Here is a 115,343-nt window from a genome sequence, read left to right on the forward strand (position 1 = left end):
GGGGTGATGTCAACGGCGACGGCCGGCCGGATTTGTACGTGTCGAATATGGCCGGCGACAACCGCTTGTACATCAACCACGACGATGGAAAATTCACAGATATTGCTGCCCAAGCCGGTGTGACCAAACCGCGAAACGGATTCCCGGCTTGGTTCTGGGATTTCGATAACGATGGCAACTTGGACCTCTATGCGTCCAGCTTTGAACAGGGAATCGCGCTCGTTGCCGCCGACTTTCTCGGTATCGATTCGCAACAAGCTGCGGAATCCCGACTGGGCATGGATGCGCATTACCGCGGAGACGGCAGAGGCGGATTTGCCAATGTATCGGCGGCACTCGGATTGACTGCCGTCACTCAACCGATGGGCTGCAACTTTGGTGATTTGGACAATGACGGGTTCCTCGACTTCTATCTATCCACCGGATACCCCGAAGCCGAAGCCATGGTGCCCAACTTGATGTATCGAAACGTCAAGGGAGAGCGGTTTGTCGATGTATCCGAAGCTGGCGGATTTGGGCACCTGCAAAAAGGCCACGGGATCTCATTCGCCGATTTGGATCATGACGGGGATCAGGACGTGCTTGCCGAACTGGGGGGATGGGTTGCTGGCGACGCGTTCCACAATGCACTGTTCCAAAACCCAGGATTCAATGCGAACTGGATCAAAATCGAACTGCGTGGTTCGCAATCGAATCGGTTCGGCTTCGGGGCCAAGATCCGCTTGGACATCACCGACGATGGTGTACGTCGATCGATCTACCGGACCGTCGGCTATGGCAGCAGCTTCGGTGGCAATCCGGCGCGGCAAGAAATCGGCATTGCCGCTGCGGACTCAATCGATGTTGTCGAAATCCATTGGCCTACGACTGGGGAAACGCAACATTTCGAGAACGTGCAGGCAAACCAGACGCTGCGAATCGTCGAAGGCGAGGGTGCTGTTCAAGTCGTCGATCTGACAAGAGCACGTCCATGAACTCCGCTGCGTGAAGCTAGCCACAACAACGATCCAACCTGCCCATCGTTAGACGCACCAGCCCCCCCCTCTGCTCCAACATTTTCCGCTGCCGCAATCCCATCCTCACCACGGGCAACAATAGGTACGCGGGCTTCATCTTGCAATTTTACCAGAGTTTGCCGCCTTGTACGAATGGCTCGCCGCTCCCGTTCCATCGATCGGAGTAGCATCCGAAGTGAGATGCCGGAATGGAAAAGGCGAACTGCACCTGCATCAAAATCGATCTGCAAATCGTCCACGTGCGAAGCCGATTCGATCACTTCCCTATTCGTGTCATTCGTGTGATTCGTGGTTAGAAATCACGTTCATCATTCACCGACATGGAACCTTGGGAAGTAACCCAAATCACCAGAGATGGAATCGTCACTGCGGGTCCACTGTCTAGCGGCTTCGACGACGAAAGAATCCCAGCAGGTTCGCGTTTCGCGGCTCCGAACCGAATCCACACAAACGTGAGCAAGGGGTAAACCACGAATCACACAAATGACACGAATAGCCAACGAACGGAAAAAGGTCACTGTGGTTCAAGAAGCAAAGAGCTGACCGTTACCCGCAAGCCGGAGCGCCGGCGTCTTGTTCATTCCGCTCCGTTCGTAGTACCGGCTTCAGCCGGATTCCCTAGCTCGGGCAGAAAAGGTACGCGGACTCGATCTCGCATCTGGAATTCTGTTTGCGACTTTTGATGTCTTCGATGTCCGACCGAGCGTGGCTGAGGGACGAGAAGACAGTGTCGATCCAACGAAAAATGACGTTGCGCCATGCCTACCCGGGCTTTTGATGAGTGTGCGATTAGCGTGGATGAGTGTTCCCCAAAAACAGGCTGCGCTGAACGCTAATCCCCGCTAATCGAACATTAATGAAACGATGCAGAATGACCAAGCGGCCTATACACCCGAACGGCTAACTTGGTGTGCCGCAAGGTTCCTGCTGGAATCTCTACGTCCCGAATTGACGATGGGGCAAGGTTGCTTTCACTTAACTTCGGACAGGCAATGGAGACGCCCCGTGTCCTTAGCTCCCGCGACCCTAACGATGCGTAGACGCTCCTCAGCGGATTTGACGGTTTTCCGACACAAGACGTGGCAACGAATGCCCTTTGGTTGTGACGAGCTCTTCTCTCCCTACGCCCCCGAGCATCTCGTTGCACCGGCGTCGCCCCGAGCCGCAACAAGGGTGCTAAACTATTTGAAAGCCTCCCCATCACTCCCGCCTGAGTCGCATCGCAATGGATCTCATTGACACCCTGGATCGCCTCGCATCTCGCTTGGACCAACATGCAAGCGTTCTTTCGACTGAAGAAGCAACAAAACAAACCCTCGTGCTGCCAGTGATCAATGCACTCGGCTACAACGTCTTCGATCCTCTAGAGGTCATTCCCGAATTCACCGCAGATGTCGGAACGAAAAAGGGTGAGAAGGTTGATTACGCGATCCACCTCGATGGCGTTCCAATGATTCTGATTGAATGCAAAATGTACGGCGCCGCGCTTTCGCTGAATCATGCATCGCAGCTCTACCGCTATTTTTCTGTGACGGACGCGAGATTTGGTGTTCTTACTAACGGAACCAAATACTGGTTTTATTCCGACATCGAGTCGCCCAACAAAATGGACAGCAAGCCATTCTTCGAATTCGACTTACTCGACTACGACACTCGCGATGTTGCCGAACTGAAGAAGTTCTCGAAGGCGACATTTGATCTCGACAACATCCTTAGCAATGCCAGTGAATTGAAGTATGCCCAACAGATCAAGAAGTCATTGGCAGATGAATTTGACGAACCGTCGGAGGATTTTGTTCGGATGTTTACCTCACGCGTCTACGCTGGACGATTCACCGGCGCGGTAAACGAGCAATTTAGGATCTTGGTGAAGAACGCATTTCGCTCCTTTGTCGCCGAACAGATAAACGATCGACTCAAAGCTGCATTGCGAGGCGGCGAAGCTCACCTGATCCCAGTCAATCCTATCGCTGAAGATCAAACCGCGGACGCTGGTGAAGCCGATGACGATGGGATCGAGACCACTCAAGACGAAATCGAAGGCTACCACGTCGTCCGAGCAATCCTCGCTCGGAGCGTAAATCCAGCAAGAATCGTGATGAGAGACACAAAAAGTTACTGCGGTATCTTGTTAGACGACAACAATCGAAAGCCCATTTGCCGACTGCACTTCAATCGCGCGAAGAAGTTCATTGGGCTATTTGATGCTGCCAAAAACGAAGAACGGATCGCGATCGAGTCACCATTGGATATTTACACCTTCGCCGATCGGTTGATCGAGAGCGTTATGAATTACGACACCAAGAGTCCGGTACAGGACGAAAACCCAAATACTACGCCCGGCACGTCCACCGGCGAGTAATGTCCGCATGGTTGGAAACGCTTCGTGTGGGGTCAGTCTCGAATTTGAAGAACTGCGGATTTCCTGGAACACTGAACGCCTAGGGAAGAGAGGGCTACCCGAGTATCCTTGTCTCACGCTGCCCCCGATGGCAGTGTTGCCACAAGGCAAGAAAAGGTACGCGGACTCAATTTGCATCTTGAATGTAGCCTGCGACCTTCGATGAATGGCCCGCCGCTCCGCTTCCGTCGATCGGAGCAGGATCCGAAGCAGGCCACCGGAATTTAGAAGGCGAACTGCATCTGCTTGAATATCGATCTACGCAACGTTCTCTTGGGAAGCCAGAAGATCACCCTGAATTTGAGTCCTGGAACCTTTTCTTCGTTGAACCGGAGCATCCGATGTCGACCACCGGTACGTTCTCGTGAATCACTAAAGAATTTCGACGTCCCGAAACAAATTCGATACAATGACCGAGTGCAAGGTTTTTTGATCGGGAAACTCGAAAGCGATGGAGGAGACGATGGGCATCCAAGCATTCGTGGGGATCGTTCTTTGCCTTGCTATGTGGCTGACCAGTTCAGCGGCCTACTCGGGCGGTTTCTCGAGTTCCACCGATGGTAAAACTGGATTGGAAATACGCGGTCGTTCGATTGATGATCCAACGGCAACGCCTGTTCCCTTTCCCAACGAACTCGAGCAACAGGAGCTAGAGGTTCGCTGGTTTCCGCTCAAAACCGATGCGCTCGGGAACGAACTGATCCTCTCGGGCAAATTGATGCATATCGACGAAGCCGATACGGTATTACCGCTCAGCCACCAGCCTTTCTCTATTTATCTTGCCAGACAATCCGAAAGACGTCTCGATTGGTCAAAGAAGGCCGTCTACGACGAGACCATGATGGTGGACGGTTTTAGCGACGAGGATGGCAACTTCGAGGGATCGGCCGATCTTTCTAAAACGGACCTATCACTTGACAACATGGGGAATGTGCTAGTAGCCATCGCAGCGGCGAGAACTGGCAGGAAAGGCCGCGAACGATGGGTCACCCGCCGAAACGATTGGCCTGCCATTTCATCAAGCGTTACGATGCTGGAGCTGCCTCCGGCACCAAAGATGGCTCCAGCGACTTTCGAGCTGAATCGTTTGCGACAATGGCCCGATGAAGATCTCGATGGCACTCAGTTGCTTCGGGCGGCACTGATCTTGCAAAGAGCGGGCAAGGACGCGGCACTGCTTGCAATCGATGCATTTATCGATGGCCGAATCGGCGATCGTGACCGGTCGGCCAGCGGACTTGAAAATGAATGCGTTGTCGGAATGATCACCCACTTGGTGTTCGAACCCAATGACGGAAGCCCTCGTCCGCCGCGCTACACTTGCCTCTTTGGTTTCGAATGGAGCGCAGATGGCAAAGCACTTAAGAAACAATGGCCCAATGGATCTGTTATGTTCTCAGGCCACATCCCATTCATCTCGGGACGGCATGGGGCCGGACACTCAGGAATGATCCCATCAATCGATCGATTCTCCGAGTGGATCAAGGAGCACGGGCGGATTCGCAATCAGTCATTTGAACCGACGGTCGATCCCTTGAACGCCGCAGAAAGTCTACTCAACGCCCCCTTTATCAAGGCCATCACTGACAAGAACGAAGACAAATACGCTGGCACGGTTCAAGTTAACTACATCCGTCGGCAAGCCCTGGCGATGGTCGGCTTACCAATCGACCCTGAATACCCTCACTACGCGGGGCCGGAAATCCCCGACGCTCTCTGGCTTCGCCTCATCGAAGAGGTGCGATCGAATCCCATTGCCTGGGACTCAAAACTGGAACGGTTCGATGCGAAACGAAGCAGCCCTCGCTACCAAGAGCTCATCGATGAAGCGATGAACTTGGTGAAGGATCCTTGCGACGAGTAAGAGCGATCGAATCACCAGGGCGACACGTCGTTTCTCTAAAAGCGACGAAGGTTCCAGGACTCAAAAACTGGCAATCGCTTCTGATTGTTCTGAGGCAGGACAGGTGAAGCCAATCGAACTGGACCGGAATTTGGGGCGACGCGCGTTTGCCCAACAGACCAGGGTGATCCGATGGCCGACGCCGGGTGGCCTCTATCAAGCCGCATCGAGGCAACGGGGTCATTGGGCAAGGAAAGGTACGCGACTCCATTTTCCATCTCGAAACGTGTTTGCAACCTTGGATGAATGGCCCGCCGCTCCGCTTCCATCGCTCGGAGCAGCATCCGAAGTCAGCCATCGAAAATTGGAAGGCAAACTGAGGCCGTTTCAAAATCGATCTGCAAATCGTTTACGTGCGAATCCGATTCAATCACTTTTCTATTCGTGTCATTCGTGTGATTCGTGGTTAGAAATCACGTTCATCATCCACCGACATGGAACCTTGGGAAGTAACCCAACTCACCAAAAACGGAATCGTCACTGCGGGTCCACTGTCTTGCGGCTTCGACGACGAAAGAATCCCAGCAGGGTCGCGTTTCGCGGCTCCGAACCGAATCCACACAAACGCGAGCAAGAGGTAAACCACGAATCACACAAATGACACGAATAGCCAACGATCGGAAAAAGGTCACTGTGGTTCAAGAAGCAACGAGTTGACCGTTACCCGCAAGCCGGAGCGCCGGCGTCTTGTTCATTCCGCTCCTTTCGTAGTACCGGCTTCAGCCGGATTCCCTAGCTCGGGCAGAAAAGGTACGCGGACTCGGGCAAGAAAAGGTACGCGGACTCGATTTGCATCTTGAATGTAGCCTGCGACCTTCGATGAATGGCCCGCCGCTCCGCTTCCGTCGATCGGAGCAGCATCCGAAGCAGGCCACCGGAATTTAGAAGGCGAACTGCATCTGCTTGAATATCGATCTACGCAACGTTCTCTTGGAAAGCCAGAAGATCACCCTGAATTTGAGTCCTGGAACCTTTTCTTCGTTAGGGCTTTTGATGAGTGTGCGATTAGCGTGGATGAGTGTTCCCCAAAAACAGGCTGCGCTGAACGCTAATCCCCGCTAATCGAACACTAATGAAACGATGCAGAATGACCAAGCGGCCTATACACCCGAACGGCTAACTTGGTGTGCCCGAGGCAGAAAAGGTTCCAGGACTCGATCTACGGTTCCCCTGGCCGCTAGGTCGTGAGGTGCGTCGCATGCGGGACCGTCCTCGCCTGCACCGGTGGCCTACACCGGCGTTAAAAATGAAGCGGTGTTTCCATGGGATCGGTACAGTTCGCTTTTTCCCTTGCGTGCTCATCCGCGTTCGGGAATACGGCACTAGGCAAGGATATCGTGGATGACGTTTCCGTGGACGTCGGTTAGGCGGAAGTCTCGGCCGGAGTAGCGGTAGGTCAGCTGTTTGTGGTCTAGCCCTAGGGCGTACAGCATCGTGGCGTGGAGGTCGTGGACGCTGGTTGGATTCTCTTCGGCTTTGAAGCCAAACTCGTCGGTCGATCCGTAGACGGTGCCGCCCTTGATGCCGCCGCCAGCCATCCAGACGCTGAATCCGTAGTGGTTGTGGTCGCGGCCTAACTTCGATGCACCAGCGCCGGTAAGTTCCACCGTGGGCGTACGCCCGAATTCGCCACCCCACACGACCAACGTGTCCTCCAACATGCCGCGTGATTTCAGATCCCCCAGCAATGCGGCGATGGGTTGATCAATTTCGCCCGCCAGTTTGCGGTGGTTGTCGGCGATGTTTTCGTGGTTGTCCCAGGGCTGACCCGCCCCGTGCCACAGTTGGATATATCGCACGCCTCGTTCCGCTAGCCGCCGGGCGATCAACGTTTGACGACCGTGAACGGTGTCGCCGTAAAGGTCGCGTGTGTGCTGCGTTTCATTGGCGATGTCGAACGCGTCACTGGCCTCGGTCTGCATCCGAAAGGCTAGTTCGTACGACTGAATCCTGGATTCGAGTCGCCGGTCGAGACGCTGGGATTGATGCTGGCGATTCCACTTTGCCAACAATTCCAGTTGACGCTTCTGATCGGAAGTGCTGATCTGTGGGTGTTCGATGTTCTCGATCAGCCGACTTAATTGCGTGTGCTGAGTATCGATATGCGTCCCTTGAAAGGAACCGGGAAGGAAGGCCGACTGCCAGTTTTCGGTATCTTTGATCGGCAGGCCGCCAGGACACATCGCGATGAAACCGGGCAGGTTCTTGTTTTCTGCTCCCAGACCGTACAACACCCACGCACCGGCGCTGGGGCGAGCCTGGACGGAGTCGCCGCAATTCATCAGCATCAGCGACGGTTCATGGTTGGGCACTTGAGCGTACATGGACCGGATCACGGCAATGTCGTCGATGTGCTGGGCCGTCTTCGAAAACAGTTCGCTGACCTCGATCCCCGATTCCCCATACCGATCGAACTTAAACGGCGAAGGAAAGGCGGCTCCCGTCTTCCGCTCTGTCGTGAACGTATCGCCGAGAGGCTGGCCTGCATACTTTTGCAGCGCCGGCTTGGGGTCGAATGTGTCGACGTGCGATGGTCCGCCGTTCAAAAAGAACTGGATCACTCGCTTGGCCTTGCCACCAAAATGCGGACCGACCGAGGCGCCGGCAGATCCGATGTCGTCCGCCAGGACAGCATTGATCCCCAGAGCGCCCAGCCCCATTCCGGAGCTTAGCAGCATTTCGCGCCGGCTCAGTAAGTTTGGAACCATTCTTGACGTTGCGGAACTTGTCGGGAGTTTCGCGTGGGGTGCGGATGTACGAAAGTCTTGACGACTTCCGCTACTTGGCGGGCGGGTGCTTGGGGGTTTGAATGTCATGGTGTCGTTCCTTCTTCAGTCCACAAATAGAAATTCGTTGGAGCAAAACAGAATCTGGGCCAACTGTTCTAGCGGCGTCAGGCGGTTCGCCGCATCACTTGGAAAATCAGCCTCTGAATCCCAAACGATTGAACCATCAGCTTCGGTCGCTGTGCCGGCGGTTGGCTCGTCCGCGATCGTCACTTTCCAGAGGAATTGATCGCTGTTCAACACGTTATCGATATCCACCACAAAATCGATCGTCTGCCCCTTGGTCACCGTGAGGGCTTCGGCATTCAAATCTGCCGATGACTGATGCACCTTTGCCGCAGCAAGTTGCCCCGTTTCCGAACTGACGATGAAGCCGCGTACGCCGTCGCCGGCGGCGACCTGATGGCGAAGTTCGGATTCGATGCGGACCGTCATATCGCGAGGCGCTGTCCAGCGACGAACACATGCCGTGTTTCGCGTGTTGCCGGGATGGCCACCGACCGCGGACAACTGCACCCAGCCGAGTTTGCCATCGGGCCACGAGGGACCGCCCTGCCACGATTGGCCGGTGAAATGGGGGAGCGGTTCGAAGTCCGCGACGCGTTGTGCGTCTTCGTCGTATTTGCCATAGCCATAGGTCCAATCGGCGGCGGTCTGGCGAATGGTCGTCGTTTCCGCTGCAGCTTGGGAAACAACCAGCAACGCGTCGGTCAGTTCCGCGTCCGTTGCCGGTCGCTGCAGCACTCTTTGAAACATCTTTCCAACAGCATCGCGGGGATCTGCGTCTTCGCTGCACACGGATGCCAGTTGTTGAGATCGCCGTAATACAAGCGGGTGATTCATGAAGAACAACGATTGCTGCGGAACCGTGGTTTGGCTTCGCCGAGGCACATGCAGGTCTGGGTTAGCGAAATCGAACACACGCAGGATCGCGGGCAGGAACTGACGATCGACCAATCCGTACAGAGTGCGTCGAACGTTCGAAGTGTTCTTGAACAGATCCGCAGGCTTGCCGCCGGTCTGCAAGTCGATTTCACCGGTCGCCGTTAGCATTGAATCACGGAACTGTTCGAAGGTCAGTCTTCGCGAATTCATCCGCCACAGTAATCGATTTTCAGGATCGACCTGCACGGCATGATCCAGATCGGCTCGGTTGGTCGGGCCTAGCGACGATCGTCGGAAGGCCGCCGACGTGACAATCAATCGATGCAGTTTCTTTAAACTCCACCCTTCCTGGACAAACCAATGCGTCAGCCAGTCCAGCAGTTCCGGGTGCGACGGTCGTTCGGCACGAACCCCAAAGTCGCTGGGGGTCAAAACCAGACCAGCACCGAAATGATGAGCCCACACGCGATTGACGATCACGCGAGCGGTCAGCGGGTTGGAATCGTCGATGATGTCCCGAGCCAGTTCAAGGCGACCGCTGCCGACTTGAAACGGCTTTCGATCGGAGGGCGACAAGACTTCCAGAAAACGCCGCGGTACGTCTTCGCCCTGAGTCTGGATGTTGCCTCGCCGGAAAATCCGCGGCTCGGACGCCCTGGCACGATCCTTCAAAATCAAGGCAAAACCGGGTGGCTGTGCCGGGTTGATCAACCAGCGGTCGATCTCTCCTTGCAGCTTCCACAGCGCCGTCGTGGTAGCGCTGTCAAAAAACCTTTCGGTATGGACGATGCCTTCGTCCGGAACCTCGCAGGGCGATCCGGCTGCAAACATCACCTGACGAAGCTGTTGGGCGGCAGGGTCCAATGGCGGTTCGGTTCCTGGCTGCTGCGCCCACTCAGCATCGACTTCACTCAACAACTGGCCGTAGCGATCGATGACATCAGTAAAGCTTGCCGGTGGTGTTTTAAAGAGGGCGGCGACACGCGGATGGATCCGTTCCTGCGACGACGCAGCGATCGCTTCACACACCTCCGACGCCTGGGCCGCAAACTGATCGGGCCCCAGCTCCGCAAACCGGTGCCAAGGCAGGAACACGGGATCATGTTCTCGTTTTGCGGTTCTCAGGTACGCCTGCCAACGCCGGACAAACGCAGGCAATAGATCCGACGCCTCGAAGATCTGATCGAAACCCTGAGGCGGATACTTGTCCAGTTCGGTTTGAGCGTACAAGTAATCGCGAACCCTGCCACGAGCTCGCTTGGACGATTCCTCGCGACTGGTTTGCAACTTCTGATGCAACGCCGCCTGTCGCTTCTTCAACTCCGTTTCGAACGCGTCATCGACGGTGTTCTCGCCGAGCCCGACCAGTTCTTCCTGGCAACTATCGAAGACGCCGTACAACGAGTAGTAGTCGGCGGTGGGGATGGGATCGTATTTGTGGTCGTGGCAGCGAGCACAACTGACCGTCAGGCCCAACGTCCCGCGAGTCACCACATCGATGCGGTCGTCAATGATGTCTCGGTTGACACCCAAGAATCGACGACCGATCGTCAGGAACCCCATCGCAGCCAGATCTTCGCTTCGTATGTTTTCGGTTTGATCGGCGGCCAATTGCAACAGCAGGAAACGATCGTAGGGCATGTCTTCGTTCAGGGCGTCGACGACCCAGTCGCGATAACGCCAGGCGTGCACCCAGAAACGTTCTTCGCGGCCATACACGTATCCCTTGGTGTCGGAATAGCGAGCCACGTCCAACCAATGACGCCCCCAGTGCTGGCCGTACTGTTTGGCAGCAAGGTACTTTTCGACCCATTCGCTATCGTCATCCGCGGATGTGGACGCGGCGAACCGATCAACATCATCCGGGCTTGGCGGCAGCCCCGTCAGCGAAAACGAAAGACGGCGAATCAAGGTCCGGCGATCGGACTCGGGTGCAGGTGTCAGCCCGGCCTCTGCGAGTGTGTGCAACACGAACGCATCGATCGGATTCGTGACGATCGAATCTCCGGCAATCGAATCTCCGACGACCGAATTCGCGGGGAGTTCTGGAACCGGTAGATTTCGGACAGGCATGAACGCCCAATGGCTTTCCGCGTTTTCCATGGCGGCCGAACGCAGTGGCACGGAATTGTCCGGCCAGGGCATTCCCATGGCGACCCATTCTGCGATGGCGGCAACCTGTGGTTCGGGAAGCGGATCGTCCGGAGGCATCGCCACGTTGTCGCTTCGCCGGACCGCTTCTAGCAGCAGGTTGTCGGCAGCAACCGCGACGGCGAAGGGACCAGAATCACCGCCCTTGATCAACGCTGACTTCGAATCCAACCGCAGTCCACCACTCTGCTCGGTCGCACCATGACAAGCAACACAGTGTTGAACCAGAATCGGCCGTATCTCGGACTCGAAAAAACGATCCTGTTCATCGTCCGCCAATGCATGTCCCGCGAAGCACAGCGCAAAGCATGCGACGATTGCGATCGTCGAGCTTGGCAGGCACTGGTTCCAGAGCAGTCGACAGAGACGCGGCGGGTAGGCTACTCCAACCATGGGATGTCGTTCGATGGATTCATGTGGCGGGAACTTTGTCGGTCTTGCACGTCGACGAAGTCAGAGGCGGGAATTTCATTGTATCCTGTGACGTGCTACGAATGGCTTGTGACCGAAAATCCCTCCAGATCCAAAGCTTCACTATGAATCGCCACCTCGGAATTGCCGTCTGCCTGCTGACTATCGTTGGCGTTCTGCGAAGTGACGGGTCGCTGCGTTCGTGCCATGGGCAAACGGTGACAAGCGATTCTGCAGCCGCCATCGCGACCGGTGGACAGAATGGTGCAGTCGAAGACCAAGGCCAACTGAATCCGATTCAGATCGAAAACCAGCACGCAGGGGCACGGGATTGGCAACTGACAAGAGTCCGACTCGATGACGGTGGATACCGGTCGCCATGGATCGAGGGCTACTGTTCGAAGCAGAGCGTTCGTGCGGGCGAGAGCATCGACATCTGCGTTTCGACCAACCCGGTGCGGCAGTTCAAGATCGAGTTCTTTCGCATGGGTTACTACGGTGGCCGGGGAGCTAGGCTGATGAAGACGGTCGATTCGGTGCCCGGCAAGATTCAACCGGATCCCGTTATCGGCGAGAAGAACTTGCACGAATGCCGATGGTCACCGTCGGTTCAACTGACCATCCCGGATGACTGGATCAGCGGCGTATACTTGGGACGGATGACGACCAAGCCCGAGGGAACGGAAGCCTACTGGCAAAGCTATGTGGTGTTTATCGTTACCGACGACCGGCCGGCCGACGTCCTGTTCCAGTGCTCGGACAATACCTGGCAAGCCTACAACCGATGGCCCAACCAGTATTCGATCTACACGCATCCCAAAGGCGTCCAAGGACCTTGGGCGGATGTCAGTTTCGATCGCCCTTACGGCCGCGAAGGCCAGTACACCGGCGTCGTGAACGATCCGTTGACGGTCGGATCGGGCGAGTTTCTGCCGTTTGAATTCCCGCTTTCCTATTGGTTAGAAAAGGGAGGCTACGATGTCGCCTATTGTTCCAACAGCGACATGCTGACGCCGGATCGCGGATTGAAGTGCAAGGCGTTTGTCAGCATCGGGCACGACGAGTACTGGGATCTGCGCCAGTTCAACAGCGCCGTCACGATGCGTGATGCGGGTGTCAACCTGTTGTTCTTTTCGGGCAACAGCGTGTGTTGGGTGACACCGTTTCGTTCATCGTCCAGCGGGCAAGACAACCGCATCATCTTCCGAGGTGGTCCCTACGGTGGCGACAATGAATACGCGGTAGATCGAGAACGCATCCACGGCCCGTTTCCACACCGCGGACCAGACGAAGGGCTGTTGATGGGCGCACGCAACGTGGAACCCGTCAACGGTGGCGGCGACTGGGTCGTCACGAAATCAGACCACTGGATGTTCGACGGCGCGGGTGTCAAAGACGGCGATTCCATCCCCGGACTGATCGGTTGGGAGTACCACGGACAGCCGGCGGATATCGATGGGCTGCGGGTGGTCGGCGCAGGCACAGCATGGCAGGGCGGAGTGAACCCACAGCAATGGACGGCCACGATCTACCCTGGCCCGAAAGGTAATTTCGTGTTCAACGCCGCCACGATCTTTTGGGCCCAGGCCGTCAGTTCGCCGCCGGGACACACACTGCCGTGGTCTCACTGGAGCCGTCCGCACGGCCCGGACGATCGGGTGCAACGGATCACCAAAAACTTATTCGACCGATCGGTAGGCGCGGCCCCCTAAGAGCCTGGTTGATCGAACAGGACAGCGAGCAATCGTGGTTGGAGAGCTTGACGCTGCTACAGCTAATCAGTTCGCTCCGTTCGTAGTACCGGCTTCGAAGAGCGTCCAGTTTACGACAGCCTCGGAGAGGCGAAAGCGTCATGCCGGTGGACTCTGGCCACCGGATTTGCCATCCACCCCTGCTCTTCTCGGCCGGGCCGCCCTCAGGCGGCCCCGCCGAGAAGAGCAGGATTGCCTCAATCATCGCGAACCGTGGGGCCAGCCCCACGGCAAAAAGCTGCTGCCGCTCCGCGGCTAAACTGGACGCTCTTTTTTAGCGGGATTGCCCTGCCTCCGTTGGGTCCGATGGTCTGGACCGATTCCACCACGGTACTGATTCAGCCTGCGCGTCCAGAGAGTGGCGACTCAGCGATGGACGTGGCGCCTAGGCACAAAAAAACGGGACTTCCGCTTTGTGAGCGAAAATCCCGTTTTTCGGAAAGTGCGGATGAGAGGACTTGAACCTCCACGACCTTGCGGCCACTAGAACCTGAATCTAGCGCGTCTGCCAATTCCGCCACATCCGCATGTGGTTTATGATGATCAAACGTCAATCGAGGGGCTGTTTCGACTGTGGCTTTCCCGTCTGATGCAAGGAGAATATCGACTGACGCTTTTCCTGACAAGCGGCATTGTTCTTGAGCCCGAGCTTCCCTTCAGTCAGACTAGCCCCGCGGGGGTTCGGTTCAGCCCCGCCATGATCCCCGTATTCGTCGATCCATCAACTCAGGTGCCTGCCACATGCGACTTCACTGTTTGGGTACCGTGGGCTACCACCCCAATGATGACCGGCATACTTCGTGCTATTTTTTGCCCGAATCCGGCATCCTTTTGGACGCGGGAACCGGTGCTTTCCGGCTTTCGCCGCTGATCCAAACCGACACGCTGAACATCTTGCTTAGCCACGCACACCTGGACCACACCTTTGGGCTGACGTTTCTGCTGGACGTGTTGTTCGAAGCCCAGAAGCGGCGTGGGAAACCGATCGAAAAGCTGAGAATTTTTGGCGAGCAAGAAAAAATTTCTGCGGTCGAAACCCATTTGTTCCACGATCTTATTTTCCCAGCCAAATTGGATGCGGAATGGATCGCGATCGACGACCAGCCCGAATTCACGGTCGAAGGCGTCCAAGTGTCGTGGCGCCCCCAGGATCACCCGGGCGGTTCCGTCGCCTACCGGATGGATTGGCCTGATCAGCGAAAACGATTGGTGTACGCAACCGATACCACCGGCGACACATCCGAAGAACACGCACGATGGTGCGAGGGTGCGGACCTGTTGATGCACGAGTGCTATTTTCGCGACGATGCGTCCGAGTGGGCACTGAAGACCGGGCACAGCTGGACCAGCCGAGTCGCCGAAGTGACTTCGCTGTCGAAACCCAAGCGTTTGCTGCTGACCCACATCAACCCGATCGAAGAGTCCGACGATCCCATCGATATCGAAGCGATTCGACGAAGCGTCGATGCCGAAGTGACGCTTGCGACCGATGGCCTGACGCTGGAGTTCTAGGTGAGAAACCCAATTCGATGGTGGTTCTTGGTGATGTTCGGCTGCGCATTGGCCAATGGTCAAACCGCCGCCGCCGAAACCGCCTCGGTCGCCGACCTGTCGCAATCTTTCTTCGCACGAAACTGCAACGATTGCCATTCAGGGGACGGTGCCGAGGCCGATTTGGACCTGACCGACCTTTCGATGGAAGTTTCGGATCTGGCGATCCATGCCCGATGGGTGCGAATCTTTGATCGAGTTCGATCGGGCGAGATGCCACCGCCGGATGCGGCCGCGGTCGACGCGATGGAGGTCGAATCATTCACCGATAGCGTCGAAGTGTTCCTACAGATCGCGGGTCGTCGATTTCAACAGACGGTGCTGCGGCGGTTGAACCGAAACGAATACGCCAACACATTGAACGATCTATTCGGCACTCATTTAGACCTGTCGATGATGTTGCCCGAGGACGGTCGCAGTCACGAATTCGACAACGTGGGCGATGCCTTGGGCGTGTCGATGGTGCATCTGCAAAAGTACTTGGATGCGATCGATTCGGTCATGGACGCGGCCATTGCAAAGACGACGTCACGGCCGGCCACGCAGGTGATCCAGGCCAACTATGCCGAATCGCGAGAGGGCGAAAAATTTGTCGGCGAAGTCTGGAGATTGGCCGATGACGGCGCGGTCGTGTTCTTCCAAGACCTGGGATACCCCACCGGAATGCTACGTGGTGCGGAAGTCAAACAGGCCGGTTGGTACACGCTGCGAGTGACCGGGTACGCCTACCATGCCGAGCAACCCATCACGTTTCGAGCAGGGCTGACCAGTTTCCAGCCCGGATCCGACAAGCCGACGCTAGGTTACTTTCAGTTTCCCCCCATCGAATCCACCGATGGTCAACCGACCACGGTCGAAAAACGCGTGTGGATGGAACCTCGATTCATGGTTTCGATCGATCCCTGGGGAATCGACACCGGCAATTACAACCTGCGAAAACAAGGCATCGATGGCTACACCGGTCCTGGACTTGCGATCAACCAAGTCGAACTGGTGGGGCCGATCCTCGAATCATTTCCCGGCCGCGGCCACGAATTGATCTATGCCGGGTTGGTCCGACACGAGGTCGAACCGACAAACCCGACGACCAAGACAAAGCCGTGGTACCAGCCGAACTTTGTCACCGAATCCACGCAGCCGGCGACGGACGCGGCCAAGGTGTTCCGGCGGGTGGCGACCGCTGCCTATCGTCGGCCGGTGGATGATTCGGACGTCCAGCCGATCATCGAACTGATGACTCAGCAGATCGATCGCGGTGCGACCTTTGACGAAGCGCTGCGGACCGGCGTTGCCGCGATCTTCTGCAGCCCCGATTTCCTGTACCTGCAGGAACCCGGCGGAAAGCTGGACGATCACGCGATTGCGTCGCGGCTGTCCTATTTCCTGGTCCGCACCACGCCGGACCAAGCCCTGCTAGACGCAGCCGCAGCGGGTGTCCTGTCGACCGATCCGTCGGCGTTGATCCAGCACACTCGACGTCTGATCGCGGACCCACGACACCAACGATTCATCGACGACTTTTGCGACGCATGGTTGAACCTTCGCGAGATCGAATTCACCAGTCCCGACCGGACGCTATTCCCCGAATACGATCCCTATCTTCAGCATTCAGCGATTGCCGAAACGCGACATTTTGTTTCGGAACTGATCGAAAAGAATCTGCCTGTTCGCAATGTTGTGCAAAGCGACTTTGCGTTTTTGAATGAACGTTTAGTCGATCACTATCGCGATGGATTGGGACAAACCGATCCGGTCCATGGCCCCGATCTGCAGAGAGTCCAACTGTCGGATGATTCGCTTCGCGGCGGACTGCTGAGCCAAGCCAGCGTGTTGAAAGTGTCGGCCAACGGCACCAACACTTCGCCGGTCGTCCGTGGCGTCTGGGTGATGGAACGAATTCTAGGGATCACGCCATCCCCTCCGCCGCCTGGCATCTCGGGGGTCGAACCGGACATCCGAGGCGCATCGACGCTGCGAGAATTGCTGGACAAGCATCGTGACCTGGACTCCTGCCGCAGTTGTCACGCGATGATCGACCCGCCCGGATTTGCGTTAGAAAGTTTCAATCCGATCGGCGGCTACCGAGACCGATTCCGCAGCCTCGGCGAAGGAGAAAAGGTCGATCTGCAAATCAAACAACGCCGCGTTCAATACCGGCTAGGCCAGGCCGTGGACGCCAGCGGCGAGATGCAGGACGGACGCAAATTCGACGGATTCGTTCAGTTTCGCCAGCGACTTGCTGCCGACGAAGACGCATTGGCACGCTCGCTTGCGACCAAATTTTTGACCTTCGCTACCGGCCGTGAAATGGGATTTTCGGATCGCCCGATGATCGATCGGATGGTGGCGGAGTCCAAGCAACGCGGGCATGGCGTTCGAGATATATTGGAACTGGTCGTGACCAGCGAAGCGTTCCTGAACAAGTAGAGTTCAACGCAGCGGTGGCGGCGTCAGAAGTCTTACGCCCCATCGTTGCTGCGTTCCGATTCACCGTATCCCACCAAGGCCAACCATGTTGATTCCAGCCAATCCGATCAGCCGCCGGAAGATGCTACGAGGCGCCACGGCGGCCGCGATCGCGCTTCCGATGTTGGAAGCGATGGGTCCGTCGGTTGGTCGCAGAGCACTCGGTCAAACCGCCGATGACGTGCCGCCAAAGCGATTTGTGGCTTGTTGTGCGGGGCTGGGATTTCACGGACCGCACCTATTTCCGGATGCCGAGGGCGATGCATTGGCATCGACGCCCTACCTGTCTCGATTGGCCGATCATCACGACCAGATCACTGTCTTTTCGGGCCTGTCCCACCCCGACCAACAAGGCAACAACGGGCATGCGTCGGCACTGACATGGTTGACGTCGGCCCGACGCCCGGGGCTGGCCGGATTTCGCAACACTCTGTCGATCGACCAACGGATCGCTCAGCAAGTTGGGCTGCAAACTCGATTCCCGTTCCTGGCGATGGCGGTTTCCAACGAATCACTTTCCTGGACGTCCAACGGCGTTCCGATCCCGGCGATGTCGTCCCCAGCGAAGATCTACAAGGCTTTGTTTGTTGATGGGGACGCCAAAGCCGTTGATAAAGAGATGCTGAATCTGAAACGCGGCCGCAGCATCCTGGACACCGTTGGTGGCAGAGCCCGCAGGTTGGAACAAAAACTGGGCGAACGTGACCGCGACAAGCTTGACGAATACTTAACGTCGGTACGCGAGCTAGAACAGCGTCTGCAGCAAAGCGAGGGATGGGTACGACTTCCCAAGCCCAAGGTGGACATTGAACAGCCCGATGATATTCGCGACAAGGCCGAAGCGATCGCACGCCAGCGGCTGATGTACGACATGATCGTGCTGGCAATCCAAACCGATTCGACTCGCACGATCACCCATCAATTGGGCGGACTCAATTCGGCTCCCAATATCCCCGGCGTCGACAGCGATTGGCACGGCCTGTCCCATCACGGCAAAGACCCGGACAAGATCAACGAACTGAAACTGATCGAAGAAGCCGAGTTCGAAACGTTCAACGAATTCTTGACGAAGCTGCGGGCGATCGACGAAGGTGGCCGGTCGCTGTTGGATCAAACAGCGATTCTGTTCGGTTCGAATTTGGGGAACGCCAGTGCCCATGATTGGCGAAATTTGCCGATCATCATCGCCGGTGGCGGTTACAACCACGGGCGATACGTCGCGCACGATTCGCAAAACAACACTCCCTTTGCAAACGTCTTGGTCAGCTTGGCCCAGCGAATGGACGTCGAAATCGACTCGTTCGGCAGCAGCACGGCCGCCGGTGTCCGCGGTCTGGACCAATCCTGAAACCACCGCCCTAGAATTACCGCGTAGGAATCTGAATTTGCATTATTCGTTTGGATGGATTGCCCGCAGCTTGGCGATCGCAGTTGGAATCTTGGCTGCGGCGGTTGCAGTGGCGGCTGACCGGCAACCCAACATCGTGGTGATCATTGCCGACGACCTCGGATACGGCGAACTGGGTTGCTATGGCGGAAACGAAATTCCGACACCGCAGATGGACGGACTTGCCTCGGGCGGCGCAAGGTTCACCGACGGGTACGTGACTGCACCGTTCTGTGCTGCATCGCGGGCCGCAATCATGGCAGGCCGATACCAAACGCGATTTGGATTCGAATTCAATCCAATCGGAGCCGAGAATGCGGCGCAGGGAATCGGGATCCCCCAGGACGAAACGCTGCTGCCGTCGTTGATCCAGTCCGCCGGTTATGCCACAGGACTGATCGGCAAGTGGCACCTGGGTGGGACCGCCCCGTTTCACCCGCAACGTCGGGGATTCGACGAGTTCTTTGGCTTTCTGCATGAAGGCCACTTTTTTGTTCCACCGCCTTACGATGGTGCGACGACATGGCTGCGCCGCAAAGCGATCCCCGGTGGCGGGAAGGGACGCTGGACGTCGGCCAATGGACGAACCATTTGGTCCACCGACATGGGACACAGCGAACCGCCGTATGACACGGACAACCCCGTGATGCGTTCTAGCCAACCGGTCAACGAGACCGAAAATCTGACAGACGCCTTCACTCGCGAGGCCTGCGATTTCATCGACCGTCACGCCGATCAACCGTTCTTTTTGTGCCTCGCCTACAATGCAGTGCACAGCCCACTGCAGGGCGAAGACGAGTACATGGAACGCTTCTCGCACATCGAAGACGTCCAACGGCGAATCTTTGCGGCGATGCTGGCCCACTTGGATGACAGCATCGGACGTGTCCTGGCATCGATCGAAGCGGCGGGTGCGACTGAAAACACGCTGGTCCTCTTCCTCAGCGACAACGGTGGCCCAACAAAGGAATTGACCAGCAGCAACGCACCGCTGCGTGGTGGCAAGGGCATGGTTTACGAAGGCGGAGTCCGCATCCCCATGATCGCATCCTGGCCTGGAAAGATCTCGCCGCAAGTTGTCTCTACACCGGTAACATCCATGGACCTCCACGCCACGGCCTGTCGTGCGGCGAACGTTGACATGGCACAACACAAGGGCATGGGCGATCGTGACGGTTCGAACCTGATCCCGCTGTTGACGCGATCCGACGCTAGCTCGTTTGCCCAACGTCCAATTTTTTGGCGTGTCGGCGACCGTCACGCGATTCGCTATCAGCAGTGGAAACTGGTCCGACGTCGTGGCGACTGGGAACTGTATGACCTGTCCAGCGACATCAGCGAATCGGTCGACCTAGCGGATACCAATCCCGACAAAGTCCGCGAGCTTGCCAAACGATGGCGAGACTGGAACGCCCAGCAGGTGGAACCGCTGTGGCGATGAAGCGTCCAACAGGAAGAGTAGGAACAGGAACGTAGCCTGGGACGGTGCAGGCTCCCAGGCAGGATGCCTCCATTCAAAGAGCATCCGAATTGTTCTGTCGAGCGGATAATGGGATTTCTAGCGAAATCAACTAAGAAATCGGACAGTGATTGATTTGGAATCCGGCGGCTAGGTGACACGGTCGCCAACAGCGGCTGGTACAATGCCGGTCCCGCTTGCGCGGTTCACCGTTTCCGTTTGCGATTGAAAACTACCGAGGCCTTTGAATGCGTTTGGTTCGTTGCACGAAGATTCGTTTTGGCTTGATCGCTTGGTCCGTCGCGATTTACAGTCTTGGATTGCTTGGAAACGACCGTCCTTTGTGGGCCGATTCCCCGAAAGCGGCATCGGCAGCCTCGCAGGCCCCAACCGAGCACACGTTGAACTACAAAACGGTATCAACGAGCGGCAAAGACGTCACGTTGAAGATCGACTGGACTCGCCCGGCCGATTGGAAAGCCAGCGACCGACGGCCGGCGGTGGTCTTCTTTCACGGTGGCGGTTGGGTCGGCGGTGCCCCCGGCCAGTTCGCAGCCCACAGCGAAGAACTGGCTAAGTTGGGCATGGTCTGCTTCCGCGCCCAATACCGCTTGCTGCCTAAGAAGAACCCCATCAAACCGGACCGATGCATCGAAGACGCTTCGGATGCCATTCGCTATATCCGAAGCCACGCCGCCGAATTTGGTATCGACCCGGACCGCGTCGCTGCGGGCGGCGGATCAGCAGGCGGTCATCTGGCTGCATTCCTAGGCATGATGGACGACGTCGCCGTGGACGGTGTATCGCGAAAGCCGAACGCACTTCTGTTGTTCAACCCGGTCTATGACAACGGGCCGGGCGGTTGGGGAACAGGCCGCGTTGGAGACGCCTATGCGGACTATTCGCCCGCCCACAACATCACGTCGGACGATCCCCCCGCGATCGTGTTCCTGGGCACGGCGGATTCGCTGATCCCGGTTGCGACGGGCAAGAAGTTCCAAGCCGAAAGCCGCGCCGCGGGCCTGAAAAGCGACCTCCATCTCTACGAAGGTCAGCCGCACGGTTTCTTCAACGCCACCCGCGACGGCGGCAAGCATTACCGAGACACAATGGCCAAGACGATCGACTTTCTAAAATCCAACGGATGGATCCAGTAGCAATGGGTGGATGCCATCCCAGGTGTCAAACCAACGCCGATTGTTTCGAAGCAACGAGCGATCACTAAGTGTCGTTTCTTCTTCCCCTCTCTCTCTAACTCTGTCCCCCCGCAAACCGCTGCGCGGCGGGGGCGAGATGCCTTTCATCGCGACACTTATTGGTCGCTCGTTGCTAAGCAGCTTTTCGCTGCTGCAGAACCGGGCCACCAACGGTTTCGATAGCCAGTTCCAGATCGTCCAACTGGAACACGAGGTTCTTGAAACGGGCAGCGTCACGAGCGGTGTCCGATAAATCCAGGTCGCCCAGGAATTCTTGCACTTCGGCCAACGACATTCGGCCGATCAAACGCTCGGGCGTGATTTGAATCTTGTGCATCATTGGAACCAGCCATCACCAGGGCATTTCGAAACGCGGCACCAAGACCGCTGTACCGAGTCCTTCGGCAACCAGCCGAGTGATAGCGGATCAAATCCGCCGGCAGTCGATTCGTAGCGGTTATCGGTGACAAACCCATTGTCCCCGTTTTGACAGCGACCGGAATCAAACGAGGGCAGCCACAGGCTGGCGTTTGCGAACGCACGATCGGTAAGTGTCGGGACTGCCGTCGTGGGATTCGCCAGAATTCCCACCCGCGCCATCCCGACGATCAGGAATTCTGGCGGATCCCCCGACGACAGATAGTTCCTGTGCGTCGCCTACTCGCGGAACCGATAGCCGATGCCACGAACGGTTTCGATCAGATCGGCAGCATCGCCCATTTTCTTACGCAGGGCACGGACGTGCACGTCGATCGTTCGCTCCAGCACCATCGTGTCTTCGCCCAAAGCGGCATCCACCAATTCCGTGCGGCCGAAAGCGCGACCGGGCTGGCGAATCAAAGTTTCCAACAACTGAAACTCGCTCTTGGTCAGTTTCAACACTTCGTCACCCAAGCTGGCGACAAAGCGTCGACGATCCACTCGCACACCGTGGTGTTCGACTTGGTCGCTGTCCTCGAAGGCTGGTTCGCGACGACGCAGCAACGCTTTCAGACGCTGCAGCAACACCTTGTAGCTTTCGACGGGCTTGACCACGTAGTCATCCGCACCAACGGCGAACCCGACTACCTGATCCGATTCTTCGCCCAAAGCACTTAGCATCAAAATCAGGGTGTCCTTGGTCGTCGCATCGGCTCGCAGTTGTTTGCAGACCTCGACGCCACTTAGGATCGGCAGGTCGACGTCCAGGAAAATGACGTCGGGCAGTTGCAGCTTCGCAGCCTTCAGCGCCTCGCGCCCGTCGGCTGCCCGCGAAACGTCATAACCGGCCCGCTGCAGTTGATATTCCAACGTTTCGGCAAGCGGACGATAGTCCTCGACGACTAGAACTTTGGTTTTCGACATTTCAGTTTCGTTAGGAATGACTCGTCGGGGAAGCGGCGGCAGAAGCGTGGTTGACATGGTACCCCGGTAATCCGTTGGCGGTTGCGTGAGTTGATTTTTTGACGCAGCCATATGTTGAACGAACACGGCGGTTTGTGCACCCGTCGGGAGCCCCGAATCCGATGAAGCTTTGGTGAAGTTTGGTCGGCATCGACAGCACGCTTTTACCTAATCGTGCGAATGCGGCGATGAAAATCTCAGTCTGTCGGTGATATTTCGCGGCCGATCAGGCGAGTTCGGCCTTGGGCAACAGCACTTCGAATTTGGAACCGCGGCCCGGTTTGCTTTCTACCCGAACCTCGCCGCCGAGCGAAATCGCCAGGTTTTTGACGATCGACAATCCAATCCCGGTCCCTTCGGAAAGGGGGTCGGATTCGTCACCACGTGCGACTCTTGATTTCTGGACGCGATAGAAACGCTCGAAAATTCGTTCCTGTTCCTCGGCGTTGATCCCCACACCGTTGTCCTGGACGACCAGCGCCAAGAACTTGCCCGCATCGCGGAAACCAACCTCGACTCGCCCGCCAAGGGAGGTATAGCGGATGGCATTGCCGATCAGGTTGTTGGCGATCGTCAGCGTGGCCTCGCGATCACTGTGGATCCATTGCGACTGCCCGGCCTGGTACACGACAGCGATTTCCTTCACCTCGGCGATCGGGCAATTGGACCTTAGCGACTCGCTAACCACTTCGCTGAAATCCACTCGCCCGATCGAAAGGTGGCTGTTACCGGCTTGGGCCCTGGCCAACTGCATCATGTCGGCGATCAGCCGCTCCAGACGCAGGCACTGGGCGTTGATCTGGCTCATAAAGTGTTTCGCTGCATCCGGATCGTCTTCGATCGCCAGTTCGACGGTTTCGGCGTATCCTTTGATCGCGGCCAGCGGCGTCTTCAGTTCATGGGAGATGTTGGCAACAAATTCCCGACGCATCTCGTCCACTCGATTCGCTTCGGTTTCATCCCGCAGCGTCACCAGTAGTTTGGTTTCCAAGCGGGATTCGATCGGGTCGACGCGAACCTTGATGGACCGGATCCGGTCTGAACAGACGACTTCGACATGAACTTTCTGTGGCCCGTCACCCGACGCGGCGGCGGTGATCACGCGAGAAAGCTCGGGGATCCGAACGATTTCGCCCAACCGTCGCCCCCCCATGTCCGAACGATCGGCGATGCCCAACAGAAATTTTGCGGATGGGTTCACCAACAAAACATTGCCCTCGCGAGACAACATGATCACACCGTCACGCATTTTCTGCAGTGCGGACTGGGTCTGTTCGGCGTCCTGCTGCAGTCGCAACCACTGCTGCTGCCATTGGTCGGCCTCTTGCCGGTATCCGTCGACAACCACTTGCACCCGCAAACGTCGATCGGTCGACCGGCGACGAAGGATGGCGATGATGATTCCGGACGCGGCCACGACCGCGATTGCGGCTAACCACCCGGCGTGGGCGACGGTGATCACGATCAACGCCGTGACCGCGACCGCACAGACTGCGCCGATGCTTTCGACAGCGGCGGAATCGACCAGTTCGTCGGGACGCGTTTTTTTCGAGTTCGCAGCGAGCAAGCGGTCAACCAACGGGTAATCGAGGCAACGTCTCACGATCGCTTGAAATCCCCCATCGACTGCCCCGGACGGTCGGTCCACCCAGATCACACCGGCGGAGCGACAATCCCAGCGAAATCAGCACAAGCGATCTCGATGGAACAATCCGCCCCCTGCTTTGGACTGTGGAAAATCAGTCGCCGCGGTGGGGCGGGCGCTTTCAAGTTTTGACCGTACAATCATGGTCGCTCGAGCCGTTGGAGGACACGGGCGAGCCGGCTTCTTCATCGAATATTCTCATAGAAGCCACCCCAAGTCCCCTCGACTCCCCCATCACCACTTCCCCATCGTTCGCTCCTATGCCAAGTCCACTGCGTGCCCCCGAAGGCAGCCCGAACTTCCCCGCGCTCGAGCAAGACGTCCTGAAATTCTGGGACGACAACGACATTTATGGCCAATCGCTGGCCGCACGCGCCGACGGACCTTCGTTCGTTTTCTATGAAGGCCCCCCCACGGCCAACGGCATGCCGCACCCCGGGCACTGCCTGACCCGCAGCATCAAGGACGTCTTTCCTCGCTATAAAACGATGAAAGGGTTCCGCTGTGAACGCAAAGCTGGTTGGGACACTCACGGTCTGCCCGTCGAAGTCGAAGTCGGCAAGGAAATGGGCATCCACAGCAAAGAAGACATCGAAGCCTACGGTGAAGAACCGTTCATCCAGAAATGCCAACAGAGCGTGTTTCGGTACATGCAGCAGTGGCAAACGCTGACCCGGCGGCTGGGGTTCTGGGTCGACCTGGAAAAGGCCTACGTCACCTATCACCAAAGTTACGTCGAAAGCGTCTGGTGGAGCCTGAAAAACCTGTTCGACCGCGGCCTGCTGTACCAAGGCCACAAAATCGTTTGGTGGTGGGCCCAGGGTGGGACCGCATTGTCGGCAGGCGAAGTCGGCCAAGGATACCGGGAAGTCGCCGACCCTAGCGTCTACGTGCTGTTCCCGCTGTTGGACGACGCCGGCAAGCCGACGAACCGGTCGTTGGTGGTCTGGACCACCACCCCATGGACCCTGCCTAGCAACATGTACGCGGCCGTCCATCCCACAGACGTCGAATACAGCGTCGTTCGCGATCCAGAATCGGGGACCGAGCTGGTGATGGCAGCCAAGTTGGTGGACACGATCGCAGGCAAGCTGAAACGTGAACTGGAACCTGTCGAAACGGTAACAGCCGAATCGTTGATCGGTGCCCGCTATCAGCCTCCGTTCAACAACTATAGCGATTCCGTCGCGGACCAAACCGGCACCCTGGTCGGCGGCGGAACCGAAGCCAAGTATTGGCGCGTCGTTGCCGCTGATTTCGTCACCACCGAATCCGGGTCGGGCATCGTCCACCAAGCACCTGCGTTCGGCGAAGTTGACCATGATGTGTTGGTGGACGAACGAAAACGCTTCGTTCCAACCGATGCACCGGAGTTGTTGTGTGCGGTCGGCCCGGACGGCAAGTTCACCGATGAATTCGCCGAGATGAAAGGCACCTGGGTCAAAGATGCAGATAAACCGATCATCCGACTGCTGAAAGAAGCCGACAAACTGCTGATGCAGGAACAATACCTGCACGAGTACCCGTTCTGTTGGCGGGCCAACGAAGACCCGTTGATCCAGTACCCACGTCGAAGCTGGTTCGTGCGGACGACGAAGTTCCGCGACCTGATGCTGAAGAACAATTCGCAAATCGGTTGGCAGCCGGAACACATCCGCGACGGGCGTTTCGGCAACTTCCTGGAATCCAACGTCGATTGGGCTCTGTCACGCGAACGCTACTGGGGCACACCGTTGCCTATCTGGGTCTGCCAAGAAACCGGACAGGCCGAAGCGGTCGACAGCTACGACATGCTGCTGGCCAAACCGGGCATCACCGGCACGGAAGTTTGGGATCAAGCCAAAGCCGCGAACCCCGAATTGGTGGACGACCTACGCGTCCACAAACCGTACATCGATGCCGTCACCTACGATTCGCCGTTCGCGGCCGGTGCACGGATGAAGCGTGTCACCGAAGTCATCGACTGCTGGTACGACAGCGGTGCGATGCCGTTTGCCCAATGGGGATGGCCTCACCAAAACGACGAAAAGTTCCAAGATCAGTTCCCCGCAGACTTCATCAGCGAAGCCTTGGACCAAACGCGAGGATGGTTCTATAGCCAATTGGCGATCAGCACGATGCTGTTTGGCGAAGGTGCCAATGTTTCGGAAACCGCAGCGACAGAAGACGACAGCGCTGTACCACGTTCTGAAGCCCAGGCTGATTCGTTGTCGCCAAAGCTGCCCGAGATCACAGGATCACACCCGTTTCGCAACTGCATCGTGCTGGGGCTGATGCTGGGCGAAGACGGCAACAAGATGTCCAAGAGCCTGCGGAACTATCGCGAGCCAACGGAGATCTTTGACAAGTATGGTGCCGATGCTCTGCGTTGGTTCTTCTTTGCCGGCCAGCCACCTTGGACCGCAATCCGATACCGCGAACAATCGATCAAGGATTCGATCCCGGAATTCTTGCTGCGAACCTGGAACACTTTCAGCTTCCTAACGATTTATGCAGAGATCGACGGGTTCGATCCGACCACGGCCACCGGAGCCGACGATCAACTTTCGCCAGCGTCGTTGGCGTCGGCCCCCAGCTATCGCGATGCATCCGAGCGGAGCGAGATCGACCGCTGGATCCTGTCCGAATTGAACCAGACGATCGCCACGGTGACCGATCGAATGGACGCGCTGGACAACTACAACGCTTGCAAGGCGATCACGTCGCTGGTTGACGGACTCAGCAATTGGTACGTTCGCCGAAGCCGAGATCGATTCTGGGCCTCGGACGCGGATTCGCAGGACAAGTCGGACGCGTACTGGACGCTGTACGAAACGCTGCTGGAATTGGCCAAGCTGGTGGCTCCCTTCGTTCCGTTCCTTTCCGAAACGCTGTGGCAAAACCTCAGTGCACCATTCGGCGACAAGGTACGTCGCAGCGTTCACCTGTGTGACTATCCCGTCGCGATCGCTGACCGGATCGACAAAGACCTTTCCGCTTCGATGACTCTGCTGCGCGAAATCGCTTCCCTGGGACGCGCGGCACGGGCCGAAGCAAAGCTGAAAGTCCGATTGCCACTGTCACGTGTCGAAGTCGTGCTGACCAGCGACACGCACATCGCTTGGCTGCAGACGCACGATGAATTGGTCCGGGAAGAACTGAACGTCAAGGCAGTGGAATACACCACCGAAGGCGACCAGTACGTTCAATACACGGTTGTCCCGAACTTCAAGCGATTGGGTCCGAAGGTTGGCAAGCAGATCCCAGCGGTCAAAGCGGCACTGGCCAAAGCGGATGGGAACGAATTTCTGCAACAGCTTTCGGCAACCGGATTTGTCACGCTGGACCTTCCAGGTGGCGAAGTCAAATTGGACAGCGACGATATCGAAGTCCGTTTGAAAGCTCGCGATGGATGGGCGGCCGCCCAAGGAAACCAATGCGTCGTGGTGCTGAACACCGAAGTCACCGATGAACTTCGCCGCGAAGGAGTCGCCAAAGATTTGATCCGAACGGTCCAGAGCCAACGCAAGGAAATCGCATGTGAATACACCGACCGAATCGAAATCGCGATCGTCACGGATGAACCCGAAGTCGCCGCTGCGATCAAAGAGCACGGCAAACTGATCACTGGCGAAACACTGGCGGATTCCTTGACCGATGCTGCGATGGACGGCGTCACGCCGGTGGAAACCGAATCGGGAACGGTTTACGTACGCAAGGTGAATGCATGACACCGGCGCCTGCGAACTTGCCGATCGCTGTCTTTCTAAGCGGTGGTGGCAGGACCCTAGAAAACCTGATCCAGCACCGCGACCAGCACGGATTGCCGATCGACATCCGTTTGGTGATCAGCAGCAGTTCCAAGGTGCGCGGTGTCGAGGTTGCACGATCCGCGGGAATTGACACCAAGGTTGTTCGGAAATCGGAGCACCCCGACGAACAGGATTACTGCCGCAGCATGTTCCAACCCTGTCGTGATGCCGGCGCCCAGTACGTCGTCATGGCCGGTTTCCTAAAGCACGTGCTGATACCTGATGACTTCACCAACCGCGTCATCAACATCCACCCATCGCTGCTACCAGCCTTCGGTGGCGAGGGCATGTATGGCGGTCGAGTCCATTCCGCTGCGATCGATCGCGGCGTCCAGATCAGCGGCTGCACGGTCCACTATGTCGATAACCAATACGACAATGGCCCCATCATTTTGCAACGCTCCTGTGACGTGAAACCAAGCGACACACCCGATTCACTAGCGAGTCGAGTGTTCGAAGTGGAATGCGCCGCACTGCCCGATGCAATTCGCCTGATCCATCAGTCAAGAATGGCAACGTAACGATTTAGTCAGCGTGAAACGGGACCTGGAGATCGCGTAGAGGCGAAGCGTGCCTCGCCATCCGCACCGCTTGTAGTACCGGCTTCAGCCGCAGGTCCACTGGAAACCAACGCCCGAGGCCGCATGAATGCGGTACTACGAACGGCGCTGCAGTAAAGACGACGCCGGGTTTCCGTTCGTAGTACCGGCTTCAGCCGCAGGTCCACTGGATACCAACGCCCGAGGCCGCATGAATGCGGTACTACGAACGGCTTCTGTCGTGTCGTTATGCCGAATTTCGGCGTGGCTTGACGGGCAAGTCACCTCGCCCGCAGACGATCGACGGAACGACGTCGGCCTTGATCGATCGAGAATGCCGATTTGCAGCGGCAGGCCCTTGCACGCCCGACGCATGCTCTGACGCATCGCTTGGTTCGTCCAACTTGTTTGGCGTCACCGTTTGGCTTGCTCGAGCGGTCGGGGCAAGCGAGTTGCCTTTCCGACTGACTCGTTCCCGCACGTAGTGCTTGGTCACCGATAGCAGGTTTCCCATTCGCAATCCCAAAGTCAGACTCGGGTGACTCGCCATGCGAAGGTACTGAAGCCATTCCTTGACGGTCGGCTTTTCGATCGTGCGGAATTCACGCGACGCCAATCGTGGGAACGTCGAAAGTTCGTAACCCATTTTTTCGACGTACCAGCCTGTCATTCGATTGACTTCCAGCGAATACCGCATCTTCTCGGCTGCCGACCAGGATCGCCCTGCGAAATGGTTGGCACCGTGTCGCCGGTATTCCACCAGCGGTTCTTCGAGATGAAATTTGTGCGACCCGACGATCGACGAACCAAACACCAATACATCGTCGGCACGGGTCTTCCACTCGCTTTCACGAGGATAGGGCAGGATCTTTCGCACCAGGGAGGACCGCATCGACAAGCAGGACGTTGGGGCACCGACCCACCGCCGCTGCATCACCGCACCGACCGCGCTGATCCCCTGATCGCGAGTCACTTTGATTCGTTGGCGTCCACCGGCGCAATCACCGAACGATTCGTACCCCACACTGATGCAGTCGATGCTGGGCTGCTGTTCGTAGACCGATTGCACCTTGGTATTCAGGTCTGGTCGGTGCCGGTCGTCGGAATCCAAGAAGTAAACGACATCGCCGCTGGCAATCTCCATCGCGGTCTGCAGGCACGACAGCTGACCTTCCTGATCTTTTGCGATCACCTGCAGCCGGCTCTCGTTCCGAAATCGCTTGTCCAGCCGACTCAGTGAATCGTCCGTCGAACCATCGTCAACGACAATCACTTCGGTAAACGGTGTTTCCTGTTCCAGGGCACTCTGGACGGCTTCGCACAGAAAATCAGCGTAGTTGTAGTTATTGATCAGGCAACTGGTACGCATCACTGTCCCATCCGAAGTGAAAAGCGGCGACGACAAATCGACCTCAGCAGACGCTCGGTCAGCATCGTCATAAGAAACCACTCGCAGATTCGGAGCCATCGTTCGTTGCCCTTCGTTGGATCGCTTCTGGACGCGTCGAAAATCTTCCGTAGTCCGCCTGCCCTAGAACTAACATTTCGACGGGGCACGTGGCTAGAACAGAATTCAACGCACTGACAGCCCCCCCCCAACATCACGACGCCGGCCGTTAGGCTGCCCGCCGCCGATACCCGACCATGGATTTCAGACACCTCGTCCGAAACTTCCAATGTGCACGCACCGGTTTGTAGTGATATCCCCAAAGCCGTCGAAGATATTGTTCGGGCCGCGGTGGGGTATAGCCGGACCATGCGGTGTCCCGCAGCGTCCGAAAGAAATCGGCGGTCGCCGGGTGGTGGCAAAAATAGTTCCACGGCTTCTCGGGCGAACAGAAATGGACGACCCACGGATCCTGATGCAGCATCTGGAACGTGTCCGAGTCGAACGGACTTTGCGTCGCCCCAGGATAGGAAAACAGATGAGCACCTTGATTCCAGCGCAGATCCAAAGATCGCCATTTGCCCGCCAGAACGACGTTCAAGGCGTACTGGTCCCACCACAGAACATGCTGTCGATGATCGCTAAGGCAATCCAAAAACTGACGGAAGATGCGTTCCTCTCGCCAACGTTTCACATCGATGACCAGCAAACCACCGTTGAAATACATCGCGTCCTCGTCGATACCAAGCTCTTCGAAGTTCGCGATGGGACGCGATGTTGCAAGATATCGCAGCGTTTCGCTAGACGCGCTGAGCGAACGTGTTGAATCGATCCACGGTGCGGCATAATCCTGAACGGCTAAAACGGACGCATCGCCTTGCGGTTCATCCCACAACAGGGACAGGTCGCGACAAACCAGCATATCGGCATCCAAATAGATCGCACGATCCACCGACGACGGAAGCCGTTCAGCGATCGCCAGTCGCAGATAGGTCGAACTTGTCACATGCAGACTGACCGGCAATCCTTCGATGTCGCTTCCCTCGGCGCTGACCCAATGAACGCTGATCCGGTCGTCTTGCCAGGACCGTTCCATCCGATCTTTGGACGCACGGGTGATACCGCCATCCAGGATATAGATTTCGGCACGGCGGTCTGGCGACAGGTGGTCGATAGCCGATCGGATTGTCACCGCCAATGGCATGACATAGCCCTCGTCCGCTCCGCTGACCCAAACCATGGTCTCTTGCTGATTCATCAATTAGTACCCCTAAATTGCATCAGGCTGCCCGCTGATCGACCGCAGGATGGGACGCCAAATAGCGAGGTGCGATGGTTGCTGGACTTGCATCGGTCGTCCGAAATCGCGTCCGATCGCTCCGCATAGCAACCCCGCCATAGACGAACTCCCGCAAACAGATCGCCGTCCCCTGCAACAGAACACCCAAACGCATTGGCTTCAAACGCCACGCCTGTATCAATAGTTGACCACCCCGCATTCGATCGGCCGACGGATCCTTGGCGGGATCCGATCGACGATGAAGCTTTGCCGCAACCAACAAATTTTCGAATGCGTAATTCCGCGAAACGTCGGCGGGAACCGCTTCGCTGCGGCGATAACGCATCACCGTGTAGGCGACCTCTTCCAAGGTGCCCGCAAGCTTTTCGGTCGTTGCCCCACTATGGCATTTGCGATAGTGACAAGTGACTTCGTCGACGTGCGAAAAATCGACGAACGAAGAAACGCATCTCAGAAAATAGTCGAAGTCTTCACAAAACTGATAGCGACTGCTCCACGGCCCAACGACCTCCAAAACCTGCCGCCGCATCACGGTCGCAGATGGAACGACGAAATTCCGATTGAATAGAGTGGTCGGAAAACCAGCCACTTCATCATCGCTGGGCCCGTAGACCCCCATTTCTTTGTCGGTCTGATCTTCGAACATCATGACCTTGGCATAGGCGATGCCTGCACCGGATCGCTGGAGTCTGCCGACCAACAGTTTCAAGTGATTCGGCAACCATCGATCATCCGAATCGAGCGTGGCAACAAATTCACCACGGGCGATTCGAAAGGCGACATTGCGACTTTCGGCGGCACCCCGATTGATTTCGTTACGTAGGTACTTCACCGAGTTCGGAACCGAATCCGCGAACCGAGACACGATCCGCTCGGTTTCCCCTACCGACGCGTCTTCGACCACGATCAGTTCCCAATTCTGATAGGACTGATTTCGGATCGATTCTAACGTCTCGGCGATCAAGTGATCACGGTTGTAAGCCGGTATAACGACCGTGACCAAACCGCTGTGGCTTGGACAAGGACATTGAATGGGTGCATTCACGGAGGGACTCTTCAGGGGAAGCGTGTGATCGAGACCACAACCATCAGCTACAGAACGAACACGCTGCCGGCTAGCAGTCGAGGCCCACCGAGTTCGTCCACGATTTGCTTCACTCCGGGGAAATCATCCGAGTAATCATGGCCGCAGATAATTCCGGCCCCCACCTTCTTGGCCCACAGCAGGTCCTTCTTGGTTTCTTCGTAGTCATGCATTGCATCGGCAAAGACCAATGCTGGCGCCGGCCCATCGTAGGATTCGAAAAATTCGTTTTTGTCTGTGCGGCAGATTTCGACGTCATCGTTCTCGACGAGGTACCCAAGCGACAGGCAAACCAGACTCCACTGTTCGTCAGCCGATAGTCCCCAAGGATTCCAACAGAAATTGTCGACCGCCAAGATCTTCTGCTCAGACGATTTCGCCGACGCAATTCGCTGCGTGGTCCGCCCGGCAAGCACACCAATTTCCACAATCGGTCCGTCGAACTTGGCCGACTCAGCCACCATCTGCGATAGCAACGCCCATTCTTCACCCGACACAGTGTTGCTGTGGAATCCCCACTCTTCCAGATCCCGATCGGCCACACTCCGCTGGGCCCCGACAGTGTGCTTTCGCTGCTTTCCACATGCCGATCGATAACCGTCACGCACAAAACTGACGAAGTTTTTGGTCCGCTCCAGCGAACCCCGAGGACTTTGAACAATCATGCCACTGGATCGCAAACAAAGGTAAAAAAACTCTCGTCCATGCCATTTGGAAATCCAAACGACAAATAACACCGAGAAGAACACGCGATAAAAACCAAAGCAACGCATCCATCGCTATCGCACGTGATGCGTCATGCGAGGGAAACCTTACGGGGTTTCCGACGGCACTGCCATCGCATTCCAAGACACAGCTTCGAGCCCGAAAACCCGAGCCCCGATACTCGCATTTAATTCAGCGTTTGCTACGCAGCCTTCGAAAAACGCTTGAACCAGCCACTGCGTGACTTGGATCCCTTGCCCACATAACACGAAGATTGGTAAACCACATCAAACAAACCTTGCTGTGACTGATGTATCTTCACTGGTCCCGTTCGCGACTGGGGACTCAGCTTAGCTACCGCCAATCCGCCGTACATGCTGCCGGCCTCTGCAGTGTCGAAGGCTTGATGATGGAACACACCGGGAATGAAATCCACTTCGACAAATTCCACAAACGGACAGTCTTGCCAAGCGGCAGATAGTATCCCTTCACGAACGGCCGGATTGAAACTATCGTGGAAAACAACGGTTACATCGCGAGTAGGAACGTGTTGAAAAAGCGCTTCGATATCGCCGCGCACACCTTCGGTCGTATGATCACCATCGATCAGCACAAACCCCAGCTCCATACCACTGTGCTTAATCTCGGCAAGCACATCCGCAATCATCGACTTCGAGTCGCCGGTGCGAAAGTCCACATTCGGGAACAGAGGGCCCAACTGCGACTTGCAATCAGGGTCGATGTCTAGCGAGTAAACCTTTTCTGAAAATTTAGAGACGGTCTGAAGACTCCCCCCCTTGTAGGTTCCGATCTCAATCGCAACCTGTGGAGCGGCCGTCTCGATAAGTTTGCTGAATGCGAATTTTTCACATCGCGTCATTTGCCAATGCAACTTCAAGTCGTCGAAGCAGAACGTGGGGCTGTTGGGATTCGATTCCATGGTCATTTTTAGATTTTCGGATTTTAGAATGATTGAGTGAAACAGTCTTTCGGACGCACAACCGCAGCCTGGCTACGCTGCTCGACGGATCGAATCTTCGTTCGCCTTGATGATTCCTAGCCGAGTGAGACGCCGCTCGATGCTGCCCTTGCGCCTAGCAACCCACTGACGAAACGTACGCCGATCGCGTTTCAACGCTGGATTTCGCTGCAGCCGATGGCGATGCCATTGGGTCGTTCGCAAACAGGCAACGTACTCGTCCTTGTGAGGATGCACACAGTCGGAATACCACGGTTTGTAGATCCAAGTGAAATGGCATATCCATGGGTCATCTGTCAGATCCCGAAAGGTGACCTCATCGAGCGGACTATCGTGGCAATCGGTGTACGCGTAGAAGTGGGAATTCTGGTTCCACCTTGAATCGATCTCCTTCCAACTGTCACGCAGCACGACATTCAAGGCATACTGATCGCAGAATAGCACGTGCTCGCGATAGCGCTGCAAGCATTCATAGGCTTGCTCAGGAACGCGTTCACTTCGCCACCTGGCAACGTTGATCAGAAGGACCCCTGCATTGAACACCTTGGCGTCAGGCGAAATACCAATTTCACGGTAGTTTGCAATCGGAGCAGTCGTGCCAAGCTTCGAGTATTTCTCGGGGCTCTCGGCAAATACGATTTCAGAATCCACGTACGGACTAGAAACCTCTTGGCCGGCCAACACGGAATAGGGTTCGACGTCTTCATCCCAGAGCAAGCCTAGGTCGCGGCGGATCAAAAGATCGGAATCTAGATAAATAACCTTGCCAACTTCCGAACCAAGCAAATCAGGGATCAGCAATCGAAGATAGGTCGTATGGTTCAAATGCCCCGCCGTGGTGAGGTGGGCAAAATCTTTCATGTCGACTTGGTGCCAGTGGGTCGTTAGACGCTGGTCAGTCCATGAGTCTAGAATTCGCTTTTTAGACTCGGGCGAGATCCCGCCATCGAACACATGAAGCACGACACGACGGCCAGGCCCCAAATGCATCAACATTGACTGGATCGTGACAACCAATCCAATGCTGTAGTTTTCATCGGCTCCGGTCACAACCACCATCGGGCTGGACTTGTTTGAATCTGTCATCATCACGCGGCCCCTGCTCAAATACTGGTTGACCGAGTGGATCGAGATTGCGTTGAATTGCACACGCTGCCACCTAGTCAATTCTTATGTTTTCTTTAGATACCAAAGCCACGAAACGGTCGTCAAGTCTGAAACAAGCCCCCCCCAGACCTGCATAGACAACATGCGTCGCCCCGACCATCACGAATGGCCTTTCGCAGAACATGGCTTCCGGTCACCCCACCGTCGCCACAAAAGACTTCGCAAAAAACACCTGTAACGCCCCCCACAGATGCGGCAAATGCTCGCAAATCACCGCAATGCTAAATGGCGTCTTTTAGCGTCATTCGAGGCAACGCATCCACGGCACCACCCGGCGTAGCATTGACAAGCTCGACACCGACGGACGCCAAATGAGCGTGCATCAACTCAAAGTTTGGCTTTGCATGCTGCTCGTAGCGAAACGGTTCGAAAATGTTTTTCACGTCTTTCGAAAAGCTGTTGCCCTGCGAGAAGTCCATGTCGATTCCGATGCACACAATCCGTTTCGCACCGAAATACGCCGCGAACTGGATTGCACTAAAGATGATGCTATAGCCGTAGTGAACATACTTGGTGGGGTCCGAAGAGAAGCCAGGCGAAAAATTGGCTACGGGGCGAATCACACCCTCGTCATGAACCCAGTCCACATACGGAAGATAGCAAAACTGATTCGCCCGGCCCGCCAACATCCATTCCGCAGGCACTGAATCAGGAGTGAAATACAGATTCCCAAACAGCAGCGTGCAACTGAGACGCTGCAGATCGGATTCCAATTCGACCATCCGCTGATTGTCTTGGATAGCAAGACAAAATTCCGAAGGCGAAAACTGATCCAGCAGCATATAGGCGCGGTTGGTACCAATCACCTTGGCACCGTCCAAACATCGCAAGTCGGTTTGGTTGATCGACGGGCCGTTGCCTACGCACACCACGGTCTCCCCCTCCCACTGCCCCTTCATCTTGCGAAACTGGTGTGAAGACGAACGGCACAGATCCAACCAAATGGGCAGACTACCGAGGTCCACCGCTGGCATCCGCCAATCATTGACGAGGTGCAACTTCAAAGCATGCAGCAGACCTAAATGCCTAGACTGCCAGACACCCCGAAGCGTTCGAGGATCCAGGTACCTAAGTGCAGATACTTTCCGGCTATCGCGAGTCAATGAAGGAATCCTCGGGCGGAAAAGGCAACCGAAAACGTGAGCAAAGCATGGCTTGAACAAAGTCACCCCACCCTGCCAGTTTCGACCGCAAAAAGGACGACCTGCTGCCCAACGCCGAGGAGCCGCGGTTCACGCAGCCATCCCAAAACGCAATCAACGAAACATCAACGGACACGACCGACGGCGACTCCCTAGGCTGCGGCCCGCGCTGGAACTTGTTCACGCAAGGCCTGATAGAGCGTTGCGGCGATGAAGAAATCTTCCGCGGTGTCGATGTCGATCGACTCGACGCGTGGCGTTTCGACCATCAATGGCTGACGGCCGACGATGTTCTTCAGGCGGATCATGTCCGTCCGACGAATAATCGAATAGCCATAGTTGATGGCCACAATGTTGGGCAAATCCTGGGATCGCACTTGGCGCGACGGATCGTAGTTGAGCGCCTTCCCGTCCTGGTACAAAAACTCTTTCACGGCGCAGCAAGAGGTGACCGAATCGTACCCCGCTCGCTCAGCATCCTCGAACTGCCGAATGCCAATTTCGTAGGACTCTGATCTGAACAGCGGTGTGGTCACCGTTGCCGACAGGATGATGTCGCCAGGACAGTTTTCGGCAACGTGCTTGTAGTAGTCACTTGTCGTCACGTGATCGGTTGCAAAGGCCGGATCGCGTACGACGGTTTCGGCTCCGGCCCGCCTGGCAATATCCAGCAGCTGCTCGCATTCGGAGTTGACGATGACTCGCGAGATTCCGCGCACGCTCAGTAGCGTCTCCACTTTGATCGAAAGCAGGTTACTTCCGGCGAACGGTCGCGAGTTCTTGTTTTTGACTCGCTGCGAGCCACCCCGAACTCCGATTAACGCGACAATTTCAGGTTTCATCGATTTTGCCCACAGGAAGTAGCTACGAAACAGGGGATTGGGGCGTGCTCCAGCCCCACCCAATCGACCAAGAATTACCCAACATTTGAAGCTATCGTCAAGATCGAAAAGGAACGGGCTTCTGTTAGGGAAATCCAATGGCCGGTGCACCATGCCCCGTTTTCCAGCCCATTGCTATTCCGTTTCAGGATGGACATGGCAGCGTTCTTTGTCTATTTCCATAGACGAATCGTCGGCGTTGGCAATCGTGCCAGTGCCAGACAGCATCTGTTGAACGACCCTGGTTCCATTTTTAACAGCATGAAAAACTTTCGACGTGCAATTCGTGACTCGTGGCACTTCTGGCCTTCGATCCTGCTAGCGACCGTCTGCTCGCTTGGGGTCGCAGCCCTTTGGGGCGGCAACATCGGTGCGCTTTGGCCCGTCATTGAACTGACGCTTCAGGGCGAATCGTCTCAGACCTGGCTTGGCGGCGAGGTCGACGAGGCGAAGGCATCCATCCAGGAATACCAGGCGAAATTGGTCCCGTTGCAGTCTGCCGAGACACCAGCCGAACTGGAACAACGCAGTGAAATCGAAGACGATCTAGCCTCGGCCCGTCGATCCTTGGCTTGGAAACAATGGTTCCTGGCCGGGGCTGAAAACTACTTGCCCACCGATCCGTTCATGACGGTCTGCTGCATCATGGGCGTGCTTGTGGTCAGCACGATGCTGAAACATGCTCTGATGCTATCCAACGATCTGCTGATCGCCCGTGTCTCGACCAGCATCGTGAGGTCGCTGCGAATGCGAGTGTTCCAACGCGGGCTGCATTTAGACCGGCGCACCTACGACAACTACGGCACCAGCGGTTTGCTAGCCAATATCACGCTAACCTCGGATGCATTGTCCATCGGTCTGATGAATTTCTTTGGCGCCGCGGTGCGTGAACCCTTACGAATTGTGTCGTGCCTGATCGGCGCCGCGTTCGTCTGTTGGCGGCTGCTGTTTTTGTCGCTGGTGATGGCACCACTGCTGGTGTTCTTTGTCAGTTATTTCAATCGGAAACTTCGGGCCGCCGGCGCAACCTTGCTGGCCAAGAACGCTGGATTCCATGAAGTGATCCTGGAAGCACTGAACAATCTGTTCACGGTTCAGGCCTACACGATGGAAGAAGCCGAAGAGAAGTCATTTCAGGGCGTCACCAAAGAGATGCAGGACTTTTCGATGGCCATGACGTTCTACAACAGCATGAGCAAGCCGTTCACCGAACTGATCGGCGTTGGCATGATTGCGATCACAGTTTGTGCCGGGTCCTATTTGATCGTCAATCAAGAAACTCACATCATGGGTGTTCGTATTTGCGACGAACCGATGACGATCTCGTTGCTGCTGATCTTCTTTGGCCTGTTGGTCGGTGCCAGTGACCCACTGCGGAAACTCTCTGGCGTGTTCACATCGATTCACCTTGGTGGCGTTGCAGCGAACGGGATCTATGGACTGTTGGACCACCCTGATTTCGTGGCTGAAACTGACTCCCCCAAGTCGCCTGCCGCCCCTCATTCGCGTTTGACTTTCCGCGACGTCAGTTTCCACTACACCCCCGATCAACCCGTCCTAAAGTCATTGAACTTGACGATCGACCGTGGATCGACCGTCGCGATCATTGGCCCCAATGGCAGCGGAAAATCGACACTGCTGCATCTACTGGGACGCTATCACGACCCCGTATCCGGTGACGTGATGATGGACGACGTGAACTATCGCGACATGTCGCTGCGTGAAATCCGCCAACGGATTGCAGTTGTCAGTCAGAACACGGAATTGTTCAACCGAAGCGTGATGGACAACATCCGCTATGGCAGCCCCGATGCAACCGACGCGGAAGTAGTCGCAGCTGCCAAGCAAGCACACGCAGACGAGTTCATCACTTCGGCGCTGGAACACGGCTACGAAACCATCGTCGGACAATCAGGCCAACGACTCAGTGGCGGCCAACGTCAGCGGATCGCACTGGCGCGAGCGATCCTGCGAGACCCTGAAATCCTGGTATTGGATGAATCAACCAGCCAGATCGACATGAGCAGCGAACTGCAGATTCGAGCGACGCTGGAATCGATGAAGGGCCGTTTCACGATTCTGATCGTGACGCACCGCGAAGCTCTGCTGGCGATCGCCGACGCAACCTATGAAATGCGAGTGGGTGAACTGATCGAGATCCCAAAACCCCAACGGGCTAGTGCTGCATAGCACGAAGTCCAGATGCCGACCGCTGGGACCAACGCCCCTTTGCTGAAGTTCCTGTTGACCGGAAACGATTCACGCGACAGACGATCACGATCCCCCAAGTCCCCAAGTCCCCATTCGAACGCACCTGTTGGCCATCGATCCGATGCCGGGCCAGATGACCACGGCTAGCGAATCCAAAGCTAGGGCGTGTAGATCAGAACAGCCAGGTCGTCCGGTTTGCCCGGTTCGCCGTCGATGAATTCGAGCATCCGTTGGTTGGCCAGTTGAACCAGGGATGCAATTCGCTGCTGCGGCTTGCCACTTTTGGCTCGCTGGATCACTTCGCTGATATGCAGGTTGTCGAACAAACCGTCACTGCCGACGACGACCGTATCGCGCGGCGACAGCTTGGTGGCAGGACCGATCTCGATGTGCATGCTGCGTGATCCGACCAGATTCGAAACCACGTGACGTTCGTCATGATGCATCGCATCATCTTCGTCCAACAGCCCCGATTCGATGGCGTAGCCGACCGGTGAATGCGGCGTGGACTTCCAACGAATCGCGCCGCGTTGGCCAATCATCAGAGCCATTGAATCACCGACTTGGTAACCGCGAGCCACCCGGTCGCTGATCTCGACAACGGCTAACGTGGTCGCCGCTCCGATCCCCATGTCTAATATTTCGTGGTTCGCTCGTTCGATACCATCTAGAATTGCTGGCCGAAGGTCAGTGAACAATTCTGCGTCTTGGACGCCTTCGATGATGGATTCGACTGCGATGGCCGACGCCTTGTACCCCAGCGGCGATCCGCCGACGCCATCGGCGACAACCATCACGATGCTGCCCGATGCCGTTTGGATGAAGGCCGCCGAATCATCATTGGGCTCGATCTTTCCCGGGCAACGTCGACAAAACACTGCAAGATGACCGCTGGACACGCCAATGACCTCCGCCGCATCCATATCGGATTCGACAAACAGGCGACGGAGCGGCTGGGCGGTCGTAGTCAACATGGTCGGGATTTCAAAGGAACGGAAAAGATCGGTCTGTTCTATTCTACCCCTCGGGCGACTAGCGTTTCGCAAATCGAGTTGCCTTCAAACGCACTTTTTCCCAATCTGCCAGCAGTGCATTCGCGTCGCGATGCCTGTGACGAGGGTTGATTTGAAGGGTTTTCCGGAGAATAGCGATTAGGTCGGGATGTGCACGACGACGCAAGTTGGCCCCCCCCGCCATCGGCCAGTCGAACGGATACTCGGGCCATTTCCCCGACATGGTGCGGTAGGCGATCAATCCGATGGAAAAAACGTCGGATCGTGCCGACGGCTTTCCCATCGCCTGTTCGGGGGCCATGTAGCCGACCGTCCCGGTCCCGTTGCTGCTGATGGTACGCTGGACCGCCTTGGCGATCCCAAAATCAGCCAACCGCACGACATTGCCATCAAACAGCAAAACGTTCTCGGGCTTGATATCACAGTGGATCACCCCGTTGCTATGCGCGTGCGCGACGCCCATCAATAATTGGTGAATCAAGTCAAACGCGGTCAGGAACGCCATCCGTTTGGCAAGTCGGTCATCCAATGTCCGTTCGGCCAGCGGCGACACGATCAAGAACTGGCCATCAACGAACGCCGCATCCCGAATGGGCAGGATGTTGGGATGATCCAAACGCATCGTCAGCCGGGCTTCGCGACGAAATTCGTCCAGCAATTCCTGAGACACGGATTCCACCGAAGGGATCTTCAGCGCAACCTTGATCCCCAACAGAGTATCGGTTGCGGCATAGACCGTCGCAAAACCGCCCGTTCCCACTCGGCGGTCCAATCGGTATTTACCAATGCGGGATCCGACACGGACTTTCGCCGTCGATTGGACATCCGGGATCTTGAACGAAGGCTTGGTCAACGCGTTGGACTCGGCGTGGAAAGATAACAACAGACATCTTCGTCTTAAACAAAGAATTGTCTACGACGCAAAGTAAAAACAAATCCACATCGATGGACCGTTGCCAATCCCCTAGCGTCAGGCACGATTAGCGTCAGGCACGATTAGCGACGGACCGGTTGGGCGGCGACGAATTGGCTGCCGATCTGAATCGCTAACAAACTGTACCCGTATGCCTGGAAGGATCCAAACAACGGATCAAAGGATGGTGCTAGCACCGACTGAACGACACCATAGATGGGTACACACGCGACCAACACGCCCGCGCCACCCACCAACAACCTGCGCTGGCCGGTAGGCATCGAAAATGCCGCGGCCACCATGATCGCCACACCGATCCAGTAGGCACCGGCCAACACCCCCAACATAAAGCTGTCCATCCACCACCCCCACGCAAGCCCGAACACGGCCAACGCCAAAGCCGGCGCCATCAGATTCGACGCCCATCGCTCGGTCCGGCTCAACAGATGTTGACCAAAGGGATGAAACCTTAGCACCGTGTTGAACAAGGGATTGGCGATCCAAGTCAGCACCACGAACAAAACATAGACGACCAACAACGGAAAAATCAGCGGTGCCAGGATCGGCACCCGGCCAGCCACGCTGCTTAGCACCTGCATCAGCACCCAAGCACCGAAGATCAAGCCAAACGCGGCTCGCGAATTCAACCGGCTCATCGCGACATAAAATCGATGGATCAGCCGAAACACGAAACTGCGATTGTTCATCGCCCGAATCAGCCCCTGGCGTGCCATTTCATCGTGCGGGTCCAACCGCAGTGCTTCGCGAAACGCGACCTGAGCTTCCTGGTGGCGCCCATTGTTCAACAAGGTCCAACCGTGGGCGGCATGAGACATCGCGTTGTCGGGGTCACGCGCCAGGTTGGCACGCGACGATGCGATCGCTTCTTCGCCTCGCCCAAGACGCTCTAACATGATCGAACGCAGGTTGCCACATTCGGTATGTTCCGGATCAACCGCCAACCCTTGCTCGGCGGCAGCCAAGGCTTCGGCATAGTTGCTGCGGCCCAAATGGGCACGGGACAGTGTGGCATGGGCATCGGGATCGTAGGGATCCAGCCGCAACGATTCGATGACGGACGCCTCTGCCTCGGCATATCGATTCCGAGCCAGGTAACACAGCGCCAGCGCATAATGCGTGATGGCCATATCAGGTTCGACCCCGATCGCAGTCTTGGCCTCGCGCATCGCTTCATCCCAGCGACTTTCGTCGGAGATCAGCACCATCGCCAGAAAGGCATGCGCCAATCCATCGCGTGGTTCTTCGGCCAACATTTGCCGCAGGTCACGTTCCGCCAAGTCCAAACGACCGGTCCCGGCCAACATCTGGATACGTTGAAATCGATCGCTCATCGTTTGATCTTCAGATAATCCAAGATGTCGTCATAGAGCCCGCCTTCGTTGGCATACAGGGCGTGGTTGCGAGCCGTCGAGAACCACTCACGCGTCGATGGCCGAACATCCTTGGCGGATGCCAATAGATCCTTGGTCGTGATCGGCTTGGGCAAACCGGTTTTGACGGCTTCGTGCAACTTCGCCTCCACCGCACGATCGACCACTGCCTTGATGTCGGCTCCGGAGTAGTCCGTCGTTTTGGAAGCCAACTTGACCACGTCGACACTATCGGTGGGCTTTCCGGCCAGTTGCAATTGGAAGATCTCGGCTCGCGCCGCCGCGTCCGGCGGTGGCACAAAGATGATGCGGTCAAATCGGCCTGGGCGACGAAACGCAGAATCCAAATGCCAGGGTGTATTGGTGGCCGCCAAACATAACAAGCCGTCGTTGTTCGATTCGACGCCGTCCAGTTCCGACAGAAATTGGTTGATCAACTGCCGACCGCCACTGCGTTTCATATCGCTGCGACTGGCCCCCAATGCGTCGACTTCGTCAAAGAACAACACGCATGGTTTGCTGCGCCGGGCCTGATCAAACAAAGCGTGCAGGTTCTTTTCGCTGTTGCCGATCCACATGTCCAACACATCGTTGATGCCGATGGACATGAATTCGGCTTTGACCTCGCCTGCGGTCGCACGGGCCAAATGGGTCTTCCCGCATCCGGGAGGTCCGTACAACAGAATGCCACCGCCGACCTTCTTGCCATAGGCAGCAAACATTTCGGCATGTTCGATCGGATAGATGATTTTGACACGAATGTCCTCTTTGACCGATTCCATTCCGCCGACCGATTCGAACCCCTCGGTGGGCCGTTCGGTCTTGAACTCGATCTCCTCGTCATCCAGGTCACCGTCCTGCCAAGCCGCGGCGTCGGGTTCTAGATCGTCCTCTTGTTCACGAAAATCCGTGATCCCTAGCAGACTCTCTAGTTCAGCATCTGCCACGTCTTCATCGCGATCGACTGCGTCACGGTAAGTCGAAACGGCGCTACGGATGTCGCCGCCACGCTGCAGCAGCCGGGCGTGCATGACCATCGCCCGTGCGTCTGCCTTTTTGCCGGTCGCCAACGTTTCAACGATCGCCAAGGCGTGCGAATCCTTTCGTTGGCGGCAATAGATGTCTGCCAAGGTCAGCTGCAAAGCCACGTTGCCGGGGTGCAACGCCAGCGATGCGCGGACGTTTGCCTCCGCTTCCTCGTACCGCACCAGTTCGACCAACAGTCGGGTCAACTGATTCGACAATTCGATGTTATCAGGCGCAAACGCAACAGCGTTTTGGAGAGCGGCGATGGCAGCTTGATTGGCGTCTGTCACGACAAATCCGGCAGAGAAAGATGGAAGGAAAATCAAATCGGCTTCGAGGTGCTTGGACCAGTCACCCCGCCGGGGCGGCCAAACCGCCCGGCAACATTCGCGAACGGATGCTGACTATTGGCGATCCGTGGAGTTCAAATCAGGCGATTCGGCGTCCAGCGATGTTGCGTCGGATGCGGCTGGTGCGTTGGATGCGTCTGGTGCGTTGGATGCCGGAGGGTTCCGATGTTGCGGATTCACTTTGCGGCAGGTCGTCCTGGGTCGATTCCTGCTGGGTCGATGGTACCTCCAACCCGTGAATCGCGCGGATCCCGACCATCGTCCCCAAAGCACCGATTACGAACAACAAGATTGGAATCAACCAGCCACCGCGTGAACTTTCAAAACGAGCGAAAGGATCGTTGGACATGAACGGGGCACCAACAGCGGTATCGTGAAAACAGCGGAATTGCGACAGCGGGCCAGGAAGGCGAAGCGTGGTAGCCGCCTCGGCCGCGACCGCATCATGGTAAGCGATCACGATCATCCAGGTTAGCAGAGTCAGCGAGGGGACGGTTCCCTCCCCTGACATCTTTTTCTAGGCGCCCAGGGAACGGGAGTGTGTAAGAGTTGAAACAGACTCGTCTCGTCATTCTTCGGACCTTTTTGATTCCGCACCTGCCTGAGTTCCTGCCTTATGTTTTCCCGCCTGATCGCCGTCGCCACCTTGGCATCCCTGATGGTTTCGTTCGCCGAAGCCCGAAATCCCTATAACCGCTATCGAACCAGCATGAGCCGGGCGTCGCGAGCGACGCCGCAGCGGATGGCGACGCCACCAGCAGTGGCGGCCCAGCGTTCCAACGCATTGTCAACCACCGCGACGTCCATCCTGCAATCGCCTGCCCGCATGAACGAAGTCTATGGCCCCAGCATCTTGGTGCGTGATACGGCAGCCGATGCCGACGAAGCCGGAACCGTCCAATAGGTTGCCGTGACCGGCCAGGTCGACCCAATTAGAAAATTCGAAGTGATTTTCCTAGCCGCGCAGCTGCCATGTGGCATCTTTCAGGTGGACACATTTTGCACGTCGCCACCATTCACTTCGATCGGCTTTCCCATGATCCGACGCATCTCTTTGGCCGCACTACTGGCTACCGTTACGTTCTCTGATTCCGTAACGATCCCGACCGCGTTTGCGCAGGATCACCTGCACCGCCGACGCGGTGCGGTTTTAGGTGGTTTGGCCGGCGCAGCCCTGGGCGTGGCGATCGGTGACAAAGGGAACAACGAAACCGCCGGCGCTCTGATCGGCGGAGCCGTCGGTGCAATCGCCGGTGGCGCCATCGGCGACGCCCAGGATCAACGGATTCAGCACGATCGCCAATACCATTCGGGATACCCTTTGCAAGCGCCCGCCTACGGTGGTGCTCATCAACGGCAACCGTCTTACAACGCGCCCTATCCTCACGCGCCCCACTACAACGCTCCCCATTCGGGCCACCCGGCGCCGTACCGTTCACACCACCCCTACACGTCCCATCAACCAAGCTACTACGACGCACACTATTTCGCGCCGTCGCCGTACACCGAAGAAGTCGTTGTAGGTTCGCAGGCCAATCCCTATTCGGTCACGATAACGGCCCCCTATCGCCAAAGCGTGCCTGCAGGCGCCCAATCGCAGCAACCGCTGTCAAACCGGGACGTCATTGCTTTGGTCAACAGCGGGCTCAGCGACGCGATGGTTGTCCGCCAAATCAACGCCCGCGGCATCACTCGATCGCTGGCGGTGTCCGAGATCATCGAACTTCATCAGCAGGGCGTCAGCGAAACCGTGATCGATGCAATGCAAGGCGTCATCGCAGAAGCCCCTGCACCATTCACTTCACCGGCCCCCGCACCGCTACCCGAACCGCTACCCGCACCGGCACAACGTTCCTATCGAACACCGACCGGATCACCCGATCTTTACGGCAACAGCATCATTCAAAACGGACCGAATGCCCCCAGCGCGTCTGGCTTGGAAAAGTTCGACGAATCTTGGGACGACCAAGGTCCAACGCTGACTGCGCCCGCGTTCACCGGTCCTGGAAACTAAAAGTCGCTCGCAGCGATCCTTTGGCTATCCCCGCTGCACCGAGCAACCAATCCATTTCCATCCCACGGGCAGCGATCGACCGGCCGGTTCGGCCTGAATCACTGGGCAAAACATTGCCAACGGCCCCGAAATCGCCTGCGGGATGGACCGCGATCGCGGCGGAAGCAGACATTCGACGGCTGCGATTGCGAGGGACGAAAACGTGGTTCGGACGTCTTTCGACTGCGGTGATGCGAGTTTTGGACAAATTCGGTCGCAAATCCGCATCGAAAAATGCCTGAAACCAGCAAAACCCTTCTAGATAGGGGGCAACAATCGCTACAAATTACCCAGACACCCCCCCGCTTGGACTGCTTTTAGGCGCTTTCTGCACACCACAATGGTGAAAAGAAGGGATAAATTAGCTCCAAAATGGCCTAGACCCATTTTGCCTAGTTGCCGTATTCTCTTTGACCCTTAGAATCCGGCACTTCACAACCCTTTCTCAGCCCACTAGGAGGCGGAAATGAAGTCGATTGTTTTGTTTGCGATGTTCGCTTTGGTCGGAACCATCTTGGCCCCAAACTCGGACGCCGGTTGCTTCGGCAAGTTGTTCAACCGTTGCAAAGCTGATGCATGTGCTCCTGCATGTGCACCAACCTGTGCTCCAGAGCCTGTTTGCTGCGAAGCACCTGCTCCTGTTTGTGCACCTGAACCAGTTTGCTGTGCAGCTCCTGCACCAGTTTGCTGCGAAGCTCCTGCTCCTGTTTGTGCACCAGTTTGCGCTCCAGCACCAGTTTGCTGCCCAGAACCAACCTGCTGCGAAGCACCTCGCAAGCGCTGTGGATTGTTCCACAAGCTCAAAGCTCGCCGTGCAGCCAAGAACTGCTGCGTACCTGCAAGCACTCCTTGCGGTTGCTAAATATTGGTCAACAGCCTGTCAGCCCATCGGGCGGATCGACTGTTCCAAGCCCAGAATCGATCAAAAGAGGCGATTTGCGCAGCGAGCGCATGTCGTCTCTTTTTTTGCGCGCCCACCCCTGATTCAGCTCCCCAACCAACCCACGCAGTCGTTGCTCGGCCGCCGCCGCCCGCGTTCACGCACTCGAACTCGAACCCGAACCCGAACTCGAACTCGAACTCGAACTCGAAGGTCCCCCGCCCCCTTCACACGATGTGGCGGAATGGAACGTTCATCGGCCATGGAATGGTTAACCGAATTCCCTATCGGATCTTCGGTTCCGATCAAATTCGACGCACCGCTAGCAAGCAGGAACAGGAATGCCCCCAGGAACGGACATGGCGATTTCGCACAGCACCCACTTCGTTCGTTCGCTTGCCCGGCAGATGTTTGTGTGCATCCCTGTGCTCGCGATCATTTTCTTGGCGGTCCCTAGCGACGCTACCGAACCAGATTCGCCAACCACTCGTTCGTTGCCGAAGGGCGAACTAGGCCGTGTCATCGAACTCGGTCGCGAAATCGTTCAGAACACCGCCAACCATCCGCTGTCAAAGCCCTATGTTGGCAATGCACTTCACTGCACCTCGTGTCATCTGGACGCGGGCACGCACCCGACGGCTGCGACGTTTTTGGGGATCGCAACCGCGTATCCCGCGTGGTCTCCCCGCGAAAATCGGGTGGTAACGCTGCAGGACCGTGCGTTGAACTGTTTCATGCGAAGCCAAAACGGCACCCGTCCGCCCGTGGGCAGCGAAGTCGCGGTCGCCGTCACCGCCTACATCACCTGGCTATCGACTGGCCAGCCGATCCAGCAGAACGCCGATTTTCCGCTCGGGCCGCGGCACGTACCGCCGCTTGCGGATGCCGATGTCGCCGCGGGCGGGGATACCGGTCGTGGCGGAGAACTGTATGCCGAACACTGTGCATCGTGTCACAACGACGATGGGCTCGGTGGTGACGATGGGCCGCCGGTTTGGGGCCCACGTTCCTACAATGACGGCGCGGGACTTAGCCGGGTCCCCAAACTAGCCGCCTGGTTGAAGGTCGCGATGCCGCTGGACGATCCCTATCTATCGAATCAGCAAGCCCTTGATATCGCTGCCTTCGTCAATCGACATGATCGACCGGTGTTCCGCTTGCAGGAACACCTACCAGCCGCCGACAAGATGGGGCAATACAACGGCAAGTCGGCAGCCGAATGATCACCGTCCCCATCCGGGATCGGCGAAACGGGATCGGTGAAAACCGCGGCCTGATTTCCGATTCCGACATCCGCCACGACGGCCTTGCCGCAGGCTAGGCCAAGATATCTTTGACCACGCGGCCGTGCACGTCCGTCAGCCGGAAATAGCGTCCTTGGAAACGGTACGTCAACCGCTCGTGATCGATCCCTAACAGGTGCAACATGGTGGCGTGCAAATCGTGCACGTGAACGGGCGATTCGGTGATGTTGTAACAGACCTCGTCGGTGGCTCCGTACGACATGCCGGGCTTGATTCCCGCACCAGCCATCCAAAGCGAGAAGCATCGGGGGTGGTGATCGCGACCGTAGGTTTCCGCGTTCAGCGTCCCTTGGCAGTACGACGTCCTGCCAAACTCGCCCCCCCATACCACCAACGTATCCTCCATCAACCCGCGTTGTTTCAGATCGTTGACCAGTGCAGTGGTAGCCTGGTCCACGTCGCGACATTGACCGGGCAACTGTTTGGGAAGCGTGAAATGCTGGTCCCATCCCATGTGAAACAATTGGATGAACCGCACATCTCGTTCAGCCAACCGGCGTGCTAGCAGACAGTTGTACGCATACGTTCCACGCGTAGTCACATCCGGACCATAGGCGTCCAACACGTGTTGGGGTTCGTCCGAAAAATCGATCAGCTCTGGTACCGACGTTTGCATGCGGTACGCAAGTTCGTACTGTTGGATTCGCGTATGGATTTCGGGATCGCCAAACTGGTCCAACTTTTCTTGGTTCAGTTTCGCCAAGTCGTCCAGCATCCGCCGTCTAGCCGCTGCGTCCAAGCCGTCGGGATTATTCAAATACAAAACAGGATCACCGACGCTCATCAATTTGACGCCCGCGTAGGTCGACGGCAAAAATCCACTTCCCCAAAGCCGGTCGTACAGCGGTTGGCAATTGGGGCGTCCGGTCCCTCGCGACACCATCGAAATGAAAGTCGGCAGGTTGTCGTTCATGCTGCCCAGGCCATAGTGCAACCACGAACCGACGCTGGGACGGCCCGGCAACTGGTTTCCGCTTTGGAAGAATGTCATGGCCGGATCATGGTTGATCGCTTCGGTATGCATCGACCGGATCAAGCACATGTCGTCTGCCAAAGTCGAAATCTGGGGCAACAGTTCGCTGCCCAATTCCAATCCCGATTCGCCATGCCGTGCAAACTTGTATCGGGATCCCGCAAGCGGAAAGGAAGACTGCCCTGCCGTCATTCCCGTCACGCGTTGATTCATGTCGACAAAATCCCGCAGCTCTTTTCCCTCGTTCTGCTCGAGCGCCGGCTTGTGGTCGAACAGTTCCTGTTGGGATGGTGCACCACTTTGGAACAGGTAGATCACTCGCTTCGCTTTGGGCGGCGTGTGATATTCCTTCATCCATCCATTGGGTTGCGGGATTCCCGCGTCGTTGGTCGCCCCCTGCGCAACGTCGGGACTCCCCATCATGGATGCCAAAGCCGCCATTCCGATCCCTGATGCACTGCGTCCAAAGAAATGCCGACGCGTCAGCATCATCTGGCTTTCGGTGGTGATATCGAGAGGTTTCATGTCAGTCGTCCAGGCAAAGAAAGTTCGCTAGAAAGTCGGTCCGCGAAAAACGGGCCACATTCGGTGTCAGGCCAAGCAATCCAACGGGGACTGGCAGCCAGTCGGGATCCAAAGAGATCACATGGATGAGAAGATCATTGGACGGTCACAAATTCGTCGGTGTTCATGATCAGGTGAGCCACCATGGTCATGGCAGCCAAGTCCAAGACATCCAGTGATTCGTCACGCTCTGATTGTCCGATCGCCAACAACCGCTTCGCCGCCTCGGGGTCTTCACCAAAATGCTTGCGGAAGTATGCCAAACTGTCGGCCAGCACGGCCAACTCTCGTTCACTCACTTCCATTGCGATCGCCCAACGATAGATCCGCCGCAGTCGATCGCCATCCTCCTGCGCATCCGACAACATCGCTCGCTGGGCCAATCGGCGAGCCGATTCGACGAAAGTTGGATCGTTCATCAACACCAACGCTTGCAGCGGCGTGTTGGTTCGACGGACTTGGACGCTGCACACTTCGCGACCGCTGGCGTCAAAGATCGTTTGCCGAGGTGGATTGACCGCTCGCTTCCAGTACGAATACATGCTTTTTCGGTACAGGTCGTCTCCTTTGCTGGGCTGGTAACGTATTCCAGCGCTACCGGCAACGCTCTGCCACATTCCGTCCGGCTGGTACGGTTTTACCGACGGCCCCCCGACGGTGGAATTGGTCAGCTCGGCGGCCTGCAACGCGATGTCCCGAATCATAAACCCGTCGGCACGGTATCGCGGGCCACGCCCGATCCATCGGTTGTCAGGATCCAACTGCTGCGCTGCGGCAGTCTGTTTGGATGATTGCCCAAAGGCAGCGCTGGTGACGATCAACCGGTGCATCGCCTGGACATCCCAACCGGATGCGACGAACTCGGCAGCCAACCAATCCAACAACTCGGGGTGGCTGGGTACCTCGCCTTGCAGCCCAAAGTCGTCCGCCGTTTTGACTAGCCCAATACCGAAATGGTCCCGCCAAATTCGATTCACCGCGACGCGAGCTGTCAACGGATTCTGTGGCGAGACCAACCACTTGGCTAATTGCATTCGATCGCTCGGCTGCGCGGCATCAACGGACGCCAGCAGGGCGGCCGGTACACCACGTGGCAACGGGTCGTCCTTGGCCGGTTGGTCGTACTGTCCTCGCTGCAACAAATATGCGGGGTTGGGTTCACCTTCGCGTTCCTGCATGACCATCACGGTGACCTGTGGACCGGCACGAGATGTCAGATCGTCCAATGCCGACCGAAGCTTCTTGTTGGCCGCCAACATGGCGGCGTCCTTCGACAGAAAGTAATCACGAAGTTTGACTTTTTGTTTCTTTGAACGCTGTTTGGATGGTTGAACCAGGATGGCCTGCACTTCGGGATCGATGCCATCGTCGGACGGTCGGTCCGACGAATCGCGATCCCCCACATAGATCCGCAGCTTGCCGATCACGTGATTGGCCGACGCGCTGGCAAAGCGAAGCCGAACCGTAACGGTCGTATCAGCGGGCACCTGGATATCGTCTGCAAGCGAAACAACCGCATCCACGGGTTCGGCTTTCACATCGGGACCAAAAACAGCCCATCCCGACTTGGCGTCGTCATCGATCGCATTGGCAGCCGGATAGCCATTCTGCTGGAACGAAGCATGGATGCCATCCAGAGCGATTGCATCGTCGCCGACCAAGATCGACAGATCGGTCAAGACAAAGTTTCCGTTGACGCTGGGGCCAAGCTGGCGCGGCAATGCGAATCGGTCATCGGGCAACGCTTGAAGTTTGACGGCGTCAAATTTCCCGAGGTCGCCATCCAAAGCGATTTCGTAAGTAACGTCACGCGCTTCGTCGACCGCATACTCGATCGTGCCATCTTTGCTGACCTGCAACCGGCCGGCGTCGATCAACTTTGCTTCGCGAACCTTTACGGATCGCCAGCGATGTGAATCCTCGGAAAGTTCCCGATGCTTCGTCTCGGTCCATTCCTTCAACCGAACCTCGAACGCTCGTGTGACTTGCGAATGTTCACGCTCGGCATCCTCGACCGCCGTCAACCATTTCTTTTCGACGTCGGCCAGCGGCGAAACGGACTTGATCGTCGGATTCGCGTCGACTCCCTTCCCCACCCCTCGCTCGCCAATGTTGTTAAAGAAACCATAGAACTGATAGAACTCTCGCTGACTAAGCGGGTCGTATTTGTGATCGTGACAGCGTGCACAACCAAGCGTCAGGCCTAACCATACCGTCGCGGTTGTTTCGACGCGGTCGATCGTATTTTCAACGGCAAACTCTGCGGCCAAGGCGCCGGCTTCGTTGTTTTGACGGTGGTTCCGATTGAACGCCGTGGCCAGACGCTGCGACGGTGTCGCGTCGGGAAGCATGTCCCCGGCTAGCTGCTGGATCGTGAATTGGTCAAAGGGCATGTTGTTGTGGAAGGCTTGAATGACCCAATCGCGCCAAGGCCAATTGGTCCGTTCCTGGTCCACCTGGTATCCATCGGTGTCGGCATAGCGTGCTGCATCTAGCCAACGCAACGTTTGTCGTTCGGCGTACCCCATCGAACCAAGAATCTCGACGATCGCCGCATCGTAGGCCGCATCGACCGGTGCACGGAATCGGTTCCCGGCAACATCCTTGGCTACGTCATCGCTTGCTGATGCATCGGTGGGCGATTCCAATTCGCTTCCTTCCTTCAACCGGTCGGTGAACCGGTCCTGCAGCTCTTGCGACGGCAACATCCCGGTCAGCGTCAACGATGCCCGACGCAAACGCGTCAATGGATCTGCCGACGGCGACGGTGTGATTCCCTCGGCAATCAAGCGACGAGCAACAAATGCATCGATTGGATTCAACGACCACCGATTGCGAAGTTCATCACTCCACGGGGCGTCGGCAAGAACATCGGTGGGGACAGCGGGGCGACGGACGCTTTCGAAGGCCCAATGCCCTTGGTAAACAGCTCCCTGGCGAACCCAAGCTTCCAGAATGTCGATCTCGTCTTCCGACAACGATCGCTTGCTATCCGGTGGTGGCATCTGCTCATGTTCGTCAGTGCTGCGAATCCGCGCGACCAGTTCACTGCCATCGACATCGCCAGGAATCACCGCCGCATAGCCACCCAGATCGGCAAAGAGGTTTTCCTTGCTGTCCATTCGGAACTGCGAGTCTTGGTTCTGCGCATCCGGTCCGTGACAATGAAAACAGCGATCCGAAATGATCGGCCGCACTTGACTGTTGAAGTCGATCGCGTCCTCGGCTGCTGCCGCCTCGGCAGCGACCGTCCACCCGATCGACCCGATCGCCAGAACCAAAATCCAGCGTAACCCACGCAACCTTACCGAAAACATCATGAATCAAACAATTGGGAAAGGCGGGTTCTATCTTCCGAAACACACGAGGAACCCAGAGGTGTGTTTCGCGGCGCCATCAGCACGTTCAAACAATGCAAATCCAGTTCGGATCAAAGTAAGCCGACGGCTAGCGACCGCCTGGGAAACCAGACGGATCGTGAACCACGGCTTCTGCTAAAAACCATTTGCCAATACGCCCAAGCGATAACAACGTCATGGACGACGGACTTGCAAAGTGTTCGAGCCATCCTAACCATGCCTCGAAACATTGCCAACGGTTACGGTGATTCGCTTACCAACATCCCGCCTTCGGCCCCCCCAACACGTTCAGCAATTACTGCCGTTCGGATTCTGCTGTCCCGTCCACCACGCGAATTCCTCGATGGTCGTTCGTGAAAACACATCTTGCCATCAATTTCGCGGATACGGAAAAATCAGTGCTCCCGCAGCGTTCCCGCCGACACAGTGAAAGTGGTTCGATCGACCGATGGCATCGCACCCGAAGCCCTTCGACCACGACACGAACTGATTCCGTGCCACGATGACTTCCTAGCGGTTTCATTGTGGCCGACGCACGGGGTCGGTAAACTCGTCGCTCTGAAACGAATCCACCAGGACTCGTTCTACGATTGATCCGCCAATGATGAAAGCAGCGACACCATGACCATCAACCCGGCCCGCGATTTCTATGACCGGATTAGTCACGCTTATGATTTGATCGCTGACGGTGGCGAACACGTTGCACGCCAACGTGGGCTAGAACTTCTGGATGTATCCGAAGGCGAATCGGTCCTGGAAATCGGATTTGGCACTGGCCATTCCCTGGTCAGTTTGGCTGATAGCGTCGGCACCACCGGCCAGGTAACCGGGATCGACATTTCATCGGGCATGCGCGACGTGTCCCTGAAACGTTTGCAAGAATCAAACTGTGCGGATCGCGTGAAACTGATCGTCGCCGAAACGCCTCCGTTGCCGCTGGACGACGATACCTTTGACGTAGTGTCGATGAGCTTCACATTGGAACTTTTTGCGTTGGAAAACATCCCCGCTGTCTTGGCCGAGTGCAAACGAGTTCTAAAGCCCGGTGGACGGATCGGCATCGTCAGCATGGCCACCGTCGCCGAGGGCGACTCGAAAAGCACTCTGGAACGCACCTACATCTGGATGCACACCCACTTTCCGCATATTGTCGATTGTCAACCGATCCCGCTGGAATCGATGGTCGAACAAGCCGGGTTGGTCATCGCCAAGCAGGAACGAATCGACTTGTTCACCATGCCTGTTTCGATCGTGGTTGCCACCGCTTAGGCGATATCGGGGCCGAAGACGTCAAGACTGGGATGATCCAGTTTGACTCTGCGCTGCGACTTGCGAAGAATCCCATTCGTCCGAACGGATTCCGTTGCAAGAAGTTCGTCGAGGTGTTTCACGATGCCCGCGGCGCCACGTCGCTAAACTTCACCGCTGGAATTTGTCATGGATGTTTCAATGCGTATCCCAGAACCGGAGTTGAGCACATGTTGTATCGAATGGCCTTCGTAGGTTGCCTTGGCTTGGTCGCTGCCACCGCCCAGGCTCAGGGACACACTTGCGGCCCCGGATGCAATGGCGGAAGCGGTGGATCGTTCCAGGAAGGCGCAGACGGAACATTCACCCCCAATGCGTACCAACAAGATTTCCGGGCACGTGGGTATCAGCCAAACGGATACCCGGGCCAATCCTATCGTCCCTATCCATCGGACAACTTTGCGACACGGATGCCAGCGGTCCGAACGACGGACCCAACCATGCCGCCGTCACTGTCGGGAGCTTATCCATCGCGATCACACGGGGCACAATCACATCATTCTCGATCGCACGATTCACAATCACACGGGCGTCAACGTTTCAGTCAAGGTTGGGCAAATTCCCCCCCGCGACAACAGACACCACGGTTCCCGCAATCGGCGATGCCGCGTCAATCGATGGGAACCTACAACGATTTCCAACCCATGATGCCACCGTCACTGCCGCCGACCACTCGAAACCACCAACGCATGGATCGTCCGCAGTTTGATTCGTTACCAGAACGTCCGGTGCGGATGCGGAAGCAGCCAGAAATGCTGCACATCTAGCAGCGGTTTGCTCCCTGGGAACCACGCCTCAGGAACGCCACATCCATCACTGACGCGTTGAATCCGCAGCATAGGCTTCCAGCCTGTGAGGTAAACAACGAATTCAACCATCCGGTCTAGTGCCGTCGATGGCAGGGCAAGTTTTCTCACTTCGGTTCCTGGGACAAACGGTCCAGCAGGTTTCGAGTGATTTGCTCAATCACAGGTGTCTTGCCGCGCAGCCCATGCGCCCAGTCGGTGGATCCAGCGGTAAAGACGGTTCCGCCCTGTGTGTACATGCCCATCACGGCAGCCCCGATTCGGTCCGATGGAAACTGGTCGTACCACAGGGAATCTCCGGGATGCCAACGTGCCGAACAGGTTCCCAAAATCGTGAACGATGCCGGCGTGCCATCACGTCCGGTGGCAAACGGCAAGCCATCCCGCCATTCCATTTCGCAGCCATCGCATTCGTACCCCACGACCGTCTCTGCACCACCGATCTGGTCACCCTGCTTTCGATCGGTCTTTTCGAACACCCAGTGTTCCGGTCGATGCACTTCGTAGGCTCCTGAACCGTCCATGAACTGGCCATGGCTAAGGTGGTAGCCGCCCCACATGAACCCAACACCCGTCAACTGGTTTTCGGGACGTCCGACCAGATGATGTCCCCATGCCGTGCTCAATCGACGATGGTCGGTCGTACGAAATTCGGGGTCCATGTTGTAGAACTGTTTATGACTGGTCAGGGCACGGCCATCGTCCTCGCTTCGAACTTGCCAACAACAGGTGTTGCCACTGAAAAACGCAACGTTGCCACCATCGGCGATATAACTTTCCAAGTGATCTCGCATCGGTGCGGACCAATATTCGTCGTGTCCCACGCTCAATACCAATCGATACTTGGACAACAGATCGGGGCGTGATTCCAAATCGCTGTTCACCGCATAGTCCAATTCGTAGCCAGACTTCTCCGCCCATTGAATAAACGGCAGTTCCCAGTTTCGAAATTGGGATTGAATGGGGCGATCAAAGGAAACGCGATGTCCTTGGACGCCGTCGCGGTCATGGTAACCATACAGACTGTGCCCGCCCCAGTTGGTGTAGGCGTTGTAAGTGTTGGTCGCCAATTGAATCAGAATCGGAGACGTCGTACCCGGTGTCTTGGATCGTACGACAAAGAACAGCGAACCCACCGCGGTTCGTTGATTGCGTCCGACGTAACGGCCACCTTGATCGCGCGTCGTCAAGACAACTTCGTAGTAGCCCGACTTCCAATCCTCGGGGACCGTCATCCGAAACGCTTCGGGCCACTGACATCCGTGCGACGATGCGCGATCGGGAATCGCCTGGGGCGAAACCGCGATGCCGTCTTTTTGGTAAACCTGTTTACGATCTGCGCCCAAACGATCAATTTGCATTGAAACCGCGCCGGTGCCCGAAAGGTGAAAGACGACCTCGTCGCCCGCCACGTAGCTCAACTGGTCGGTATAGCCTTCCACGAACAATCCATCGGGCAACTTCTGATCGGCCATCACCGACCCGCTGGAAACCAATCCAATCGTGCTGCACACCACCACTGCGGCCAAAATCGACAACGGTTGATACAACGACGCCCGACGAAAAAATAACATGCTGTGGTTCACTATGGTTGGAGTTTGCATTGCAGAACTGTCAAACGGGTTCGGTCACTTCGCGGATGATTGGTGTTGAACGTACAACAACAAATCAGCCATCTGTTGGCTGTCAATTTCTTTCTCTAATCCAACGGGCATCATGGAAACGGCGTTCCCCTGCAACCGTTCAATCTCGTTTCGCAGCAACGAATGACTCTTGCCGTCGGCGGTGATCAATTTCAAACTGGTCGCGGTTTCTTCGGTCAAAACACCCGCGTACGCTCGCCCGTCGTCCAGCAAGACTTGGTACTGCTGGTACTTGGCCTCGACGGCCCGACTGGGATCAATGATCGCCGTTAGCAAAGCTTCGGGAGAACGATTGGTCAAAGCTGTCAGATCGGGTCCAATCGCAGTGCCCAGCCCTTCCAAACGGTGACAGGCAGAGCATTTCGCAGTGAACACCAGGCGGCCGCGATCCACATCCGCACTACCGCCGACAAGTTCGTCGATGGATGGCTGGTAGGCTTGGACGACCTTGTCACGATCCGCATCGATCGTTCCCAAGATTCCAATCGCGCGGTCGCGAATTTTGGCATCACCGTGTTCGGATAGTTGACGACGTAACGATCCGCTCAGCGAATTCGCAGAGATCGTTCCCTGTCCGATCATCTCTAGCAGTTCCAAAGTCCATGCAGGCCGACTGGTCAATTCGGAAAGAACCTGCTGTCGCAGCGCCGGCCCATGGGAACTCCATCCGGCCGTCAGTATTCCGGGCACACCGTTCACGTTCAATGCGGCCACCGTCGATACAGCGGCTTGTTGAAGCTGGACCGGTGTTTGCGGCGATAGAAAACTTGCCAACAGTTGGACATCGCCGGTTCTTTGCGACTCACGTCTCCCCAACAGTCGCATGCCAAGCAATCGATCAGCAGTCGACGTCGATCCCGACAGTACGGCGTCATGCACCGATTGGTGAAAACGGTCCAGCAACACGATCGATGCAGGATCAAGCTGACGATCCAAATCGCCGGCCGAACTCCCCAGCGATGCGTACCAAGCCGTCAAAACCTGCCATGCGGCGACCGGATCCGGCGAATCGATATCGGATTCCAGTTTGCTTAGCATGACCGCGGCGGCACTCGGCACGTTTAGCTTGATGGCGATCCCAGCCAGTGTCCCCAACCATTGGGGATCAGGTCGGCCTGCGTCCAGCAACGCGGACAGCACCGGACGAACGTTGCCGGAATGAATGCTGCTGAGAACGGCCGCTCGTAGATAGACGTCGTCACCCGCCTTCGCTGCAACGGATGCAAGGCAGTCGGCCGCCCATCGATCATCGAACGATCCCAAGGTGTATGCCAACTGCAATTGAACCATCGGATCATCGTCAGCGACCAATGCTTCGATCGCGGCCTGCCAATCGGCCCCGCCACCGTTGCCAGACCATTCTTGGTCGCCCAACGTGCTTTTGTCGGCAGCGATCTGATCACCAAGGATTCGGATCGCGTGCCGTCGTATTCCTGGATGCGAATCCGCTAGCGACCGTTGCAGATCCGCCGCCGAAACGACCTGCAACCCGGCCAGGGTCGCCAAAGCATGCAACCGTGCCAGCGGGTTTGGGCTGTCCGACATCAAGCGTCGTAGTCCCCGCTCCACCTTAGCTCGCTCTACCTTAGCTCGCTCTACCTTAGCTCGGGCATCGGCAGCGATGTCTTGCCATCGCCATAGCAACATTCGCTGAACCAAATCCCGCTGCCATCCACTGGGCGAATCCAAAAGTTGCACCAATTCGGCTGCGCCCATTTGATCGAATCGTGTGAACGGTCGCCGCGGACTCTGCCGAGGAGCAACTCGGTAGATCCGACCTAAATCAGATCCCGATCGCAGGTCCAACTGGGCCTCCAAATCGTCCGCAATCCACTGCGGATGTTCGATCACTTCGCGAACCATATCGGCAACATACAGTGCACCATCGGGCCCCACATGCAGGCCAGCAGGTCGGGAGAAAGGATCCGCCGAACGAAGAAACTCCTGACCGTCTGCGTGCATCTTGATGCTTTCGAAGGTCACCCCATGGGGCACCAGTTTACGTGCATGCACGATGTTGTAGACCGGTTCGCTGGTGAACGTGGCACCATGGTAGTCAGCACCAAAGAGCGTGTCGCGATAGACGATCGTTCCGCACGCCGATGTAAAGATCGGTGTTGCACCAATCGGTCGGTGAATCGGATCGCAGTGGCTGATGATCGGGCCGATCGGAAAGACCTTTGTGTCTCCGACCCGAATGTCTCGTCGCACCGACGGCGGAACGACGTGCGGATTACGCGACAGATAGCCCTCGTCCAACACATAGTGGAAGACCGGATTGGGGTTATTGCAACCAAACCAATTGCCCCAGCTATCGCAATTGCGACCGAACTGGGTTTGCCCTGATTGCGTTTCAATCTCTCCCGTATCGGGTCGGATTCGCAAATCCCGACCGCTGATGTTGACCGACTTTCCGGTTCGGTTCGATACAACGGTCCCGCCACTATCTCCGTTGGCAAGATAGACCCAGTTGTCCAAGCCCCATCGAAGTCCATTGACACGATGCTGTTGGTTGCCTTCGGTGAATCCTGAATACAACTTTTCGACATGATCGGCGACGCCATCGCCCGTCGTGTCCTCCAAGTACAGAACATCTGGGCAAGCGGTCACCAAAATTCCGTTTCGCCAAACCAGCACACCGCTGGGCGTGCTTAAGTTGTCAGCAAACAGAGTCGAATGGTCGTACTTTCCATCCCCGTCGCGATCCTCCAACACACGCACTCGTCCACCGGGCTTGCCATCCCCGTTGATACCGATCGGATAGTCCGCCATTTCAACGACCCACAACCGACCATCTGGCCCCCAATCGAAATCGACCGGATCCATCACCAGAGGCTCCGCGGCGACCATTTCGATCTGAAACGGATCGGCAACCTCGATCTTTGAAAACGAATCTTCTCTTGTCAGCGCCGCAACGCTGTGCGGTTCCAACACATGATCGGCTTCTTCCGCAGCGACCGTGGGCATCGCGAGGCACGCCGAAGCCAGGAATAGTCGCGGGACAAATCGACGTAACATCAGATATCCAAAGAACAACAGGTGGTTGAAAGCACGACAAACGATGCAGCCTTGGCTGGATCTCAACCAAGCGTCCATGCACTGAACGTTCAAGCATCCGAGCGCGCTGGTCAGACGGCGGTGGATTCGCAAATATCCCGACGGAAGCAGCGGGTCCATCGGGAATTCTGGCGAACTCGATTGCGGTAGCGTCTTGGTTCGATGACCGAACGTTGCGATGAATCGGCAGGGGGCGGGATTTTTTGGGGGGGAATCCCAGTATAAAGAAACCAGAGACACCGGTTTGGCCATCTGCGACTCGATCGCAAAAAAAGTTTCCACGACGCACTTGGCCGTCAACGCCGTCTGCGGATCCCTATTGGATGGCTTCGGTCGCCAAGCGTTTCAGTTCAGCAAAGCGTGGATCCGGGTCAGGAATCTGTCCGCTGACCATCAGGGATGCTTCGTTGTGATTGATTAAGAATTCGACCCAATCGAACCAAGGCATGGGCGGTGTTCCCTGCAACTTCGCCAAGGATTCCTCGATCCATCGGTCAAGCTGATCTTTCGATTGATCAAGCGCAGCGATCGCCTTTTCGGACTCGCCCATCTGATGGTAGGCCATGGCCAGCAAGGGAAACTCGATCCCATGCCCACCCCAATTCAGATCTTCTTCGTACCCTTGTTCCAAACGGTTGACCGCTTGTTGAAACTGACCTGCTTTTAGATGTGCCCAACCCGCGATGTACAACTTCGCCCCAAAGGGCATCCGCGAACGGAAACGCGTTCGTTCCAGTGGCGGCACCGATTCGCTGCCAACCAACTTTTCAGCGCGGCGAGCCAGCAGTGCCGCGTCCTGTTTGGAAGTCTTTCCAATCAACTGACCACGCAGCGTCGTCCCCCAAGACCCGCCGTCACCGGAATTGAACAAATCATCGGAAAGCCGCTGTTGCTCGGCCGCATTCCCGGTGTACAGGAACAATTGCGGAACGCCAATGAATTCCGCACCGTTGACCGGGGCGCCTAGTTCCAATGCTTTGGTGTAGTCGGCAACCGCCCGGTCCCAAAGACCTAGTCTGCCGTACAACGAGCCACGTTCCATCCAGACGTGAAAGTACCTGGGCTGAGTCCGCGTCGCCGTCAAATAGTCATCATGCGCATTCGCCCAATCGCCACTTTCGGCATAGGCTCGGCCAGAGGTCAGCAACTGGTTTGCGCGTTTTAGCCGGTCGGTAAACAGTTCCAATTCATCGCGTGATTGGGTCGCTTCAGCCTCGGCCGTCCGAGCCTGCTGCAGGGCATCAATCGCCACTCTTGCTTGCCAAAGACTAACGACACTGCCGATCAACAATGCCGCAGCCACGGAACCAAAGGTGAACAACGCAACTTTGTTCCGCCGAGCGAATCGCGAGAATCGGTAGGCCGCCGACGGTGGGCGTGCTTCCACAGGCTCGCGCATCAAGAACCGCTGGACGTCTTCTGCCATAGCGACCGCACTGGGGTATCGCCGCGCGCGATCCTTGTCCAACGCCTTCATCGCAATCCAATCTAAATCGCCTTTCATCAGCGAAGTGAGCTTGGCCGGTTCCAGTCGCCGTTTCGCGGACACCGTCGTCGCCAATTTGCTTCCCAACGTGCTAAACCTCGCACTCGGTCGCGGCGGTTCCTCTTCGCGAATGATCTGACGAAGTTCATCGAACCCGACGCTATTCAATCGCTCGCGAGTGAACGGTGTCGACCCCGCCAATAATTCGTACAGCATCACGCCAAGCGAATAGATGTCGCTGCGAGTGTCGACGTCAACGTTGCTCATCTCCGCCTGTTCGGGACTCATGTAAGCCGGCGTTCCGATCATGGATGCCAGCCGTGTGTAGATGGTTTTGTCAGTCAAGCTTTGCCCACCGATCGCTTTCACGATTCCAAAGTCGATGACTTTGGCGATCGGCCGGCCGTCCTGCAGCGTCACCAAAACGTTGGACGGTTTTAGGTCGCGGTGAATGATGCCCTTTTGATGCGCGTGCTGGACCGCGTTGCAGATCGAAACAAACAGCGCCAATCTGGCTTGTGTATCAAGGCGATGGTTGTCGCAGAATTCGTTCAACGGAACTCCCCGGACCAGTTCCATCACAAAATAGGGCTGGCCGGCATCGGTCACACCCGCATCAAAGACTCGTGCAATGTTCTCGTGATCCATCATGGCGATCGCTTGACGCTCGGCCTCGAATCGAGCGATCACTTCGCGGGTTTCCATCCCCGGCTTGATAATTTTCAGGGCCACACGACGGCGGACGGGTTTCTGCTGGTCGGCGACGAAGACCAACCCAAACCCACCTTCGCCGATCTTCTCCATCAACTTGTACGGTCCGACCACGGTACCGATTTTGTGACGCGCATCGGTTTCGCCAGTTTCGATGCCAATGATCGTCGGCACCAGACCGGGCAACACCGGGCGGTCCACGGGGCTGTCGGTACGGTCGTGTTCGCGCAGCAGATCCACCACCACCGCGTGCAGCCGTTCGTCACCACCACACGCACTTGCCACAAATTCCGAGCGTTGTTGAAGCGATTCGATTTCAACCGCATCGGCAAAGATGTCTCGTTCCTGTCCGATCGCCATGACTATTCCGATTCCTCGTCCTTGTGCATTTGGCGTCCCAACCACGCTCTGGCGAACGACCAGTTCCGTTTCACCGTGCGGGAGGATACGCCTAACGCATCGGCCGTTTCGCCCACGCTAAGCCCTGCGAAGTACCGGAGCTCGACCAGCTTTGCCAGGTCGGGTTCTTCGTCGGACAGCTTGGTCAGCGCCGCGTCCAGGTCCAACAGATCCTCGGCATCGCCGCTGCTGATGATCGCATCGTCGTCGGTGATCTCATATTTGGCGAATTGGCCACCACGTTTCAAGCTATGCCGTCGGCGAGCGCTTTCGACCAAGATACGACGCATCGCCTCGGCTGCCGCAGCGAAAAAGTGACCACGGCTGTCCCAGCGGATCACTTCGTCACTCTGGTTGCCCACCAACCGCAGATAGGCTTCGTGGACCAACGCAGTCGGCTGCAGTGTTTGATCCGACGTCTCGCGTTTCATGCGATGCGTCGCAAGTTTGTGCAGCTCGGCATAGACCAAAGGCAAAAGCTCGCTTGCCGCAGACGCATCGCCCTGGTCAATCTGGTTCAGGATCTGAGTCACTTCGCTCAACCGACGATTCCTTCGAGTAGCGAAACTTGTTGACTTTTCGTCTATTCTAGCATCCAACGCGTCCTGGGAATCAAAACCGGCAGATAGCCCGGTGTCGACATCACTCGGAATGCCCCCCCGAATCGATCACAAGGGACTCCCCGACGCCGCCCCCCCCCCCTGCCGTTCGACCGGCGAAGCGAAGGTGGCTGAATTTCGAAATCCAAAATGGACGTCGAGGACAGGATGACTTTCTCAGTGCGTTTGGTTTGTCGTGAAATGGACATGCCGCGAAACTGACTCGTCGTGCAATTGAAGTGCTCGGCAAATTTCTCGATTCAAGATGGCCTCGGGCTCGCGCGGTTCTCGCATTGCCTCTTGAACACGTTGATCCCGTGGCTATTGCTGCCGTGGGTCAATGTTGGATTTTGGGATGCCCGTTCCGCCGATTCAAGAAGCCGGCCATGAAACTTTGCAAGCGTGATCAACCGACCGATCAATCAGGGACCAGCGTTTCACGAATGACCAGTGTTTGGCAGCGTTTCCATGGAATGATGCCCGTCCAAACCACGGGCGATCGCCGAACCCCCAACGTCCATCGCGATCAAGCTTCGCCGCAACCAACCAAACGATTACCAGCCGCCGCCAACGATGCGACCTACGCCGCACTGTTGGACCAATCGTTTATCGAAGACTGATCATGGAATCACGCCATCCGACTGGAAGACAACGGGCGACAACGCATGTCGATCTAACTGCATCGCCGCATCTCGCTGCCGCAAACCCGTCGGACCGGACTACATCAGCTTTGCAGAGACTTCCGACAGGGCTGACCGGCCGATTCACATTTTGGCATCGAGTCGTTGGTCATGAACGCACCCGCGGTGAAGATCGACACGCCGGTTGTTACCACCAACAGCGATAACGCAACGTGCAAATTGAACGCGTGTGCCGCAAACCCAATCGATGGCGGGCCAAGCAAAAACCCGAAGTAGCCGATTGTGCTGACCGCCGCCAACGCGACGCCGGGCCGATAACCGGGCAACTTTCCCGCCTCGCTGAACACAGTCGGGATGATCGTTGAAAATCCCAAACCGACACAGGCAAAACCGATGATCGCGGGTAGCGTGCTGGACGAAGTGATCAACAGCAGCAGCCCCACCAGTGCGAGTACCGAACTGGCGCGAACCATCGTCCCTGCGCTGTAACGTGACGACAACCAGTCCCCCGCAAACCGACCGATCGTCATCGTGATCGCAAAGGTGGCGTATCCCATCGCAGCCATGGTTTCCGTTGTGTTCAATCCGCTACGTAAAAAGATGGCACTCCAATCCGCGATGGCTCCTTCGCCCAACATGACGCAGAAGGCTGTCACGCCCAGCAGCAGCACTCTGACATTGGACCGTGTAGCCGGCGGTGAAACGGCGTCCCATTGCTGTACCAGCGGTTCCGTCGATGGTGAAGGCTGCTTGGCCGGTGATCCTGACTCGCAGGCTGATTCGTTTGCTTGGGATGAAGCACTGGAAACCGGAGATGGTGGGGCGATCAACAATCGCGGCAACGCATACACCATCCAAACGGAAATCAATAAGGCAATCAAACCGAAGTGAACGGGAACCGACATCCCGGCCGCCGTCGCAGCCACCCCCGTCACTGCGCCCAATAGGCTCCCCACGCTCCACAACGCATGGAACGACGACATCATCGGCTTCGCCATCAATGTCTCGATCTCGGATGCCTGCGAGTTCATCGCGATATCAAGCGTTCCGTGTGCGGCGCCGAATGCAAACAGCAAAACACAAGCGGTCGCAACATTCGGGGCAAACGCAATCGCGATAAAGCTTGCCAGATAGGCCAACACGCTCACCTGGCAAACGATTCGACTGCCCAGTCGAGCGATCAGATACCCGGCCGGCGGCATCGACATCACCGCACCCAACGCGATCACCACCAAAACCATCCCGAGCTCGTGATGGCTTAGCTCAAAACGCTCTTCCAGCCGCGGCAGTCGCGTTGCCCAGGATGCAAACAGAATCCCATTCGTCATGAACAGAGCGCGGACCGCATTGCGGTTGGAACGAATGTCCTTCAAAGATCTCAATTTTCCATCCATGGTTCCCATCCTGGAACCGAACTTTTTGAATTTGTCTAAATGTCGCACTGCGGATTGCGGCTTCGGATGCTAGCGTCGGGCCAACGCCCATCGGGGAATTGAAAACACGCGGTGAACAGACTCGTCCATCGCTGCCACCTACAAATCGCCAACCACGTTGATCACCCCGCCGTACCGAAAAGACGGCAACGAAAAACCCTTGTCATCGGCCCTTCCCCAACTCGCACACCCACCCATGACATGCGGGAAGCACGGCCAATGTCCAATCAAGGTGCGGCGACGCGTTCCATTCAATTCATTCCCATCGGCTCGTCCCTTCGACGTAGAGGGCGAAACATGGGGCTGAACCTTGGGCCGCGTGAACACGAAGCGAACGGGAACTCGCACCAACACCTGCTCGGCGAATTGTATGCTTCTCGGCTCGGGCACAAAGCGCCGGATCTGCCCAGGTTTCGAACGACCGGCCTAAACCGATCCTAGCGGCCGAATCGCGACCATCCGTGCGATTGGCGGCCAAAATCCTCATCACGGCGGCCCGGATGTCTGGCCGGCGATTGCCTGCACGCCCAGCAAATGCCTGTGCCGGACGAATGCCTGGATCGAAAATGCCCAGGGAAAGAAGACCAGCGGCGGAACTGCGCCGCGGGCGCAGAGCAAATCAAATCTGCCCTGCGTTGGTTTGCTGGCTGGCTGGAAGTTGCGTCCAGCCAGCCATCAGATTGCCAACCAAAACTACTGGGGCAGAACTTCCAATGTCGCCGTGTAGCTGAGCCGACGAGTCTCGGCTTGTGGAATTTCGGTGTCGCTATCTTGGGTACTGGTTTCAAGCCAATACATGCCCGGTTCGTTCCAGGTGACGGAGAATTCACCGTTGGCATCGGTGGTCAGGGTTCGTTCGTCCTGAGCGTTACGGTAGCGAGTTTCGCCACGGATCAGTTCAATCGGCAACCCCTTCTTGGGTTCTCCGTTGACCAAGAAGCGAAACTTTGTTTCCTCGCCGGAGTACAGATCATTCGGGTGGCTAAGGCAGACCAGTTCGACGCCTTTGCCAGTCGGCTTCAACGCTTCGCTGGTGGGAGCCCCGTTGGTCACGAACGTTTCGACGCGTCCGAGGCTTTCCGTCACGCTAACGTTGGTCGCGTTTTGGGGAATCGATTCGCTTAGCGACGCTGCACTGCCGCGGAACCGCTGACGTTTGCCGCCATGTTCATAGCTTGCGAACACGCCGTGATTGACGACCGCGATGCGATAGGTGCCCTGCTGGGTTAAGGGCAAGTCAAAGACGCTGCGATATTTGCCAACCGATTGGTTCTGGCCCTCGACTGGATTGCCATCGGGCGCTGTGATGGTCAGTCCATCAAGTTTCAGCGGGAAATGGTTGAAGTAAAACAGGTCGTTCGATACCGCGGCATCAACAGTCACCCACGGCTCTGCACCGGAAAGCACCGTCTGGGACGGACGCAGCCAAACTTTGTGGGCATAACTAGGGGCTGCGAACGTGGCGATCAGCAGCGTGGAAAGCAAGAAACGTAACATCGGTTTTCTCCGAAAAATTGGAAATGTTTGTTGGTGTGATCGAAACTATTTTCTGATGGCCAGTGATACTTCGCCAAGCTCGCTGTCGCCTGTCGCGGTCTCGAAGAAGGGTTGCTCGGTCGGCCACGTGAATTCGATATGCACGAGTTCACGACCACCGACCTCGCGAGCCGCTTCGACGTACAGTTCGTATTTGCCCGGTTTCAATTGAGTCAGGCGTTTGTCGTCGTCGGCAAACTTCAGAACATGCTTCCCGACCGGACGCGTCGCCCCCGACACACCATCAACAGGAAGTTCCAAACTTCGCCCCGACCGGCGCCACCACTGACGAAGATCGGGCAACCATTTTGTGCCCTCGCCTTCGCGGCTGCCGGTCAGTTGGTACCACGCGGCAAGGTTCGCAACGACGTTGCGGTCTTTGTCCTGAATCCAAACCGCGATGTAGGGCCGGTGGTATTCGGACACGCTAAGTCGCGGGATTTCCAGCGAAACTTCAAGCTTCGCTGCATCGGGCTGTCCGGCACCCACGGTGCCAACACCGATGACCAACAGCAAGGTAAGAAAAATATGTTTCATGGTTCGTTTCAATGATGGAAGAACAATATCCAAGTCCGGGAGGGGGGCGGGGAGCAACGAAGCGGCTGATGTCGACGGGCTGCATCGCTGCGGGGAACCGTCTTCGCCCGAATCAGAGTCCACTGAGACGCCAACCGCATCAGCCCCCGATTTCTAAGCATCTGATTCCTAACAAACCGATTCCTAACAAACCGGCGAAGAGGCTTCGTATCAATCAGCCCCCATTCTCAATAGGCTCCGGCAACTTCTCGACCAGATCGAGTCCACAGGGCATGCCAAACTTCGATATCCACCGAGTCGGTGATGAAGTGCACACTGCCATCGGCGAACGTCGTCATCGCACCGCCGGTGTGATTGCTTCGCGCTGAATTGATTTTGGAAGACCGATACGAAAAGTCGGGGACTCGCGAATTGGGCCCCATGCGACCGTTCACCAAAGGTCCGTCCGGCACACACCCACGCAGCCAATAGGCATGTCTTTGCCCATTCCACGACGACGCATCGGCAAAGACCGTGTCAAAGTCGTGGTTGTCGGCAGCGGCAAGAATCGAATCGCTGATCCCATTGGAAGGCGACGAACGATATAACTGCGACGTCACAAGATTATTGGGCAGGTCAGCCGCGGAACCGCCGGGACCACGAATCGTTTCAGCGAACACCAACGTGTTGCTGGTCCCATCCAGAATCGACGCGAACCGAATTCTTGCGTTCGACCAACACAACCCATCAGGCTCGGCTTGGCTGGGGTGAAACACGTTGTCCATCCCGCTGCCATGGTTCATTCCATAGTTGGTGCCCGCGATGGCCACCTCTGCACCGGATGGCATCGACAGAATATGAGTGGCCTGTTCGGGGTCACTCGGACACAGGAAGGACGGCACTGCCTTGCCCGCTGCTTCATGCAATTCAACCGGCAAGTCATCCTTGCCGGGGTGCCCCATCTGAATGCTGAAGTCAACGAGCTCGACCAGGTTCTGCTGCTCTAGGAACGGCAGCAACTTGGCCATCGGCGAATAGTCGTTGATGTAACCAATGCCGGGGTATCCAGCGTTCGGAAACTGCCCCCGATAGGCCGACGCATAGTTATGCAGTCCCAGCCCAATCTGTTTCATATTGTTGCTGCAAGACATGCGACGGGCGGCCTCGCGAGCCGCTTGAACCGCGGGCAGCAACAGCCCAACAAGCACACCGATGATGGCGATCACCACCAGAAGTTCGACAAGCGTAAATGCACGGCGTGAGGTCGCGCCGGACGATCGGTACGAGGACACGGGACGAACAGACAGACATAGCATGGCTAGGGTTCCAGCAAAGGAGAGGCACACGGCGGATAGATCGGCCCTAGAAAACGGATTTCCAGAGCGGGATCGAGCGTGGCTGGCTAGAGCGTCCCGCTAGAGGGCTGCGTTGCTGGCTGCGTCGTCGAATTGGTTCTGCTGTTGAGAATCAATAGCAGGAAGATACAGTGCGGCGGTTGCGATTTCAAGAGGAGAGTGAAGTTTCCTGGCGACCGGGAGTGTCGAGGGACAAGAAACGCGTGGGAGTTTTCCGTTTCGCAAGGATCGCAAAACGGAAAGTTCGAGTTCGAGTTCGAGTTCGAGTTCGAGTTCGAGTTCGAGTTCGAGTTCGAGTTCGAGTTCGAGTTCGAGTTCGGCAGGGCAAGACCGTTTGGAAGCTAAAACTCGAAGCTGAAACTCATACTTTCAGCGTTATCTATCTTCACGTCACCAACCAACCAACAGCGTTTCGAAGGCCTCGCCAACGAATCAACGCCTTCCCCCGCTCACTTCGGATTGCCCATTACCCTGCGGTGCTGGTCGTGTCGGGTTCTGAATTGCCAAACCAGGCTGCTGCGTCTAGCACTAGGCTGAACAGCAATGGAATGACCAACAGCGTGAACACGGTCGAAAACACGAGCCCGCCAACGACGATCGAACCGAGACCGCGATACAGTTCGCTGCCGCTGCCCGGAGAGATCACCAACGGAAGCATGCCGAACACGCTGGTGCAGGTGGTCATAAAAATCGGCCGCATCCGACTTCGCACCGATTCTCGAATGGCATCCCGATGCCCCATCGGCGGTACCGTGCCTTCGGCACCGCTGGCGTAGCCTCGCATGTAGTTCAGCGATTGGTGGACAATCAAAATCGCATTGTTCACCACCACCCCCACCAAGATGACGAATCCCAGCATCGTCAACACGTCCATCTGCTGCGTTGGGTCGCTTTGCCGCACAAACCACAATCCGATGAATCCACCCACGGTGGCCAGCGGGACGGTGAACATGATCACCAACGGGTACAGAAAGTTTTCGAACAATGCGGTCATCAACAGATACGTGATCACCAGGGCCAGGAAGAACCGGCTAAGCGCAACGCTGCCGATCGATTCCCAATTCCAACCGCTCCATCGCCCCATCAGTGACGCCTGTACTTCGGACAATCGGTCAGCATTCCCAGACAACGACACATGGATATCGTTCCCCAAGTGCCCTTCGGATCGAGCTTGCGCCACGACATCCAGGATGGTGGATTGAGCTTGTTCCAGCGCCACGTCGCTCGGCGGAGTCACCGACAACGAGATCGCGCGTTGCTGTTCGACTCGCCGAATCTGCTGCGATGCCTCGGTGGTCACAAAGTCCGCAATCTGGCCCAACGGAACCATCAAAACTTCGCCATTGGATTCGCGTACCGCAATGGGCAGATCTTCAATTTCTTCCGGCGAAATTTCCGACGACGGGTCACGGATCAGGACCAAGTCGATATTGTCACCTTGGAAATCAAAGTCGCCGACGAACGATCCATCGATCATCGATCGAGCGGACATTGCAAGATCGCTGACGTTCAGCCCCAGTCGTTTGGCGACCTCCTGTTTAATCTGCAACTGCCTTTCGGGGCCCGATTCGTTGAAGTTGTCGGGTGACGATCGGACCGAGAACTTCGAAAAGGCTTCTTGCAGCTGCCGTTCCAGATGGGAACATGCCATTTTCAGCCGCACCAGATCGTTCCCGCTGATCTCCAATTCCACAGCGTTCGAACTTCCCGCACCACGGCCAAAGATGGACGCTTGCGAAGTTACCCCTTTGCTAGCCGGAATCACGCTGAACGACTTGTTGAAAACCGCTGCGATCGGTTCGACGTTGTCAGGATCTTGACTGATCCCAATCATGAAAACGCTGCCACGTGCGACCACAAAGAAGAACTCTTTGAGCGCCGGGATGTTGTGGTATTCCTTGCCCGTTCGCTGGTCCACGACCGGACCATACTGCGACGCCTCTTCGGAGCTCTTGGCACTCCAAAACGGTTTCAGTTCTTCCTCAATCCGCTGTCCAACATAGAAGTTCTCCATGACCGAATAGCCGGCGGGTGTCGACATCCGGCAAAACGTAAAGTTCTTGGTTCCGTTGGGCAGATAGCTGGCCGGCGGCATCAACATCCAACTGATTGCGACCGAAGCAATCATCGTGACCGCGATCAACATGATCCGCAGCCAAGCACTGGACAGGCTGCGAAACGTCAGCATGTAGATGATCGATGCCCATCGGTCGCTTAGCCATCCGAAAACGTTCAAGATCCCGAACAGACCGGCACCGAAAAGGGGCTGCGGCACCGGCGAATGCCCCGAATCGTCACCACTTTGCTGGCGGGACAAATTCGGCTGACCAGCCTGGCTGGGTTTCGATGATCGCAAAAACAACGACGCCGCGGTCGGAATGACGGTGATCGATACGACAAATGACAAAGCGACCGCTGCGCAGATTGCCAAAATCAAGTCATAGAACAATTGGCCAGCTTCGTCTTGCACCGTCAACACGGGCGCAAAAACAGCGATCGTGGTCAGCGTCGATGCCAAGATCGCCCCCCAAACCTCTCGCGTGCCGTCATAAGCGGCCGTCGCCGGACTGGCGCCTAGTTTCAGGTGTCGATCGATGTTTTCCAGCACCACGATCGCATTGTCGACCACCATCCCGACGGCAAAACTGAGTCCCGCCAGCGAGATCACGTTCAGGTTCCGGTCGGCAAACCACATCACCACAAAGGTGCCGATGACCGAAATCGGAATGGCAACAGCGACAATCAATGTCGATCGCAGGCTGCGCAAGAACAGCAACAGAATCAACACGGCCAACCCGCCGCCGATCCACAGGTTCTCTTTGACCAACCCGATGGCACTATAGATGTAATACGAATCGTCGAAAGCCATCCGCAGTCGCAGACCATAGCGATCGTTCTTGAAGCTTCGCAGCACGCCGCCTTCGTCGTTCATCTCGTCTACGACGACTTTGACTTGCTCGATGATGTCCAGCACGTTACTGCCGGTTTTGCGTTTGACGAAGATCGTCATCGACGTTTGACCCTTGCACTGGTCAAAGTGAATCGTTTTCTCCAACGCCAACTTCACATCGGCGACGTCCGCAACTCGAACCGGACTGCCTTGCTGGTCATACTTGATGATCGTTTCACGCAGCGGCTGCAGCGAATCGTATTGCCCTAGCACACGATACCGGACGTCTTGACGGCTGTTGGCAAAGTCACCTGCCGATGCATTGACGTTGTCCAGACGCAGCGCCGCGTTCATCTCGGAAATCGTGATCCCGCGTCGCGCCAACGCTTTCGGATCGAAACGCACTTGCACTTGGTGAGTCCGGCCACCCTTGATATCGATTTCAGCGACGCCTTCGATTCGCTCCAGACTGGGCGTCAAAAATCGGTCGGCATAGTCATAGAAGGTCGCGACTTCGAAATCCGGATCCTCGGCCTGCAGCAACAGGTACGCGATCGCGTCGTCACCGGCGGTATCCGCGACATCGATGATCGGACGGTCCACGTCTTCGGGATACTCCGGGACCTCGTCGATCTTATTGGACACCTCTTGCAGAATCCGTTCGGGCGACGCTCCGACATTGAACTCCAATGTGATCTGCGCGGTCCCCAAACTGGCTAGCGAAGTCATCTTCCAAAGGCCTTGGACGGACTTCAGCTTTTCCTCCTGTTCAATGATGATCGACTTTTCGATCTCTTCCGGGCTTCGGCCGCTCCAATTGGTGCGGATCGTGATCACCGGACGGTCGACGTCGGGAACCAATTGCACCGGGATACGTGCCAGTGCGATCACGCCAAACAACAGCACCAAGATCACGCCAACGGCGGTCTTCACTGGATTGGCAATCGCGAATCTGATGATATCCATGGCTTAATCCACGACCTGCTGACCAGTACGATAAGTTCCTGGCACAGAAACAAGTGGTGCACGATCCGCATCGACACGAACCAATGCACCGGGGACCAACCGTTCCAACCCTTCGGTGACCACCTGCACGCCAGAGTGAACCCGCGATTCATCCACCTCGCGTACACAAGCGATCGCGTACGAGTCTCGCGTGTGCGACAGCACTCGCACCGGCACGGGTTCTGCGACCAGGGGACTCGAATCGTCGTCGGCATCCCGCGGCTGCAAGATCCAAATGGTCGATTCGTCCGGTTCGGTCAGCACGGCATCCCGCGGCACCATCAATTCGGTCGATTCGTGCATCACCGGCACGAACGCACTGACGCCCATCCCCGGACGCAGCATGCCGTCTTGGTCGTCCAGTGCGACCCGCACCGGAAAGGTACGGCTGCCGACACTGCCTTGCGAGTTGATCGAGAACACTTTCCCCTTCAGCTCGATCCCCAGGCTGTCGACCACACAATCGATTTCGTCGCCTTCGCCCAACAGCATCAATGATGCTTCGGGCACCATGATGCGAGCGTCGATTCGGCCGGACGAAACGATCTGGACGATCGGGCTGCCGATCGGCAGGTATTCGCCCACCTCTGCATTCTTGGCAACGACGCTACCGTCAAAGGGTGCGAAGATTTCCAACCGCTGGCTGCGTGTGGCCGCTTCGTCTCGCAAGACCGCCAGATTGGCCAAAGATGCTTCCAGCCCTTCGATCAATGAACGCTTCTGTTCCACTTCGCTGGCCGAAATTGCGTTGTTTCGAAACAGTTGTTCGAAGCGTTCCAGGTCAGACTTTTCGAACGAGAGCGTTGCGTTTTTCTCAGCGATCTGCGTGACGATTTTGTCTTCTTCTAGTTTCAGCCAAGTGTCATCGATCCGGGCCAGCAGCGTCTCGCCGCCAATCACCCGGCTGCCCTCGTCGACGGGCAATGCAACGACTTTTCCCGCGACTTCGGTCGCGATCGCGGCACTACGGACGGCGACCAAATCGCCGACAAGCGTTTTGACAGGAACGATTTTTTCTTTCTGGATCGCTCCGACACGCACCAATTGAGCCTGCGGCCCCCGTGGTTTCCCTTTGCTACCGGACTCTTTGCCATCGGGGCCGTCATCGGATTGAATCGCGGCAGGACGAAGTTTGCCAAACGCCCAAAATCCAACGGCTCCGCCGACCAAAAACGTCGTCATTGACACCGAAAGCAGCGTGACGATGAACTTCTGTTTCATAGCACTCGCTGCCGCCATGGCACTGTTCGGCGGTAGCGAACTGGTCGACGGTGCAGGTTCACCAGGGGGAGATTTGCGTAACATTGAATCAATGCGAGCGGAGGGATGTTTAGACAGCAATGCGAAATTGATTCCCGAGCGGGGACAACAATAATTCAGACCGGTCACCCGGCCCCTATTTTCTTGCCCTCACCCTGACCGGAGAAGAACTTCGTCTCCATCCCGCCGCGAAGTCGGATGACGAGAACTGCGGCCCAAACTCGCTCCTACCACCACGGGGTCAACGCGCCAAAGATCCCGGTCTCGCCAACCACGCTTCCGAAACGTAGCTCCCGTTAGGCTTCCGATGCCGCGTTTGACAACCCTAGACCTGCCCCCACGGGACTCACCCTCCCAGCAGAACGCTAACAGTAGGTTGACCTGCCTTCTCATTCCCGAGAGGATGGGGGGGTAGCGTTGAGCCTTTCGGCCAGTCGCTGGAGAGTTCTCGATGATCAATGGATATCAGGTGAGTGATTATCAGCGGATGAAGTGCAGCCATTGCAATAAAGCTGTCAAGTTTCCGACATCAAAAATTGGTGCGTCTGCGAAGTGCCCCGGCTGCAGAAAAGCCATCAAGCTGCAGGCGGCAGGTGAGCTACTACTGCCCGCGACAACAGTGGATGCGTCTATTCCTAAAGAGACGCCGTCAGCGACACCCGCTTTGCGTCCAAAGACGAAACCACCAGCATTTGGTGTGCCCTCAATCGACGCCCGAGACGAGATTGCATCGACGCACGACGTCAGCTTCCAAACCGTCGTTGATTCGCGAATCTCGCGATTCATTTCCGATGGACAACAACCCAAAGTTGTTGCAAAGCTGCTTGGCAGAGTGGATGAGATATGCACCAGCAACGAGACACCTGAGTACGCGGCTGTTCAGCATCTGCCCGGTGTACTGTCTCCAGATGCGATTGTTCTGACGAATCGTCGAGTCATCATTTTTCGGGCGAAGGCTTTGGGGCGCATGAATATGGTCGATGTCCCTTGGATGGACATCGCGGATATTCACATCAAGGAAGGCGTCGTGGGCGCAACGTTAAGCGTCCGTGGTGCGAATGGACATACAGAAGTCATTGACCACTTGCCGAAGAAACAAGCCCGATGCGTATACCGTGTTGGTCAAGAACGTGAGCAGGAAATGCGAGAGTTTCGCCGGGTCAGGAAAATGGAAGAAGACCGGAACGCGGCGGGCGGTGTCGTCGTGAATACGTCGTTTGCAGCTCCTCCGTCGCCCTATCCAACTCCAGCCAATGACCTAACCAGCCGGCTGGGACAACTGAAGCAGATGCTGGACGCGGACCTGATTAGCCAATCCGAGTTCGAAACGAAGAAGGCGGAAATTTTGGCAAGCCTGTAGAAACGGCGAATCGTCTTCAAGTGCGGTGAAGGGAATCTATCGCCAAGAATCCCGCCCGTCGCGATTGCTTTGAGGCTGCGTCGAAAAAAAACGAGGCATATTTGACGTCGTCGAAGCCGACCAATCGCAATTGGCGCGGCACGCGCCACCCTGTCTTGGCCAAGGCTTGCAACAAGGTGGCTGCCACGCGATCATTCGCGTGGATCACACCTGCGACGCCGTTTTTTCGGATGCAACGCTTCCATGATTTTCGAATCATCGGCATCCTGCTCTAAGACAAAGTTCGGTGGTGATTGGCATTCTGAAACCCGAATCGTCTCCAATGCTCCCGCGATCTGTCGGGTCACCCAGGGTGCCGAGGACGGGGGTTTCCCAAAACAACAGATGCGCGTAGCCAAGTTTCAACAAGTGTTCGGCGACAATGTAGCCGGCGGTAAGGTTTTCAGTTTCGACCAAGTCATACGCACTGCGCTGGGCGAAAGAAACAAGATAACGGGCCCGCCGGTCATCAGATTTCTTGCCGAATGGGTCGGTTTGCGAGTTGCACTAAGCTCTCTCGGTTCTGACGACCACAACCACCTTGCTGCTGGCGTCGAAGCTGCGAAATCGAAACGACAACGAAGTCGCCCTTCCAATCGAAACACGGGACAACGGATCCAGCGAACAATCCGGCGACCTAGTTGGCATCCAGCATCAACTGGCCTGCAAGTCGACCGACAACTTCGCACTTGCAGACGCTGCTGCGTCACTTCGTCACCGAACAGAGCAGGCTTAGGGCTATGCGCGTAGCAAACGATTTCTCGCCAAAACCGCCAGGGCACCGGCACGGGGCGATTGTCTAGAAAAGAGTCCTGGCACCTTTTTCTCATGCAGCGGATTGAATCGCGGCAGGACGAAGTTTGCCAAGCGCCCAAAATCCAACGGCTCCGCCGACCAAAAACGTCGTCATTGACACCGAAAGCAGCGTGACGATGAACTTCTGTTTCATAGCACTCGCTGCCGCCATGGCACTGTTCGGCGGTAGCGAACTGGTCGACGGTGCAGGTTCACCAGGGGGAGATTTGCGTAACATTGAATCAATGCGAGCGGAGGGATGTTTAGACAGCAATGCGAAATTGATTCCCGAGCGGGGACAACAATAATCGAAACCACGTCAGAAACACAGATTCTGTCGACCGACCCGACGACGGTGTCCCGGTCAAATCTACGATCATGCACATCGTCAAAAGAATTTCGGTGCCCCCCCGACATCATCCAGGAGCTCCAGCATCCAGCAGATCGTAATCTGCTGCGACCGCGCAGATTGCTTCGAGCCAACGGTTGCCACCATGCAAGTCGACCAACCGCTCGCTATTGCAGGGCGACGTTTGTCACTCGGCGCAAGTTTTGGTTTCCAATCGAGTGATTGATTCCGGTTGAGAAAGCTGTGCAATGATGTCGAGATAGGAATGCGAGATTTGCAATTCCGCGGCCTGATATTCGTCCATCGGTTTGGTGAACAGGAAACCTTGGATCAAGTGGCAACCGAGGTCCGTCACCAATCGCAACTGCTCGAGGGTCTCCACGCCTTCGGTGACCACCTTCACATTCAGGGCGTCGGCCATCGCAACGATGGATCGGATCAGTTCTTTGTGTTCGGGGTTGGTGTGCACATCGCGAATGAAAGCACGATCGATTTTGATGCCATCGATCGGATACTTTGCCAGGTAGCTGAGCGATGAATAACCGGTTCCAAAATCATCGATGAAGATTTCGAACCCCAATGCACTGAGTTCATTGATGTGACGGCTGACAATCTCGGAGTCATCCAACAGATGAGACTCAGTGATTTCGAGCACGACATGCCATGGTGTCAACCCACTTTTATCCAGAGTCGCTAGTAAGAACGGGATCAGATCGGACCGAACCAGTTGTCCGCTAGCAAGGTTGACGTTCATCTTTTGTTCTTTGTTGGCCACCTGATGTTCCAACCACGCCGAAAAGACGCGACAAGTTTTCCCGAACACAATCCGGTCAATGGCAATGACAAGCCCGCGTTCTTCGGCCAAGGGTATAAACGTCGCTGGCGAAACCATTCCATTGACAGGGTGATTCCACCGCACCAGCGATTCGATTGAGAACAATTTTTGCTGTTCAATATCGACAATTGGTTCGAAGTTGACGATGAACTGCTCTTCTTCGATCGCGGTTTCCAGTTCGCGTTCCAGTTCAAGCAAGTCCTGGTAGTCCTGACGCATGCCGTCGTCGAACAAGTGCAGCGGCTGACCGGTTTCTTTGGCGCGGTACATTGCTAAGTCGGCGTCGCCCAGCATGACCTCAGCCGATTCGTAATTGGCATGCCCAGTCACGATCCCTACGCTAGCTCCCATCGGGATTTTCAAGTCGTGGTATTGAAATGGAGCTTGGAACGCATCACAGATTCGTTGTGCGAAGGCGATACTTTCGTCCGTCCCCTCCACCGTGGTCTGCAGCGAGAACTCGTCGCCACCCAATCGGCCCAAGCAATCGTCTTTGCCGATCAACAGCGATAAACGGTTGGCAACTTGCACCAGCACTTCGTCGCCGACAGCATGCCCGTGCGTGTCATTGATTTGCTTGAAGCGGTCAAAGTCAATGAAGTACAGGGCGATATCGTCTTCGGACGTGGATTGTTTTCGGGCGACCAGTCGCGCATTGACGACGCGCAGAAAATGGCTTCGGTTACGGACCCCAGTTAGCCCGTCATGAGTCGCGTCGTACTCGAGTCGCTTATTGATTTGTTCCAGTTCCAAGCGAGCGACTTCAAGGTCAGCTGTTCGTTCTTGGACTAACCCGGCCAGTTCTTCTTGGTGAGCCTTGCTTTGCGATAGTCGCAGACTGGACTGAGCATGTAGTTCTTCGTAGAGCGAACGCATCTCTTGCGAAGAACGTGCAACCGAGTCTTCCAGAATGAGCCGATTGTCTCGGTATTCCAGGAATGCCAAGTTGACTCGTCTTAGAAAGTCTTGCCAACGTGGCAGCGTCGGAGTCTGGTCGACTTGTACGCCAGAACGCCGCAGGATACGACGAAGTTTTCGGTGCAGAATTGCATCCAAAGATGCAGGTTGTTCAGTTTCGTCGTTCGCCACGGTTTCATTTGCCTCCCCTATGACTCCATCATTGCGGATAATCTCTAGCGTTCGCGTATGATCGCTACGGTCATGGTTTGGTTGTGATTTTGTGGGTAGCCTGACGTCGTTGTGGAAATTTCTCCGAAGGCATACATGCCGACTTGCTTGACATCCTTCCCCAGCAACTCTTGCAACAGTCGGGGTTCTTCGCTGGTTTGATCACCCAAGATTTCTCCGCGACCGGAACAGCTAATGCAGACGCACAACGCATCGGCATTCACACCCAAGGTTTGCATGAGAAGTCGTTCGACCGCCTCGTCGACCCCGTCCAGAATCTCTTCGGGAGTGGTTGTCATGAACTGGATGCCGATTCCCTGAGGCGCGTCACCGGCAAGATGCATTGCCCCAGTTTCCTCGTCAAAGCCCATCACGTCACGCACGACCTCATGCAGGTCCATCTTCAACGCGATGGGGAATCGGATCACGGACTGCGGAAGCCCTGCGATGGCTTCCGGACCGATATGCTCTTTGTAAACATCCAAAGCGGGGCGGCCATCGATCTCGAAGATGGTTTTGTGGCTCGTGCGAGTGGCCGTCCGTTCTTCGCCAATCAACTTCCAGCCGCCGCCGGTTGCACAGGCCATTTCGACTTTATCACCAATCAATCCAATCGCGCAGGCCATGCCATGAACCGCCTGCCCCTGTTGGTAAACCCAGGTGTGTTCCAGACTGTGATCGCTCGCCATGCCACCAGCGATGGGGATATTGGGAGGTAGAACTTCCTGAATGCCGCGGACCAGATCCGTTGCTTCGGTCAATAATCCATCCGCAAACAACAGCACTCCGCTTAGCAGTGGATCGGCGATTCCTTCGGCTAGCTTGACTCCCGCCTGCCGTGACTGGTCAAAGCTTTCGACGGGCGCAAACGCTGTCTTGATCGTCGTGCTGCGGAATCGAATGATCCCAACAGAAATCGATTGCGTTTGCAGATCCCCTTCGAAGACTTGCCCCCGCGTCCCGCAACCAGCAACGGCGGAATTGGGATACGCGTTTTGGATTTCTAAAAGTGGGTCTTGGTCCGTGCAGAACTCGCAGGCAGCAAACACCAACACCAACGTGTTCTTCGAGTCGACCTTCGGGAACGGTGCTGACCAACCTTGGGCACCGTCGTAGGAAAGCGTATACGTTTCGGTCTGCTCGGCGAACGTAGCGAACGGGTTGCCCGACAGGATCGTTGCCGTGCTGTTATGAGTCATCAAGTTTTGCCCCTGGCTGGTAGTGATGCTGCAAACCTAGGTTTACAAAAAGCACAAATCTTCACAAAGCGTTGATGATTTCAAACCGAACTGCGATTCCACCGACCACATCAGGTTTCGCACGGTTGTACCGGAGACAGCGACGACACAAGCCCGATCCCCCCCCGAAGTGCTTTGCCAAAACGGGGAAAGCATGGTGGTCAGAAAACACTGCCCAGGGGGTGGGGATGGGGGGGAGCGGACTTCACCTTGCTTGACGGTGAAACCATGCGATTCCGAGACCGGTTCGACCGATCCCCCGTCAGTGGTTGTCGCTTCAGTTCGCCTTTCAGACGGTAGCCTCAGTTTCGTCATCCAAGATTCGTCACCCAAGAAACAGGGCGAAAGTCCAGACGTCTAACATGCAAGCCAAGGTTCGCTCCACACGACCAGCCGCACCGGCAACACGTGACAGCGCGGCGAGATGTCGCGTTCCTCCGTGCTGTGTCCAGCATCGCGAAAAGCGACCGCAGCCATCCGGCGGCAGGGCTGCTGGATTGGTCGTTCGTGCACCGACATGAGAGAGGCATGATAGACGGCATCGGCATCCCGTTCACAGACGAAGCCGGGCGGAGATCGGCATCCCGCAGTCCGGATCGCCTCCTCCGCTACCGCAATTCTTCGGGTCACCGAGGTTGCCGAAGATGGCGGTTTCAAAAGCAAAAAGATGCTCGCATCCGGGTTTCAACAGGTGTTCGGTGACAATGCCGCGGCACGTCTTTCGAAATCCTATACCGGGATGGCGGCCGCTACCACACGTAGCTGACGCTGCCCGATCCGATGTGGAGCACTTGGCGGTCGTTGAACTGAGTGTCGTAATCGGCACGCAGTTCCCAGCGGTCACCGGGGCGTGCCGCGAATCCGCCACCAACGATTGCCCAGTCACGGCCCAGGTCCAAACCGTTGGCGGAAAAACCCGCACCGCCGACGCCGGCGAACTGAGCGTTGACGACCGAAGTGGTGTCCAAGAACTCGTGCATCCAACTGGCGCGGATCTCCGGTGTGATCCCCCATCCACGTCGCGACGTCCATGATTGCCATTGCAAACGGCTGCCCAGGTTGCTGCGAAGCGAATGCGTGTCGACGCCTGACATTGCCAGATTCATCGCACCCGCACCCGTTTCGGTGAACCCGTTTTGACGTGCGTAGACATATTGCAGTCCCGCGAAAGGTTGCAGAACACGCGAGCGTGACAGATTCAGATTCATGCCACGTTCACCATAAGCGAAACCTTGCCATCCGTCCGTTTTACCACTGGCGGTACGGGTGAGCCCACCGACCTGGATCGTACGATCACTGTCATAGCCGTCGAACTGCAACCCGCCCATCGCGATCCCGTAGTGACTGCCAACGCTCAGGGTTAGGTAGCTGCCAAAGTTGCCACCGTTGGCACGCACGGTTTGGTCCATGTTGTCAGCGCTGACGGACGAACCAATGTAACCACCGAAGAAACCCAGTTGAGTGTTGTCGTTGAGAGATCGTTGGATCCCGAACGTTGTTCCGCCCAGCCCGTAATTGATTCCAGCGGCGTTGCCATCGGAATCGGCGGATCCCCCCAATCCATAACCCATCATCCAACCGCGCCATTGGTTGGCCGCTCGGCAGGTCGGCGCGATCAGTGCATCACATGAAGTTTGCGATTGAGAAGCGTCGACGTAACTGACCAGCGAAATGTTGGAACCCGATGCTGGGGCCGCAGGCCTGGTCGAGCGTGCTGTACTGGCGAAACCGCCTGAGCCCGATCCACTGGCACCTGAGCCACTGCCGCTGAACATGCCCGAACGCAATTGGCCGCCGATCGTGCCGATCAACTGGTTGGTTCCCTGGATAACCACCTGCGACTGGCTACCGTAGACCTCGCCGCTGAGTTGGCTCAGGCCGCTTTGGACTTGAGCGTTGGTCAGCATGCGAAATTCGTCCAAGACGTCGCCGAAATCGCCCGTCGCTCCGATGGAGTTTTCGTCGATGTAGAACCCGACCGACCCGCGATTGCCTGAACCACCCACCGACGCGTAGTCGGTGCTATTGGCAACCAGCGTAAAGAACGCAGAATTTAGATCGTAGCCCAGTTCAGCATCAAAGAAGGCCAGGTCATCGGTGATCGACTCGAACACGCCGGTCACGCCACCGGACGCTTGCAGGAACGTGTACTTCGCACCGTCGGTGTAGCTGCCTACCGATCCCAGAACCGAGACGTCACCGCCATTGATCATCGCAGTGTCAGCGGTGATCAAATCATTGTCGGTGCCGGCAACGGGAGTGGCCGAGGGTTGAATTTCCACTTCGGTGGTACTGCCGGAATGGAAGCTGGCATTTCCGCCAATGGCGAGGGTCCCGATCGAATTTCCGGCGGCGAACGTGCCGTTGTTGATCACGTCACCGCTAATCGTTCCGCTGCCGCCCAATTCACCGTCGGTGCCCACGGTGGCATTGCCCGCCAGCGAACCATTGACGGCCAAACGTCCTGCGCTGACCGTGGTGGTTCCGGTGTACGTGTTGGTACTCGAAAGAATCAGTTCCCCATCGCCGGTTTTGGTCAACGATCCGCTGCCACCGATTTGGTCGTCCAGCGTTGTCGTTCCGGTGGTGACTTCGTAGCCAGCGTTCACCCCGGTGTGCAGGTACATGCCGGATCCGATCGTTTGGCCGTCGGCTCCATCGACGGATCCGGATCCCCCTGTGCCGGCCGTCAGGTCATTGTCGATCAGCGTGCTGTCGATGATCGAGAGCGTTCCGCCCTGGCGAACAAAGATGGCTCCGCCCATCGCATCGCCCCCACCAGCGCCGCTGTATTCGGCCCCTCCATCGCCGCCGCCAAAGCCGCCGATTCCATTGGAATCGGAACCGCCATCACCGGCGCCAGCGCCCCCGCCGAAAGCTCCGCCGTCTCCGCCATCTCCGCCCCCACCACCGCCGCCAAAATCTCCGCCATCTCCGCCATCCGTGTAGGAACCGGCCCCACCGCCACCGCCAAACGTGCCACCGTTGCCCGCATCGGAACCATCGAAGCCCGAGCCGCCACCGCCTCCATTGACAGCGCCGTCCCCGCCACCACCATTGTAGCCGCCACCACCACCACCGGGCGTGCCTGTGGCCCCGTCAGTATAATCGCCGCCTCCCACCGCGCCGCCAGCGCCCTTGCCCCCCTGGGGACCGAAAGTTGACTCGCCATCCCCAATACCGCCACCGCCACCGCCACCGGCGTCATAAGTCGTATCTCCACCATCACCACTGACCCCGCCGCCTCCAGCACCGGCCAACGAACTGGCGTAGCCACCATTGCCGTCGAATCCACCGCCACCGCCACCGCCGTCATCGTAGGTGGAACCACCGTCCCCACTGAATCCACCTCCACCTCCACCTCCACCTCCACCTCCGCTAGCAAAATCCCCCCTCCCGCCGTTGCCCCCAGCGGCCATATTGCCATCAAGCGTAACCCCGCTGATGACAACATTGGCTCCGGAATTGACAAACAGGGCACCACCGGCCCCCGCGCCGCCTCCGCCACTGCTTCGTCCATCGCCCCCGTCACCTCCGTCAGCAAACCCTTGCTTGAGCGTCATATTTTCAATCGTGACATCCCCATCGGCAATGAAGAACAGCCGAGCGTTATTCTGTCCCGAGACCGTGTTGCCCGCCCCGCTGATCGTGATCGTTTGATCGGTTCCCACAATCATCGGCAGGTTCAACGACAGATCAATCGGATCCAATCCGCTCGCAAAGTTGATCGCATGAGTGCCCGCACCGGCTGCGTTCAAGCTTTCGATCGCGGCACGCAGCGAACCGGCACCGGAATCGTTGAAATTGCTGACATCAAAGTCAGTGGCCATGGCGACGGGGCCGCTTAAAATGGCCAAGAAGAGAGCGAGTCTGGCCCTTCGTTTTTTCATCACGTGTCATCGACAATAGAGATACAAGGGTTAGCTCAGACCTCTCTTCGCCGCATCCATGCGACGTGCCCCAGAGTGATCCGATACGATTTTCGAGCTGTGCTGGAGATCACCGTGACCGGGATCGATAAGCAGCACAAACGAAAACCCTCGTTGATAGCTTGATCGTCGCTGCAGAGGGAACGGTCGCACGACCACTGTTCCAATCATCACATCTTGCCCAAACCGACGCTTCAATCGTACCTGAACGGTTTCACGCACACGCATGGACTGCTTCCGATTCTCGCCGCGCCGATACGAAAAAAGCCGCGAGAATCATCTCGCGGCTCGTAAGTCATTCAGGGGCGTCGCGACTGACTAGTTCTTCACACGCTTCCAAACATGCATCCATTGGCCACTGTCTGCGGCAGTTTCAAATTTCGAGGGCCGATCTTTGCCGGGTGCGGCGAAGACGACGCGGAACTGGTCGCCTTCGATTTCGTAGATACCGAGGCAGGTCTCGTGTTCATGGTCGCCACTTTCGTCCGTGATATCGATGGTTCTTAGACCATTGGAAGTGCCCAATTTTTGGGTTCCGTTCAAAGGGCCCGCATCGCCCATCGTGAACGTGTAATGATCTGCCTTGATCACCAGTTTCCCATCACTCAGTGCGGCTTGCGGTAGCGAATTGCCATCCGCTTCGCCGCTGCTCAACAGCCAGACACCTTGCACCGCATCGCGGCCCTGCATCTGGTCGGCACCCGGCGAGGCCGCACTCACAGCTTCCGACGCCGCGCTCACAACTTGCGGCGAGGCCGCACCGGCAACCTGCGGTGTGCCCGCAACCACCATCACGCTGGCAATCACAATCATCAAAATCTCGAATCGCATCGTAAAGTATCCTGAATGTCTCGAAGGGAAGTCAGTTTCCGTCCAAACCTAGGTCCACTAGCCGGGTTGGTGGACGAAATCGGCTGGTTCTTCGAACTTGCCGGAATTCGACACTCGATTTCGATCACAATCCGGATTGCAGGTGTTAACAAGGCAAACGTCCGCTGGGCAAACGTCCGCTGGGCGGAGGTCGTGGGGGGCGGAGGTCGCGGGGGGCGGAGGTCGCGGGGGGCGGCGTTTCAATAACGACCAGCTCCATTGGGACCGCCGCACGCAATACCCTGCAAAACGCGGGTATTGCTCGCTGTGTACCGGCACAGCCGATCGGCAGAAGAGTTTGTTACTTGTTTGCCTTCAGGTACGCTCCACACGACTCTCGGATCACCAGCCGCGCTGGCAACTGGTAACAGCGCGGCGGGATGTCGCGCTCCTCGATACTGTCCAGCATGGCGCGAAAAGCGACCGCTGCCATTTGCCGACAAGGCTGCTGCATGGTCGTCAGGGGAACCGAAAGAAGCGCAGCATAATTGACGTCATCAAACCCAACCAATCGCAATTGGTGTGGCACGCGGATCCCTGTCTTGGCCAAGGACTGCAACAACGTGGCTGCTACGCGATCATTCGCGCAGATCACGCCATCGACGCCGTGGTTCGGGTGCAATGCTTCCATCAATTTTGGATCGTCAACATCCTGCTCACAGACGAAGTTCGGCGGTGAGTGGCATCCTGCGGCCCGAATCGCCTCCAGTGCTCCCGCCATCCGTCGGGTCACGGTGGGCGCCGAGGATGGCGGTTTCAAGAACAACAGACGCTCGCAGCCGAGTTTCAACAAGTGTTCGGCGACGATGTAGCCGGCGGTAAAGTTGTCAATTTCGACCAGGTCATAGGCGCTACGCTGGGGGAAAGAAACGAGATCACGGTCCAGCAGAATCACGGAGATCCCGGCTTGGTGCAGACGATCGGCCAAGCGTTGATTCTTTTCATCTCGGTTCGGGATGTGCTCGAACGGTGCAAAGAAAACGCCGCTGACATTGGACTCTACGAAATGCCGACAAATCGCTTCGGCATTCTCGTACTCAACATCTTTGGCTGCATCCGGCGATTTACGCCCGCCCCAAATCAGACCGCAGTCGTGGACGCGTGCAAGCCGTGCCAGGTCACCGCAAATGACTTCAAAGATTTCAGTGCTGCCAATCTCGGGCGCCAGCAGACCAAGTTGGCGGCCGTTCTTTCCCGCCGGTCCCGAGCGGACGTAGCTTCCTGACCCAGCCCGTCGTTCGATCAACCCTTGATCCTGAAGATCACGAAGCGCTCGCGCCGCCGTAGGGCGTGAAACGCGAAATTGCTGGACCAACTGCGATTCACTCGGCAGACGACCTGACGGGTGGTAGGCACCAGCTGCAATCTCGTCGTAGAGGTGCTTCGCAATCTGCTTGTACTTCGGTTCGCTCATATCCACATTCGGCAGGATTTCAGGCATTCCGATCTACCAGCACCGTCCTGGATAGGGAAAAAGTCGGATTTGGAAATTTTTCGCAACAAAACTGACAATGTCTGCGTGCTGGCTCGCGCTGATTAACGCCGCCGGCCATGACCGACATACGCCCACAAAGGCGCGACCGTGACCACCAATCTACCTGTCATTAACAACCGCCAACCTGTCACTAACAGGTAAGCTACCGGATCCCCCTGACCTGTCTATACCCTTCTCGCGGATTGGTCCTAGGATGATCGGTGTAGGGGACGCGAGCTACCGTTGGTTCGCCACACATGTGTCTGCTTGGCTGTCCCAAGCGATCAACCCCTGAAAACCAGAGACACAGGAACGGAGGACAACATGGAAACCAAGTTGACCAAACCCAATCGAACATCCTTGGCATCTTCTGCCAATTCGCAGGTCAAGCATTTCTTGCTAGCCAGCGATTTTGATCAGACACTCAGCTTCAACGATTCCGGAGTGGTACTGAGCGAGATGTTGGGACTGTCGGACTTCGAAGAAAAGGTGGCTGGACTGGCCAATTCACACCTCGTCCAACAGGGTGGTGAACTGACCTACCTGTTGTTGCATGACCCAGACTACCGAAGGGTTCGGGCCGAGCATCTGCATCAGGTCGGAAAGCAAATTCGATTGAAGAAGAACATTGCTTCGTTGATCAACCTGCTGGAATCAGGCATCGAGGGGTATCAATTTACGTTCTTCGTGATTTCGGCTTCGCCGGAGGAAGTGGTTCGATCCGCCCTGGAAGGCATCGTGCCGCCGGAGCGAATCTTTGGAACGCGATTGAACTACGATCCCGACACGGGCGAGATCACTTCGGTGGCTCAACTGACCGCCGGCTACGGAAAGGTCACGACACTGGATGCGTTGCAAGAAAAGTTCGGCGTCAGTTACGAGCGAATCGTTTACGTCGGCGACGGAAGCTCGGACGTCCACGTCATGTTGCACGTCAATCGATGCGAAGGACTGACGATTTCGGTTTCCGAACATCGACACCTGGCACCGATCGCACGCCGCACCGTGCTAAGCGACAACGCCCTCAGCGTGCTGATCCCGATTCTGGAAGACGTTGTCGGTTGCCGAGACCGGACTCAGGTGCGCGGCCTGTTTGAATCGCACGGCATCGATTTGCAGGGATGGGAGAAAACGCAGGTCGATCGTCTGACCATTCTTGACTCTGCACAGACGCCCCCTACCGCCATGACGACGGTGCCAGCTTAACCGCCACGGGTATCGATCCGATGCCGTTGGGCATTGGGCGTTTGGATAACAGCACCTAGGAAAGGAGCCTCCCATGGATCAAACCTTGTTTCAGCGCGTAACCGTTGCCACTTCCGGTGACGGTGAGCTAATCGGAATTCGCGGTCTGTTCTGCTTGAATGGATTCTTGATTGCCAATTGGGCGACGCGGATCCCCGCGGTGCGGTCACAGTTTGGATTATCCGAAGGTGGCCTAGGCATCGCGCTGATGTTGATCGCCGTGGGCGCCGTGGTTTCGATGCCGCTAGCAGGGTGGTTGTGCGAGCGAAGGAGCAGCCGATCGATCGCACTGTTCAGCACGATCGGCTATTTGGTGGGGTTGCCGCTGATCGCTTGGATGCCAAACCTGGCGACGCTTGCCATGGCTCTGTTAGCCTTCGGGACCGCTCACGGCATGCTCGATGTGGCCATGAACGTGCAAGCCGTTGCTGTTGAGAAAAGGTTGGCAAGGCCGATCAATTCGTCCATTCACGCTTGGTGGAGCATCGGTGGTCTCTGCGGCGCCGTGGCCGGCAGTTTGATCACGTTGGCTGGTACGGAAATGCGTTGGCACTTCGCGATCGTATCGACCTGTTTGGCGGTAGCGGCTTGGCCCGTGTTCAGGCGATTGAAAGACAGCGTGCCAGTCGATTCGTCGAACGCAATGCATGCCAGCGATCGAGACAACCCTGCACCATTTGCCCCATCAAAACCGTCACGGATGGATCGATTCGCCGCACGACGAATGATCCTCGTACTCGGGGCGATCGCGTTTTGCGTGATGGCGGGTGAAGGGGCGATGGCGGACTGGAGTGCCGTACTGCTAAGACAAAACCTCGGTGTCGGGGAAGGCGTTGCCGCGCTCGGGTTCGCCGCGTTCGCGATCGCAATGGCCGCCGGTCGACTTGTCGGCGACGGATTGTCGACAAGAATGGGAGCTCGCAACCAAGTTCGCTTGTGCGCCGTCGTGGCACTGGCAGGAGTATTGGTCGTCATCACGTCGGCGCACGCAGCGATCGCGATGATTGGATTTGCCCTGATCGGTGCCGGCTTTGCGACCGTCGTCCCCGTCGTTTTCACTGCCTGTGGGACGATCAAAGCGATCTCACCCAGCGCCGCATTGTCCAGCGTATCCACGATTGGCTACTTCGGATTTCTGACGGGCCCGCCGATCATTGGATTCCTTGCCGAATGGGTCGGTCTGCGAGTCGCACTTAGCTCTCTCGTCCTGACGACCACCACCATCTTGCTGCTGGCGTCGAAGCTGCGAAATCGAGACGATAGCGAATCCCCCCTTCCCATCGAACCACGGGCCAACGAATCCAACGACCTAGTTGGCATCCAGCATCAACTGGCCTGCAAATCGACCGACAACTTCGCACTTGCAGACGCTGCCGAGTTACTTCGTCACCGAACAGAGCAGGCTTAGCGCTATCCGCGTAGCAAACGATTTCTCGCCAAAACCGCGAGGGCATCGGCACGGAGCGATTGTCTAGAAAGAGTCCTGGCACCTGTTTCTCAACACAGGCGATTCAGCGTCTTGCAAGCAATTTTCGCGATTCACAAACGGGAGCGAAAACAGGCCGCACCGATTGCTGGTTTGAACAATGCGTTCGGTTTCCAAGTCACGCCCGCAACTTCGCTCGATACAAATCCGATTCAAAATATCCGTTGCCCAAAATCACTCGGCAAGGTTGAAAACCTTGGGCCCTTTCGCGGCATTGTAATATCGCTCAAACGCGTCGGCTTCTTCGGTTTTCCCGGCGACACGTTTAAGTTGCGATAGATAGTACAGCGTGTCCCGAGACGGCTTCCCCAACTTTAGCGACTGAGCTAAGCTCGCGTCGGCGCCAGCCAAATCACCCAATCGCAATCGAACCCAACCCAGCGTGGCCCAGCCGTCCGCTGAACCGGAAACATTGCGAACGGATGCTTCTGCGATCTGCAATGCTCGCGCTCGGATCGCTTCGTCCTCGTTGCTGACTAGGATAACCGCCAACTGATTTGCGATCGAAACGGAGTCGGGATGATCTTGATGCAGCTTTGACAAAATCGTTTGCGATTGCTCCAAGCGTCCTTCCATTCGAGCCAGCACCGCTTGCAAATACAATCGTTCGTCTTCGAGAGCTTTCGCGTTTTCAATTTTGGTGATTGGATCCTGCAGCAGCGGCTTCGCCTGCGCCGGCGCGTTGGTATGCAACAAGAACTTGGCATAGGCCAAGCGAACCGAGGGACGTCGATCCTCGTCGGCTTCGGCGATGCTCTTTGCGTAAGCCCCGTCGGCTTCGGGAATCATCTCACTCTGTTCATAGAACTGGGCAAGGAGTTGTTGGGGAGTTCCCAAGGTCCGGTTCTTGCTGACAAGTGTGGTTAAAGCCGCCAGCGATGCGTCGTAGTCCTTCAATTGAAAACAAGATCTAGCGAGTCCCACGTTCACGTCGCGATTCATCGGATCGCTCATTCCCGGGGACGAACTTAGCAGGGATTCATACGCTTCACGGGCCATCGTCCAGTCGGCACGGCCCTCGCAGCAAACGGCTTTCAACAACATCAACCGTTTCGCGGCACGATCCCTTAATGCTACCGACCAATGATCGGGCGGATCGAGCTTCGCCGCCAATCGCGCCAGCACCCAACCATCGAACCAACGGCGTTGACGCACCGCCAGCTCGCAAAACGCCAGGTGAATCGCCAAACGCTGGGGCTCCGTTGCGGAAGCCCGCTCCAGCCACTGCTGGCCCTCGACGTTGCGGCCCATGGCGAACATCAAATCGGCAATGACGACATCGACGTCCGAAATCTCCGGATGCGTCTTCAGGGCATCCAGACTTGCTCTGGCGTCCGTCACCCTTCCGGCTGCGATCAGATTTTTAGCCGGACCTAACAATTTGGCCACCTGAGCATCCGCCTGGGCAGCGTCACTGGACAACTGTCCCAACGATCCGATCGTCGACGTGACGGCCGCGAAAGCGATTGAACCATGCAGGAAAAATCCAATCGCGAATGCGGCTAGTACCAATGATCTGAACCGTGTCACGCTTGAGCTCGCTTTTGTTGCCGCCTGCGATAGCTGACCACCCCGGCAAAACTGCCCAAAACCAACAACGCAATCGAAGAAGGTTCCGGCACGGCGGACACGGCGAACAATCGAACATCGTTCCCGTCGCCGGCTCCGTAAGCGATCTGCAAGTTATAGGCGCCAAAGTTGGCAACCGTATCCATGTCGGCAAGTCCCGCAAACATCCCGCCACCGCTGAGCGGATTGCGGACGGTCAAAAAATCAAAGGTCATCCCATCGGCCAACGTGAAGCCGCTTAACAACGAAACATTCAGTGTGCCACCTAACGTCAGCTGGTTCGCCGTGATGGTGTCGAATTCACCGGGGTTCACACCGCCAAGTTCGATGTTCAACATCGCCGTACTGCCGAGGATGAATTCTCCGTCGCCATCCAAGATCAAACTGCCGGGACTGAATCCGGGACTGATGACACCATCCAAGAACACATCGTGGCCATAGGCGTACACAGAACCATTTCCCGTAAGCATCGAATCGGATGCAAAGGTCAAATTGTCGGTGTAAGAGTAGATGGTGCCCGTGCCGATCCCGCCCGAGCTGTCCAGCATCACCGTTTGGCCGCTGAAAGTAAGTGCCTGATCGACGTAAAGTGTCGATGAATTCTGAATCGCAACGTCGCCCGCGACGGTCGTTCCGCCGGAAAGTGTGGCGGAACCGTTTGGTTCGGATAACGTCATTCCGCCCGTGACAGCAACACCGTCCAAGGTACCGGAGGAATAAGCCAAGCCACTGCCATCCAGAGTACCGCCGGTGATCGTTCCACCGTAGAGTCTCCAACCTTCACCGCCGGCAAACGAGCTGCCGGTGTTGGCTTGCGTGCCGGTGATGTTGACGGTGCCGCCGGGCGTGACGTTCAGAGTGCCCAAGTTCGCCGTGTCGTACGATCCGCCGAGATTCAACGTCGACGTGCCATCGACGGATATCGTTCCGCCCACATTGGACCAAACGCCACCCAGATTCAAACTCGATCCCGCTGACGCGGACATCGTTCCCGTGTTGGTGGTGTTGTTTGTTGAGATCCCAAGGTCCGCCCCGTTGATCGAAATCACGGTGCCGGTGTTGGAAAAGGCGCCTCCATAATTGTACATCGAGCCGCCGAGGGCTCCGTCAGCTAAGAGGAGACCGTCATTGGCCAATGCACCTGCCACATATATATTTCCGGATTGGAACGTGATCGACGATGTGCTATCGACCGTCATCCCACCGCTGCCGACGTAAAGACTCCCAGACGTCGCACCGCCCACTTCGCCTAAGGTGAGGGATTGGTTGGTCAGATTAAATGCGTCGGCATACAACGTCGAATAGTTCTCAACTGCAATATCGTCCACGACGGTCGATCCGCCGGAAAGCGTGACAGAACCGTTTGCTTCGGATAACGTCAGCCCGCCCGTGACAGCAACACCGGCCAAGGAGCCGGAGGAATAAGCCAAGCCATTGCCATCGAGTGAACCGCCGGCGATCGTTCCACCGTAGAGTCTCCAACCTTCACCGCCTGCGAAGACGCTGCCGGCGTTGGCTTGCGTGCCGGTGATGTTGACGGTGCCGCCGGACGTGACGTTCAGAGTGCCCAAGTTCGCCGTGTCAAACGATCCACCGAGATTCAACGTCGACGTGCCATCGACGGATATCGTTCCGTCGAGGTTGGACCAAACGCCACCCAGATTTAAATTCGAACCCGCTGACGCGGACATCGTTCCCGTGTTGGTGGTGTTGTTTGTTGAGATCCCAAGGTCCGCCCCGTTGATCGAAGTCACGGTGCCGGTGTTGGAAAAGGCGCCTCCGTAATTGTACATCGAGCCGCCAAAGGCTCCGTCAGCTAAGAGGAGACCGTCATTGGCCAATGCACCTGCCACATATATATTTCCGGATTGGAACGTGATCGACGATGTGCTATCGACCGTCATCCCACCGCTGCCGACGTAAAGACTCCCAGACGTCGCACCGCCCACTTCGCCTAAGGTGAGGGATTGGTTGGTCAGATTAAATGCGTCGGCATACAACGTCGAATAGTTCTCAACTGCAATATCGTCCACGACGGTCGATCCGCCGGAAAGCGTGACAGAACCGTTTGCTTCGGATAACGTCAGCCCGCCCGTGACAGCAACACCGGCCAAGGTGCCGGAGGAATAAGCCAACCCAGTGCCATCGAGTGAACCGCCGGTGATCGTTCCACCGTTGAGTCTCCAACCTTCACCGCCTGCGAAGGCACTGCCGGTGTTGGCTTGCGTGCCGGTGATGTTGACGGTGCCGCCGGACGTGATGTTCAGGGTGCCCAAGTTCGCCGTGTCAAACGATCCACCGAGATTCAACGTCGACGTGCCATCGACGGATATCGTTCCGCCCACATTGGACCAAACGCCACCCAGATTTAAATTCGAACCCGCCAACGCGGACATCGTTCCCGTGTTGGTGGTGTTGTTTGTTGAGATCCCAAGGTCCGCCCCGTTGATCGAAGTCACGGTGCCGGTGTTGGAAAAAGCGCCTCCGTAATTGTACATCGAGCCGCCGAGGGCTCCGTCAGCTAAGAGGAGACCGTCATTGGCCAATGCACCTGCCACATTTATGTTTCCGGATTGGAACGTGATCGACGATGTGCTATCGACCGTCATCCCACCGCTGCCGACGTAAAGACTCCCGGACGTCGCACCGCCCACTTCGCCTAAGGTGAGGGATTGGTTGGTCAGATTAAATGCGTCGGCATACAACGTCGAATAGTTCTCAACTGCAATATCGTCCACGACGGTCGATCCGCCGGAAAGCGTGACAGAACCGTTTGCTTCGGATAACGTCAGCCCGCCCGTGACAGCAACACCGGCCAAGGTGCCGGAGGAATAAGCCAACCCAGTGCCATCGAGTGAACCGCCGGTGATCGTTCCACCGTTGAGTCTCCAACCTTCACCGCCTGCGAAGGCACTGCCGGTGTTGGCTTGCGTGCCGGTGATGTTGACGGTGCCGCCGGACGTGATGTTCAGGGTGCCCAAGTTCGCCGTGTCAAACGATCCACCGAGATTCAACGTCGACGTGCCATCGACGGATATCGTTCCGCCCACATTGGACCAAACGCCACCCAGATTCAAACTCGAACCCGCCGACGCGGACATCGTTCCCGTGTTGGTGGTGTTGTTTGTTGAGATCCCAAGGTCCGCCCCGTTGATCGAAGTCACGGTGCCGGTGTTGGAAAAAGCGCCTCCGTAATTGTACATCGAGCCGCCGAGGGCTCCGTCAGCTAAGAGGAGACCGTCATTGGCCAATGCACCTGCCACATATATATTTCCGGATTGGAACGTGATCGACGATGTGCTATCGACCGTCATCCCACCGCTGCCGACGTAAAGACTCCCAGACGTCGCACCGCCCACTTCGCCTAAGGTGAGGGATTGGTTGGTCAGATTAAATGCGTCGGCATACAACGTCGAATAATTCTCAACCGCAATGTTGCCCGCGACGGTTGTTCCGCCGGAAAGCTTGACGGAACCGTTTGGTTCGGACAACGTCAGCCCGCCCGTGACAGCAACGCCATTCAAGGAGCCGGAGGAATAAGCCAAGCCAGTGCCATCAAGAGAACCGCCGGCGATCGTTCCACCGTTGAGTTCGTATCGCCCGGCCGCCACACTGATCGCACCATGGAGCGACAACGTGCCCGAAGTATGGCTGAGCGTTGCGTTGGCTGAGTTGAGCGTAAGGTTGTTGATGGAACGACTGTCATTCAGCGTGACCACGTAGGTGCCCGCTTGTTCAATCAACGCGTCGATCGCGATTCCGTCAGGAACAACGTTCGGAGTCCACTTAGAACTATCTGACCAAGTCCCGTTCGTCGGGGAGTTCCAAATATTCTGCGATAACGCTTCGCTGGTGGCGAAGAACGTTCCCGCGCCGAGCCCCAACGCTATGGCGGCAAGGCGCAACCGACGCGACTGTGTTTTGCGAGTGACTTGCAGAACAGAAGAAGAGCAACGTTTCATGGTGAATCAACGCCTTCAAAGATGCTTCGACAGCAGGGTAGCAGCAACCCCGTACACCGGGGGCCCCAAGCCGACGGGGGGGATTGTAATGCCGATTCACAGCACTTGCCAGAGTTTGCCGAACGATTTCTGAAACGATGAGGTTTTTCCGAGAAAGAAGTCATCTGCCCAACCGAATTGACGTGAAAACATGGAATCTAAACGGTCCAGCGGCGCAACGGGCAATCAACAATTCCGTCGACAGCGGTCCAAGAAACGAATTGCGTCGAGCGTGAATCCAATGGAACGGGCGTGAATCCAATGGAATGCGGGTTGTCTCGTGGCTCGCCATCTTCCATCGGGGGGGCATCCTACCTGCAGGCGACCGATCGGGCGTAGGCTCGAGCAACTCTCCGTTCGCTCGGCAATATCTTCACTCCATTGAACCGATCTGTACGGACATCCTCGCTGGGAACAAGTGCTCATCGCCGCCAGTTCCTTTTCGGACCAAGGTTCGCCGACGCGTGCGTTCCAGTTTGGCAGACGCGGTACCGGCCAACCCGAAAGGACGGGTATGGAAGTCGCCCCGGCTAAGAACATCGCAAACCACACCAGCCCCGCCCGCTCATTCCTGCCGCGGCAGACGTCCGATCTCCCCAAAAGATGCCAGACGGGGCTGAACAGGATGTCGCTGCGTTTTGCAGAAAACATCCCTCGCCCCCAACGATTCGTCCGTGCCCGGCAAAGAGAAATCCTGTCTTACGGCAACCTATAGCAACATCGCATTGCTCCGGTGCATATCACTGCCTTCGCTATGCAGACTCTTTCGCTTGGACGAGTTGCTTCTGAGCGACCAACAGACACACGCTTGACGCGACCGTATCGATTAACACGTTCCACTTCACGAAACTCGCAATGAACGCCCCCAAGATTGCCTTGGCAGCGGCAGGATTCTCCGCCAGTTCTTGGCCAAGTCCGTCCGCTATCGGGCCTGCAATGACAAACAGCAAGAGCCATTTGGTCATCAGCAGAACAAACAGCCACTTTACAGCTCGCATAGACATGGCAATTATCTGCGGGAACGTCCGCAGTCCTTCCGGGACGACTCAAAGGAAAACGATGGGAGTTGTTTGGTAGTTCGTTACCGTCCGCTCGGGGCTTCGGCTACCTGCAGGCGACCGATCGGGCGTAGGCTCGACCAAGTTCCCGGTCGCTCGCCAGCCTCTTTACCCCGTTGAACCGGCCCGCCTGGCACTTTCGCTGGGAACAGTGACGGATCGCCGCCCGGTCATTTTTCGGCAAGGGCGCGCTGGCAACGCACGGGAAGTCTCCGTCGTGGTGGACGAGGCCACGACTCCGTCCTGAGAACGATCAAACCTGCGTCGTAGTGGGATTCGCCAGAACTCCTGACCGTCGGATTGGCGGGTGGGGGGGAATTATGGCCAATCCTACGACTGCAGTCCCGATATTTCTTGATGGTGCTTTTCGATCTCCAGCGGCGTGAAAGCTGACGAACAACTCGTCACCGACGGAAGATACAAACTGGTTGCTGGCACATCAGTGAATGTGAAAGAGAATTCGAAACAGAATTGACCACAGTGGCACGAAGGGGCACAGAGGAAGGCTTTGACCAAAATCTTTTATCCCCTTCCCCATCCCATCCCATCCCATCCCAACAACCTCCGTGTTCTTCATGCCTCTGTGGTTCAATCCTCGTTTCCAAAAATTCAACAACACCTCAACACCATCTTCCCGAAATCAGCGAAGCGACCGGGCTAAAACGGTTCTTATTCAGCGTCCTATCGTCGGGTGATGGGTTCTATTCATAGACAGCAGCCTGCGGGTCGCCACCGGACTTCAGGTACGCCAAGACATCCAGTATCTCATCCAACGTCAGCACGTTCATCAAACCGGTCGGCATGGGCGAAAGACCGGCCGGCGATGTTTGTTCGATTTCCGCCCGGTTCAATACCACTGTTCCAGCGCGAAGCGAATCAGTCTGGACTGTGATCGCGTTGGAGGATACGCCGATCGGTCGCCCGGTGACTAAAACCCCGCTGTCCAGTAGGTAAGTGCTGAGGCGATATTTCTCGTCAATCACTTTGGACGGCTGGACGATCGATTCCAGCAGAGCGCGCTGGTCAAAACGGCGTCCGACGTGGGTCAGATCCGGTCCAGTGGAATTGCCCTGTTCGTTGATACGATGACACTTCATGCACTGTGCTTTGGCCAATGCGGCGCGGCCCTGTTCCCATGACCGACCGCGACGCGCCTTTGGCAGTTCAGCTTCCAATGTTTCCCACGTCCACTCTTTGACCAACGGGGCCGCAGGCGATTGCTGTCCGCCAGGTTCCGTGACTGCCATTGCCAGCATGTCCAGTCGAGGTTTCAGATGTTTCTGTTCAGCAGCGGTCAATGTAGCGATCGCATCTTCTTGAATATGTTGCAGAGAATCGCTCAACAGCTTTCCGCCCTGATAACTGCGAGCAGCCAGCAGCGAATCGAAAAACGACTCACGCGTCTCTGTCGTCCAGCCCTCGGAAACACGAGCCAGTCGCTGTGAATAGAAGATGACGTCTTCCTGACTGATCGCCGTGCGGATCAACTCGACCGTGCGCGGTACCACGTCCGGCGCCTGCAGGTAGATCAGCAAACGGCATAGTTCGCGATTCACATAGTTGCTGGTATGTGGATACAACGGATCCAGACTCGCCAGCGATTGCGTTCGATCCGCTTCGGTGGGATGCCCCTGACGAATGAAGCTCAATTGCCAGACCCGCAGAGCGTCCAATAGATGTTCTCGGCCGAGTTCCGGCAGTGGCAACCGACCCAGCGCAGCCAACAACTCGGACTGATCCTCCGCACGCCCCAGTCGAGCCAACGCCAACATCGCAGCAATCGACGCGGTCGGCCGCGACTCGCTCAACGCACGCTCACGCCACAGCGCCGGATCCTGGCGTTCGATGGCCAGTCGCGCAGCAAATCGCAGCCCTCGATCTTCGCTGTTCAGATACGGCCACGCGACATCAATCGCGTTGGCGTCACGGATCCGGTGCCATTGTTCCAACTGATGTCGCACCTCACGTGCCGCGGCTGATTGCTGTGCCTGATCGGCTTGCGCAGCCTGATCGGCGCCGAGTGATTTCTCAGCGACAACAGCGGTTTCAGCGACATCAGAGCCATCGTAGGAAACTCGATACAGCCCCGATTGCGAACCGCGTCCCCCGGTGATGAAGTACATGGCTCCATCGGGTCCGAACGTCAGATCGCAAACGTTCAATGCTCCGCCTTCCAGAAACACTTTGTATTCACCGTCATAGCTGGCACCGCGAGGTGTCAATTGGACCTGGAAAATGCGGCCGTGCTGCCAGTCGCCCATAAACAAGGACTCGCGGTATGCCGGGGGAAAGTGAGACCGCGTGCCGAACTCCAGCCCCGTGGGCGAGCCCAATCCGGTATCGAGCGTGGTGGGCAGCGAGTCGGCGAAATAGTCCGGCCATTTGCCCGTTCCCCATCGCCAACCGTATTCGCCTCCGGAGACGACGTGATTCAACCGAGTTGGGCGGTACCATGGCAGCCCAACATCCCATTCCATATCAGCGTCATAGGTAAACATTTCGCCGTCATCATTGAAGGCCATGTCAAACTGATTGCGGAAACCTCCGGCGATGATCTCCCAGTTCTTGCCGTCGGGATCGGTCTTCACAATGTGCCCCACGCGAATGTCCTGCACAGCGTCCCGCGATTCGGGCAACAGATGGTCATCCTGCGGATCACGATAGGGCGAATCGACCGCGAAACCATCGGGAAATGCCACGTCATTGCCGTTCACCATGTACAGCATGTCGTCGGGGCCCAACACAATCTGGTTGGGACCGTGCCCATAGCGACTCTGGTAATCGAACGCCTTGATTTCCTGTGTGGAATCAAACTGGTCATCACCGTTAGTGTCGCGCAACCGGTACAAGCCGCTGGCGTCCGTCGCACACACGTACAGACTGTCGTGCGCCCAGAGAATTCCGCGGCAATGCCGCAACGTGTTTTCGATCACTTCCAAGCGATCCACTCGCCCCCGATCGTCGCTCAATGACAACCTGACCACACCTCGTTTGTCGCGTCCCAGAATGATTCGGCCTCGATCGTCGAACGTCATGCTGATCCACGACCCTTCGCCTTTCTTGGCAGACCGTAGCAATTGAGCGTGAAAGCCGGCGGGCAAAGAAATCGAATCCACGGGTGTCGCCTGACCACCGCCCGGCAGGTCATCATCGCCATACAAGGGCGAGACGATGCAGCACAGCAGCAGACCCCATCTCGCAACAGCAGCGAGTCGGGGATCGAAATGAAAATCGAGGCTTCGTGTTGTCAAGAGAATGTTCCCTGTTGGAAAGTGGTTCGCTGTTCGATTCAGAAGCAAATCAAAGGGGGGGGGGAAGTTCTGGGGGGGCTCGTCATCTCGCGTTTGGGATTTTGGCCTTCCCTGCGGACGATCGATCGGGGGCGGGGGCTCGCCGACGCATGCATTCGAGTTTGGCAGACGCGGCACCAGCCTAGCGGAATGGACTCGTATGGAAGTCATCCCGGCTAAGAGCATGGTAAACCACACCAGCCCTGTCTGCTGGTTTCCGCCGCGGCACAGACGCATCTCCCAGAAAGACTACGGATGGAGCCAAACAGGATGTCGCTGCGTTTGACACAAAACGCCTGCGGTCCCTTGGATGCTCCCCATAAGTGGTCCCATCAAGGCGCGCGCTGACGCCACACTTCAAACCAACGGCCAAGCCCACGCCTGCGAAGAACAAGAACGCCTAGTGATTCGTCTGGAAAAGAGTCCTGACACCTTTTTCTGATTTGTAGCGTTCCAGTGTGCTCGTAGGACGGCCTTTCCAGGCCGTCGGTGGCTGTTTTGAGATTGTCGACGGCCTGGAAAGGCCGTCCTACGGACGTTTCCTATTCGTGTGATTTGTGTCATTCGTGGTTCGAGTGGCTGTTCGTGCTTCACCCAGATTCAGATTTCGGGGTGAGACGATCTAGTCAGAAATTGGACCGGAGCTACACGCCCAAAGTCTGGCGACTTCGGCTACGGAGAATGCCGCTGCGGAAGAATCGAACAGGGGCCGGCTTTTATCCAGGGAGTGGTCCATTGAAAGATGGCTCAGCCGACGGTTGGTCCATAAAAAAAGCCCGACCAGAACTTGATGTTCTGGCCGGGCTTTGCAGCGACGCGGACGGGACTCGAACCCGCAACCTCCGGATCGACAGTCCGGGGCTCTAACCAATTGAGCTACCGCGCCGTGGCTGGTCACCGAAGTGATCAGCACTTGGTTTTTGCTGCTGCTGAGCGAGAATTATATCGGCACTCGCGAGCCTCGCAAGTGTGGCAAAGGCTCATTTGCCGGTTGTTTCAAAGGAATCGATTTTGAGGGCCGAAAGTTTGCGAAACACGGGCTTTTTCGCACCTTTTCTTCAGTGAACTCGGCCATTTGGGACCTAACTTTGCCTACTGCGATGGATCCTGGCCAGATTTTTTTTCTGAATCGGCCTCTCCAGCTGCTCTTTCCCGTCCCACTCGCGATCAATCCCAACATTGCCATGATCCCTGAACTAGTGGCCTTCTCGATAACCCTTTGGTTCTTCGACGCGTGGGCCGAATTGACCCGCTACTTCAATTCAATGAACACCTGGCAGTGGGGCATCGTCTCGGCGTCGTCCGTGGCCTTCGGTTTTCTGTGCCTTCGCGGCCACAAAATCAACTAAACACGTTCACCGCTGTCGTTACCGCCTGTCTTTGCACACGAATCACTGCTGTGAAGATCCGTGAAACACCCCGAGGCGGGAAACAACGAATCGCTCCCACAGACAAATGTGGGTGTCGTTTACTCTTTCTGCGATTCACGGCTGATGCGTCTTTGCGGATACAGCTCGCCCACGCCACCCAACCGGCTGCCCAACACCCGTTCACTGATCCGATGCGGACTTTCGACTCGGGATACAGGGCCAACATTTCTAGAGCCGCCCATGCGGGCTGCGTTCCGCGGGAGGGAAGCACTCCAGAATCCCCTTGCTGAATCGTTTGCCCTAGCGCCCCATTTGCTCTGGCGCCGCAACTGCTCTGGCGCCGCAACTGCTCTGGCGCCGCAACTGCTCTGGCGCCGCAACTGCCCTGGCGCCGCAACTGCCCTGGCGCCGCAACTGCTCTGGCGCCCCATCTGCTCTGGCAACCGGTTTGCCCAAGTGACTCGTTTGCCCAAGTGACTCGCTTGCTCAGGTGATCAGTTTATCCGGGCGATCGTAACGCGGCCGTCCGAACCGTTGGACGAGCCTGGCACGGCCCCGGTATGATGGCTTCAGTCGGTGGGTCCCCTGGCCTCGCCCCTTGTTGGGCGACAGGACGTTGTGATTGGGATCCGCCATGCACCAACTTTCATCCCACAAACCCTCTTCAGGAGCCCGTCGATGCCATTGTTCGAGATTGAAACCGAGGCGCACATCATCATCACTTGGGCCGAAGGAGAAGACGAAGCTCGCGAAGTCGTCGCGGATGCTTATCCGCATGACGAGGTGCTACGTCTGACCAAGCGGCCACGGGACACCTGGGTCATCAGCAAGGGCGTCTTGGGGCTAACGACGACCAAAATTGACCCCTGCCTAGTGGCTCGCGATTGCCTGAGCCGAAGTGCTGGTGACAAGGTCAACGCCATTCGTCTGTATCGCATGGAAACAGGAAGCGATCTGGAATCCGCTCGACGAGCGATCGAATCCAATATGGTCATGGGCTGGTAACACGAAGGACGCTCTGGTCGTCGAGAATCGTCGACCGCGCATCGACTTGCGCCCCTGTGCTGCCATCCGATATTCCTTCTTCATTCGACTTCAGCCGGCTGGCCGTTGCCTCTGGCGTGCCGCTCGTTACGGAACTCGCCTCGAAATGCCGCGTCTATCCACTCTGTTGATGCTGATTTGCGTCCCGCTGATCGTCGGATGCGACGGCTGCCGCCGCGATCCGGATGCAAGGAAAGAAGAACAGGAACAGGCACCACTGGATGCGTTCACGATCCAGTCGCCCGACCCATTTCCCAGCGCCGGCATTTTGACCGACGGCGGTGTACCGGCAGGCCGAGCACTGAAGCCAGGACATTGGATCACTGCGTCGGTGGGGATCAAGAGCAACCTGGACGACGTTCGCGGCGAATTGATCAGCCGCGCGGGAACCAATAGCAGCGATCTGAGCACAGGTCGACTGAATTCCAGCTCCGGCTCGGTCGTCAATTCCAGGCCCGTCGTATTGCCGAAGGGTCAACTTCGACGATTCGATTATCGGATCTTGCCACCGGTACCCGACGGTGGCAGTCGCAAGACCAGCATCCTAGGTGGTCGACTGGTCACGACCGGACGGTCCAGCACGGTCACCATCCCGACGACGCCATTCATCGCGATGTCGCCCGAGGAATACTTCATTGTCATTTTGACCGAGCGGCCCGAGCGATTCACCAAACTTCGCGGAGCCGACTGGATCAAACCGTATCACGACAAGCTGGACTTCCCGCTGGACGGGGCCAATTATCGCATCGTGGTTGCATCCACCAAAGACATCGTCTCGATTGCGGAAACGATGTTGGACTGGACCAACACTGCCTATGTGATTTGGGATGATGTGCCCGAAGACGTGCTGATGCCAGACCAACGCCGCGCTTTGGCGGATTGGATCCGATTTGGCGGACAATTGATCGTCAACGGTCCCGAAGCGGCCGATGCGTTGTCCCGCGGGACACTGAGCGAAGTTTTGCCGATGAAGCCCAGCGGCCACATCGAATTGGACACCGATGACGGCAAACAACTGCTGCAATCTTGGCAAGTCGAAACGGACACATCCACCGGAAAGCAGATCGCCATCCTAGAGGGCCAATCGGGCCGGATCGCAGTCGACGGGGCACTGGCCGAGGATGCGGAATCGCTTTCGGGCAGCGGCAACCTGATTTTGCGACGAAAGATCGGTCGCGGCTGTGTGACTCAGTCACGCGTTGATTTGACCAGCGATTGGTTGGTCGATTGGTGGTCGTTCGACAGTTTCTTTAACGGGGCGATCCTGAACCGTTCTCCCCGCCGCTTTTTTCGAGAACCGGGCGGAGCGGTCCGGTTGATGGACACTGCATCGGGGAAGTTGACCGTTGATGCATCCGCCAACACTCATTTTCGAATCGCATCGCGAGATTCTCGCTTGGGCCGTCCGGGCGTCATGCAGTTGGACGTGTTCTTCGATTCGGAAGTCAGCGGCGAATCGCGGGACGATGCCGCCGCGCAGGATGACCAACCGATCGCGGCGTCGGAATCGAGCGAACGCCCCATCCAAAAATCACTCCCGCCCCGTTCCAGCGATCCCTACACGCTTGTCGATGCCGCCACCGGCGTCGGCGGATGGACCGACACCAGTGAAGTGATGTCCGCATTTCGCGATGTCCTGCGTAGCGAATCGGGCATCGAAATCCCCAAGTCGACTCTGGTCATTCGTTCGCTCGGGTACTACCTGTTGGTGTTGGTGCCGATCAACTTCATTGTTTTCCGATTGATGGGACGATTGGAATACGCATGGTTGGCCGTCCCAGTGATCGCGTTGGTGGGAGCGATTTGGGTCGCACGGGCTGCCCGTCTGGATATCGGATTCGCACGCAGCCAGACGGAATTGGCGTTGCTGGAACTGCAAACCGATTATCCGCGAGGACACCTTTGCCGTGTCGACGCAATCTACAACTCGTTATCCAGCACCTATCAGATGGACTTCGAAACCACCGACGGTGTTGCCCTGCCGATTCGCAGCGAACTGAAACGCAACGAAGTGCAAAGCCAACCGGTGTTGAAAACGTCTTATGACGAGGGACCATCGCTTGCCGGAGTCGCCGTCGGCAGTAATCAGGTACGTTTGCTGCATGCCGAACAGATGATCGATGTGGGCGGTGTGATCGTCATCGATCAGGCTGGCAAATTAGTGAATCAATCCCAGCTGGAAATCATGGATGTGGTGGTGATCGAAAAGACATTGGACGGAGAAGTGCTTGTCGCGTCGGTTGGCCTGCTGGGGCCATCGGCGAACGTTACCTTACGATTCCGGGATGACAATGAGATTGCATTCAGCGGCGAACTTCCAATGCAAACTTCCACACTGATGCAGCGTCTGGGGTCACCGTCGATGATGGCGCCAGGATCGATTCGAATGGTCGGACGAATCGATACCGCCATGGGTGGAATGTCCATCGAACCGAAGGCCAACCAAGTCAACGCACAGACCATCGTCCTGGTGCACCTGCAGCACCCTGCGATCGCCCTCGGAAAACCCGACGCCAATCTATTGTCCGATCTGCAACCAGTTCGCCGAGGACTGGGCGATAGCGAATTGGATTCGCAACCCGCAGAATAACGGTTCGGCCGCGGCGACTGATACCGCTGCCATCCGGTTACCGAGACACCGCTGCTGAACCAACTTCGCCAAAACACCACGCCGCTAACCTACAGAGACAATCGATGATCACGCTTCGCGGATTTGGAAAAGACTACGGCGATTTCACAGCGGTCGAAAACATCGATCTGCAAATTGACGCCGGCGAGGTATTCGGATTCATCGGCCCAAACGGGGCTGGCAAGAGCACCACGATTCGTTTCTTGGCCACGCTGCTGCGGGCAACGCGGGGCAGCGGAATGGTCGCCGGATGTGACGTGATGGGCGACCCGGTGGGAGTTCGACAAGCGGTCGGGTACATGCCCGACAACTTTGGCGTCTATGACGGCATGCGAGTGTGGGAATTCCTGGACTTCTTCGCCGTCGCGTACAAAATTGGTCGAACCGAACGCAAACAGATCATCGACAACGTGCTGGAACTACTGGATCTGTCGCACAAGAAAACCGACTTCGTCAACGGTTTGTCACGCGGGATGAAACAACGTTTGTGCCTGGCGAAGACACTAGTCCACGATCCGCCGGTGTTGATCCTGGACGAACCGGCCAGTGGATTGGATCCTCGCGCCCGCGTGGAAGTGAAGGCACTGCTAAAAGAACTGCGGAAGATGGGAAAGACGATCCTGATCAGCAGTCACATTTTGACGGAACTTGCCGACTGTTGCACATCGATTGGAATCATCGAGCGTGGGCAGCTGTTGATGCACGGACCGATCGACAGCGTGTATCAACAAATTCGCCGCAACCGAATCGTCGAAATTCAGTTCATCTCGGGCAATGAAGCGGGCCTGTCGATCCTGCGAAGCAGCGAATCACTGCGGTCGCTTGAAATCCTGCCAAGCCGCGTGGTCGCAGAACTGGAGACGGACGACGAAGGACTTGCGTTGTTGTTGGAAGAATTGATCCGTGCAGGTGTCCGGATGAAATCGTTCAATGACCGCGACCCAACCCTGGAAGATGTCTTCATGACCGTGACGAAGGGCTTGGTAAGTTAGCGAGTAAAACAACTTGCCAAAAGATCCGGCCGTGGCCGGTGATAGCCCGGCAGACGTGGGCTTCGCGACGGGAGAAGCAGTGGCCGAAGCTCTTGGCGAGCTTCGCTACGGGGCGCTCGGGCTTCGCGACGGGAGAAGCGGTGGCCGAAGCTCTTGGCGAGCTTCGCTACCGGGTGCTGGGGCTTCGCGACGGGAGAAGCGGAGGCCGAAGCTCTTGGCGAGCTTCGCTACGGGGCGCTCGGGCTTCGCGACGGGAGAAGCGGAGGCCGAAGCTCTTGGCGAGCTTCGCTACCGGGCGCTGGGGCTTCGCGACGGGAGCAGCGGAGGCCGAAGCTCTTGGCGAGCTTCGCTACCGGACGCTGGGGCTTCGCGACGGGAGCAGCGGAGGCCGAAGCTCTTGGCGAGCTTCGCTACCGGACGCTGGGGCTTCGCGACGGGAGAAGCGGAGGCCGAAGCTCTTGGCGAGCTTCGCTACCGGGCGCTGGGCTGATCGTTTAGAACGACAAGGTCATGCCCATCGTGGCACCGTGGAATCCGACATCAGCCGGTCCACCGAACGAAGGCAGGATACCGGGTGTGCTGGACACACTGGTGATCGCGTCGAAGGACGAACTGTAGTTAGTCCACAACTGCCATTCATAGCCACCGCGAAGCTGCACTTGGACAGCGTCGTTGAACAGGCCGCGTGAATACTGCAGCCCGGACGCCAACTCCATCACGCTGAAGATCGATTCGGTCAACCGAACGGATTCGTCGGGGGTTCCACCGACGCCGTTGTTGACCTTCTTGTCACCGGTCAAGATTGCTCCGCGACCGCGTGCATAGAAAGCACAGCCCAATCCGATCGATCGCTGCGCCTCGCCACCGACAATGCCGCCGAAACCTCGAAAGATGTTTTCGCGAATCGGTGCCACTGGCAAATAGTTGACCATCGTTTCGACGAACTCGTTGTACCGCACACCGCCACTTAGTTCGAACGTCCAGTCGCGGCCGAAACTGAACCGGTCAAAGATTTCGAAGTCCAGCGTGTAGGTCTCCACCGACATCGACGCATCGACGGTATCAAAGGTGGCGGCCGCTTCGGCGCTATAGTCGAAATAGCGGGCGCGAAACCCCAGTCCATCGACGGTTCGATAACCCAGCGTCAGTCGGGGAGATGCTTCGATGTCAAAATCGACGTCATCGCTATCGACGTTGGGGTTCAAACTGTAGTTCCCTGATCGGTTGCCATCGGCGCGATTGTAGTGGAAGAACAGCACCTCCGATTCGCCGAACAGACCTGCTTTGGAGGGACATTCATGGCGACACCTCTGCGACGACTGGCGAAGAATGTCCGCTTCGTGATGGCTGACGGTCGCGTCCGTATCGTCCATCGTGAACTGATAAGGACCTTGGAGCTCGGCATCGGACGCCGCCGCCTGGACGTGATCCAAAACGACGGATGACATCGCGCAGCCAAGCATCATGCAAGCGACGAGGTAGTTCTTGTAACGCATTTTCAAACCGGTCCAACAAATCGTGACATGAACATTCAATTCCTGTAATGGTTTCGACCCGACCTGCACGTCCAATTGTGCTGAATCTACGGGCTCATAACAGATAGCAGCAGCAGCATTCGTAGAATCCGAAGAATCGTCAAACTTGCCGTCCCCCGAGCCAGCCGGAAGACCGTGAAACTTGCCCGACGGTCCGATTGTCCGAATTTGATCAAATCCGCGGCGTCAATTTGATGGCGATTCCCGATTCCAGCGTCCCAAGAAAGATGCGGTTCGACGCAAAGCGTTTGACAGTCGATAGATCCAGTTGTTGTGGCGTCTCACCTTTTGCAAGCAAAGGCAAAAGGGACCGAACGTCGATTCGAACTTTCTCGCTCGCGATTGTTTTGCAGCATCTATGAACTGGCGCAACCTGATTGGTCTGAAACCAAAATTGAACGAAGCTACTGCAACGCCGCGCCAGCGAACTCGGCGTCTCCGCCGCGAGCGGGCGCGAATGGCGGAACGGATCTGCCGACCGAATATCCAGTCGCTCGAAAAACGCGAACTGTTGGCCGCCGACTTTGACCTTGGCAGCTACGCCGGCGTGAGCGAATTTTTGTTGACGGCGCAAAAATCTGGTAGCGACTTTAGCCTGTCGCTACGCGACCGCAGTGCACCGGGGACGCCGCTACTCGAGCTGCTGAATTTGACGACTCCGCAAGAGGTGTCGATCGATGGATCCACAGCGGACGACAATCTATACCTTGATTTCTCTAGCATCGCTGATGCCGACGCCGCGTTCCCTTCGGGCTTTCTAACGTCGATTGATTTTGTTGGTTTGGGCGGCACCGATTTGCTGGTGTTCCAAGGCAACACATCGGTCAACGAAAACCTGTCTGTCGACTCGGAAAAGATTCGCGTGGAATCGGGAGTCACCGTTTCGGCGGTCGAACAGTTGAAGCTCGCAGCCAAGTCGGATCGGGGCGTGCAAACGATCACGACCGGTTCGCCGGCCCAAACCGGCAGCCACGTCGCCAACGTGCAGATCCAAGGCAGTTTGGCTGCAGCCGACATCATCCTGTCCGCGAAAACCCTGGGCACGGTGACGTCCACCAGCGACGTATTGCTCGGCAGCGCCGAAAACCGATTCACCGACGAAGCAACAATTGACATCCCAGGCGGATCATCGATCACTGCCGACGACTCGCTAACAATCCTGGCTCAGCGACAAACACGCTACTCGGCAACGGGCAGTCAGGCACTGAACCGAATCATCGGCGACACTTCGGTGACCATCGGCGCCGACGGCAATGGCAGCACGATCGTATCGGGCGACTCGCTAAGCATCCGAGCGGTTGATCAGGTTCGTGCGGATGCGGTCAGCGGCAGTGTGGATTGGGATCTATCCAACCTCAGTTCGCCGATCGACGCCGACGCCACCACGGCTCGGAATACGTTCATCGGTGATACCGAAGTGGTGATCATTGATTCGACGATCACGCAATCGACCACGGGCGGCGTGGGAACGACGATCGAAGCGCTGCGAGGCACCATCGGCACGACCGCGGTGCAATCGGCGTCCATCGTCGATAGTTCGCCGGTGCTCAGTTATACGGTCGCCTTGGGTGGAACCTATGCGTCGAACCTGTTGGTCGGCAATGTGCGAGCCAAGATCACCGGCGGATCGTTGGTCGCCACGGACGCAAACGTCACCGCCAACGACCAGTCCATTTTGACGGCCAAAAGCGACCTGGCAGCCCGTGCGACAAGCAAAGCATTCCCCAGCACCGGCTTTGCCGCGGGAACCACCATCGCTTACAACGCAGCGGTAGGCAGCGGCCAGAACGAATCACTATTGGCAATCACCCAAGCCATCGCGCCGGAAACCCGCACCGAAGCGGCTGCAGAAACGATCGCACGCGTTTTCAACACATCCATCGACGTCAGCGGGACCTTGTCGATCGTGGCGGATTCGACGATGGGCGTCAACGCGACGGTTAGCAACGCGGCCGAAACCGCAAGTTCGTCGGCACTGGGTTCAAGCGGTGCTGCAGCGGCAGGCGTGGTCGCCACCAACTTCATTTCGTCCCAAACCTTCGCCCTGTTGGACTTTGACGAAGAATTCCTGGTGCTTGGGGAGCCCGCCTTTGGAACCGTCCAGGTCGGCGGTGACCTGACGGTTTCAGCGGACGACAACGCATCGATCTATGCCAACACCAAATTGGTTTCATCCAGTTTGATCACCAACGATGGAGGTGTGTCATTATTGCAGGAAGCGATTGACAACTTGCTATCGTCCAACTTTGTCTCCACCAACACCGCTGCTTTCCTGACCTTCGGATCCACAGTCCGCGTCGACAAGAATCATAGCGCCGGTGGAACTGCCGACCGAGTCTACACCTATCTGGGCACCGGGTTGGATAGCGGCGGGAATCCAAGCACGTTCGACCTTAGCGGTATGGACTTTGACGACCTCGATTTTTGGCGTGCACCACAAACGGATATTCTGCCCACGGGTATGAACCTGGACAGCAGCGATTCCGTCGCCGTCGGTGGGATTGTCACCATGAATGACGTTCGTGGCGGAGCGACCGCGACGGTGAACCACGCCGATATTGATTCGGCGTCCCTGACGGTGCAGGCCACCGAACAAGCCACCGTCTACGCGATGGTCGATTCCACGGTCGAGTCGTCCGGCGGCAGCGCATTCGGTGACGGCACCAGCCTAGCCGTCAATGGAACCATCGCAACGAACAGTGTCATCAGCAGCGCCGTCGCGACGCTGAACGACAGCACCATCGTCACCGATGATGACGTGGATGTCATTGCCGACAACCAATCCACCATCAAAGCGATCAACGATTCGGTCACTCAATCAGGCGCCGACGCGATCGGCGTCATGCTGGCGTTCAATACCGTGGGGTATCAACCCCAAAATCCTCTGTTCAATGCACTGGATACTTTGGTTTCCAGCAATATCGGAGACAAAAAACCGGCTGAAACCAAAGCGATCGTCAACGACACCACCATCGTCGCAGGCGGCGACATCTCGGTCACCGCGGACTCAGTCGCCGCGATTGAATCGGGACTGAGCAATTCGACCACATCTGCAGCGTCCGCGTTGTTCGGAGCCACCGGGAAATCGTTGGGCGCTGTCGTCGCGTCCAACATGGTCAATAGCGACGTCATTGCATCGATTGAATTCGCCACAGGAACCGGCGAAGACGATCGTGCGATCACTGCCGGTGACGCGTTGTCGGTTCTGGCCACCGATTCGGCCTCGATCACCGCGGATACCACGTTGCTATCGGATTCGACCACCACCAACGACGCGGGCACCAGCCTGGTCAACGGTTTGATCAACGACGTCATCGGACAATACGATTTCAGCAGCCATTCGGGCAGCCAAGCGGTCGGCTACTGGGATCTTGTTCGAGTCGCATCCGACTATGAACTACCGTCTAGCCCGGTAGATGCAGATTCGTTCGAAGCCGGTGTCGTCTATCGATACCTCGGTACATCCGCAACGGTCGATCTAAGCACTGCGGATTACTCGGACTACGGAACCTGGGTCAAACTGGATTCCTTCAACACGATCGGCAGCGGACTCAATTTTTCCGAGTCCAGCTCCGTCGCCATCGGTGGTCTGGTGGTTCGCAACGACGTCGACGCGAATGTCGATGCACACATGGAAAACGTGATCGCCCAAACAGTCGGTCACGTGACGGTATCGGCAGTTGCCGATCAGACCCTCGACGCAACCACGGACAGCACCGTGAACTCATCCGGTGGCAGCGCCTTTGGAACCGGCACATCGTTGGCCGTCAACGGGACGATCGTCACCAACAACATGATCGGTGGTGCCGAAGCGTACGTGGATGACAGCACGGTAACCACCACCGGCACGGGCGATCTTAGCGTCACCGCCGACAACAGTGCGACGTTCAGCGCGATCAACACCAACAGCACCAAAACGGGTGATACGGCACTGGGTGTGACGTTGGCTTTCAACCGTCTGGGTTACGCGCCGAGCAACTTGCTGTTCAATTCGTTGGACGCAATCTTGGGCACCGTCCTTGGCGGGACATCATCGGTGGGTGCCAAGGCATGGATCCAGGACACGCCCATCGACGTCGGTGGTGACCTGAACTTAACGGCAACCAACGAAGCAACGTTGACAGCGGACATTTCCAACGCCACGGCATCGGCGGCCGGTGCCCTGATCGGAGCCTCCGGTAAGTCCGGCGCCGCGATCATCGCCAGCAACCTTGTCAAAAGTGAGGCAACCGCAACGATCGACTTCACCACGGGAACGGGTACGGTCGCCACCGGCGGCGACGTGAACATCCTTTCGAAAGATCGCGCAGGGATCGATGCGGGCACCGATCTGGAAAGCACTTCGGTCACCACCAACGGCGACAACGTCCTGGTCGACTTCTTTGGTCAGTTTGACAAGACCTACAGTTTCACGACACGCTCAGGCGATCGATCGCTAATCATTGGTGATAAAGTCCGCGTCGCGCCCGGTCACACCGCCGGCGGTGTAGTCGGTGGCATCTACCGATCACTTGCACCCGTTTCGACAACCGATCTTGCAACGATCAACTACGCCGATTCGCTGCTGTGGAGTCGTGTGGCGATCGAGGCAGAAGACTTCGATCCGGATTTGGGGAACGTCAGCGATTCGGATTCCCGGGCCGTTGGTTTGCTGTTGGTTCGAAATGATGTGCAAAGCCAAGTGCTGACCACCATGACCGCCATCAACGTTGACGCGGCAGCCGATATCAACCTTTCGGCACTCCAGCAAGCCGATCTGATTGCCGACACGACCGCGATTGTCACCAGCAGTGGCGGCAGCATGTTTGGCGAAGGCACGTCGCTAGCGGTTAGCGGAACCATCGCGACCAATATCGCACTGAGCGACGCGAAGGTCGACGTTACCGATAGCACGCTGACCGCCGACGGCGATTTGAACGTGTTGGCAGAAAACCGCAGTGCCATCGAAGCGACCCTGGACAGTTCCACGATCACAGGCGATACCGCCGCCGGCGTCACCGCTGCATTCAACCTGTTGGGCGTCAAGCCAACCAACCTGTTCGGAACGCTGGTGGATACGGTCATCGGTATCGACATCGATCTGCTGGTCCCGTCCCCGGCGGAAGTCAAGGCAATCATCTTTGACACCCCGCTTCACATCGGCGGCGATGTCAGCATCCATGGCGACAACTTTGCCGAATTGAATTCGGATCTTAGCAATTCGGTTGAATCCGCCGCTTCCGCGTTGATCGGGGCGACGGGCAAAGCAGCAAGCATTGTGTTGGCAGCCAATCGCGTGAACAGCGAAGCCGAAGCGGGAATCAAGTTCTCGTCTGATTTCGCGACCAAAACCGTGGTGGTCGACGGATCCCTTGACGTGCTGGCAGAAAATCGGGCTGGAAACTACAGCTCGTCGAACCTAATCGCCGCATCGGAAACGAAGAACGATGGCGGACTGAGCATTGCCAAGAACCAATACCGCGCCTTCGATCCCTCCGATGCGACCTACCTTAGCATCGATGGCCTGCAAACGCTGAACTTTGGTGACACTGTTCGATTAAGCAAAGGACATTCCGACGGCGGCGTCGGTGGCAGTCGCTACAAGTACATGGGCGAAACCGCGGCCATCGATCTTTCGAAAACCGATTTCAGCGATACCGGATACTGGAAAGAAACATCCCTGGTACGGCTATTGGATACGCCCGGCAACATCGGTGATTCCGACTCCATCGCCGTCGGTGGGATTCTGGTCCGCAACGATGTCCGCAGCAGTGTGGATGCGTACCTGACGAACGTCACCGTCACCGCTGGGGATGTGTCGGTCGAAGCTTTGGAAACTGCGTCGATTGTCGCATCGATCGATTCCGTCGCTTCGTCATCGGGCGGCAGCGACTTGGGCGAGGGAACATCGCTGGCCATCAACGGCGTGATCGCTGCGAACCTGGTACTTTCCGATGCCGAAGCGTTGGTTACCGGCGGCAGTATCACGACCACCACCGGCGATATCGTCGTCCATAGCGAAAATGCGGCGTTTCTGAATGCACGCAACAAGTCATCTGTCACCACCGGAGACCAGGGCATCGGATTGACGCTTGCCTACAACACCGTCGGTTACGACACACAGGACATTCTGACGCAAACCTTCGACGCCTTGCTGGGCACGTCTTGGGGAACGCGTGAAAAAGCCTCCGCCGTCCATGCGATCGTCACCGATACCCCGCTGGCGTCGGCCGGCGGGATCCACGTCACCGCCGACAATTCGGCCAAGATCAAGGCCCACGTCAGCAACGAAACATCGTCGGTTGCCGAAGCGCTAAGCGGAGCCAGCAGCACGGCTGTCGGTGCCATCCTGACCAGCAATATGGTGTTGGCCGATACCGAAGCGTCGATCCAAAAAAGCACGGGTGCCAAGGCCACGGCCACAGCGACCGATGGAGATGTTTTGGTTCAAGCGACCGAACAAGCACAGATCCAGGCCAACACCAAACTAGAATCACTATCGTCGACCACAAACGATGCCGGTCTAAGCAGAACACTGCGCCGAGTCGCCGACGTGATCGGATACGACTACACCGATCGTTCGGGTACCCGAACCATCGACCCCAATGATTTTGTCCGTATTGATGACGTCGACTTTGTGTCATCGGACGTTCCAGAAACCGTTGCCAAGGGCGATCGAGTCGAACTGGAATTCGATATCCAAGGTGCCGCACGCGGGGACGTTTTTGAATACGTGGGGACCGCGGACCTGAAAAACGTCGAACTCGATTCGGTCAATTACCTTGACGGATCCAAATGGCGGAAGACGATCGGCGCCGCTGACCAGATTTATCTTTATCTGGGGACCTCCCAAAGCGTGAATCTTGCCACTACCGACTACGGGAATACGCTGCTGTGGATGGCGATGCCCAGCATCCAACCAACGGAATTGATTCCGGGCCTGAGTCTAAACGTCAGCGATTCAAATAGTTCGGCATTTGGTGGACTGATCGTTCGCAACGCCGTTCGCAGCAGTGTCGATGCCCACATCCAGAACTATACGTTGAACGTTCATGGGGATGTCAACGTGATCGCGAACGAGACATCCCGGATCGCAGCACAAAACGATTCGACGGTCACCAGCAGTGGCGGCAGCATGATGGGCGAAGGCACCAGCCTGGCAGTCAACGGTGTGATCGCGACCAATGCCGTGCAGTCCTCTGCCGATGCGTTCATCAAAAACAGCAGCGTGACGACCACCGGCGATGGCGACCTAGACGTCCAGGCGATCAACAACTCATCGATCAGCGCCAAGACCTGGAGCACCGTCGAAGCCAATGGCCATGGGATCGGAATTACCCTGGCATTCAACTCGGTCGGCTACGAACCTCAGAACCTGCTTTTCAACGCCATCGACACACTGTTCGGCACCGAAATTGCCGACAATGATCCGGCTGCGACGCACGCCACCATTTCCAACACGTCGCTGTTGATCGATGGCGGCGTCAGCGTGGAAGCCACCACAGGCGGCAGCATCGATGCGATGATTCTGAACGCTGGAAAGACTCTGTCGGTGACGCCCGGCGGTGGCAGCGACACGGTGAACGTCGGCGTTGTCTTGACTCAAAACAAAGTCGCAACCGACACCAAAGCGCTGATCGATTCACCACAATCTTTTGTCGCTGGGGATGACGTCCAAGTTACCAGTGCAGACATCACGCGTGTCCGTTCCGAGGTGGAATCGAGCAGCGTATCGGTGGGTGCGGGTTCGGGCGCTTCTTCGGGAGTCGCGGTCGGGGTCACTTTCGCTCGCAATGAAATCAATAGCGACGTGGTCGCAAACATCCATGCTGCGGGAACCCAATCGACGCCAGCCCGAATCGACGGTGGTGATTTGGTGGTGACAACCTTGCGGCGAGGCCAAATCGATGCAACGGTGATCTCGACTGCTGTTGGCGTGGCCGCCAGTCTGGGTGGATCGAAGGCCGTCAGCGGTGGCGGAGCGATCAGCATCAACTACTTGACCGGCAGCGCCACAGCCACGCTCACCGACAGCGTCTTTGAAATCAACGACCAATCCGGTGGTGGCGATGCAACGATCGACAGTCAAAACGAATCAACCATCAACGCTTTGGTGCGAGCGATCGCCGGCAGCGTTGCCATCGGAACCGGATCCTCCCCCGCGTTCGCGTTGGGACTTTCGGTCGCCAAAAACTTCATTGGGTGGAAAAGCAAGGGCGTTGTCGCCGACCACACGATCAACGAACAACCACTAACACTGGAAAAGGGCGACACCGTTCATGTGACCAGCGGCGCACTTTTCGGCAGTGTGTACCGATACACGGCAGACACGACGACGGATGCTGCTGGAATCAAGCTTGCTCAGGAAAACTATGACGACGAACAACGCTGGCAACTCGTCAGCATCGAATCCGCCACATACACCACCTCTGCCGAACTGGTTAATTCGGTGTTGGATGCGGATGGCGACCTGTCCGTCACTGCCGTCGGGAAAGCTGGCATCGACGCCATGGTTCTAGCCGGGGCCGTCGCAGTCGCGGCAGCCGGCCAGAGCGGATTTGCGCCTAGCATTGCTGGCGCGGTCGCGATCAATACGGTCACCAACTCTATCTCCGCCATCGTTAGTGGATCCCCCACGATCGTTGCCAGTCCGCTGGCTGCGTCGATCATTGCCGATAGCATCACCGTTTCTGCGATCGATGAATCCAGCATTGCATCGGTGACAGGCGCGGCGTCGATTTCCGCGTCCTTCGCGGGACAGAACAGCGTGGCGGGTAGTCTGGGATTATCCCTGGCTTTCAACAAGTTGACCGGCGGTGCCAAAGCGTTGGTATCCGACAACACCATCATCGCGACACGCAGTGGTGATCTTGATGTGACCGCATCTCAGTTCGCACGACCGCTGTTCGACACGGCCCTGGCAACGCATTCGCTGACACCGACGCTGCTGGATGACGCGGCCAAGCAAGATGACGACGACGGGGACACCGAGGACGTCAACGAAGCCACGGTCGACCAAACTGCTGACCTCACGGTACTGGACAGCATCGCCAATGCGCTGCGTAGTGGTGGTGAAGATG

72 protein-coding genes and 2 tRNA genes (2 of these 74 only partly in view) are annotated in these 115,343 nt (G+C 56.9%); 28 read left to right on the forward strand and 46 right to left on the reverse strand.

Annotated features, from left to right (window positions below):
* The 3 genes from K227x_RS18860 to K227x_RS18870 form a co-directional block, all read left to right on the forward strand.
* On the forward strand, positions 1–974 hold the 3' portion of the coding sequence (locus tag K227x_RS18860; RefSeq protein ID WP_145171918.1) for a CRTAC1 family protein. The gene continues 1,288 nt to the left of window position 1, outside the view; the window shows 974 of its 2,262 coding nt (coding positions 1,289–2,262); its start codon lies beyond the left edge, outside the window; it ends in the stop codon at positions 972–974.
* Between the two features lie 1,267 nt (positions 975–2,241).
* Complete coding sequence (locus K227x_RS18865) at positions 2,242–3,378, forward strand: type I restriction endonuclease (protein ID WP_145171920.1); 1,137 nt, start codon at positions 2,242–2,244, stop codon at positions 3,376–3,378.
* A 502-nt stretch (positions 3,379–3,880) separates the two neighbouring features.
* Positions 3,881–5,281, forward strand: coding sequence for a hypothetical protein (locus K227x_RS18870; protein WP_145171922.1), 1,401 nt, complete (start codon positions 3,881–3,883; stop codon positions 5,279–5,281).
* A 1,361-nt stretch (positions 5,282–6,642) separates the two neighbouring features.
* Here the strand turns inward: K227x_RS18870 and K227x_RS18875 are convergent.
* Both K227x_RS18875 and K227x_RS18880 read right to left on the reverse strand, forming a co-directional pair.
* Positions 6,643–8,028, reverse strand: coding sequence for a DUF1501 domain-containing protein (locus tag K227x_RS18875; protein WP_145171924.1), 1,386 nt, complete (start codon positions 8,026–8,028; stop codon positions 6,643–6,645).
* Between the two features lie 123 nt (positions 8,029–8,151).
* Positions 8,152–11,535, reverse strand: coding sequence for a PSD1 and planctomycete cytochrome C domain-containing protein (locus tag K227x_RS18880; protein ID WP_145171926.1), 3,384 nt, complete (start codon positions 11,533–11,535; stop codon positions 8,152–8,154).
* A gap of 143 nt (positions 11,536–11,678) precedes the next feature.
* Between K227x_RS18880 and K227x_RS18885 the strand changes: the two genes are divergently transcribed.
* Entirely contained in the window at positions 11,679–13,265 is a 1,587-nt protein-coding gene (locus tag K227x_RS18885) for a N,N-dimethylformamidase beta subunit family domain-containing protein (protein WP_218933367.1), read from the forward strand.
* Between the two features lie 482 nt (positions 13,266–13,747).
* Here the strand turns inward: K227x_RS18885 and K227x_RS18890 are convergent.
* Positions 13,748–13,831: transfer RNA gene (locus K227x_RS18890), tRNA-Leu, on the reverse strand.
* Positions 13,832–14,045: 214 nt separating this feature from the next.
* Between K227x_RS18890 and K227x_RS18895 the strand changes: the two genes are divergently transcribed.
* The 5 genes from K227x_RS18895 (at position 14,046) to K227x_RS18915 (ending at position 21,324) form a co-directional block, all read left to right on the forward strand.
* Complete coding sequence (locus K227x_RS18895) at positions 14,046–14,816, forward strand: MBL fold metallo-hydrolase (RefSeq protein WP_145171928.1); 771 nt, start codon at positions 14,046–14,048, stop codon at positions 14,814–14,816.
* Complete coding sequence (locus tag K227x_RS18900; RefSeq protein WP_246145926.1) at positions 14,817–17,282, forward strand: DUF1592 domain-containing protein; 2,466 nt, start codon at positions 14,817–14,819, stop codon at positions 17,280–17,282.
* 85 nt (positions 17,283–17,367) lie between these two features.
* A complete protein-coding gene (locus K227x_RS18905; RefSeq protein WP_145171930.1) occupies positions 17,368–18,669 on the forward strand; it encodes a DUF1552 domain-containing protein in 1,302 nt (433 codons plus the stop codon).
* Positions 18,670–18,706: 37 nt separating this feature from the next.
* Entirely contained in the window at positions 18,707–20,149 is a 1,443-nt protein-coding gene (locus tag K227x_RS18910; protein WP_218933368.1) for a sulfatase-like hydrolase/transferase, read from the forward strand.
* 266 nt (positions 20,150–20,415) lie between these two features.
* Positions 20,416–21,324, forward strand: a complete 909-nt coding sequence (locus tag K227x_RS18915; RefSeq protein WP_145171932.1) for an alpha/beta hydrolase — start codon at positions 20,416–20,418, stop codon at positions 21,322–21,324.
* A gap of 172 nt (positions 21,325–21,496) precedes the next feature.
* Here K227x_RS18915 and K227x_RS18920 read toward each other — a convergent pair whose 3' ends face one another.
* From K227x_RS18920 to K227x_RS18930, 3 genes are all read right to left on the reverse strand, one after another.
* A complete protein-coding gene (locus K227x_RS18920) occupies positions 21,497–21,703 on the reverse strand; it encodes a hypothetical protein (RefSeq protein ID WP_145171934.1) in 207 nt (68 codons plus the stop codon).
* A gap of 317 nt (positions 21,704–22,020) precedes the next feature.
* Positions 22,021–22,707: a response regulator transcription factor gene (locus tag K227x_RS18925; protein ID WP_145171936.1), complete on the reverse strand. Its 687-nt coding sequence runs from the start codon at positions 22,705–22,707 to the stop codon at positions 22,021–22,023.
* Between the two features lie 265 nt (positions 22,708–22,972).
* Positions 22,973–24,349: a sensor histidine kinase gene (locus K227x_RS18930; RefSeq protein WP_145171938.1), complete on the reverse strand. Its 1,377-nt coding sequence runs from the start codon at positions 24,347–24,349 to the stop codon at positions 22,973–22,975.
* A gap of 302 nt (positions 24,350–24,651) precedes the next feature.
* On the opposite strand from K227x_RS18930, the gene K227x_RS18935 reads away from it, so the two are divergent.
* Together K227x_RS18935 and purN are read left to right on the forward strand one after the other, a co-directional pair.
* The gene (locus tag K227x_RS18935) at positions 24,652–28,101 is read left to right on the forward strand and encodes a class I tRNA ligase family protein (protein ID WP_145171940.1); all 3,450 of its coding nucleotides are present in this window, start codon (positions 24,652–24,654) and stop codon (positions 28,099–28,101) included.
* Complete coding sequence (gene purN, locus K227x_RS18940) at positions 28,098–28,703, forward strand: phosphoribosylglycinamide formyltransferase (RefSeq protein WP_145171942.1); 606 nt, start codon at positions 28,098–28,100, stop codon at positions 28,701–28,703. Before K227x_RS18935 ends, purN begins: the two co-directional genes overlap by 4 nt.
* A gap of 265 nt (positions 28,704–28,968) precedes the next feature.
* Here the strand turns inward: purN and K227x_RS18945 are convergent, their stop codons facing one another.
* The 8 genes from K227x_RS18945 to K227x_RS18980 form a co-directional block, all read right to left on the reverse strand.
* A complete protein-coding gene (locus tag K227x_RS18945; protein ID WP_145171945.1) occupies positions 28,969–30,189 on the reverse strand; it encodes a glycosyltransferase family 2 protein in 1,221 nt (406 codons plus the stop codon).
* Positions 30,190–30,337: 148 nt separating this feature from the next.
* A complete protein-coding gene (locus tag K227x_RS18950; RefSeq protein ID WP_145171947.1) occupies positions 30,338–31,366 on the reverse strand; it encodes a glycosyltransferase family 8 protein in 1,029 nt (342 codons plus the stop codon).
* 22 nt (positions 31,367–31,388) lie between these two features.
* Positions 31,389–32,453 (reverse strand): glycosyltransferase family 2 protein, encoded by a 1,065-nt coding sequence (locus K227x_RS18955; RefSeq protein ID WP_218933369.1) that lies wholly within the window; start codon positions 32,451–32,453, stop codon positions 31,389–31,391.
* Positions 32,454–32,500: 47 nt separating this feature from the next.
* The gene (locus K227x_RS18960) at positions 32,501–33,157 is read right to left on the reverse strand and encodes a class I SAM-dependent methyltransferase (protein WP_218933370.1); all 657 of its coding nucleotides are present in this window, start codon (positions 33,155–33,157) and stop codon (positions 32,501–32,503) included.
* A gap of 242 nt (positions 33,158–33,399) precedes the next feature.
* Positions 33,400–34,089 (reverse strand): class I SAM-dependent methyltransferase, encoded by a 690-nt coding sequence (locus tag K227x_RS18965; protein WP_218933371.1) that lies wholly within the window; start codon positions 34,087–34,089, stop codon positions 33,400–33,402.
* 120 nt (positions 34,090–34,209) lie between these two features.
* Entirely contained in the window at positions 34,210–35,265 is a 1,056-nt protein-coding gene (locus K227x_RS18970; RefSeq protein WP_145171955.1) for a glycosyltransferase family 8 protein, read from the reverse strand.
* Positions 35,266–35,564: 299 nt separating this feature from the next.
* Complete coding sequence (locus K227x_RS18975; protein ID WP_145171957.1) at positions 35,565–36,347, reverse strand: motility associated factor glycosyltransferase family protein; 783 nt, start codon at positions 36,345–36,347, stop codon at positions 35,565–35,567.
* Positions 36,348–36,637: 290 nt separating this feature from the next.
* On the reverse strand, positions 36,638–37,327 hold the full coding sequence (locus K227x_RS18980) for an acylneuraminate cytidylyltransferase family protein (protein WP_218933372.1): 690 nt from the start codon (positions 37,325–37,327) through the stop codon (positions 36,638–36,640).
* A gap of 195 nt (positions 37,328–37,522) precedes the next feature.
* Between K227x_RS18980 and K227x_RS18985 the strand changes: the two genes are divergently transcribed.
* A complete protein-coding gene (locus tag K227x_RS18985; RefSeq protein ID WP_218933373.1) occupies positions 37,523–39,556 on the forward strand; it encodes an ABC transporter ATP-binding protein in 2,034 nt (677 codons plus the stop codon).
* Between the two features lie 179 nt (positions 39,557–39,735).
* Here the strand turns inward: K227x_RS18985 and K227x_RS18990 are convergent, their stop codons facing one another.
* From K227x_RS18990 to K227x_RS19010, 5 genes are all read right to left on the reverse strand, one after another.
* Positions 39,736–40,551: a PP2C family protein-serine/threonine phosphatase gene (locus tag K227x_RS18990; protein WP_145171962.1), complete on the reverse strand. Its 816-nt coding sequence runs from the start codon at positions 40,549–40,551 to the stop codon at positions 39,736–39,738.
* 58 nt (positions 40,552–40,609) lie between these two features.
* Positions 40,610–41,473 (reverse strand): serine/threonine-protein kinase, encoded by an 864-nt coding sequence (locus K227x_RS18995; protein WP_246145927.1) that lies wholly within the window; start codon positions 41,471–41,473, stop codon positions 40,610–40,612.
* Between the two features lie 113 nt (positions 41,474–41,586).
* Positions 41,587–42,855 carry a tetratricopeptide repeat protein gene (locus tag K227x_RS19000; RefSeq protein ID WP_145171964.1) on the reverse strand — a complete coding sequence of 423 codons (1,269 nt, stop codon included), beginning with the start codon at positions 42,853–42,855 and terminating at the stop codon, positions 41,587–41,589.
* Positions 42,852–44,210, reverse strand: coding sequence for an ATP-binding protein (locus tag K227x_RS19005; protein ID WP_145171966.1), 1,359 nt, complete (start codon positions 44,208–44,210; stop codon positions 42,852–42,854). Before K227x_RS19005 ends, K227x_RS19000 begins: the two co-directional genes overlap by 4 nt.
* A gap of 139 nt (positions 44,211–44,349) precedes the next feature.
* The gene (locus K227x_RS19010; protein ID WP_145171968.1) at positions 44,350–44,781 is read right to left on the reverse strand and encodes a hypothetical protein; all 432 of its coding nucleotides are present in this window, start codon (positions 44,779–44,781) and stop codon (positions 44,350–44,352) included.
* 105 nt (positions 44,782–44,886) lie between these two features.
* On the opposite strand from K227x_RS19010, the gene K227x_RS19015 reads away from it, so the two are divergent.
* Positions 44,887–45,174, forward strand: coding sequence for a hypothetical protein (locus K227x_RS19015; protein ID WP_145171970.1), 288 nt, complete (start codon positions 44,887–44,889; stop codon positions 45,172–45,174).
* A gap of 132 nt (positions 45,175–45,306) precedes the next feature.
* Positions 45,307–46,284, forward strand: a complete 978-nt coding sequence (locus tag K227x_RS19020; protein ID WP_145171972.1) for a glycine zipper domain-containing protein — start codon at positions 45,307–45,309, stop codon at positions 46,282–46,284.
* Here K227x_RS19020 and K227x_RS19025 read toward each other — a convergent pair.
* Both K227x_RS19025 and K227x_RS19030 read right to left on the reverse strand, forming a co-directional pair.
* Positions 46,265–46,456, reverse strand: a complete 192-nt coding sequence (locus tag K227x_RS19025; protein WP_145171974.1) for a hypothetical protein — start codon at positions 46,454–46,456, stop codon at positions 46,265–46,267. The two genes, K227x_RS19020 and K227x_RS19025, sit on opposite strands and share 20 nt — an antisense overlap.
* Positions 46,457–46,877: 421 nt before the next feature.
* A complete protein-coding gene (locus tag K227x_RS19030) occupies positions 46,878–47,093 on the reverse strand; it encodes a hypothetical protein (RefSeq protein WP_145171976.1) in 216 nt (71 codons plus the stop codon).
* 451 nt (positions 47,094–47,544) lie between these two features.
* Here K227x_RS19030 and K227x_RS19035 point away from each other — a divergent pair, with 451 nt between their 5' ends.
* Complete coding sequence (locus K227x_RS19035; RefSeq protein ID WP_145171978.1) at positions 47,545–48,426, forward strand: c-type cytochrome; 882 nt, start codon at positions 47,545–47,547, stop codon at positions 48,424–48,426.
* 94 nt (positions 48,427–48,520) lie between these two features.
* Here K227x_RS19035 and K227x_RS19040 read toward each other — a convergent pair whose 3' ends face one another.
* Positions 48,521–50,005 carry a DUF1501 domain-containing protein gene (locus tag K227x_RS19040; RefSeq protein ID WP_145171980.1) on the reverse strand — a complete coding sequence of 495 codons (1,485 nt, stop codon included), beginning with the start codon at positions 50,003–50,005 and terminating at the stop codon, positions 48,521–48,523.
* Positions 50,006–50,139: 134 nt separating this feature from the next.
* Entirely contained in the window at positions 50,140–53,364 is a 3,225-nt protein-coding gene (locus K227x_RS19045) for a PSD1 and planctomycete cytochrome C domain-containing protein (protein WP_145171982.1), read from the reverse strand.
* A gap of 660 nt (positions 53,365–54,024) precedes the next feature.
* Between K227x_RS19045 and K227x_RS19050 the strand changes: the two genes are divergently transcribed.
* Together K227x_RS19050 and K227x_RS19055 are read left to right on the forward strand one after the other, a co-directional pair.
* Positions 54,025–54,672 carry a methyltransferase domain-containing protein gene (locus K227x_RS19050; RefSeq protein ID WP_145171984.1) on the forward strand — a complete coding sequence of 216 codons (648 nt, stop codon included), beginning with the start codon at positions 54,025–54,027 and terminating at the stop codon, positions 54,670–54,672.
* Positions 54,673–54,881: 209 nt separating this feature from the next.
* On the forward strand, positions 54,882–55,478 hold the full coding sequence (locus K227x_RS19055) for a hypothetical protein (RefSeq protein ID WP_145171986.1): 597 nt from the start codon (positions 54,882–54,884) through the stop codon (positions 55,476–55,478).
* A 146-nt stretch (positions 55,479–55,624) separates the two neighbouring features.
* On the opposite strand, the gene K227x_RS19060 is transcribed toward K227x_RS19055, so the two are convergent.
* From K227x_RS19060 to K227x_RS19075, 4 genes are all read right to left on the reverse strand, one after another.
* Positions 55,625–57,091 (reverse strand): N,N-dimethylformamidase beta subunit family domain-containing protein, encoded by a 1,467-nt coding sequence (locus tag K227x_RS19060; RefSeq protein WP_218933374.1) that lies wholly within the window; start codon positions 57,089–57,091, stop codon positions 55,625–55,627.
* A 54-nt stretch (positions 57,092–57,145) separates the two neighbouring features.
* A complete protein-coding gene (locus K227x_RS19065) occupies positions 57,146–60,337 on the reverse strand; it encodes a PVC-type heme-binding CxxCH protein (protein WP_218933375.1) in 3,192 nt (1,063 codons plus the stop codon).
* A gap of 196 nt (positions 60,338–60,533) precedes the next feature.
* Positions 60,534–62,774: a serine/threonine-protein kinase gene (locus K227x_RS19070; RefSeq protein WP_145171989.1), complete on the reverse strand. Its 2,241-nt coding sequence runs from the start codon at positions 62,772–62,774 to the stop codon at positions 60,534–60,536.
* Positions 62,775–62,776: 2 nt separating this feature from the next.
* Positions 62,777–63,355, reverse strand: a complete 579-nt coding sequence (locus K227x_RS19075) for a sigma-70 family RNA polymerase sigma factor (RefSeq protein ID WP_145171991.1) — start codon at positions 63,353–63,355, stop codon at positions 62,777–62,779.
* A gap of 443 nt (positions 63,356–63,798) precedes the next feature.
* Here K227x_RS19075 and K227x_RS19080 point away from each other — a divergent pair, with 443 nt between their 5' ends.
* Positions 63,799–64,032: a hypothetical protein gene (locus K227x_RS19080; RefSeq protein WP_145171993.1), complete on the forward strand. Its 234-nt coding sequence runs from the start codon at positions 63,799–63,801 to the stop codon at positions 64,030–64,032.
* Positions 64,033–64,136: 104 nt separating this feature from the next.
* On the opposite strand, the gene K227x_RS19085 is transcribed toward K227x_RS19080, so the two are convergent.
* The 4 genes from K227x_RS19085 to K227x_RS19100 all read right to left on the reverse strand — a co-directional run bounded on the left by K227x_RS19085 (position 64,137) and on the right by K227x_RS19100 (position 68,854).
* Positions 64,137–65,447, reverse strand: coding sequence for an MFS transporter (locus K227x_RS19085; RefSeq protein ID WP_218933376.1), 1,311 nt, complete (start codon positions 65,445–65,447; stop codon positions 64,137–64,139).
* 732 nt (positions 65,448–66,179) lie between these two features.
* On the reverse strand, positions 66,180–66,983 hold the full coding sequence (locus K227x_RS19090; protein ID WP_145171997.1) for a DUF4198 domain-containing protein: 804 nt from the start codon (positions 66,981–66,983) through the stop codon (positions 66,180–66,182).
* 45 nt (positions 66,984–67,028) lie between these two features.
* The gene (locus K227x_RS19095) at positions 67,029–67,559 is read right to left on the reverse strand and encodes a DUF2271 domain-containing protein (RefSeq protein WP_218933377.1); all 531 of its coding nucleotides are present in this window, start codon (positions 67,557–67,559) and stop codon (positions 67,029–67,031) included.
* 227 nt (positions 67,560–67,786) lie between these two features.
* On the reverse strand, positions 67,787–68,854 hold the full coding sequence (locus K227x_RS19100) for a DUF1559 domain-containing protein (protein WP_145171999.1): 1,068 nt from the start codon (positions 68,852–68,854) through the stop codon (positions 67,787–67,789).
* A gap of 144 nt (positions 68,855–68,998) precedes the next feature.
* Here K227x_RS19100 and K227x_RS19105 point away from each other — a divergent pair, with 144 nt between their 5' ends.
* Complete coding sequence (locus K227x_RS19105) at positions 68,999–69,238, forward strand: hypothetical protein (RefSeq protein ID WP_145172001.1); 240 nt, start codon at positions 68,999–69,001, stop codon at positions 69,236–69,238.
* A gap of 121 nt (positions 69,239–69,359) precedes the next feature.
* Here K227x_RS19105 and K227x_RS19110 read toward each other — a convergent pair whose 3' ends face one another.
* Positions 69,360–72,749: an efflux RND transporter permease subunit gene (locus K227x_RS19110; protein ID WP_145172003.1), complete on the reverse strand. Its 3,390-nt coding sequence runs from the start codon at positions 72,747–72,749 to the stop codon at positions 69,360–69,362.
* Positions 72,750–72,752: 3 nt separating this feature from the next.
* Complete coding sequence (locus K227x_RS19115) at positions 72,753–74,093, reverse strand: efflux RND transporter periplasmic adaptor subunit (protein WP_145172005.1); 1,341 nt, start codon at positions 74,091–74,093, stop codon at positions 72,753–72,755.
* Positions 74,094–74,499: 406 nt separating this feature from the next.
* Between K227x_RS19115 and K227x_RS19120 the strand changes: the two genes are divergently transcribed.
* A complete protein-coding gene (locus tag K227x_RS19120; RefSeq protein ID WP_145172007.1) occupies positions 74,500–75,408 on the forward strand; it encodes a PH domain-containing protein in 909 nt (302 codons plus the stop codon).
* A gap of 16 nt (positions 75,409–75,424) precedes the next feature.
* On the opposite strand, the gene K227x_RS19125 is transcribed toward K227x_RS19120, so the two are convergent.
* Complete coding sequence (locus tag K227x_RS19125) at positions 75,425–75,673, reverse strand: substrate-binding domain-containing protein (protein WP_145172009.1); 249 nt, start codon at positions 75,671–75,673, stop codon at positions 75,425–75,427.
* A 315-nt stretch (positions 75,674–75,988) separates the two neighbouring features.
* On the opposite strand from K227x_RS19125, the gene K227x_RS30705 reads away from it, so the two are divergent.
* Positions 75,989–76,183 (forward strand): hypothetical protein, encoded by a 195-nt coding sequence (locus tag K227x_RS30705; protein WP_218933378.1) that lies wholly within the window; start codon positions 75,989–75,991, stop codon positions 76,181–76,183.
* Positions 76,184–76,273: 90 nt separating this feature from the next.
* On the opposite strand, the gene K227x_RS19130 is transcribed toward K227x_RS30705, so the two are convergent.
* The 6 genes from K227x_RS19130 to K227x_RS19155 all read right to left on the reverse strand — a co-directional run bounded on the left by K227x_RS19130 (position 76,274) and on the right by K227x_RS19155 (position 86,032).
* The gene (locus tag K227x_RS19130; RefSeq protein ID WP_145172011.1) at positions 76,274–76,480 is read right to left on the reverse strand and encodes a hypothetical protein; all 207 of its coding nucleotides are present in this window, start codon (positions 76,478–76,480) and stop codon (positions 76,274–76,276) included.
* A 298-nt stretch (positions 76,481–76,778) separates the two neighbouring features.
* The gene (locus K227x_RS19135) at positions 76,779–78,515 is read right to left on the reverse strand and encodes a putative bifunctional diguanylate cyclase/phosphodiesterase (protein ID WP_218933379.1); all 1,737 of its coding nucleotides are present in this window, start codon (positions 78,513–78,515) and stop codon (positions 76,779–76,781) included.
* A 44-nt stretch (positions 78,516–78,559) separates the two neighbouring features.
* Complete coding sequence (locus K227x_RS19140; RefSeq protein ID WP_145172012.1) at positions 78,560–79,753, reverse strand: FIST signal transduction protein; 1,194 nt, start codon at positions 79,751–79,753, stop codon at positions 78,560–78,562.
* Positions 79,754–80,541: 788 nt separating this feature from the next.
* Positions 80,542–83,682: an autotransporter family protein gene (locus tag K227x_RS31465; protein WP_145172014.1), complete on the reverse strand. Its 3,141-nt coding sequence runs from the start codon at positions 83,680–83,682 to the stop codon at positions 80,542–80,544.
* 357 nt (positions 83,683–84,039) lie between these two features.
* On the reverse strand, positions 84,040–84,552 hold the full coding sequence (locus K227x_RS19150; RefSeq protein WP_145172016.1) for a TIGR03067 domain-containing protein: 513 nt from the start codon (positions 84,550–84,552) through the stop codon (positions 84,040–84,042).
* Between the two features lie 340 nt (positions 84,553–84,892).
* Entirely contained in the window at positions 84,893–86,032 is a 1,140-nt protein-coding gene (locus K227x_RS19155; protein WP_246145930.1) for a GntR family transcriptional regulator, read from the reverse strand.
* A 357-nt stretch (positions 86,033–86,389) separates the two neighbouring features.
* Between K227x_RS19155 and K227x_RS19160 the strand changes: the two genes are divergently transcribed.
* Together K227x_RS19160 and K227x_RS19165 are read left to right on the forward strand one after the other, a co-directional pair.
* Entirely contained in the window at positions 86,390–87,271 is an 882-nt protein-coding gene (locus tag K227x_RS19160; RefSeq protein WP_145172018.1) for an HAD-IB family phosphatase, read from the forward strand.
* A 73-nt stretch (positions 87,272–87,344) separates the two neighbouring features.
* Positions 87,345–88,718: an MFS transporter gene (locus tag K227x_RS19165; RefSeq protein WP_145172020.1), complete on the forward strand. Its 1,374-nt coding sequence runs from the start codon at positions 87,345–87,347 to the stop codon at positions 88,716–88,718.
* 252 nt (positions 88,719–88,970) lie between these two features.
* Here K227x_RS19165 and K227x_RS19170 read toward each other — a convergent pair whose 3' ends face one another.
* From K227x_RS19170 to K227x_RS19190, 5 genes are all read right to left on the reverse strand, one after another.
* Entirely contained in the window at positions 88,971–90,326 is a 1,356-nt protein-coding gene (locus K227x_RS19170) for a tetratricopeptide repeat protein (RefSeq protein ID WP_145172022.1), read from the reverse strand.
* Positions 90,323–94,327: a beta strand repeat-containing protein gene (locus tag K227x_RS19175; RefSeq protein ID WP_145172025.1), complete on the reverse strand. Its 4,005-nt coding sequence runs from the start codon at positions 94,325–94,327 to the stop codon at positions 90,323–90,325. The genes K227x_RS19170 and K227x_RS19175 overlap by 4 nt, the downstream gene beginning before the upstream one ends.
* 791 nt (positions 94,328–95,118) lie before the next feature.
* Entirely contained in the window at positions 95,119–95,370 is a 252-nt protein-coding gene (locus K227x_RS19180; protein ID WP_145172027.1) for a hypothetical protein, read from the reverse strand.
* Positions 95,371–96,125: 755 nt separating this feature from the next.
* The gene (locus K227x_RS19185; RefSeq protein WP_218933380.1) at positions 96,126–98,675 is read right to left on the reverse strand and encodes a DUF7133 domain-containing protein; all 2,550 of its coding nucleotides are present in this window, start codon (positions 98,673–98,675) and stop codon (positions 96,126–96,128) included.
* An 851-nt stretch (positions 98,676–99,526) separates the two neighbouring features.
* Positions 99,527–99,600 (reverse strand) — tRNA-Asp (locus K227x_RS19190).
* Between the two features lie 16 nt (positions 99,601–99,616).
* Here K227x_RS19190 and K227x_RS19195 point away from each other — a divergent pair.
* The 4 genes from K227x_RS19195 to K227x_RS19210 all read left to right on the forward strand — a co-directional run bounded on the left by K227x_RS19195 (position 99,617) and on the right by K227x_RS19210 (position 104,749).
* Positions 99,617–100,063: a hypothetical protein gene (locus K227x_RS19195; RefSeq protein ID WP_145172031.1), complete on the forward strand. Its 447-nt coding sequence runs from the start codon at positions 99,617–99,619 to the stop codon at positions 100,061–100,063.
* Positions 100,064–100,762: 699 nt separating this feature from the next.
* Complete coding sequence (locus K227x_RS19200) at positions 100,763–101,089, forward strand: DUF6793 family protein (RefSeq protein WP_145172033.1); 327 nt, start codon at positions 100,763–100,765, stop codon at positions 101,087–101,089.
* Between the two features lie 145 nt (positions 101,090–101,234).
* Positions 101,235–103,718, forward strand: a complete 2,484-nt coding sequence (locus tag K227x_RS19205) for a hypothetical protein (RefSeq protein WP_145172035.1) — start codon at positions 101,235–101,237, stop codon at positions 103,716–103,718.
* Positions 103,719–103,822: 104 nt separating this feature from the next.
* On the forward strand, positions 103,823–104,749 hold the full coding sequence (locus K227x_RS19210) for an ABC transporter ATP-binding protein (protein ID WP_145172037.1): 927 nt from the start codon (positions 103,823–103,825) through the stop codon (positions 104,747–104,749).
* 494 nt (positions 104,750–105,243) lie between these two features.
* Here the strand turns inward: K227x_RS19210 and K227x_RS19215 are convergent, their stop codons facing one another.
* A complete protein-coding gene (locus K227x_RS19215; RefSeq protein ID WP_145172039.1) occupies positions 105,244–106,245 on the reverse strand; it encodes an Lpg1974 family pore-forming outer membrane protein in 1,002 nt (333 codons plus the stop codon).
* Between the two features lie 397 nt (positions 106,246–106,642).
* On the opposite strand from K227x_RS19215, the gene K227x_RS19220 reads away from it, so the two are divergent.
* Positions 106,643–115,343 carry the beginning of an Ig-like domain-containing protein gene (locus tag K227x_RS19220; RefSeq protein WP_145172041.1) on the forward strand. 19,238 nt of this gene lie beyond the right edge of the window, so only the first 8,701 of its 27,939 coding nucleotides appear in the window; the start codon lies at positions 106,643–106,645; the stop codon falls past the right edge of the window.

Source organism: Rubripirellula lacrimiformis (assembly GCF_007741535.1).
Classification (GTDB): domain Bacteria; phylum Planctomycetota; class Planctomycetia; order Pirellulales; family Pirellulaceae; genus Rubripirellula; species Rubripirellula lacrimiformis.

Bases quoted from the DNA above. Each gene is read 5' to 3' on its own strand.
- K227x_RS18865 (WP_145171920.1), top strand. From the start codon at position 2,242: ATGGATCTCATTGACACCCTGGATCGCCTCGCATCTCGCTTGGACCAA.
- K227x_RS18870 (WP_145171922.1), top strand. From the start codon at position 3,881: ATGGGCATCCAAGCATTCGTGGGGATCGTTCTTTGCCTTGCTATGTGG.
- K227x_RS18875 (WP_145171924.1), bottom strand. From the start codon at position 8,028: ATGGTTCCAAACTTACTGAGCCGGCGCGAAATGCTGCTAAGCTCCGGA.
- K227x_RS18880 (WP_145171926.1), bottom strand. From the start codon at position 11,535: ATGGTTGGAGTAGCCTACCCGCCGCGTCTCTGTCGACTGCTCTGGAAC.
- K227x_RS18885 (WP_218933367.1), top strand. From the start codon at position 11,679: ATGAATCGCCACCTCGGAATTGCCGTCTGCCTGCTGACTATCGTTGGC.
- K227x_RS18895 (WP_145171928.1), top strand. From the start codon at position 14,046: ATGCGACTTCACTGTTTGGGTACCGTGGGCTACCACCCCAATGATGAC.
- K227x_RS18905 (WP_145171930.1), top strand. From the start codon at position 17,368: ATGTTGATTCCAGCCAATCCGATCAGCCGCCGGAAGATGCTACGAGGC.
- K227x_RS18915 (WP_145171932.1), top strand. From the start codon at position 20,416: ATGCGTTTGGTTCGTTGCACGAAGATTCGTTTTGGCTTGATCGCTTGG.
- K227x_RS18920 (WP_145171934.1), bottom strand. From the start codon at position 21,703: ATGATGCACAAGATTCAAATCACGCCCGAGCGTTTGATCGGCCGAATG.
- K227x_RS18925 (WP_145171936.1), bottom strand. From the start codon at position 22,707: ATGTCGAAAACCAAAGTTCTAGTCGTCGAGGACTATCGTCCGCTTGCC.
- K227x_RS18935 (WP_145171940.1), top strand. From the start codon at position 24,652: ATGCCAAGTCCACTGCGTGCCCCCGAAGGCAGCCCGAACTTCCCCGCG.
- purN (WP_145171942.1), top strand. From the start codon at position 28,098: ATGACACCGGCGCCTGCGAACTTGCCGATCGCTGTCTTTCTAAGCGGT.
- K227x_RS18945 (WP_145171945.1), bottom strand. From the start codon at position 30,189: ATGGCTCCGAATCTGCGAGTGGTTTCTTATGACGATGCTGACCGAGCG.
- K227x_RS18950 (WP_145171947.1), bottom strand. From the start codon at position 31,366: ATGAATCAGCAAGAGACCATGGTTTGGGTCAGCGGAGCGGACGAGGGC.
- K227x_RS18960 (WP_218933370.1), bottom strand. From the start codon at position 33,157: ATGATTGTTCAAAGTCCTCGGGGTTCGCTGGAGCGGACCAAAAACTTC.
- K227x_RS18970 (WP_145171955.1), bottom strand. From the start codon at position 35,265: ATGATGACAGATTCAAACAAGTCCAGCCCGATGGTGGTTGTGACCGGA.
- K227x_RS18980 (WP_218933372.1), bottom strand. From the start codon at position 37,327: ATGAAACCTGAAATTGTCGCGTTAATCGGAGTTCGGGGTGGCTCGCAG.
- K227x_RS18985 (WP_218933373.1), top strand. From the start codon at position 37,523: ATGGCAGCGTTCTTTGTCTATTTCCATAGACGAATCGTCGGCGTTGGC.
- K227x_RS18990 (WP_145171962.1), bottom strand. From the start codon at position 40,551: ATGTTGACTACGACCGCCCAGCCGCTCCGTCGCCTGTTTGTCGAATCC.
- K227x_RS19000 (WP_145171964.1), bottom strand. From the start codon at position 42,855: ATGAGCGATCGATTTCAACGTATCCAGATGTTGGCCGGGACCGGTCGT.
- K227x_RS19010 (WP_145171968.1), bottom strand. From the start codon at position 44,781: ATGTCAGGGGAGGGAACCGTCCCCTCGCTGACTCTGCTAACCTGGATG.
- K227x_RS19015 (WP_145171970.1), top strand. From the start codon at position 44,887: ATGTTTTCCCGCCTGATCGCCGTCGCCACCTTGGCATCCCTGATGGTT.
- K227x_RS19020 (WP_145171972.1), top strand. From the start codon at position 45,307: ATGATCCGACGCATCTCTTTGGCCGCACTACTGGCTACCGTTACGTTC.
- K227x_RS19025 (WP_145171974.1), bottom strand. From the start codon at position 46,456: ATGTCTGCTTCCGCCGCGATCGCGGTCCATCCCGCAGGCGATTTCGGG.
- K227x_RS19035 (WP_145171978.1), top strand. From the start codon at position 47,545: ATGCCCCCAGGAACGGACATGGCGATTTCGCACAGCACCCACTTCGTT.
- K227x_RS19040 (WP_145171980.1), bottom strand. From the start codon at position 50,005: ATGAAACCTCTCGATATCACCACCGAAAGCCAGATGATGCTGACGCGT.
- K227x_RS19045 (WP_145171982.1), bottom strand. From the start codon at position 53,364: ATGATGTTTTCGGTAAGGTTGCGTGGGTTACGCTGGATTTTGGTTCTG.
- K227x_RS19050 (WP_145171984.1), top strand. From the start codon at position 54,025: ATGACCATCAACCCGGCCCGCGATTTCTATGACCGGATTAGTCACGCT.
- K227x_RS19055 (WP_145171986.1), top strand. From the start codon at position 54,882: ATGTTGTATCGAATGGCCTTCGTAGGTTGCCTTGGCTTGGTCGCTGCC.
- K227x_RS19060 (WP_218933374.1), bottom strand. From the start codon at position 57,091: ATGTTATTTTTTCGTCGGGCGTCGTTGTATCAACCGTTGTCGATTTTG.
- K227x_RS19065 (WP_218933375.1), bottom strand. From the start codon at position 60,337: ATGGACCCGCTGCTTCCGTCGGGATATTTGCGAATCCACCGCCGTCTG.
- K227x_RS19070 (WP_145171989.1), bottom strand. From the start codon at position 62,774: ATGGCGATCGGACAGGAACGAGACATCTTTGCCGATGCGGTTGAAATC.
- K227x_RS19080 (WP_145171993.1), top strand. From the start codon at position 63,799: ATGAAACTTTGCAAGCGTGATCAACCGACCGATCAATCAGGGACCAGC.
- K227x_RS19085 (WP_218933376.1), bottom strand. From the start codon at position 65,447: ATGGATGGAAAATTGAGATCTTTGAAGGACATTCGTTCCAACCGCAAT.
- K227x_RS19090 (WP_145171997.1), bottom strand. From the start codon at position 66,983: ATGTTACGTTTCTTGCTTTCCACGCTGCTGATCGCCACGTTCGCAGCC.
- K227x_RS19095 (WP_218933377.1), bottom strand. From the start codon at position 67,559: ATGAAACATATTTTTCTTACCTTGCTGTTGGTCATCGGTGTTGGCACC.
- K227x_RS19100 (WP_145171999.1), bottom strand. From the start codon at position 68,854: ATGCTATGTCTGTCTGTTCGTCCCGTGTCCTCGTACCGATCGTCCGGC.
- K227x_RS19110 (WP_145172003.1), bottom strand. From the start codon at position 72,749: ATGGATATCATCAGATTCGCGATTGCCAATCCAGTGAAGACCGCCGTT.
- K227x_RS19115 (WP_145172005.1), bottom strand. From the start codon at position 74,093: ATGTTACGCAAATCTCCCCCTGGTGAACCTGCACCGTCGACCAGTTCG.
- K227x_RS19120 (WP_145172007.1), top strand. From the start codon at position 74,500: ATGATCAATGGATATCAGGTGAGTGATTATCAGCGGATGAAGTGCAGC.
- K227x_RS19125 (WP_145172009.1), bottom strand. From the start codon at position 75,673: ATGCCGATGATTCGAAAATCATGGAAGCGTTGCATCCGAAAAAACGGC.
- K227x_RS19130 (WP_145172011.1), bottom strand. From the start codon at position 76,480: ATGTTACGCAAATCTCCCCCTGGTGAACCTGCACCGTCGACCAGTTCG.
- K227x_RS19140 (WP_145172012.1), bottom strand. From the start codon at position 79,753: ATGACTCATAACAGCACGGCAACGATCCTGTCGGGCAACCCGTTCGCT.
- K227x_RS31465 (WP_145172014.1), bottom strand. From the start codon at position 83,682: ATGAAAAAACGAAGGGCCAGACTCGCTCTCTTCTTGGCCATTTTAAGC.
- K227x_RS19150 (WP_145172016.1), bottom strand. From the start codon at position 84,552: ATGCGATTCGAGATTTTGATGATTGTGATTGCCAGCGTGATGGTGGTT.
- K227x_RS19155 (WP_246145930.1), bottom strand. From the start codon at position 86,032: ATGCCTGAAATCCTGCCGAATGTGGATATGAGCGAACCGAAGTACAAG.
- K227x_RS19160 (WP_145172018.1), top strand. From the start codon at position 86,390: ATGGAAACCAAGTTGACCAAACCCAATCGAACATCCTTGGCATCTTCT.
- K227x_RS19165 (WP_145172020.1), top strand. From the start codon at position 87,345: ATGGATCAAACCTTGTTTCAGCGCGTAACCGTTGCCACTTCCGGTGAC.
- K227x_RS19175 (WP_145172025.1), bottom strand. From the start codon at position 94,327: ATGAAACGTTGCTCTTCTTCTGTTCTGCAAGTCACTCGCAAAACACAG.
- K227x_RS19180 (WP_145172027.1), bottom strand. From the start codon at position 95,370: ATGTCTATGCGAGCTGTAAAGTGGCTGTTTGTTCTGCTGATGACCAAA.
- K227x_RS19200 (WP_145172033.1), top strand. From the start codon at position 100,763: ATGCCATTGTTCGAGATTGAAACCGAGGCGCACATCATCATCACTTGG.
- K227x_RS19205 (WP_145172035.1), top strand. From the start codon at position 101,235: ATGCCGCGTCTATCCACTCTGTTGATGCTGATTTGCGTCCCGCTGATC.
- K227x_RS19210 (WP_145172037.1), top strand. From the start codon at position 103,823: ATGATCACGCTTCGCGGATTTGGAAAAGACTACGGCGATTTCACAGCG.
- K227x_RS19215 (WP_145172039.1), bottom strand. From the start codon at position 106,245: ATGCGTTACAAGAACTACCTCGTCGCTTGCATGATGCTTGGCTGCGCG.